This window comes from Halanaerobium sp. ST460_2HS_T2 (genome assembly GCF_003337665.1).
GTDB classification, from domain to species: domain Bacteria; phylum Bacillota; class Halanaerobiia; order Halanaerobiales; family Halanaerobiaceae; genus Halanaerobium; species Halanaerobium kushneri.
This window is the reverse complement of record NZ_QPJF01000005.1, coordinates 1-115,343: the sequence shown is the minus strand read 5'-3', so window position 1 is coordinate 115,343 and position 115,343 is coordinate 1. Positions and strand designations below refer to the sequence as shown.

The following is a 115,343-nucleotide window of genomic DNA, read 5'->3' as shown; positions in this document are numbered from 1 at the left end:
CAGATTGCTGAGTGGGAAGAGATGCGGGATGAGCTGGTTAAAAATGAGGAATTAGAACATGAGCGGACACACGAATATGCCTCTTATATCATGGAAGCTATGGAAACTGGCAGGCCATATAAGATTGGGGGCAATGTTTTAAATATGGGGCTGATTGATAATTTACCCCAAAAAGCAGTGGTTGAAGTACCCTGTCTGGTTGACCGCAGTGGAATTTCTCCCTGTCATGTGGGAGAACTGCCAGAGCAGCTGGCTGCACTCAACCGGACAAATATTAATGTCCATTTAATGACTATCAAAGCCGCCTTAGAGAAAAAGAAAAAATATATTTACCAGGCGGCAATGCTTGATCCCCATACTGCTTCTGAATTAACTATTGACGAAATAGTTAATTTATGTGATGATTTAATTGAGGCCCATGGAGACTGGCTGCCTGAATATAAATAAAAATAAGGTGGGATTTACATAATGCCAAAAAATAAAAAGAGGATAATTATACTTGCATTTACTATCATGTTTATGAACGGAGTTGTGAATAATATAAGGGGGCAGGTCGGTCCATATATTATGGATGATTTTGGCCTCAACTACAGCCGACTTGGTTTTCTGCTTTCCTTTATTTCAATTGGCTCAATGCTTATCTTTTTCAGCAGCGGAAAATTAATCGAAAAATTCGGCCTGATAAAACTTCTCTTTTATGGAGTTGTCTATAATACCCTGGCTCTGGCGGGAGTTTATGCTTCCTTTAATTATTATACACTGCTGACTGCCTTCTTTTTTCTGGGTACAGGTATAACTCTCTTAAATATTGTAGCTGTAAATCTCACTTCAATCTCTTACAGTGAAAAACGGGGTAAGATGATTAACCTGCTTCATCTTTTTTATGGGGCCGGAGGGATTATTGCCCCTTATTTTGTGACTTCAATTTTAAAACTTGGTTTCAGCTGGAATTATTCATTTTTGTTTTCAATTATTTTACTGGTGATTATCTTTTTTGAATTCAACTCAGCTTCACTGCCTGAGATTGAATCAAGTGGAAAAAAGGTAATGAAAAGCACCTCAGAACTGCTCAAGGATAAAAAAGTAATTTTGTTTTCACTAATTATATTTTTTCAGGTCGGGGTGGAGTTTTCAATTGTGACCTGGCTGGCACCTTTTTTGAGAGATGCTCAGTCCAGATCTGATCTGACAGTTAGCTTTTATTTATCTCTCTTTTTTATCTGCTTTACAGCGGGAAGATTCCTGGCCAGTATTATAGTTGAAAAGATTGGCTATTATAATTTTTTAATTATTACAGGTGGGGCGGCAGCCTCCCTGATTTCGCTTGCTTTAATTGGCGGCTATAACTTTACAATCTTGATTCCGATTTCTGGTCTCTTTTTAGCAGGGCAGGTTCCGACCCTCCAGGCTGCAATTTTAGATAGTTTTGACAGCAGTGGAATTAAAGTGGTTGGTTTTGCTCAGACTGCCGGTATGATCGGCTTAACAGTTCTTTCTAACTGGGTGGTTGGATTTATTAATGACTTTATAGCAATTGAGGCAGGTTTTGTCTTTTTAGTTATTATTCTGGCTGCAGCTTTAATTTTAAGCTATTATTTAAAAAAGTTAAATCAAAAAAAGATACTTTAAACTTCATTATACTAAGGAATAAGGATGGTTTTAATGACAGAGAAATGGTGGCATGATTCAGTAATTTATCAGATTTATCCTAAAAGTTTCAATGACAGCAACAACGATGGTATTGGGGACCTGGCTGGTATAATAGAAAAACTTGATTACTTAAATCAGCTGGGAATAGATCTAATCTGGCTCAGTCCAGTTTTTTCTTCTCCGATGAAAGATAACGGCTATGATATAGACGATTATTATGCAATTGCCGAGCAGTTTGGCTCAATGGAAGAGATGGAAGAGCTGATTGCTGAAGCTGACAGAAGAGGAATTGGAATTATGATGGATTTAGTAATCAATCACAGTTCCGACCAGCATCAGTGGTTTAAGGAATCTCGCAAATCTAAAGCTAATCCAAAAAGAGATTATTATATCTGGAGGGATCCGAAGGCAGATGGGAGCCCACCGACAAACTGGCGCTCAATTTTCGGCGGCTCGGCCTGGACCTATGATGAGCAGACTGAGCAGTATTACTTACATACCTTTGCTGAAGAACAGCCTGATTTAAACTGGGAAAATAAAAAACTGCGGCAAAAATTGTATCAGCTGGTAAACTGGTGGCTGGATAAAGGACTGGCCGGTTTTAGAGTAGATGCAATCAGCTATATTAAAAAGAATGAGTTTAAGGACCAAAAGGTAAATGGACCTGACGGCCTGAGTAGTATTTTTGATGCTTCTGCCAATCAGCCTGGAATTTTGGACTTATTAAATGAATTAAAGGCTGAGACTTTTTCCAACTATCAGATTGTGACTGTAGCAGAATTATATGCAGAAGATAATAAAAGGATGCAGGAATTTGCTGGAGATGATGGCCCCTTTGACCTGGTCTTTGATTTCCGCCATGTTGATTTAGATTTAAGTGAGGGAAGTGAGTGGTTTAAGCAAAGAGACTGGGATTTAGTTGAGTTAAAAGAGAGATTAAACGAAATTCAAAAAACCTATTCAGCTAATAGAAGACCGGCAATTTTCTGGGAAAATCATGATCAGCCCCGTTCTTTAAATAAATATCTTGCTGAATCTGAAATTAATAATTATTCAATTAAGATGCTGGCAGCTGTTTTTATGCTGCAGCGGGGAATCCCCTTTATTTATCAGGGTCAGGAAATCGGAATGACAAATGTTAAATTTGAGAATATAGATGATTACCAGGATCTGGCAACTCACGGCTTATATCAGGAAGCTTTAAAGGCCGGTTATGGGAAAGAAGAAGTGATGGAGGTTGTCTGGAGAAGGAGTAGAGATAACAGTCGGACTCCAATGCAGTGGTCTGATGAAAAAAATGCCGGCTTTTCTAAAGCAGAGCCCTGGTTAAAAGTTAATCCCAATTATCAGAAAATCAATGTGGAAGAAAATCTAAAAGATGATAATTCTATTTTTTATTTTTACAAAAAACTGATCAAGCTCAGAAAAAATAGCCCTTATCAGGAGATAATTGTTGATGGGAAATACAGGCCTATTCTGGAATCAGATCCAAATCTAATAGCCTACCTCAGAGAAAAAGCAGGAGAGAAACTGGTTTTAATTGCTAATTTTAAAAACAAAAAAGTCGATCTCAATTTAGATTATCTGGTTGAAGAAGTTATTTTAAGTAATTATCCGGACCATGATTACAGGGATTTAAAAAACAAGAAATTAGATTATCAGTTAAGACCCTTTGAAACAATTTTATTGAAAGTTGCATAGACAATAAAAAGACTGCTAAAATTTTATTTTTTAGCAGTCTTTAAAATTCATATTGATTTTAGCTTAAGCAGCAAAACCCTGATTAGCTGATATTTTGCGAGTAGAATTATGATAAGAATTTTCTCTTTTATTGATTAAATATTTATTTTTAAATTTATTTTTCTTATTTTTATTGATTTCACTGGAATTACTAGTTTTTTTATCTTTGCTATTGGTTTCTTTTTTGTTTAATTCTGCCTGTGCTTCCATTTTCATTTGAGTAGCTCTGGCTGCAATTTGCAGATCTGCTCCAGAAGGCTGGGCAGGAGCTGTAGCTGCTCTTTTAATCTGATCAGCTTTTTTTACTGTTTCCTCAGGAGTTTTTGCAGGGGAAGTTTCAATATCAACTGAACCACCAACAGCATAGCGTTTATTATCAGGTCCTGTAGTATACGAATAAGAGGCTGAGCCTGCATACTGTCCACCAGCAGATTGATGAGCCATCTCATGAGCCCGAACTTCTCGATCTCTGCGTTTTAACTTTTCAATTTCCCGCTCTTCAGCATCGCTAAATTCATTTTCAGGACTATTTTCATTTTTGTTTTCATAATTTTGATTCTGTCCTTCGGCAGAGCTGGAAGAATTATCTACAGCATTCTCAAGACTATTATTCTGAATACCTTCATCTTCAGAAGTATTAATACCTAAATCAATACTCTTTGACTGAGAGTTGCTGTTATTAATATTTGATTTAATAGCCCATCCAGGAACCGGCTGACTGCTTAATGATGACATTGCTAACATTTGACTCACCTCATTTATCTCTTTTCCTTATTATACTATAGTAATAATTTTCAAGCAAATAAATCAGCCAATTTAACTAAAATAATAAAATCACCTCAAAAATTACTTTACAGACTTAAAAAATAATGCTATAATCAACTTAGTTAATTTAATAAATTAACAAAGAAACGGATGTGAGAATAAATGGAAAAAGGCAGTTTTAAAAATATGAAAAAACAGAATCAGAAAAATATACTTACTTTAATCAAAAATGAAGACGGTATTTCTAGAGCTCAAATAGCAGAAAAACTTGATGTTTCAAGGGCCACTGTAACTAATATAGTCAGAGAACTGGTTAAACTTGATCTGGTAGAAGAATCAAAAATGGGAAAATCAAGAGGTGGCAGAAGACCGATGCTGCTTAAATTAAATCCAGAAGGGGCTTATGTAATTGGAATTGAATGGGGAATTGAAGCAGTCAAAGCTGTTTTAATTAATATTGAAGCAGAAATAATTGCTGAAGATCAGATTTTACCACCGAAATATACTTTAGAAGAATATAAAAAACAGACTTTTTCTCTAATCAAAAAATATCAAAAAAAATTCCAGCATAACAGCAAAATTATTGGGATTGGACTCGGGATCCATGGACTGGTTGATCCTGAAGCTGGTAGATCAATTTTCACTCCGCATTTTGAGTGGGGAGAGGTTGATATTAAAAGTATTTTAGCTAAAAAATATGATTATCCGATATTTATTGATAATGATGTCAGGATGATGGCGGCAGGCGAAATTTGGCAGGGGAGAGATGACTTCATCTTTATTAATACTGGTTCTGGTATTGGGGCAGCGCTTGTATTTAAAGGTGAGCTGTATTATGGAAATAATTATGCAGCCGGAGAATTTGGTCATATGAAACTGACTGATAAGGGACCTGTTTGTCACTGTGGTAAAAGTGGCTGTCTGGAGGCGCTTTCCTCAAAAGAAAGTATTATTTCCCGCTATCAAAAACTAAAAGAACTGAGCAAAAAAGTTAATTTTAATACAGTAATGCAAAATTATCAAAGAGAAGAGAGTGAGGCCCTACTGGTTGTAAATGATGCCTTAAAATATTTTGGCAGGGCAATCTCAGATCTGGTTAACATTTTAAATCCGGAGGCAGTTATAATTGGAGGTCTTTTTGCTGAGTACAAAGACTTATTAATTGAGCCTCTCTATCATATTGTGGCAGAAGAGTCTTTAAATCAGGCTGTTAAAGATTTAAAGATTACTACAGCCCATTATCAGAATTTTGCCGGTGCTGCGGGCGCAGCAGAAAAGGTTTTAAATAATTTTTTTGAATTAAACATCTAAGTTTATACTCAAATTTAAGGAGGACAAAAAATGAACATTTTAGTAACTGGTGGAGCAGGTTATATTGGCAGTCATGTATTAAAAGCACTTTTAAAAGAAGGTCATCAGGTAGTTACTTTTGATAATTTACAGAAAGGCCATCGGGAGGCAGTAATAGGAGGAAAATTTGTAGAAGGTGATCTCTCAGATCAAAAACACATAGAAAATGTGATGGCGGAGAATAAAATAGAAGGAGTCATTCACCTGGCAGCAGACAGCCTGGTTGGAGAGTCAATGGAAAACCCGGCAAAATATTATCGAAATAATTTTGCTAACGGTATTAATTTATTAGAAGCGATGGTCAAAAATGATGTAAAAAACATTGTATTTTCTTCGACAGCTGCTGTTTATGGTGAACCTGATCAGATTCCAATTAAAGAAGAAAATCAGACAGTGCCAACCAATACCTATGGAGAAAGTAAATTATTTTTTGAAAAGGCATTGAAACGCTATGATGATATTCATGGCATTAATTTTGTTTCTCTCCGCTATTTTAATGCAGCAGGGGCAGATCCAGAGGGAGAAATTGGTGAGGCTCATGATCCTGAAACACATTTAATTCCAATTGTGTTGCAGACTGCCCTAGGAATTAGAGATAAGATATATATTTTTGGTGATGATTATCCAACTCGGGATGGCAGCTGTATTAGAGATTATATTCATGTAAATGATCTAGCAGCAGCTCATGTGCTTGCTGTAGAAGCGCTGGGTGCAGGAAAGGAAAGTTCAATCTATAACCTGGGTAATGGAGAAGGTTATTCAGTTAAGGAAGTTATTGATACAGTTAAGGAAGTGACCGACCGTGATTTTGAAGTCGAAGTTGCCAAAAGGAGAGCTGGAGATCCGGCAGTTCTAATTGCAAGTTCTGATAAAATTCAGCAGGAATTAAACTGGCAGCCAGAATATCCAGAGTTAGAAAAGATAATTTCGACAGCCTGGCAGTGGCATAAATCAGGTGGTTTTTAAGAATAATTAGTAAGCTAAAAAGACCAGCGGATTCCTAATCTGTAGGTCAAGAGTAAATAGTTGAGATATATTTTAACTTTAATTAAAATTTAAAAGAGGTGGAAAAATGAATAAACAAGAGTTGTGGGATAAGTTTGGAAAGACTTTTAGAGATTTTGATTTAGAAAGTGGCGCCTATAAAGCACCGGGACGGGTTAATTTGATTGGAGAGCATACAGATTATAATGATGGCTTTGTAATGCCTATGGCAATCGAAAAAGAAATTACTATGCTGGCCCAGTTGCGTCCTGATAAAAAAGTTAAATTTTATTCTCTGGACTACGATCAGCTTGTCGAGTATGATCTGGATAATTTAGAATACGATCAGAAAAATGTCTGGGCCAACTATCTGTTGGGAGTTATAGATGAGATTCAGAAATTGGGAGAGACACTGCAGGGGTTTAATTTAATGTTTACTGGGAATGTTCCTCAGGGTTCAGGCTTAAGTTCTTCTGCAGCGCTTGAGGTAGTTACAGCACTGGCCGTAACTGATCTGCACAAAATTAAGATTGATGGAGTTGAGATGGCTTTACTTGCCCAGCGGGCAGAAAATAATTTTGTTGGTGTTCAGTGTGGCATCATGGATCAGTATATTTCTCGGCTGGGCAAAAAAGATCATGCGCTTTTAATTGACTGCCGCAGCAATGATTATAAACTGGTACCCTTTAAAAATGAAAATTATCAGATAGTAATCTGTAATTCTAAAGTGGAAAGAGGACTTGTTGATTCTGAATACAACCAGCGACGCAATGAATGTAACCAGGCGGTAGAATTTTTGTCAGAGAAAGAGGATAAAACTATAAAAGCTTTGAGAGATGTTGATTTAGAGACTGTAATCAAATATAAAGATCAGCTGGCTGAAAATGTTTATAAGAGAGCTCATCATGTGGTAAGCGAAAATGCTCGAGTGCTGGCCAGTAAAAAAGCTCTAGAAGCTGATGATATGCAGAAATTTGGTGATTTAATGTATGCCTCTCATGAGAGCTTAAGTAAAGACTATGAAGTAAGCTGTAAGGAATTAGATATTCTAGTAAAGCTGGCAGCCGAAGAGGAAGTAGAGGGAGCCAGAATGACAGGTGCTGGTTTTGGAGGCTGTACAGTTAATCTGGTCAAAAAATCAAAAGTAGTTGACTTTGTAGAAAATATTAAAGAAAAATATAAATTAGAAACAGGGATTGATGCTGAAGTTTATGTTAGTAATCCCGGTGATGGGGCTCGTAAATTATAAATGTTATATTAAAAATGAGATTGAGAAATTTAGACTACCTTTTCTCAATCTCATTAAAAGTTTAAGGAAAAACAAATATCAGAAAAATTTAACTTAAAATAAAATTAAAAACACTTGATTAATTAAATAAATTATGTTACTATTTTTATAAATCAAACTTAAATCGATTTAAAAGAGGTAATCATATGATTAGATTAAAAGATGTTGCAAAAAAAGCAAATGTTTCTCCTGCTACCGCTTCTTTAGCTTTAAATGATAATGAGCTGGTAAATGACAAGACAAAAGCTAGAGTAAAAAAAGTGGCAAAAGAAATGAACTATATTCCTGATGCAAGAGCAAAGGCTTTAAAGACTAAAGAAACGAAAATTATTGGACTTGTTATTCCAGAAATAGATAACCCTTTTTTCTCAGAAATTGCAAAAGAAATAAAAACTGTCGCTAAAAAGAATGGTTATAATATTATCTACTGTGGAGTGGAAAGTAAAGAAGATGAACTGGATTATATTACCCTTTTTCGAGGTATGCAGGTAGATGGTGCTATTTTTGCCTCTTCTGTCAGTACTTCCGATTTAAATATAGATTTGATCAAAGAATTGGCTGATAATTTTATTCCAGTTGTTTTTATTGACCGACTTTTAGATGCTGGAGATAGAATTGATTCTGTTAATTCTGATCTGGAAAGAGCAGCTTTTATTGCAGCAGAACATCTTTATAATCTGGGGCATAGAAAAATTGCTTTTGCTGGTAAGGAGAATGAATTTAGAATGACCGGTTATTTAAAAGTTTTAAAGAAATATAACTTAAATTATGATAATCAATATTTATTTAAAAATATACTTTCATTTGAAGATGGTTATAAATTAGGCAAAAAAATTGCCGACCAGTTAGAAACGAAGAGGCCAACAGCAATTTTATCTCATAATGACGAAGTTGCTATTGGTTTAGTCCAGTCTCTTGTTAGTTCCGGAATTAGTGTGCCGGATAAAATATCCATTTGTGGAATTGATAATATTCGTCTCTCACACTTTTATAATCCTGCTTTAACAACTGTTGATATACCTAATAAAAAGATGGCGAGAAAAGCGATAAAATTATTGCTGAATAAAATTAAAAATAAAAATAAGTCTGCAGCCAGGCATATTAAATTTGATGTTTCTTTAATTGAAAGAGAAACTACTCAAAAAGTTGGGCTTAATATTTAATATAGAACTTGATTTTAGGGAATTTTAAATAAAATTTCTTTAAACAGAATTTAAATCGATTTAAATAAAGTTAATATTCTTACTTTAAATCGATTTAAAGATAAAATAGTTTAGTTTAAGTAAATACATACTTAAGGGGGGATGATTTAGCAAAAGTTTAAATCGATTTAAAACACTTGCTGGTTAGGTCTGTAACTTAACTAAAATTTTTAGGAGGATGAAAATGAAGAAAAAATTAACTGTATTATTTTTAATGTTGATGATGCTGGCTGGGTTTTCAACTTTGAGCTTTGCTCAGGAAAATGCTACAATTACAGTCTGGTGCTGGGATCCTAATTTTAATATTTATGCTATGGAAAAAGCAGCAGATATTTATAAAGATATTAATCCAAATGTGACAGTAGATGTACAGGAAGTTGCCTGGGAAGATATCCAGACAAGATTGAGTACCTCTCTGAGTGCAAATCAAACAAAAGATCTACCTGATATTGTTTTAATGCAGGACAATGCCCTAATTAAAAATGTTAGTAGTTTTCCGGATGCCTTTTATGACCTATCAGATAGTGGTATAAATTTTGATAAATTTGCAGACTTCAAAGTAGAACTGACTACTGTAGATGGTAGAAATTATGGTGTTCCTTTTGATAACGGAGCAGCAATTAATGCAATGAGAGTTGATGTTTTAGAAGAAGCAGGTTATACAATTGATGATTTTACAGATATTACCTGGAAAGAGTTTATTGAAAAAGGTTCAAAAGTTAGAGAAAAAACTGGGAAACCATTACTTTCTGCTATTGCTGGGGAATCTGATCTGTTAATGGTTATGCTGCAGAGTACAGGTAACTGGTTATTTGATAGCAATGGAGAACCATATATAACTGAAAATGAAGCACTAAAAGAAGTGATTAGAGTTTATCAGGAATTATTAAAAAAGAAGATTTTAGTTGAAGTAAATGACTGGGATCAGTATATTAGTTCATTTCAGAGTGGAACTGTAGCTGGGACCATGAATGGGGCCTGGATTATCGGATCAATTGTGCCGGTAGAGGAGCAGGCTGGAGATTGGAGAATAACTAATATTCCTCGATTTGGCAGTATTGAGGGAGCAACAAATTACAGCAGTCAGGGTGGATCAAGTTGGATGGTAATGGCAAGTTCTAAAAATCCAGAGTTGGCAGCTGATTTCTTAAATCAAACATTTGCCGGTAGTAAAGAATTATACGAAACAATACTCCCTTCATCAGGAGCACTGGCAACTTACTTACCAGCAGGTGATAGTGAAGTTTATAATGAACCTCATCCTTATTTTGGTGGTCAGAAAATTTATTCAGATATAACTGATTTTGCTTCTAGAGTTCCAAGAGTAAAATACGGTATCTATAATTATGAAGCAAGGGATGCTGTTAGTACAGCAATTACACAGATAATGCAGGGTCAGAATATAATGGATGCTTTAAATGAGGCACAATCAACTGTAGAATTCCAGATGTGGTAAAATAAAAGTCAGTTGGGGGGGACTATCCCCCTCAACTTTTTTAAAGGAGGTTAGAATGATACATACAACTATCGAAAAAATTAAAAGTTATAAAAACGGTTTTTCAATTAATACAAAACACAAACTGATTGGCTGGTTTTTTGTTATTCCTGGAGCTCTTCTGATTTTTTCATTTTATTTTTATCCTATAATTAGAGCTTTTATTCTTTCACTTCAGGGAGGAGTCGGCAATAATCTGAGATTTGCCGGACTGTTTAATTATAAGCGGCTGCTCCAGGATGGTCTTTTTAAACAATCAATGTTTAATGTTTTTATTTATTTAATTTTACAGGTTCCAATTATGCTTAGTCTGGCACTGATTTTAGCTGGAATACTAAATGATAGGACTTTAAAATTTAGAAGTTTTTTTAGAACAGCTATCTTTGTACCCTGTGCAACTTCTCTTGTTTCTTATGCAATTATTTTTCGCTCAATGTTTGCTCTAGATGGTTTTATAAATACAATTTTAATGAATTTAAATATCCTTGCTGAACCAATTAACTGGCTTGGTGGTCCCTGGACAGCAAGACTGCTAATTGTAATTGGACTGACCTGGCGCTGGACAGGATATAATATGATTTTTTATCTGGCAGGGTTGCAGAATATTGATCCGGCAATTTATGAGGCAGCAAAAATTGATGGTGCAAGTGCTTTTGATCGTCTGACTAAAATAACTATTCCAATTTTAAAACCAATTATTCTGCTGACAACCATTATGTCTACAAATGGAACTCTGCAGATTTTCGATGAAACTCAGAACCTTACCAGTGGGGGACCGGCTAATGCTACTCTATCTGTGTCACAGTATATTTATCGATTATCTTTTGAATATGTACCACGGTTTGGTTATGCAGCAGCAATTGCTTTTGTTGTTTTTATAATAGTAGCTGTTTTATCATTTATGCAGCTTAAGGTTGGTGATGAAAGATGAGAAAAGAAAAAATATTTAGAGCATCCAAGTATTTATTTTTAATTTCAATTTCATTTTTGTCTTTATTTCCTCTATTGTGGATGTTTATTGCTGCAACCAATAAAAGTGTTGATGTACTTGCAGGAACATTATTTCCAGGGACTAATTTAGTTGAAAATTTTAAAACACTAACAGCTAATACTAATCTTTACAGAGCGATGTGGAATTCTTTTAAATATGCAGCTGTAACTACTCTAGCAAGTTTATTAGTTTCTTCACTTGCTGGTTATGGTTTTGAAATTTATCATGATCGAGGTAAAGATTTTTTAATGAATATCTTATTACTTTCAATGATGGTTCCTTTTGCAGTAATTATGGTACCATTATATATGCTATTTGGTAATTTAGGTTTATTAAATACAACTGCCGGATTTGCTCTGCCAACAGTTTCAACGGCTTTTTTGATCTTTTTATTCAGACAGAGCAGTCGTAATTTTCCTCATGAAGTAATTGAAGCTTCGAGATTGGATGGTTTAACTGAAGTTGGAATTTTCTTTAGAATGTTTATTCCCATAATGCGTTCTACATATGCAGCGGCAGCAGTTATTACTTTTATGAATGCCTGGAATAATTATCTCTGGCCTTTAATTATTATGCAAAAAGAAAGCGCCAGAACTATGCCGCTCTTAATTTCAAATTTAACAGCAGGTTATACAATAGATTATGGGGTTTTAATGCTTGCTGTAGGAATTAGTATTCTGCCAACTTTAATTATTTTTCTAGCCTTACAAAAGAATTTCGCCGAGGGAGTTACCGGATCAGCTAAATAATTAGTTATTTAAAATAATAATTTTGGAATAAATATAGAAAAAGAAAGGGAGTTAAATATGCAAAAATATGATTTATTTAACGGACAAATAGATTCAATGCTTCATGGTGCAGATTATAATCCTGATCAGTGGTTACATCGACCTGATATTTTAAAAAAAGATATTGAATTAATGAAAAAAGCAAACTGTAATGTGATGAGTCTGGGGATTTTTGCCTGGGCTACTCTGGAGCCAGAGGAGGGAAAATACCAATTTGAATGGCTGGATCAGGTAATTGATAATTTATATGAAAATGATATTAATGTAATTCTCGCAACACCCAGTGGAGCAAGACCCGACTGGCTGGCAGCAAAATATCCTGAGGTTTTAAGAGTGAATTCTGATCGCAGTAAAAATTTATTTGGAGAAAGACATAATCACTGCTATACGGCTCCTGTTTACAGAGAAAAAATAGCTAAATTAAATAGAAAACTGGCTCAAAGATACGGAGATCATCCGGCAGTTATAATGTGGCATGTCTCTAATGAATATGGGGGAGAATGTCACTGTGATCTCTGTCAGGCAGAGTTTCAAAGCTGGCTTAAAGATAAATATGGTGATTTAGAAACTTTAAATCGGGCCTGGTGGTCCACATTCTGGAGTCATAATTATACAGACTGGGAAAATATAGAATCACCAGCCCCTCAGGGTATGCAGTCTAGTCACGGACTTGTTTTAGATTGGAAAAGATTTGTAACTCAGCAGACCCTGGATTTTTACAAAAATGAAATTAAACCTTTAAGGGAGCTGAGTCCAGATATTCCGGTAACAACAAACTTTATGTATAGATATAATGGACTTGATTATTCAAAATTTGCAGATGAGGTTGATGTTATTTCCTGGGATAGTTACCCAAGCTGGCACAGTGATCATGAAAGCGATAGTTATAGAGCTGCAGATGTAGCTTTTATGCACGATTATTTTAGATCACTAAAAGATGGAAAACCATTTTTACTTATGGAAAGTACCCCCAGTAAAACTAACTGGCAGCCGGTTGCAAAACTTAAAAGGCCCGGCATGCATAAGCTTTCTTCCCTCCAGGCAGTGGCTCATGGTTCAGATTCAGTACAGTATTTCCAGTGGCGTAAGGGCAGAGGAGGTTTTGAAAAATTTCATGGAGCAGTAGTTGATCACGTTGGGCATGAAAATACCAGGGTTTTTAAAGATGTTAAAAATTTAGGGGCAGATCTGAAAAAACTGAATAAAATTGTAGGTACCACAGTTGAGCCAGAAGTTGCAGTTATTTTTGATACTGAAAATCGCTGGGCAATTAATGAAGCTTCAGGACCAAGACAGAAAAAAAGAAATTATGTAGAAAGCTGTGTCAAACATTATCAGGCTTTCTGGAAAAAAGGGATTTCCGTAGATGTAATAGATCAGACAAAAGATTTTTCAAAGTATAAAATAGTTGTGGCTCCTATGTTATATATGCTTAAAAATGGAACTGCAGCTCGTTTAAAAGAGTTTGTTAAAAATGGAGGAACTGTTGTCAGTACTTACTGGTCAGGGATTGTTAATGAAACTGATCTGTGCTTTGAAGGCGGATTTCCTGGAAAATTGAAAGATTTATTTGGAATTTGGTCCGAAGAGCTGGATGTACTCTATGATAATGATAGTAATACAATTATTTTTAATCAGGAAAATGAATTAAATCTGACTGGAGAATATACAGCAAAAATTTTCTGTGATCTCATTCATCTTAAAGAAGCAAAATCTCTGGCTGAATATAAAAATGATTTTTATGCCGGTCGGCCTGCTTTAACAGTAAATGAATATGGAAACGGAAAGGCATATTACATTGCTTCCAGAAATGAAGAAAAGTTTGTAGATGATTTTTATCAAAGCCTAATTGAAAAACTGGATTTAAATCAGCCTTTAAATGTAAAATTACCAGAAGGTGTAACCGCACAAACAAGAAGTGATGGAGAAAATGAATATGTTTTTATTATGAACTTCAGCAATCAGAAAAAGGAGATATTTTTAAATAAAAAACAATTTAGTTTATTAAAAGAAAGTAATTTAAACAAAAAAATAGAATTAGGCAGTTATGAGATTGAGATTATAAAAAAAGTGTAAAATTAAAAAAACAATCTTTATCTGATGATATAGAATCCCCTTATGGTAGACGGATTGAATAATATCCGCTCTATCCAGAAGGGGTTTTTCTTTTTAAACCACTTTTAGTCCGGCAGATTCAAATTCATCGATGATTTTAATATCAGCATTACTGTCAGTTATTAAAGTATCAATGTCTTCAAAATTAACAAATTTAGCAAGCCCGGTCTGGTTTAATTTACAGTGATCAGCCAGAATGATAATTTCATTAGTCTGTTTAATCATATTTTCTTTAACCTCAATTTCCAGTTCATTTGAATCTGTAGCACCATGCTGAACAGTTATTCCCTTACAGGAGGCAAAAATCTTATCAGCAAAATATTTTTTAACTGTTTCATTAGCCAGTGGCCCTACAAAAGAAAAAGAATTGGAGCGTAGAGTTCCTCCGGTCGAAATTACAGTAATATTATCATAATCAATTAATTCCATCATTATCTTAATTGAATTTGTAATAACAGTTAAATTATTAAGATTTGCCAGTTCTCTTGCTAAATACATGGCAGTTGTACTTGCATCCAGAAAAATTGTTTCACCTTCTTCAATCAAGTTAACTGCTTTTTTTGCTATTTCAGTTTTAGAATTTTTCATTTTATTTTCCCGAACATTAAAACTGAGTTCAGCTTTACTATTTGTTTCTATCGCAACTGCCCCTCCATGGATGCGAGATAATAATTCTCTTTCATCCAAAACATCAAGATCTCTTCTAATTGTTTCTTCAGTTACATCCAATTCTTCACTTAAATCTGATACATGGACTGTTCCATCAATATTTATTTTTTCTAAAATTCTCTGTCGTCTTTCTTCAGCTAGCATAAAATCACTTCCTTATTATATATATTATAAACTCATTACAATCTGTTGGTCAACATTTGCTATTAAACTACTGCCTATATATTTTCCCTGTTTTATAATAATTTCTTTAGCAGCAGCTGAAGCTAACTTTAAAACATCAATTTTACCGGCTAAAATTAATGTTAATCTCCCTGAACCCATTTTTTTACAGTCAATAATTTCTAGAGGGAAATCATCTGTCAATTGATCAGCAGCTGTGATTAGAGCAATTAAACCTCTGGAATCTAGAAAAAGAAGAGAGTCATAATTTTGTTCTTTTAATTTATTTGTTTTAAACTTACCTATTCTAGTATCTTTACTAAAGAAAAAATCAATAATATTTTTATCAGGGCTATTTATTACCTTAGTTGAAATTAGTCTGGAAACTCCAGCTTTGATTATATTTTGAGAAGGTATTTGCTGGCAGATATTTTTAACAGTTTCTACAGCAATTTCTCTGCCATTAAGACAAGAACTGTGTTTTCCATTAAATACTGCAGTATTATATGCTGAACCATATCTTTTATATGTAATAAAATTGAGGTTAGTACTTTTTAAGACTTCATCAACAGCAGCAATAAGTGGGCTAAAACTTCTGCATTCGATTAACAAATAATTATTTTCCATTTATATCCCCTCTTTACTAAGCTGTTTAATTGTTAAAGCTGGATTGCTCAGAATAGAAGAGGCTGGTGATTTATAATACTTAGCAGCAGTTCTACGGGCAACTTTTTCTGCAGCAGCTAGAGCGTCATTGCTACCTTGAAATTTAAGACAGACAATTAAACCCGGAGTTCCAGCCCCACCTTTTGACTTTTCCATTGCCAGTAATTCTACATCGGTAGTTTTTAAGACCTGATCTGCAGTTTTTAAAGCTGCTGAAAAAGTAAATACTTCAATTAAGGCTATTGCATTTTTTATTTCAGCATAATTGGTTTTATTACTTTTATTATTTGAACTATCTTTTTTTAAAATATATTTTTCGAGCTCATTACTTAGATTGTTTATAGATACTGCTCCTAAAACATCATTAATTTTTGCTGCTTCTCTTTTTCCGATTTCTAAAGCATTATTTATTTCTGCTGTATTACCACTTATGATAACAGAAGAAAGGCCTGCACCTAGACTGTTTTTTGCACCTATAAAATCAACATTTGAGAATTTAAGCATTTTATTAAGAGCAAAATAGGTAGCGGAGCGTCCCTTACATTCTAAAACTCCATAATTTCTTCCCATAATTTTCACCTCAAATTAAGCTAACATTATTATATATTAATAATTTTGATTTAATTTTAACACAATTTTCTTATATAATCAATTTTTTAAGTAAATAAAAACACAAAAAACAAAAATAAATAAATAAAAAACCAAAAAAAGATTGAAATAAAATAAAATATACTGTATAATATATTTGTAATTAAGCAAATAAAACAAAAAAAGAGGTGATAAAATGAAGAACGAATTTCAATTAAAAAAAGATATATGCGAAATTGGCAGAAGAATCTATCAGAATGGTTTTGTAGCTGCTAATGACGGAAATATATCGATCAGAATTGGAGAAAACGAACTGCTTGCAACGCCAACTGGTGTAAGTAAGGGATTTATGACACCCGATATGATTGTGAAAACGGATATGGAAGGTAATGTAATTTCAGGTAAGTTAAAACCATCTTCTGAACTCAAAATGCACATTGATGTTTATAAACAGCGTGATGATGTTAAATCTGTGGTTCATGCTCATCCGCCAACAGCAACTGGCTTTGCAGTAGCAGGCATTCCACTTAATGACATGATAATGCCGGAGGTTATTATAAGTCTGGGTACTGTGCCAATTGCAGAATATGGTACACCTTCAACAATGGAGATACCAGAAAACGTACGTAAATATCTTGACTGTTATGATGGAGTACTTCTGGAAAATCACGGTGCTTTAACAGTAGGTACAGATTTGACAAATGCTTATTTTAAAATGGAAACTATTGAACTGGCAGCAAAAATTAATCTAACAGCCAGACAGTTAGGTGGAATTAAAGAAATTTCTAATGATAATGTAGATAGATTATATCAAATTAGAGAAAAGTTAGGTGTTCAGGGTAAACATCCTGCTACCTGTAAAGTTAATCCTAATCAAAAAAATAGTAATTTAAATTCCAGTACTAATGATATATCTGAAGATAATCTGGAAACTCTGGTAAGCGAAATTACCAAGAAAGTTATTTCTGAACTAGAATAATAAAAAAAGGGGGTCTCAAAATGGCCAATCAGTCAGTTGGATTGATCGAGGTTAGAGGTTTAGTTTCAGCTGTTCATGTTGTTGATGCAATGGTCAAGGCCGCCGGTGTCAAGCATCTTTCTACCAAAAAAGATCTTGGCGGTGGTCTGGTTACTATTGTTGTAGAAGGTGATGTTGGTTCTGTAAAGGCAGCTGTAGATGCAGGTAAGAACTCTGTCAGTGGTAGGGCAGAAGTTTTTTGTGCTGAAATTATTCCAAGACCACATCCTGGTTTAACAAAATATTTAAAATAAGAGGTGAAAAAAATGGCAAGAGAAGCAGTTGGATTTATAGAAGTTTATGGTTTTAGTCCAGCAATTTTAGCAGCAGATATTGCGTTAAAAACTGCAGATGTTGATTTAGCAGCGATTGAATCAACAAAAGGCAAACCTGGTTCACCCGGTTTAGTTGTTTTCATTAAGTTAAGAGGTAGCGTAGATGCGGTTAAGGCAGCAGTAGAGGCGGGTGTAGAAAAGGCTGCAAATTATACTGAAGTAATTGCCTCAAATGTAATTGCCAGACCGGATTCTTCTTTAAATAGTGTGGTGGATTACAGCAATGTCTGAAAATAATAGTAAAGAAAAAGTAAAGAATGATAAAGTTAATGAAGATGCTGTCAAAAAAGAAGATAGATATTTAGTAAAAGCTAAAAAAACTGAAAATAATGAAAGTGTTAAAAAATCTGATAAAAAAGAAGTTGAAATCAATTCTGATCTAAAAGTTAGTGAAGAAAAAAGTTCGGAACCAAAACAGGAGGTAAAAAAAATGAGTAAACAGGCACTTGGATTAGTAGAATGTAGAGGTTTAACTGCGGCTACAGAGGCAGCAGATGCAATGATCAAAGCGGCAAATATAGAATTAGTTGCAACAGAAAAAATAGGATCCGGTCTGGTATGTGTAATGGTTAGAGGAGATGTAGGAGCAGTAAAAGCAGCTACTGATGTTGGTGGCGAAGCTGTTTCTAGATTAGGTGAATTAGTAGCTGTTCATGTAATCCCAAGACCACATGATGAATTAGAAAAAATTCTACCAAAAGCAAAATAAGTATAAATAACTTTGGGAAAGGAGCTAGATAAATATGGGTAATTCTCTGGGACTTATTGAAACAATTGGTCTTTCAGGAGCTGTAGCAGCAGTTGATCAGATGTTAAAATCTGCTAATGTAGAATTAGTTGGAGAATATATATATTCAGGTTCTGGTTTAATAACCGTTATGGTACAGGGTGAAATTGGAGCAGTTCGAGCTGCAATAGAAGCAGGAGAACAGGCTGCAGGGAAACTGACAACAATAAAATCTGTCCATGTTATTCCAAGACCACACAGCGATACAGAAAGAGTTTTTCTGGCAAAAAAAGAAGAAAGTAATTAAAGGAGGTACATAAATGGCCGGTTTATCACTTGGTATGATTGAAACAAAAGGATTTGTTGGAGCAGTTGAAGCAGGAGATACAATGGTTAAAGCTGCTAATGTAGAGTTAGTTGGATATGAACAGATTGGCTCTGGTTATGTTTCAGTAATTATTCGTGGAGACATTGGAGCAGTAAAAGCTGCTGTTGATGCTGCAGTAGAAGCGGTAGGAAGAGTCGGTGAAATGGTTGATTATGATGTAATTGCCAGACCGGATAAAGGAATTAATGATATATTACCAAAGTAAAGAAATATTCTTAAATAAATATTTATATTTTATTGAGAAGGAGGTATGCAGTTGGATAAAAGTGATTTAATTCAAATGGTTACAGATCAAGTTTTAGAATCACTTAATGAGAAGAGTCTAAAATCTGATCAGTCAAAATATAAGATTCCAATTGGAATTTCTGTAAGACATATTCATATTACTCAGAGTGATTTAGAAAAATTATATGGTTCGGGATATAAACTTAGCAAAAAAAGTGACCTGGCTCAGCCGGGAGAATTTGCCTCAAATGAGGTTGTAACTCTTGTTGGACCAAGACTTAAAAGTATAGAAAATGTTAGAATCTTAGGTCCAGTTCGTGACCACACTCAGGTGGAAGTTTCCCAGACAGACGCTTTTACCTTAGGTATTAAACCACCAGTAAGACGTTCGGGAAATATTTCTGGCTCTGAATCATTAACTCTGGTTGGCCCAGAGGGATCAATAACTCTAAAAGAAGGGGTTATCAGAGCTAACAGGCATATACATATGCCACCTGAAGCAGCAGCCGAAATGAATGTTAAAGATGATGAGATCGTCAGTGTTGAAATCCCAGGTAAAAAAGGGGTTATTTTAAGAAATGTTCAGGTTAGAGTCAAAAAAGGCTGGGTTTTACAGATGCATTTAGATACAGATGATGCAAATGCTGCTGATGTTCAGTGTGGTTTAAAAGCCAGGATCATTAAGGAGTGAAACTAAATGCAAATAATGGAGGTAGTTGGTAATTTAATTGCTACCAGAAAAGATGAAAAACTGGTAGGATCCAAATTTTTAGTGTTAAAAGATTATCAGGCTAAAGATGATTCTCAACTAACTGTAGCTGTTGATCTTCTGGGAGCTGGAGTGGGAGAAAAAGTCTTGATAGTTGAGGGCAGTAGCGCTCGCAAAGCACTAAATAGAGATGATGTAGCAGTTGATGCTGTTGTAGTTGGAATTGTTGATAATATAGATATTAGGGAGTGATAGTTAATGGCAGTAGATGAAAATAAAATCGCTTCGATTGTTAAAACTGTATTAGAGAATATAGAAAAGGAAGGTGCTGCTCAGACTCAGGTTGCTGAAGGCAAAAGAGGAATTTTTTCAGATCTTGATTCAGCAGTAGGAGCAGCTGTAAAAGCTCAAAAAGAATATAAGGAAATGAAGAAAGAACAGAGAGCAGATTTAATTGAAGCTGTAAGAAATATTAGTGTTGAAAATGCAGAACGACTTGGTAAAATGGCTGTTGATATAACCGGCTTAGGTCGCTGGCAGGATAAAAAACAAAAAATTATTAACTCAGCTACTTTAACACCGGGTTTAGAAGATATAAAAACTGAAGTTTTAGATGGTGATGAAGGACTATCTTTGATTGAAAAAGTTCCGGTTGGTTTTGTAGTTTTAATTGCGCCAACTACCCATCCTATAGCTCAGATTGTTAATCATGCTATCTGTATGCTGGCTGCAGGTAATTCAACTTTTATCTGTCCTCATCCAAGAGCACAGGAAGTGACCAGAGAAATCATTAGATTAATTAATGATGCAATTGAAAAAGCTGGGGGCCCCAAAAATCTTGTTGTTGCCTTAGATAAAGTTAGTTTAGAAATTGTACAGACAGTTGTTAAACATCCAGAAACAGATATGATAATGGCTGCAGGGGGACCTTCTGTAGTTGAAATGGCACTGACAAGTGGTAAAAAAGCTATAGCAGCTGGCCCTGGTAATCCACCAGTACTGGTAGATGAAAGTGCTGATATTGCTCAGGCAGCAAAAGATATTATCAATGGAGCTGTTTTCGATAATAATATTTTATGTATAGCTGAAAAAGAAATTTTTGCTGTTAATTCAATCGCAGATCAGCTGTTAAAAGAATTAGCAAATAATGATTTTTATATATTAAGAGGCGAAGAAATAAATAAAGTTACAGATCTTGTTGTAAAAGATCCTGAACATGTAAATCCAGATTATGTAGGTAAAGATGCTGCAGTAATCTTAAATGATGCTGGAATAAATGTACCTGACAATATTAGAGGAGCAGTAATGGACGTAGATTTTGATCATCCTCTGGTAATGATTGAACAGATGCTGCCGGTTTTACCTCTGGTAAGAGTTAATGATTTTGCTGAAGGTTTAGAAAAATCATTAACAGCAGAACAGCATTTTGGCCATACAGCAATGCTGCATTCCAATCAGCTGGACAGAATTGCGGAATTCTCAAGAAAAATGGAAGTTACAATTTCAGTTATTAATGGACCTTCTTATGCAGGACTCGATGTTGAGGGTGACAGCAACTATACTCATTCAATTGCTGAACCTACCTTTGAAGGGATCTGTACTCCTAAAAATTATACGAGAGAAATAAGAACTTCAATCTGTGGAGGAATTCAGTTCTCATATTAAATATAGTCCAGTTAAATTATTATATTAAAAAGTTTCATTGGAGGTGAGCAAATGGCAGCAAATAAGATTATTGATTTGATAAGGAATGCAGGAGTTGTTGGAGCTGGCGGTGCTGGTTTTCCAACTCATGTAAAACTGGATGCAGAAGTAGATACTTTAATAGCCAATGGGGCTGAGTGTGAGCCATTATTAGAAGTCGATCAGCAGTTAATGAAATATAAAGCCCGGGAATTTGTCAGTGCTTTAGAAGATGCAAGAGAATTGCTGGGGGCAAAAAAGGCTGTTATAGCTTTAAAGTCGAAATATAAAGAAGAAATAGCCAGTATAAATAAAGTTCTAAAAGATTATCAGCAGATTGAAATTTTTGAGATGGAAAACTTTTATCCTGCTGGAGATGAACAGCAGATTGTTTACGAAGTAACAGGGCGTATTATTCCTGAAGGTGGAATTCCTTTAATGGTCAGTACTGTTGTCATTAATATTGAAACACTGGTTAATGTTAACAAAGCTTTAAAAGGAAAGAGTTTAACCGAAAAATATTTAACTATTACTGGTGAAGTTGAGAATCCGCAAACTTTAAAAGTACCGCTTGGAACTTCACTTAAAAAAATAATTGATCTGGCAGGTGGTGCCACAGTTAAAGATTATAAATTGATTGATGGTGGACCGATGATGGGTAAACTGGTAAATATAGAGGATGTTGTAACTAAAACCACCAAAGGTATTCTGGTTTTACCTGCAGATCATAAAATTATAATCGACCGCAGTGTGCCGATTGAAAATGATATTAGACGCTCGGTATCTGTCTGCTGTCAGTGCAGAGCCTGTACTGACGTCTGCCCACGTAATTTGCTGGGACATTCTCTTGAACCCCATATGATTATGCGTGGAGTTGCTTATGGGATAGATACAGATAAGGATTTATTTACTCAGGCAGATCTCTGCTGTGAGTGTGGAGCCTGTGATACCTGGGGCTGTCCAATGGGGCTTCATCCCCGAAGTATTATTGTAGAGGTAAAAAAACAGCTGGCAGAAAATGGTTACAGACGAGAGGATAATCCAGAAGTTGATTCAGTTCATCCAATGCGGGAATATCGTCAGATTCCAGTATCCAGACTTGTTTCCAGACTGGGAATAAAAGAATATGATAATCATCTTCCTTTCTCTGATAAAAATGTAGAGATTAAGCGAGTTGAACTTCCTTTAACTCAGCATATTGGAGCACCAGCAAGTCCTGTAGTTAAAGTTGGAGACACTGTAAAAAAAGGAGATTTAATTGCTGAAATACCAGCTGACTCTTTAGGGGCAAATATACATGCAGCAATTGATGGAAAAATTAAATCACTTGGAAAAAGTATAGTTATTGAGAGGTGAAAATATGAATAGAGCTGTAGGACTACTTGAATTTAATAGTATTGCTGCCGGAATTGAAATAGCAGATTTAATAGTCAAATCTGCTCATATAGAGCTGCTGCAGGCTCAACCTGTTTGTCCGGGTAAGTATGTGGCTATGTTCCATGGAGAAGTTGGTTCTGTAAAAAGTGCTGTGGAAACTGGCCAAAAAGAAAGTAAGGAATTTTTTGTGGATAGTTTTATTCTGGCAAATGTTCATCAGGATGTAATTCCTGCCTTAACAGGTGCTGTTCAGATAGGAGAGGTTAAAGCTCTGGGAGTAATTGAAACTTTTTCTGTTGCCTCAGCAATTGTTGCAGCTGATCTGGCGGCTAAAACAGCTCAGATTAGACTGCTTGAAGTCAGAACAGCAATGGGAATGGGAGGAAAGGCAGTATTAACATTTACTGGAGATATTGGTTCTGTAGAAATAGCTCTGGGAACAGCGGCCAAAAATGTTGCTGATAAGGGATTGCTTGTCAAAAAATCATTTATTCCCTCAGTACATAAAGATCTAATGGATAAGTTATTATAGGAGTGGTTTTAGTATGAAAATTTTTGTTTTAAATAGTGGAGGTTCATCAGTTAAATTCAAAATTTTAAAAATGCCAGCTGAAGAAGAAATTGCTTCTGGTAAGGTAGAAAAGCTGGGCAGTAAAGATGCAATTTTTCATTTAAAATATGATAATGATAGTCTTAAAGAGAGTTTAGAGATTAAAAATCACGGTGAAGCAATCAATCATATTTTAGAAACACTGATTAAACCAGAAATTAAAGTTTTAAATAAGTACCAGGAAATTGATGTAGTAGGACATCGAGTGGTTCATGCGGGCGAAAATTTTACTGGTTCTGTAATGATTGATCAAAAAGTTATGGATACTATAAGAGATAGTTTTGATCTGGCACCACTGCACAATCCGCCTAATTTAAAAGGGATAGAAATTTTTAAAGAAATTTTACCTGAGACACCGATGGTTGCAGTTTTTGATAATGCTTTTCATGCAGAAATACCGGATTATGTCCGCACTTATGCTATACCTTATAAATATTACAAAAAATACTCTGTTCGCCGTTATGGTTTCCACGGTATAACATTTGATTATATGACTGATAGAGCAGCAGAAATTTTGCAAAAAGATAAAAATGATTTAAAACTATTTTCTTTAATGCTTGGAAGCGGCTGTACTGCTAATGCTTTTAAAGATGGAAAATCTTATGAAGTAAGCACAGGTTTTACTCCCTTAGAAGGACTTGTTCAGTCAACTCGTTCTGGTGATGTTGATCCGGCAGCTATTCTTTATTTAATGCGAAAGGAAGATCTTTCTGTTGATGAAATGGACAGAATTTTGAATAAAGAAAGCGGCTGGAAGGGAATTTCCGAGATAAGCAGTGATTTTAGAAAAATAGTTGAAGCATATAGAGATGGTAATAAAATGGCAGAACTGGCTATTAAGACCGCAGTTCACCGGGCTCAAAAATATCTTGGTGCTTATACAGCTGTGATGGGAGGCCTGGATGCAGTAGTTTTTGCCGGTGGAGTTGGCGAAAATTCAGTGCTTTTAAGAGAAAAAATCTGCAGTAACTTGGAACATCTAAATATAAAAATAGATAAAGAGGCTAATCAGAATCTTGAGGGAGAAGGAATAATTTCAGCTGAAGATTCTGAGGTAAAGATTGTAGTTGTAAATACAGACGAAGAAGTAGTAATTGCCAGAGAAAGCTACAACAAGGTGGTGTAAATAAATGACTCAAAGTAAAAAAGTATTAGCCTGTGACCTGGGAGCATCAAGTGGCAGGGCAATACTAGGTAGTTTTGATGGTCAAAAAATAGATTTAGAAGTTTTACATAAATTTTCTAATGGTGGTACCTATTTAAATAATGATTTTCACTGGGATACCCTAAAACAGTATAACGAAATAAAAGCAGGTATCAAAAAGGCTATTAAAAAAACCTCTAATCAACTTGACTCGGTTGGGATTGATACCTGGGGGGTTGATTATGGTCTTTTAGATGAAAACGGGACCTTAATGTCAGTTCCTTATCATTATCGAGATCAGCGAACAGAGGGATTAATGGAGGAAGTATTTAAAAAAATTTCTAAAGCAGAAATTTACCGGGAAACTGGAATTCAATTTATGGAGTTAAATACAATTTTTCAACTTTTTGCAGATTTAAAAAATCGTCCCTGGATTATAGATAATGCAGAGGACTTATTATTTACTCCTGATCTCTTAAATTATTTTTTAACCGGCAAAAAATTTAATGAATACACAATAGCTTCAACGTCTCAGCTTTATAATCCTTTAAAAGATAAGTGGTCAGAAAAAATTTATAATAAGCTTAATCTACCTGAGAGTATGATGCAGCAGATAATTAGACCGGGTGAAAAAGTTGGTGATATACTGCAAAAAGTAAAAGCCGAATGTGGAATTAGGGGAGAACTTCCTGTGATAGCAGTTGGCAGCCATGATACAGCTTCTGCTGTAGCAGCTGCCCCACTTAAAGATGAAAATAGTGCCTATCTCTCCAGTGGCACCTGGTCCTTATTGGGAATGGAATTAGATCAGCCAATAATTACTGAAGAAAGTCTGGCTGCTAATTTTACCAATGAACTGGGAGTAGGAAATAAAGTGAGATTTTTAAAGAATATTACTGGCCTCTGGTTAATTCAGGAATGCAAAAGAATCTGGGATAGAAGGGGTATGAACTTATCATATTCTGATATTACCGAAGCTGCTGAAGCAGCAGAACCATTTAAATATTCACTTGATCCGGATCACCATGATTTTGTAAATCCTGATAATATGCCGGAAGCAATTAAAAATTACTGTAGAGAGACCGGACAGCCAGTACCTGAGGAGCCGGGGGAGATGGCCCGGGGAATTTACGAAAGTTTAGCTCAAAATTATAAAGAGGTAATAGAAAAACTGGAAAAGCTAACAGATAAAAAAATTGAAACTCTAAATATGGTTGGTGGTGGTATTCAGGCTGAAATTCTATGTCAGTATACTGCCAACATTAGTAAAAGAAGAGTTGTGACCGGACCGATAGAGGCAACAGCAATTGGCAATATTTTAACCCAGCTGATGGCACTTGGAGAGATTGCTAGTCTTGAGGAAGGAAGAGAAATAGTTCGTAATTCTGTAGAATTAAAAGAATATTTACCAGAATAAACTTATAGATTTAGCAATAAATGAAAATAAAATGAAAAGTTAATTTAAATTTATTTTCTAAAATTTATTATTTAGATTTTTATTAAAAAATTATTATCAAAACTAATTTGAGGTGATGTTTAATGTTTAATGAGAAATATATTGAGGATTCATATAAACTGGCAAAAGATATTTATGCTGAGTGGGGAGTAGATGTAGAAAATGCCATGGATAGACTGGCTAAAATTTCCATTTCTATGCACTGCTGGCAGGGAGATGATGTAAAAGGATTTGAAAATCCAGAGGGAGAACTGACCGGTGGAATTCAGACAACAGGTAATTATCCAGGTCGGGCCAGAACAGCAGAAGAATTAAGAAATGATCTGGATCAGGCATTCTCCTTAATTCCAGGTAAGCATAAATTAAATTTACATGCAATTTATTTAGAAAACGAAGGGGAATTTGTTGATCGTGACGAAATAGAACCCAAACATTTTAAAAATTGGGTAGAATGGGCAAAAGAAAAAGGTATTGGGCTTGATTTTAATCCTACTCTATTTTCTCACGAAAAAGCAGATGATGGTTTTACTCTAACTCATCCTGATAAAGAAATTAGAGATTTCTGGATAGAACACTGCAAAAGATCTAGAAAAATCGGAGAATATTTTGGTAAGGAATTAGGTCAGACAGCTGTTACAAATATCTGGATTCCAGATGGATTTAAAGACAATCCAGTAGATAGATTTGGACCACGTAAGCGTTTAAAAGAAGCTTTAGATGAAATAACAGCCGAAAAAATTGATCCTAAATATAATCTTGATGCAGTAGAGAGCAAATTATTTGGAATTGGTTCAGAAAGTTATGTTGCCGGTTCCCACGAGTTTTATCTTGGTTATGCAATGCAGAATGATCCAATTTTATGTATGGATGCAGGTCACTATCATCCAACAGAAGTGGTTTCTAATAAAATTTCGGCGGTAATGCCATTTTTAGATGAAATATTATTACATGTCAGCCGTCCGGTAAGGTGGGATAGTGACCATGTAATCATTTTAGATGATGAGCTGCAGGCTATTGCGGAAGAGATTGTCAGACCAGGTTTTGAAGACAGAGTTCATATTGGTCTTGATTTCTTTGATGCCAGTATTAACAGAGTTGCTGCCTGGGTAATTGGAACCAGAAATATGCTCAAAGCTCTGCTAAAAGCAATGCTGGAGCCAACTGAAAAACTTAAAGAAATGGAACTCGAAGGTGATTATACCAGCAGACTTGCTTTAACAGAAGAATTTAAAACATATCCCTGGCAGGCAGTCTGGAATTATTACTGCTATCAAAATGATATTCCAGTAAGTAATGATTATCTTGATCAGATCTGGAAATATGAAGAAAAAATTTTAAATAATAGAGTTTAATCCCAATGCTATAGGAGCAGATATAGTTTTTAATTAAACTTGCTCTGCTCCTCCTTCAAAACTTAGATAATCCCATCTGCAGAAGTTAATTATTATAAACTAATTTAAATTTTTGGAATAATATCAATTTTAAAATGAGGTGCTAAAATGAAGAGGTTTGGTTTTAAATTATTTTTAAAAGATAAAAATACAATTGCTGAATATAAAAAACGGCACGATGAAATTTGGCCTGAAATGTTAGAAGTTCTTGATAAAGCAGGGATTAAAAATTATTCTATCTGGAATTCAGGAAAAGTTTTATTTGGCTATTATGAATGTGAAGATAAAAATTATGCAGATAAAGTTCAGGCTGAAAGTGAAGTTGTGGCTAAGTGGAACCATCATATGGAAGATTTACTCGAAAGTGAAGAAAATGAAGAAGGAAAACTTGTACCGGTTATTGAGCCAATGGATTTAATGTTTTATAAAAAGTAGTTGCTTTTAAATGATTTATTGGACAAATATTTTTAAAAGGAGAGGTAATAATGTCCAAATATATTCTTGAGTTAAAAAATATAACTAAAACTTTTCCGGGAGTTAAAGCTTTAGATAATGTTAATTTTCAGTTAAAAGCTGGAGAAATACATGCTCTGATGGGAGAAAATGGTGCAGGGAAATCCACTTTTATTAAAGTAATTACCGGAGTTCATCAGCCAAACGGGGGAGAAATTTATTTAAATGGAGAAAAAATAAATATTAAAAACCCAAATGATTCTAAAGATTTGGGGATAGCAGCTATTTATCAGCATGCGACCAGTTATCCTCATTTAAGTGTTACTGAAAACATTTTTATGGGGCATGAAAAGATTGATTCCAGTACTAAAAGAATTTTATGGGAAGATATGCATAAAGCAGCTGAGAAACATCTGCAGGAATTGGGAGCAGAGTTTGATCCCAGACGAAGAATGAGTACTTTAAGTGTTGCTCAGCAGCAGATTGTAGAGATTGCCAAAGCTATTTCAACTAATGCAGAAATAATTATTATGGATGAGCCTACTGCTTCTTTGACCAAGACAGAGAGTGAAGATTTATATAGAATTACCGAAAAACTTCAGAAAATAGGTACTTCAATAATTTTTATTTCTCACCGCTTTGAAGATATGTATCGTCTGGCTGATCGGGTTACAGTACTCAGAGATTCACAGTATATAGGGACCTGGGGAGTAAATGAAGTCTCAAATAAAGATTTAATTAAAGCTATGGTGGGCAGAGAAATTAATCAGTTATTTCCTAAAACAGAAAAAGAAATAGGTCAGGAAATTATGAGGGTTGAAAATCTCAACCGCAAAGGGTTTTTTAAAGATATATCATTTTCACTAAAAGAAGGAGAGATTCTGGCTATTACGGGTCTTGTAGGAGCAGGTAGAACAGAGTTATGCGAATCACTCTTTGGTCTGGCTGAATATGATAGTGGCAAAATATATTTTGAAAATCAAGAAGTTAAAATTAATGAAGTCCGGGACGCAATGAAATTAGGTATTGGTTATCTGCCGGAAGACCGTCAGGAACAGGGACTGATACTGGACTGGGAACTGGATAAAAATATCACTTTAACTGCTTTAGATAAAATTTCTAAGAACGGCTGGATTAATAGAAAAAAAGAAAAGAGTATTGCCAAGAAGTTGGCAGAAAAAGTCAATGTTAAAGCAAGATCAATTTTTGATCTGGCAAAACAGCTATCTGGTGGAAATCAGCAGAAGGTAGTTGTAGCTAAACTTCTAACTTCTGATTTGAAGGTAATTATTTTAGATGAACCTACCAAGGGAGTAGATGTTGGAGCTAAGTCACAAATCTTTGAGATAATGAGTGATCTGGCAGCTCAGGGATATGCTATAATTATGGTTTCGTCAGAAATGCCTGAAGTTTTGGGGATGGGAGATAGAATTTTGGTGATGAGAAATGGCGAAATAACTGCAAAAATGAATGTGGAAGAAGCAGATCAGGAGAAAATACTGGAAGCAGCTATGAAAGAAAAGAAATAAGAAATTTAATATTAGAGGTGAATACATATGTCTGAAAAAAGTTCTGAAAATAAAATGAGTCTGGAACGAATTCAACAGATTAGAGAATTCAGCCTGATTGGTTTTATAGTTATACTTTCGATATTTGTTCAATTTCGCAACAGCAATTTTTTGACAATGTCAAATATAGATGATCTATTAACAAATACTGCTATTCTATCAATTTTAGCTGTGGGAATGATGATGGTTATAATAACCAGAGGAATTGACCTTTCTATTGGAGCTAACCTGGCTTTATCGGGGATGTTGACTTCAATGTTGGTGGCAAGATATCCTGGTCTCCATCCTATAGCAGCATTATTGCTTGGTACCTTAATTGGTTTAATCAGTGGTTCAATTATTGGACTATTAGTAGCCAAATTTAAAATTTTACCAATTATTGCTACCCTGGGTATGATGAATGTTTTTAGAGGGGTAACATTTTTAATAAGTGGGGGAAAATGGGTCAGTGCCTATCAGATGTCTGATAGTTTTAAAGCAATTTCAACCGGCAGTATATTTGGTATAAATAACTTGATTTTAATAGCAGTTATTATTTATATTGTTTTTTACTATTTTATTAATTATACCCGTACCGGACGTAAAATATATGCTGTAGGAAGCAGTCCAGATTCTGCAAAGGTAAGTGGTATAGATGTTACTAAGATTACCTGGATGGTTTATTCAATTATGGGTTCACTTGCCGGGCTTTCAGGAGTTCTCTGGGTTTCAAAATTTGCTTCTGCTCAGAGTAATACAGCTGCAGGTTATGAATTAAATGTTATTGCAGCCTGTGTAATTGGGGGGATAAGTATTGCCGGTGGAGAAGGAAAAGTTACCGGTCTGATTTCCGGGGTATTACTCTACGGTATTTTAGAAAACGCTCTGCCAATGATTAATGTTTCACCATTCTGGCAGAATGCAATTCAGGGTGCAGTAATCTTAATTGCAGTAATTGTTAGTGCTTTAATTAAAAGAAGAATAGGAAGTTCCAATAAAATAAGGAGGGAAGATTAGACAATGGGAAATAATTTTGATAATGAAGTTGCTTTAAATAGAGAAATTAGAGCGGAAAAAGAGTTTAATTTAAAAGATTTCTTTTTCCAGTGGGAATGGCTGTTGCTTTTAATTTTTATTGCTATCCACATTATGAATGCTCAATTATCTCCTTATTATTTAAATACCTATACACTGCTTGATGCAACAATGACTTTTTTGGATAAGGCATTTATTGCTCTATCTATGACATTTGTCATTATCTTTGGTGATATTGATATTTCTGTTGGCTCAACTGTAGCTTTATCTTCGGTAATTATGGCGGTTTTATATAATGCGGGCTTATCAATGCCGCTGGCAATAGGTGTCTGTCTTTTAGTTGGAATTACCGCCGGTTTTATTAATGGAATTTTGATTGTTAAATTTAAAGAACTTTCTGCAGTAATAATAACTCTATCAACTATGATTTTATATCGAGGAATTGCCTATATTATTCTAGAAGACCAGGCTTCAGGTGGTTTTCCAATGTGGTTTAATTTTTTAGGCTGGGGATATATTAAGACTCTGATCCCCTTTATCTTAATTGTTTTTGTTGTAGCAGCAGTAATATTTTATCTTTTACTACATAAAACAACATTTGGCAGGAAAGTTTATGCAATTGGCAATAATGATGTAGCCAGTTTATTTTCTGGAGTTAAAGTAGATAAAATGAAAATTATTGTTTTCACCTTGAATGGTTTTATGGCAGCTCTGGCAGCACTGTTTTTAACTTCAAAAATGGGAAGCACCAGACCTAATATTGCCTCAGGCTATGAGCTAGATGTAATTGCGATGGTTGTTTTAGGAGGTGTAAGTACTTCGGGTGGAAAAGGTAAGATGATAGGGGTTTTATTGTCTATCTTTATTATTGGATTTTTACGCTATGGACTTGGACTTGTAAATGTACCATCTCAGGTCATTCTGATTATCATTGGTGCTTTACTAATCTTCTCAGTTATGGTATCCAATTTACTCTATGGAAATAAATCTGATTAAATAATAGACTTTATTAAGTAATTAATTTTATACCGGGAAAACCACTTACTACCCGGTATATTTTAATCAACATAAAATTAAAAGGAGGAGTTTGTGTATGAAGAAAGTTATTATTGGAATGTTGGCCTTGTTAATGGTTTTTTCTCTGGTGGGTGCTGCTGCAGCTCAAAGCGGTAAATATGCTTTAGTTGTAAAGAGTGCAGGTAATCCATTTATGGAAAAAGTTAGAGATGGTTTTTCTGATGCCATTAATGAAGTGGGTGGAGAAGTTATTTACAAAGCACCTGCTGAACCAACAGTAGAAGCACAAATTATCATGATTGAACAGCTAATTACACAGAGAGTAGATGCAATTGCGATTTCTGCGAATGATCCTGATGCTCTACAGCCAGCTCTACAGAAAGCTATGAATAGAGGTATTAAAGTGCTGTCATTAGATTCAGCTGTTAATCCTCAGAGCAGAATGGTTCATGTAAATCAGGCTGATCCAGAACAGATTGGTCGAGTTCAAATTCAGGGTATTGCAGAAATGATTGGTTATGAAGGTCAGATAGCTGTTTTAAGTGCAACCTCTCAAGCTACCAATCAAAATCTCTGGATTGACTGGATGAAAAAAGAATTAGAAAAACCTGAGTACGATAATATGGAGCTTGTTAAAGTTGCTTATGGTGATGACTTAAGAGATAAGAGTGTATCTGAAACAGAAGCACTTTTAAAATCATATCCTAATCTAAAGGGTATCATTGCTCCAACTACTGTTGGTATAGCAGCAGCAGGTAAAGTTTTAACTGATAGAGATCTTGCTGGTGAAGTTTACTTAACTGGTTTAGGTCTTCCAAGTGAGATGGCAGAATATATTAAAAATGGTGTCTGCCCCTGGATGTATCTCTGGAATCCAATTGACTTAGGTTATCTTGCCGGCCAGACAGCTGAAGCATTAGTTAAAGAAGATATTACTGGAGCAGTTGGAGAATCATTTACAGCTGGTGACTTAGGTCAAAAAGAAGTTATTAAAGCTGGAGACGGAACAGAAATTATGTTAGGTGCACCATTTAAATTTGATGCTGACAATATTGATGAATGGAAAGATGTATATTAAAAACTAATATTTAATCAGTATTAACTGAGAAAATTATATGCTATCAGTTCTAATTGTAGGGCTGATAGCATATTTAATAAATCAAATTTTATTTTTTTAAACTATAATAATCCAAAATTGGACATAAGGAGAATTTAGTATGCAAAATCAAAGTGAATTAAATCAGATTAAAGAAATGGTTTATGATCAGGTAATGGAAGAAGCTGGTTTGGGATATTTTTATAAGTTTATAATGCCAGAAGAAGTTTTAGTTGGTCCGGGTTGTGTCAGAAAGATTGGTAAAGAAACAGTAGAATTAGGTAATAAGGCTCTTTTAGTTACTGACAAAGGTATAACCAACCTTAATTTACACAGTTCTACAGTTAGATCCTTAGAAAAAAATGGTGTTCAAATTCATATTTATGATCAGGTTCAGTCTGATCCTGATGATAAAGTAATTATGGAGGGGGTAAGGACAGCCCGTGATAAAAATGTAGATTTTATTGTTGCAATTGGCGGAGGAAGTTCTTTGGATGCAGCAAAGGCAATTTCTTTTATGCTTAATAATCCAGAGCCAATCTCTCAATATGAGGGGGCAGATAAAATTGAAAATCCGGGTTTGCCTTTGATTGCAATTGCAACTACTGCAGGAACTGGAAGTGAAGTCTCAGTTTCTACAGTTGTTACTGACAGCAAGAGAAACAAAAAAATGGTTATCAGCAGTAAATATCTGGTTCCAAAAATTGCGGTAGTTGATGCTGAATTAACTTCCGGTCTGCCAGCTTCAATTACTGCTGCAACTGGAATTGATGTTCTGGTTCATGCAGTAGAGGCTTATTTATCGAAAAATTCAATCACTATTTCTAGAGCTCTGGCAGATCACTCTGTTAAATATGTTGTAGAAAATTTACCGCTGGCGGTTGGTAATGGTGAAAATATTGAAGCCAGACACAGGATGTGCATTGCATCATTAATGGCCGGAATGGCATTTTCCAATGTTGGTCTGGGAGTCTGTCATGCAACAGCTCATCAGCTGGGAACAACCTATAACATTCCCCATGGAGTAGCAAATGCTATAATGCTGCCTGCTGTATTAAAATTTAATAAACTTGTTAGTAAAAAACAGCTGTCAGAACTGGCCCACTCTCTGGGAGCAAAAATAGAGGGGTTGACAGAAAGAGAAGCAGCAGAAGCGGCAATTAAAGAGATTAAATATCTAATTTCTGATTTAGGCTTACCGTCATCTATCAGTGAAATTGGTGGCAGTAAAGATGATTTTAAATCTATGGCCAGAGATGCATTAGATGACCCTACATTAGCCACCAATCCTCGTAAAGCAGATTTAAGTGATATTTTAAAAATTTATGAGAATGCATTTTAATAATAAGGGTGAAAATAATGAAAATCAAAGATCTAAAAGTATATTATTTAAAAGTTCCTTTAAAAAAAGAATTTAAAACATCACTCCGAACAGTAAAAATTGCAGAAGAAATTATAGTTGAAATTGAAACTGACACAGGTAATATTGGATATGGAGAGGCTGCACCAACAGCTGTAATTACAGGAGATATAAATTCCAGTATTAGCGGAATAATACAAAAATATATTAGACCTAAATTGATTGGAGAAAGTATAGGGAATATTGAAAAAATACATTTTTTAATTGAAGAGTCTGCAGTAAATAATAACAGTGCAAAAGCGGCTGTGGAAATGGCAGTTTATGATCTTTTTGCTCAAAAATTCGATGTTCCACTATATAAAATACTGGGTGGCTATAGAAATTCATTGAATTCTGATTTATCCATTAGTGTTAACTCTCCAGCTCAAATGAAAGCTGAGGCACTCCAGGCAGTTAGTGATGGATATCAGGTATTAAAATTAAAAGTGGGTAAAGACTATCAAAAAGATTTAGACCGATTTAGAGCAGTTAGAAATGCAGTTGGTAAAAATATTAAAATTAGACTTGATGCGAATCAGGGCTGGCAGCCAAAAGAAGCAGTTTCAATAATTAGAGCAATGGAAGCAGAAAACTTAAAGCCTGAGTTAATAGAACAGCCTGTTAAGGCAGATGATTATCAGGGTTTAAAATTTGTCAGAGACAGCGTTCTTACTCCAATTATGGCAGACGAAAGTCTCTTTAGTGCCAGAGACTGTCTGCATTTATTAAAAATGCAGGCCTGTGATTTAATAAACATTAAATTAATGAAAGCGGGAGGGATTTATAATGCATTAAAAATTAATGCAATAGCAGAAGCTTATGGGATTGAAGTAATGCTGGGAAGCATGTTGGAGGCAAAAGTTTCAGTTACTGCAGCAGCTCATCTGGCAGCAGCTAAGAAGAATATAACCAGACTTGATTTAGATGCACCATTATATTTGGCAGAAGATCCAGTTGAAGGTGGTATAATTTTAAATGGCAGGCAGATTAGTTTTCCAGACGAGAAAGGGCTGGGAATTAGAAAGTTAAATAATTTAATTGAAATCAAATAAAGCTTAAAAAAACAAATTAATAGTTGCAAAATTTAAAATCTTATGCTACACTAATATACAGAATACAGTACACTGTATTTTATTTTATATCATTGTACAGAAAATTGTATATTAATAAGGAGGTATATTATGGTTTCTGAAATAAAAAGTAAGATGATGTCAAAAATTGGCTTTATAACTTCAATGCTGGCCAGAGATTTCTTTTTAAAAAACGTAGGTGAAAGAATTGATACAATTAGTGGGTATGCTGAACGTTATGGCACCGGTCGCGGCACAGTACAGTCAGCTATTTCATTTTTAACTGAACATCAGGCAGTAGAACTGGAGTCAAAAGGGCACCTTGGAAGCTATATTCTTAGTTTAGATTATCAGTTACTCTGGGAAATTGCAGATTTAGGGATGATTATGGGATTATTACCACTTCCTTATTCACTTCGCTATGAAGGTCTGGCAACTGGCCTGAATAAACAGTTTCAAGCGGCTAATTTTAATTACAGTATTGCCTATACCAGGGGTGCTGAAAAAAGATTAAATGTCTTAAAAGACGACAAATATGATTTCATTGTCTTATCTAAATTTGCAGCTAAAAATTATAATGATAATGATCAATTTGAGATTTTATATGAGTTTGGTTCGGGAACCTACCTTTCCAAACATGTAATAGTATTCTCGGGTCCAGAAAACAAAAAAATTGAAAGTGGAATGAAAATTGGTCTTGACTCGACTTCAATTGACCATAAGGTTTTGACAGAACTTGAATGTCAAAATAAAGAAGTTGAATTTGTAGAATTAACTTACATGAAAATTATGGAGCATATTAAAAATAAAACAATAGATGCAGCAATCTGGAATTATGATGAAATTAAAAATCTGGATAATATAAACTTTACTGATCTGCAGCATCAAAGCTCTATTAAGAAAAATAAAGAAATTAGTAATGCAGTTATTTTGGTCAATAAAAACAGCAGAATGATTAAAAGAATTTTAAGCAAAACTATTAATCCTGAGTCAGTTATTGAAGTTCAAAAAGAAGTTTATGATCACAAATTAATTCCGGAGTATTAGGAGGAAAAAAATGGAGCAGAAATTAAATGAGCGTCTGGAAATTCTGGTACAGGGTAAACAGCTGGAGCCGGAATTGAAAGTGAAAATTGTTAATTTATTAAAAAAATTTGAATCTGATTTTGCAGTTGAGATGACAAGTGAAAATGCTGCTATGCTGGTAACTCACCTGCCAATGGCCTTGATGAGAATAAAAAGAGGAGAAGAGGTTGAAGATTTAGATGAAGCGATCTTAGCAGAATTAAAAAAAGAGGTTTACTATTCTAAATGTATTGAATTTATCCAAAAAATAGAATCTGAAACCGAAATTGAAATTCCCTCTGGAGAAAAAAACTATCTGGCATTACATTTTTGTAATTTAATCAAACAGGAAAGGAGGGAATAAAAAATGAAAATTGTTGTTGGAGGTCAGGTTGACCGTCAGGAAATAGCAAATAAGATAAAAGAAATAGCTGGTGAAAAAGTCGAAGTTGAGATTATGGATGATATTCAGGCAGCTACAGCCATTAAAACTGGAAATGCTGACTATTATTTTGGTGCCTGTCATACAGGAGGTGGAGGAGCGCTGGGAATGGCAATGGCTATTTTAACTAATGCAAAATGTGCCACTGTCTCTATGCCCGGGCGTGGTCCTAAAGCTGAAAAAATAAAGGAAGAAGTAAAAAATGGTAAGGTAGCCTTTGGATTTACTGCTGATCATATCGATAAAACTGTAACACTTTTATTGAAAAATATTTTGAATTAAATAAACATATCAATTTAAACGAGGAGTGTATAAGATGCAGACAATTTTGATGGCATTAATGGGAGGACTGGCAGCAATACTCACCAATAAGGGAATTGCAGTATTCAATGATGGGCTTCGCCCAATTATTCCTGAACACGTTGAAGGAAGAATGAGTAAACGAGATCTGGCGGCGACTTCGTTTGCGATGAGTTTTGGTCTGGTAATTGGATTTGGAATTCCTTTTAGTTTATCAGCTAATATACTTTTAATACATAGTATTTTACTCGGTACAGATGTTATTGGAACCTGGGCACCGGACGGCAAAAAGGGAATGGTCACTGCTGGTATTGTTGGTGCTCTTTACGGGCTGGGATTAATGTATGGTCTGGAATTTGTAGTTAATATTTTCGAAAAAATGCCTGTTAACTTTTTGAGTGATTTAGGGAAAGTTGGGGATCCGATAGTTGTAGCTTTTGCTGCTTTTCCTGCTTTAGCTACTGCCTATCAGTTTGGGATAAAAAAAGGTGCCTTTAATCTACTGGCAGCCGGGCTTGTTAGACAGCTGGCTGTGACTTTTAGTCCGCTGATGCTGGCTGGAATGGAGGTAAGTATTAATCCAGAAGGTATGGCTCTGATTACTGGAATGCTTATCTTACTCATTTTTGCTACCAGAGAAAAAAGCAGTAATACCAATGTTGGCGATCTGGTTTCAGTCTTTAGTGAAAGAGTTGCTAGAATCAAGAAAAATTTACCTATGCTGGCTGTAATGGGAGCTTTAGTGGCGGCAGCAACTGCCTATCAGATCTTGGCTGGAGATCCAATTTCACTTAATCTCATGAAAGAAGGGGCTTTAAACGAAGCTGCCCTGGCAGCACTGGCTCGTGGAGTTGGATTTATACCTTTAATTGCAACTACAGCTATTGCAACAGGTGTTTACAGTCCGGTTGGAATGACATTTATCTTTGCTGCAGCTTTATTTATTAAAAATCCACTACTGGCAGCAATTGCTGGTGCAGTAATTATTTCTTTAGAAATACTGTTCTTAGATAAACTGGCAGGTCTGCTGGATAGGTTTCCTGGAATCAAAAAAGCTGGTGATAACATTAGAACAGCAATGTCTAAATTGCTGGAAGTAGCTCTTTTAGTTGGTGGTATGAACGCAGCTAATGCAATTATACCTGGCTTTGGTTTTCTTTTTGTAGCTGGTTTATATATTTTAAATGAAATCGGGGATCAGCCAATTGTAAGAATGGCAGTGGGTCCAACAGCAGCTATTTTAGTTGGAATTATAGCTAATATCTTTGTTCTACTTTCGATTAGCTTTTAATTTATTTTGTTTAAGTAATTAGAAATTAATATTCAGGGGGCTCAATGCCCCCTGCTTTAAAAATAAGGAGTAAAAATGAAAAAAATGTCTGATTTAGAGAAAAAATATATTAATGCCCTGCACAGCAGTTCTAAAGCTGTGGTTTATCATAATCATAAAATTAAGGATAAATTTAAAAAGTTGAGTAAATCAAAAAATGACAATTATCTGTTGGGAGTAAAAAACACCTCACAAATATCAAAAGAATTAGTGGATAAATTAACTGAGGATCAGACTTTCCTATTACATACAATTGATAAGATGGCTCGTGGTGGAAGGGCTGTTGATCCTGAGCTAATAAATCCCCTGACAATGCGGATAATGACTGGTTCCAGCAGTGGAGGCTGTCTTAATATTCTTGAAGGAATTAATGATCTGGCTCTGGGTACAGATGGTGGGGGATCAGTTCTGGCTCCAGCGGCAGCTACCTCTCTTTATTCCTTAATGGCTAAAGGAATGGGAATTCAGGGCAATTGCAGCCGAATTTCTACTGATAATTTAGAGTTTAGACCGGGAATTGGTTTTATATCCCATGATTTTAAAATCTGTACTCTGGCATTAAAAAAATTACTTTCAGAAAAAGAACTTGCTTTAGCAGAAAAATCAAATTTAGATGAGCTGACTGTTGCTTTACCGGAAACGGAAACTGTTATATTACCGCATGGAGAAGATATGGCAGCTTTAACTGCTGAGATAGAAGTTGAGTTAAGTGATTATCAAGTGAATCGGATTAAGCTTGCAGGTAGTGAAAAGCGTAAAAAGGCAATAGAAATTATAAAAAAGACTTTTAATGAGGGAAATGAGATTATCATAACTGCAGAAGGTCCAATTGATTATTATGGCTATGGTGATTCGGTTGCCGGTAGTTTTAAAATTGCTGACTTCAGCCAGAAAAAAAGCGGTAAATATTTAATGAGAGCTGCTAATCTGGTTAATGCTACAGCGATCAGCATTCCTACTGATAGATTGGGAGTTGCTTTAATTTTGCTTGCCAGGCCTGGTATTAAAAGTGGTTTTAAAGTCATTAAACTGGCAGAGAAGCTGGCTAAAAATTATAAAAGACCGGAGCTTTTTACCCGATATTTTCTTGAAAACTATAGGAAATCAGAAAATAATTTTTTAGGAGCTGATAATTTTGATCAATATTTTAAATAAAGAGATAACTCCAGCCGAAATGGGCATTACCATGTACCATGAACACTTAACTATAGATCTTTCGGATCAAAAAAAGGACTTGGATGCCAGGCTTGGTGGAGAAGAACTGGTTGAAGATTTAAAAATAGTTAAAAAGGCTGGTGTCAAAACAATTGTCGAATTAACAAATATCGGAATGGGCAGGGATATAGACAGACTGGAGTTTTTAGCGTCAGTTTTTGATTTTAACATTATTGCCAGTACCGGTTTTTATAAAGAACCATATCTGCCTGGCTTTTTCTATCAAAAAAATAGAGAGCAGTTAGCCGAACTAATGATCAGCGAAATTAAGGATGGAATTAATGGTACTAATATTAAGGCTGGAGTAATAGGTGAGGTGGGTACCAGTCAGAAGGTGACTGATGCTGAAAAAAAATTACTGCAGGCAGCTGCACTTGCTCAAATAGAAACTGGAGTTCCAATTATTACTCATCTAACCCTGGGATGCTGTGGTTTTGAACAGCTTAAAATATTAAAAGAGGCAGGGGCGGAATTATCTAAGCTTGCACTCAGTCATTTAGATTTAGCAGCTGATATTAATTATGTTTTGCAGCTGGCAGAAAAAGGTGTATTTATCGGAATTGATACTATTGGTAAGCTTCAATATCAGAGTGATGAGTTTAGAATTAAGTTGATTAAAGAACTGATTAAAGCTGGCTATGAGGAACAGATTTTACTTTCAACTGATATTACTCGTCTTTCTCATTTAAGTGTAAATGGAGGTCACAGTTATCAGTATCTTTTCGAAGAATTTATTCCAAAACTTAAGCAAGCAAATGTAAGCAGAGATTTGATAGATAGAATTATTAGGGATAATCCAGCAAAATTATTTTCTTAAAGGGAGGTTTTAATATGCAGATATATCCTCTTAAATCACTAAGTATCGCTGAAGCAATCAAATTACAATATAAACTGGTAGATTCAATTCAGCGTGAATTTAAGGGCAGAGAACTTTTAAATGGGGGAGATTATGGGCTTGATCCAGAATTTAAAAAACCACGTTTTACAGCTAAGGTTGAAAATGTACTGGCAGATTTTTTTGCTGCCGAAAGAGCACTCTTAGTTAGAGGGGCTGGAACTGGTGCGATTCGTTCTTTTTTTAATGCCAATCTGGAGGTTGGGGCTGAAGTTTTAATTCATCAGGCTCCGATTTATCCAACAACAGAAGTTACATTTAAAAGTATGGATTTAAAGATAACCAAATTTGATTTTAACAGTTTAAATAAAATAGCTGATCAAAAACTGCTGCCGGACAAAGATTTTACCGCTGTATTAGTTCAGCATAGTAGGCAGAAAATAGATGACAGTTATGATTTTGCTAAAGTTATAGAAATTATAAAGACTAAATACCCGGATACTCCTGTTATTACAGATGATAATTATGCTGCAATGAAGGTCGATCAGATCGGAGTAGAAGCTGGTGCTGATTTAAGCACATTTTCATTATTTAAACTGCAGGGCCCTCCAGGGATTGGACTGCTTGTCGGTAGCAAAAAATATCTTGATAAAGTTGAATCCATTAATTATTCAGGTGGCAGTCAGGTCCAGGGAACTGAAGCTTTAGCAGCACTGCGTTCACTGGTCAATACACCTGTTAGTCTTGCTGTACAGGCTCAGACTGTAGAAGAACTTAATCAGCGACTGCAGCAGGGAGAAGTGGCTGCTGTTAAAAACGCTTTTATTGCAAATGCTCAGTCAAAAGTTGTAATTCTAGAATTTGACAAACCAATAGCCAAAAAATTTCTAGAAGCAGTTAATGAGCAGGGTGGAGTTCCCTATCCAGTTGGTTCAGAATCTCGCTATGAGATTGGAGCTATGTTTTATAGAATTTCAGGAACTTTTCGAAAACAGAATCCAGAAGCCGAAAAATTTATGGTACGGATTAATCCGATGCGAGCAGGTGCTGATACCATAATTAGAATTATTAATCAAACCATATCCTCTTTAAAAAGGTAGGTATAATTATGTTTTTAGAAAAAATGCAGAAAAGAAATCCAGAATTAATAGAAAAAGCATTGTATTTACATCAAAATAATATTTTAGAACCAGATACATATATATTAGATTTAGATCAGATCCAGGCTAATTCAGCCTTAATGGCAGAGACAGCAGCAGAGAATAATTTGAAGCTTTATTTTATGAGTAAGCAGCTGGGAAGAAACCCTCTGGCAGCTCAGGCAGTAGTAGAAGCAGGTATCAAAAAAGCAGTAGCAGTTGATCCCTGGGAGGCCAGAACTCTAGCGCAAGCAGGAATTCAGCTTGGCAATGTAGGACATTTAGTTCAGGTTCCAACTTCTATGCTGGAAGAAATGATAGCTTATGAGCCAGAGATTATGACTGTTTACAGTCTGCAGAAAGCAGAACAGATTTCCAAAATTGCCCTGAGGCAGAATAGAGTACAACCAATAATGATCAGAATTTATAGTGAGAATTCTTTTAACTATAAAGGTCAAGTGGGGGGGTTTGATCTTAAAAATTTAGAGAAGTATATTCCTCGTTTAATAGAATTGGAAGGTGTTGAAATTAAAGGAGTGACAGCCTTTCCCTGTCTTTTATTTAATTATAAGAAGCAAAAAATTGAAACGACTCCTAACTTAGAGTTGGTAATTAAGACAGCAAAAATTTTAAATGATAAATATGGGCTGACAATTGAGCAGTTAAATACGCCAAGTGTCAGCTGTCAGAGGACAATTCCAATACTGGCTGATGCTGGAGCAACTCATGGAGAACCAGGTCATGCGTTGACTGGAACTACTCCCTATCATGCCTATCATGATGATGGCGAAAAACCAGCAATGATATATATATCAGAAGTATCTCATATTAAAAAAAGTCAGGCTTATACTTTTGGTGGTGGTTTTTACAGTCGTTCTCATCTCAAAAATGCTCTGGTTGCTTCCACTAGTGATCAAAACAGCCGGCGGATTTATCCCGCTTCTCAACCGGAAGCAGATATGATTGACTATTATGCCTCATTGGAAAATATAGACCAAAAATTAAAAGTGGGAGATACTGTTCTTTATGCTTTTAGAACTCAGATTTTTGTAACCAGATCCCGGGTTGCTGTTATTAGTGGAATCCAGCATGGTAAGTTAAAACTGCAGGGAATATATAGCAGTCAGGGCCGGTTAATAGACAAAAAAGGAGGTCTCAGATTTTGAAGCGAGTAATATTATTAATTCTAGATGGACTTGGGATTGGAGCAATGGATGATCTAGAAGCTCAGCAGCGTTTGCAGGATCAGACTGCTGATACCCTGGGAACTGTATTAAAAAATAATCAGGATTTAAACTTAAATAATCTTAACCAGTTTGGACTGCAGGCTGCCCATAATTTGAGTCATTTAACTTCAAAAAGTTCAAAAATACAGAAAAACAATTTAGAAAGTACTTATAATAGAGGTAATACAGAATTTGAAATCGAAAATCTTAAGGCGGCTTATACTTATGCTGCTTTAAGTTATGATGGTGCCGATACTTTTATGGGACATCAAGAAATAATGGGTTCCAGTCCAACTCATCCTAAAATACAACCATTTAGAGAAGTACATAAAAAAGTAAAGTATGCACTCGAAAAAAAGGGGTACCAGGTTAAAATACCTGAGCCAGACCATCCTTACCTGCTGGTTAATCAGAAAGTAGTTGTTGCCGATAATATTGAAGCAGATTACGGGCAAATCTATAATGTTAGTGCTTCTCTAGAAGAAATTGATTTTAAGGAGATACTTAAAATAGGGAAAATAGTTAGAGAAACTGTTAAGGTCAGTCGAGTAATTGCTCTAGGAGGAAAGAATACTGATCTAAGGCAGATATTAGAAAGTATTGAAAATGCTAATTCTGAAATTACAGGTGTAAATTCTACGGCCTCGGGAGTTTATGGTGAGGGTTATCGAGTTCTTCATCTGGGATATGGGATTGATTATAATAAACAAATAACTACAATTCTGGCAGAAGAAGGTATAGATGTACGGCTGATTGGTAAGGTTCAGGATGTAATTTATTGTCCGAAAGCAAAGAAAATGTTGCCAGCAGTAGCAACTGAAAAAGTACTGGAACTAATGCAAGAGGAAATGGATGAGTCTGATTCTGGCCTGATAGCCGTTAATGTCCAGGAAACTGACCTTGCAGGTCATCAGCAGTCAGATAAGAAATTTGCTAAAGTTCTGGAAATGGTTGATCAAAAACTGCCTCAGATAATAGCAAGTTTAAGAGAAGATGATCTTTTTATTATTACAGCTGATCATGGTAATGATCCTAATGTTGGTCACAGTCATCATACCAGGGAAAATGTCCCCTTACTGGTGTATCAAAAAAATATATCAGTTGAAGAGTTGAAACCTAGAAAAAGTTTGGCTGATATTGCTGCTACTATTGCAGATTATCTGGGGGTAAAGGCACCAGAAAGTGGTAAAAGCTTTATCTGAAATATTCAGTTTTATTCTACAAATAAATTATTAGTAACTGACTAACAAGCCTTTTAATTTATCAATAATAAATAATCGTCTAAAACCTTCTATTTTTAATTAATAGGGGGTTTTAGCATTTAATAAGAGCTTAAAATAAATATTTTTGAAATATATTTTCATAAAATATAAAATTACTTGAAATATATTTTCAAAAGTGTTAAACTCTTATTAAGAAAAGAAAGAAAATTTTGAATGGAGGTTTAAAGATGAATAATAATTTAGGAGAACTGGTTACAGAATCAGTTAATGAGAACTCCCAAAATATTGATCGAGTCAGTACAGAAAAGATGATAGAAATCATCAATAATGAAGACAAAAAAGTGGCAGCAGCAGTAGAAAAAGAAAAAAATAATATAGCTGCTGCAGTTGATTTGATTGCCCGGGCATTAAAAAATGGTGGTAGACTAATTTATATGGGTGCAGGTACAAGTGGAAGATTGGGGATTTTGGATGCATCAGAATGTCCTCCAACCTATGGAGTAAGCAGTAAATTAGTTCAGGGTTTAATTGCTGGAGGAGAGAAAGCAATTAGAAATTCAATCGAAAATGCTGAAGACAGCAAGGAAGAAGCTGTAGATCATCTTCAGGAGATTGACTTTGGTAAAAAAGATTTTTTAGTAGGAATTGCTGCAAGTGGCAGTACTCCTTATGTAATTGGTGGTCTGGAATATGCTCGTTCTCTGGGAGCTAAAACTGCTGCTTTAAGCTGTAATCCTGGTTCAAAAATAGCAGAAATTGCAGAAATTTCTATAGCACCAGTTGTAGGAGCTGAAGTTGTAACTGGTTCGACTCGTATGAAAGCAGGTACTGCTCAGAAGATGGTTTTAAATATGTTAAGCACAGCTACAATGATAAAATTAGGTAAAGTTTATAAAAATTATATGGTTGATCTTCAGGTGAAAAATAATAAACTGGCTGAAAGAGCTAAAAATATGATTATGGCAGTAAGTGAGGTGAGTTATAAAAAAGCAGAAAATTATTTGGAAAAAACAGATTATAATGTCAAGTTGGCGATTATGATGCTTAATACAGGACTTGAAAAAGAAGAGGCAAAAAAAGAATTAGAAAAGTATGAGGGACATTTAGCTGATGCAATTCAACATAATAAACATTGAGTTAAACTATAAGAATTAGTGTTTTTAATATTATTACACAAGGAGGAGTACAATGAATAATCAAGAGTTGGTTAAAAAAATTGTACAAAAATTGGGTGGAAAAGAGAACATAGCTGCAGCTACAAACTGTATGACAAGATTGCGAGTTGATCTCAAAGATGACTCTGTCGTTGATGTTAAGGAATTAAAATCTGTGGAAGGGGTTATGGGTGTTGTTGAAGATGAAACTCTGCAAATAGTTGTGGGGCCTGGAAAAGCCAAAAAATGTCTGGATATTTTAAAGAGAGATTATAAAATTTCATCTAATTTAGAGGTTGGAGAAGATTGGGAAAAAAATAAAGCTGCTATAAAAGGAGGGCAAAAACAGAGTAAGTTTAAAAGAGCTTTAAAAACTATAGGTAAAATTTTCATCCCTCTGATTCCTGCTATTATAGCAGCCGGTATTTTTAATGGATTTGCTGGTTTGATTACAAATTTACAGAATACAGGAAGTTTAGCTACTACTGATTTTTGGAACTTTATTCAGCTGCTTTTATCTTTACTTGGTGGATCGTTCCTCGGTTATTTAGCGATTTTTACGGGTATTAATGCTGCCAAACAGTTTGGAGCAACTGAGGGTCTTGGCGGTATGGTAGGAGCTCTAACAGTAATGGGGCAGATTACTAATATTTCTCAAATTTTTGGAATGTATGACACAGAAGTACCGCTTAATTCAATTTTAACAACCGGAAAAGGGGGAATAATTGGAGTTATCATTGGAGTATATATTCTTTCATTAATAGAAAAAAAGGTCAGAAAAATGATTCCGGATGTTTTAGACTTAATTGTAACTCCAGTTGTATCGATGCTCATTATGGCTCTGGCAATGATTTTTATTATTATGCCTTTATCGGGAGTTATTTCTGACTGGTTGGTGGGAGGATTAACTCTTCTTGTAGCTTCTCAAAATCCATTTGTCAGTGTGATTTCTGGTTATGTACTTGCTGCAGTATTTTTACCAATGGTTTTACTTGGTCTTCATCACGGATTAATACCTCTGTATGCTATTCAGCTTGAAAATATGGGTGGTGTTTCATTATTTCCAGTACTGGCAATGGCTGGTGCCGGTCAGGTTGGAGCAGCGATTGCTATTTATCTTAAAGCAAAAAAGACAGATAATAAAAAACTAAAGCAGATTATTTCTGGTGCTTTACCGGCAGGGATACTGGGGATTGGTGAGCCATTAATTTATGGTGTAACTTTACCTCTTGGTAAGCCGTTTATTACAGCTGGTCTGGGAGCTGGTTTTGGTGGAGCGTTTGTTATGTTACAGAATGTAATGGCAGGTGCCTGGGGGCCTTCAGGTATTACAGCAATCCCTCTAATGAAACCTGGTTCAATGTTCAGTTATTTCATGGGGCTTGTAATTGCCTATATTGGTGGCTTTGTAGTTACTCATTTCTTTATTAATGACGAAGAGGTTGCTCAGTTAAAGTAATAATTTAGCTTATGGCTCCCCTTATTAGCGGGGAGCTTTTCATTATTTTATTTTTTATCTTTAATAAAAGGAGCATAAAAATATGTTAGGTATTTCAGTTTATGCAGGTTTAGATTTAAGTTTAGAGGAAAATATTAATTATCTAGAAGAGGCTAAAAAATTAGGAATTAAAAATATTTTTCTTTCTTTACACATTCCCGAGGTAAATAATAATTTTTTAAAGGAAGCTAAAGAATTAATTTCAGCTATCAATCGCCTTGACTTTAATTTAACTGCAGATATTTCAAAAAAATATTATAATAATCTGGATTTAAGTGAATTTAAATTTGATGCATTGAGATTAGATTTTGGTTTTAACAATCAGGAAATTGCTGAACTAAGTCAAAATAGTGATTACCGAATTAATCTTAATGCCAGTACTCTGACAGACTCTGATTTAAAAACAATAATATCTCAGGGAGGTAATCCTGAAAACTTTGAGGCCTGTCATAATTTTTATCCCAGGAAAGAAACGGGTTTATCTGAAGAATTAATATTAAAAAAGAATAATCTTTTAAAAAAATATGACATTAAAGTTGGAGCTTTTGTAGCTTCTAATCATAAAAAGAGGCCTCCGATAAAAGCCGGACTTCCTACTCTGGAAAAGCATCGTTTTTTAACTCCACTTATAGCAGGACAGGATTTATTAAAGTTGGGAATTGACAAAATATATATAGGTGATAGCAGAGCGTCTAAAGAAGAATTAAAGAATTTTAGTTTGATTAACAGCGAAGTGACAATTATCCCTCTCGATATCATTGGCAGTCTCAGTAAAGAGGAAATGAGGTTGCTAAATTTAGAACATAAAAACCGACAGGATCCTGGAGAATATATTATTAGATCTGAAACAGCCAGAAAAAATAAAAAGGAGAAAATTAAAGCTCATAATAATATTAAAAGATTTAAATATGCAGTTACAATTGATAACTATTTATATCAAAGGTATGAAGGTGATTTACAGATTCTAAAAAAAGAATATCCTGCTGATAAAAAAATTAATGTTGTTGCAGATGCAGGAAAAGCCGCCCTGATTATTGAAAAAATAAAAGAAGGAGATAAATTTAAATTTAAACTTAAAGGTGAGGAATAATGAAGGTAATATTAAAGATTAAAGAGATGTTTAATGATTTTACCACTACTGAGGAAAAAATTGCAAATTATATCTTAAAAAACAAAGAAAAAGTAACCCAATTATCAGTTAATCAACTTGCCCAGGCGGCAGATAGCAGTCCGGCTTCAGTAGTTAGGTTCTGTAAAAAAATTAATTACAAGGGCTATCAAGACTTTAAAATAGCATTAATTAAAGATTTACAGGAGACTGAAAATAATGATAAAGTAAAAGTTTATGATGATATAGCTGTAGATGACCAGGTTGAAGAAATAATGGAAAAAATAGCTCATGATAATTATAAAGTAATTAAAAATACCATTAACTTACTTTCAGTAAAGGAAATTGAAAAAGCAGTAAAAGCAATAGAAAATGCAAATAATATTTATATTTTTGGAATTGGTGCTTCCGGTCTGGTCGCAAAAGATTTACAGTATAAATTAATGCGGGTCAAAAAAACAGTTATTTATTATGCAGATACTCATGCTCAATTGTCTTCGGCTGCTAATATTGAAAGTAGCGATTTAGCTATAGCTATCTCATATAGTGGTCAATCTATCGAAGTATATGAGGCATTAAAAACTGCCAAGAAGCGGGGAGCAAAAACTATATCTATTAGTAAATATGGAGAAAATCCATTAAATGAAATAGCAGACATCAAACTTCAGGTTGCGGGAAGTGAAAAAAATCTTAGGTTGGGAGCAATCACCTCGAGAATAGCTCAGTTGACCGCTGTAGACATCCTATTTGTTGCTTTTGCCAAAAATGATTTTAGTAAAATAAGCGATTACTTAAGAAATACCAGGGAAAGTGTTGAGCAGTTTAAAATAAAGTAAGGGAAGAAAGGAACTACAAATGAGAAATAAAATTATTTTATCAACAATTTTATTATTTATAATATTATTTTCATCTCTTACTACTTCAGCAGTAAGTCAGGAACAGGAATTCGATATTTTTAATTTCTTAAAATTAGGAGGAGATTTTTTAATGAATTCTAAAATTGCAGAGATGTCTCTGGAAGAAAAGGTGGGACAGCTTTTTCAGATAGGATTTTCAGGACCGCAGGTTGATTCAGAAATAAAAGATATGATTGAAAATTATCATATTGGTGGAGTGATTTATTTCAGCAGAAATATAGAGAACCCAGCTCAGACTGCAGAACTTTCAAATCAGCTGCAGGAACTGGCAGTAAACTCCGGGGCAAAGCTGCCGCTTTTTATTTCGGCAGATCAGGAAGGTGGTACAGTTACTAGATTAAAAGGAGCCACGCATTTCCCCGGGAATATGGCTCTTGGTGCTGCTAATAATAAAGAATTTGCTTATTTAGCTGGCGAAGCTGTAGGTGATGAGCTAAAAAATTTAGGGATTAATGTTAACCTGGCTCCTGATCTTGATGTGAACAATAATCCTGATAATCCAGTGATCGGAGTTCGTTCGTTTGGAGAAGATCCTAAATTAGTTGCTGAACTGGGAACTTCCTATATTAAAGGGCTGCAGTCAAAAGGAGTTATTGCAACAGCTAAACATTTTCCAGGCCATGGAGATACAGCAGTTGATTCTCATCTGGATTTACCTGTAATCAGACATTCCCGCAGTCGTCTGGAAGGGGTAGAGCTTTATCCTTTTAAAAAGGCAATTGAGGCCGGGGTAGACAGTATAATGACAGCCCATATATATTTTCCGACAATCGAAAAGGAGAAAGGAATACCGGCAACTCTTTCTAAGGCTGTTTTAACTGATTTATTGAGGGAAGAACTTAATTTTAAAGGTTTAATTATTACTGATTGTATGGAAATGAATGCAATAGTCAATACTTTTGGTACTGTAGAAGGAGCTGTCAAAACAATAGAAGCTGGGAGTGATACTGTTTTAGTATCTCACAGTTACCAAAAACAAAAAAAGGCAATTAATGCTGTGATTAAAGCAGTAAAAAACGGAAGAATTAGCGAAGAGAGAATAAATCAGTCTTTAAAGAGAATTTTAAGCCTAAAGGGTAAGAGAATCAGTCTGGCAGAGCTTAAAGAAGCAGATGAAAATAAAATTAATTTTGCAGCTCATCAAAAAATTGCCAGAGAAATTGCAGAAAATGCAGTAACAGTGGTTAAAAATGAAGGAGTTCTGCCTCTAAAAAATATTGAATCAAAAAAGATCAGTGTAATTGACTTTGAAATGGGGCGAGTTTCTTTAGCTGAAGATGACGATAAAAAAAGAAATTTGTTTTTTAAATATTTACAGGAAGAATTAAATAAGGTAGAAAATATAACTTTACAAGAGGGACAAACGATTACTGTTAATAATAATAAAATAATTGACAGTGATTTAGTTATTGTCTGCACCTATAATGCTGCAGTAAACAGAGACCAGGCCAGAATTGCAGAAAAATTAGCTGTAAAATATGATGTTTTAGTTCTTGCTCTTCGTAACCCCTATGATTATAAATATCTGAATCAAACTCAGGCATTTATTACAACCTATGATTACAGTCCGGCCAGCCAGAAAGCTGCTGTTGATTTGATAAAAGGAGAAATCAGTGCCCGCGGGAAATTACCGATTAGTATTAAATAAAACAAAAGAAAGAATATTTCTTGACAGAATTACTTATCTATGTTAAAGTTATAAAAAACAATAAAACTTATCGCGAGAGGTGGAGGGACTGGCCCTTTGAAACCCGGCAACCAGCAGTTAGCTACTGCCCGGTGCTAATTCCAGCAGGAAGATTCCTGAGAGATAAGGAGTAAGTAAATTACCCACTCCTACTTTTAGGTAGTGGGATTTTTATTTTTTACAGACTTATTTACAGGCTGCAAGTAGAGTGATCACTCAAATTTATTGTTAATTAGAGAAGAGAAAATTAGAGGAGGAAATTAAATGAAATTCAAATTTGATACTTTAGCATTACATGCAGGTTATGAGGCAGATCAGAACAAAAAGTCAGCAGCAGTTCCAATTTATCAGACAACATCCTATACTTTTGATGACACAGACCATGCAGCAGATTTATTTGCTTTAAAAGAGGCCGGTGATATTTACACTCGAATTCAAAATCCGACTAATTCTGTACTGGAAAAAAGAATTGCTGCTCTAGAAGGTGGAGTAGGAGCTCTGGCAGTTTCCTCAGGACAGGCAGCAGAGGTTATTGCCCTTTTAACTATTTGTAATAATGGAGATCATATTGTCAGCGGCAGTTCGATTTATGGCGGAACCCATAATCTCTTTAAACATACCTTTAAGAATATGGGCATAGATGTTTCTTTTGTTGATTCTGAGGACCCCGAAACTTTCAAAAAGGAGATTAATGAACAGACAAAGGCTCTTTATGTTGAAACAATTGGTAACCCATCTCTAACAGTACCTGATTTTGAGAGACTTGCTGAAATTGCCCACGAAGCAGGAGTACCGTTGATAGTTGATAATACTTTTGCTTCCCCCTATCTCTGCCGTCCCTTTGAATATGGAGCAGATATAGTGATCCATTCGACCACTAAATACATAGCCGGTCATGGGAATTCTATTGGTGGTGTTATTGTTGATAGTGGTAATTTTGACTGGGATACAGGGAGATTTCCTGGGTTGGTGGAACCGGATCCAAGTTATCATGGAGTTAAGTTTCAGGAGGAATTTGGAGAAGCGGCTTTTATCATTAAAGCCAGAGTACAGCTTTTAAGAGATTTAGGCAGTGCTCCCAGTCCTTTCAATTCTTTTTTGACAATTACTGGTCTGGAAACATTAGGCTTAAGAATGGAGCGTCATTCCCAAAATGCACAGGCAGTGGCAGAATTTTTAGCAGCTGACAATAGAGTTGACTGGGTTAGTTATCCCGGGCTTGAAAGTCATGACACACATCATAATGCTAAAAAATACTTAGAAAATGGTAGTGGTGGTATGGTAGCATTTGGCATCAAAGGTGGCAAAGAAGCAGCAGAGAAGTTTATCAATCAGCTTGAACTATTTTTACATCTTGCCAATGTTGGAGATGCAAAATCTCTGGCAATTCATCCAGCTAGTACTACACATCAGCAGTTAAGTGATGAAGATTTAAAGAAAACAGGAATTTCGCCGGAATTAATCAGATTATCAATTGGAATTGAAGATATTGCAGATATTAAAAATGATCTCGATCAGGCTCTAGCAGCATCGGAAAAGTAATGTTAAGTATAAATTAAATATTTGTCTTTAAGTGCCGGGAGAAAGTTTCTCAGTGATTGAATAGGGGAACTTTTTTCCGAACTTGTAAATTAAAAATTTCTAAAAAGATTTTGAGAAGCTAGGAGTGAGAAGAAATGCCAATTAAAATACAGGATGAATTACCAGCAGTAGAGACACTTGAGAATGAAAATATATTTGTGATGAAAGAATCCCGGGCAACTCATCAGGATATTAGATCACTAAAAATATTAATTTTAAATTTAATGCCGACTAAAATAAAAACAGAAACTCAAATTTTGCGGCTGATAGGTAATTCACCTCTGCAGATTGATATTGATCTGATGCATCCGGCCAGTCACAATTCTAAAAATACATCTGAAGAACATCTAATTAAATTTTATAACACCTTTGAAGAAATAAAAAACAATAAATATGATGGAATGATTATTACCGGGGCTCCAGTAGAAACTCTGGAATTTGAAGAGGTAGATTACTGGGATGAGCTTCAAAAAATAATGGATTGGAGTCTGCATCATGTTTTTTCTACTTTTCATATTTGTTGGGGAAGTCAGGCTGGACTTTATTATCACTATGGAGTACCCAAATATCCTTTAGAGGAAAAAATGTTTGGAGTTTTTCCACATTATAAGACTAAAAAACATGTTAAACTGATGCGTGGTTTTGATGATTTGTTTTATGTTCCTCATTCCCGGCATACAGAAATTAAAAAGAAGGATATTGAAAAAATATCTGAGCTTGAAATTCTGGCGGAATCAGAGGAATCAGGTATTTATCTTGTTGCCAGTAAAAATGGCAGGCAGGTATTTGCTACAGGACATTCGGAATATGATCGCGAAAGCTTGCAGGATGAATATCTAAGAGATATTAATAAAGGAATGAAAATTGCACCACCCAAAAATTATTACAGAGATAATGATCCGGAAAAGGAAATAGTGATGCGCTGGCGCAGTCATGCCAATCTTTTATTTGTTAACTGGTTAAATTATTATGTCTATCAGGAAACTCCATTTGATTTGAGTAAACTGGCATAAATCCTGGAAAAAGAAAAGCAACTGCAGAATATAAAGTGAGTTAAATTTTGTAGGAACAAATAATTTTTTAGTTTATTGTAAGAGGAGGAAAAATTAATTAATTTTTCCTCCTGCTGGATTTATTACTTATGGATTAGCAATAAATATCTTTTATTTTAAAGAATCATTTAAGTATTTATCTATGCCAACTGCAGCATCATGACCGGTTTTGATAGCATTGATTACATCTGGCCCCCGGGCAATATCACCACCAGCAAAAAGCCAGTTAACTGAAGTCTGGCTGTAGTCATTAATTTTAATTCTGGGGCCCGCATATTCAATTTCAAACTGGTCATCAATGTAAGAGTTATCACCACCCTGACCGATAGCCTCGATTACCATATCACATTCATAATTTTCAATATCACTGTCATCATAAGTGGGGTTGAAATTCATATCTTCATCAAAAACAGAAACACAGCAGTTTGTACATAAGTGGGCCAGTGAACCATCTTCATTAATTTCAATTTCTTTTGGTCCCCGACCGGGTTTAAAGACTATTCCTTCTTCCCGAGCTTCATCGATTTCTTCCTGGTCAGCAGGCATAATATCCTCAGTTTCCAGAGAAGTAACAGTAATATCTACTTCTCCGTACTTATCTTTTTGGATTCTGGCCATTGAGCGGGCAATATCCATTGCAACATTACCGCCACCTATAACTACCAGTCTTTTAGTTACAGGAACTTCTTTACCGCGGGCAATATCTGCCAGCAGGTTTACCGCCTGATAGACATTATTGTTTTCAGTACCGGGAACTCTGGTACTGCGGCCGTTATGGAGACCGGTAGCTGCAAATACTGCATCATAGTTTTCGTGTAATTCTTTAAGTTCAATATCTTCACCGACTCTGGTATTAAAGACAAAGTTTACTCCCAGACTTTCAATATAGTCAATATCCTTATCCAGGGCATCATAAGGGAGACGATATTCTGGAATACCGTAGCGCATCATACCTCCGGCTTTTTCCTTGCTTTCATAAACAGTGATCTGATAACCCATTACACTTAAGTAGTGAGCAGCAGAAAGGCCGGCCGGTCCGGCACCAACAACCGCAACTTTTTTATTATTCTGTTCAATTTTTTCTGTTCCTAAAACCTGCTTGTACTCTGCAGAATCAACATTGTCAACTGCATAGCGTTTCAGCCAGCGGATAGAGATTGCCTCACCACGATGGCTGAGAGCACAGACTCCCTCACATTTATGAGTGCAGACCCGACCACATACTTCAGGCAGCGGATTATCCTCATAAATCTGCTGCAGGGATTCTTCCAGATCATCATCAAAAATACCCCTGATATACTGCGGAATGTTCATATTAGCCGGACAGGTTTCTGTACAGATTTCACATTCCACACAGCGGGAAGCTTCTTTTTCTGCCTGCTCTTTCGAAAAACCTTCAACTATTTCTATAAAGGAATCAATTCTTTCTTCAGGCTCCAGCATTTCCATTTCAATTCTTTTTAAATCAAGTAGATCTGAACTTTGATCTCTTAAATAACCCAGAGGATGCTCAACCTGGTTAATATCGTTTTCAGCTGGTGTTACTATAAATGTATCAGGATCAAGATCAATATAGCTGTAATCACGGCTCATTTCTAAAGAACCTGTTGTACAGACATCAACACAGAGTCCACACCAGCAGCAGCGGCCGTAATCAATCTGCGGCCTCTCATTGCGCTGGCCTTCCTCAGCTGGTACATCAAGCATTTCTACCATTGAGATAGCATCATTGACACATACTTCCTGGCAGGTAGAACAGCCTATACATTCTTCTAAATCGTTAATATGAAAACCCCTGTATCTTTTAGCTGCATCATTAGATTCTGCCGGATAGCGAACAGTTTCCGGTTTTTTAACTAAGTTTTTAAAAGCTGTTACAGGAGAGAAGATGCTTTTTTTATCATTAGCCAATTTTTTCACCTCATTAGTCTTCGATTATATTAATTAAAGTTAATTTTCATAAAATAAATTTCAATTTGAGCTGATACAGATTCACTAAAAAGTAATTATAATTTTTAAGTTCAGCTTTAACGATCAAATTCTGGCGGACAGATTCCGAGACTTTTGGCCCAGACTGGAACATCAGCTATTCTAGTACCCGGTAAAAATTCTCTAACTCCATATAAGCCGAGTGGAGTAGAAGCTCCTCTAACGTGAACTCGATATGGTTTTAAGCTGCCGTCAGAGACCATATAATATCCGTATTCACCGCGCTTGGATTCGATTTTAACATAGGCATCACCTTTAGGAATCTTATACTTTAAGCCATTTCCAAGATCAGCCTGTACAGGTCCATCAGGGATCTTATTGATTAACTGTCTGATAATTTTTATACTCTGAAGCATGTCATCTCTGGCAATTTTTATTCTATCCCAGGCATCACCATTTTCACCTGTTGGAACTTCAAATTCAACATCATCATAGGCTGCATAGGGCATCATTTTGCGGAGGTCGTGGGGAACACCATTGGCCCTTAAGACAGGTCCGGTTGCTCCCATTTCAATTGCTTCGTCTTTAGTAATTACAGCCTTGCCCTGCCACCTTTTTTGAGCATTAGGATTTTCAAAAAGTGCCTTCTGCAGGTCAGGAAAGCGTTCATTTTCAAGTTCATCCATTAAATCGAGAATTTTATCTAAGGTTTCATCTTCAATATCCTGTCTAACACCACCCGGTCGAATATAGATGTGGTAGACTCTGGCTCCAGTAATTTCTTCAAAAATGTCTAGAAGGTAATCCCGGGTAAGGGTTCCCCAGTGCATGACTGTGTACTGACCGATTCCAGCTGCATTACCTCCAATAGAGAAGATGTGACCCTGAATTCTTGCCAGTTCCAGAATAATTGAACGGATATAGTCAGCCCGGCGGGGAACTTCAATTTCTCCAATTGCTTCAAAGCCCATGGCATAAACCATTTCGTTGATATCCGGTTCTTCAACACAAATCCGGGGAACTAAGGCTGTATTTTTAATCCATATTCTTTCTTCCATCAGTTTTTCAAAACCGCGGTGCAGGTGACCTGCATTGGCCCGAGCAGAAGTTACTGTATCTCCTTCAAATTCATAGTTGATTCCGTAATTTCCAGGTACTCCGGGGTGATTGGGTCCAAAAAATATTTCAGTCTGTGTGTTTTTGTCCATTGTAATCCCTCCATTCATATTTATCATTAACAAATTTTCTGGTATCAAAGTCCTTGCGCATGGGAGGGATCTCCTGCCAGTTCTCTAAAATTAATTCTTCTAAATTATCATTACCCTTAAATTTGACACCAAAAAAATCGTGGATATCTCTTTCGTAAAATTCAGCCACCGGCCAGATTTCCTTTGCGGTCTGAAAAATGCCGGGATCACGCTTAATTCTGGTTTTTAGGCTGATATTGATCAGGTCATCATAGGAAAAGAGATGATAGACTAATTCGAATTCTCCCTCTTCAGGCCAGTCAACACAGCTGATTGTAGATAGATGTCTGTAGGAATGAGATTTTAAAAAGGAAAGGGCCTGAATAAGTTCCTCTTTTTTAAATTCTACAGAGACATTTTGCTTGCGTTTGATTTCCAGTTTTAGTGGTTCAAAATGAGCATTCATTAACTGTAAGAGATCTTTTTCATTTCTCACTGTGTTCTCTGCACCTCCCCTAAAACGGATTCCTGATTCTGATGGTAGTATTCTAAATTATCCTGATAGCGCTGGTAGCCATCTGCCTCACCGTCTGCTATCATTTTCTTCAATTTAAGCAGACCATCTAAAATAGCCTCCGGTCTCGGCATACAGCCTGCAATATACATTTCAACAGGCAGATATTTATCCAGTTGTTTGATTGTATTATATGAATCCCAGTACATACCACCATTGATGGTGCAGGAGCCAAAGCCGACCACAAATTTTGGCGCCTGCATCTGCTCATAGGTATAGATTAAGCGTCTTAGAGTTTTGGTGCTTAAGTAGCCAGTTACTAATAGTAAGTCTGCCTGGCGCGGAGTAGCTGCTGGACCGATACCAAAACGACTCATATCATAGCGAGAAGTCATGGTAGGCGGCAGTTCAATAGCACCACAGCCGGTACAGTAATGAAGCATATTTATCGATTTATTCTGGGCCCAGTCAAGAATTTCCTGCCAGCTCCCTTTAACAAAGTTGTTATTCATTTTAAAACCTCCTGCTTAAGTAATTATATATATTGCCTGTAAAATTGCTATTCCTAAAGGCCACTTCCAGAAAAACTTAATTCCATCTTCAATTCTAAATCTGGGGAAAAGGCTGCCGAACATTGTTGCTAAAATCCAGACTATAAGCATTTTAAAAGTGAAGATTAGAATGTTTTCCGCCCCTCCTAAAAAGAGGTTGACATAAAGGGCCAGTTCAATAATAATTGTGATTGACTTCTGTAAGAGCAGCATACCGAGATACTTACCACCGGATTCTACAACCGGGCCAGACCCAATCTCCGATGGAGCAATCATAGAATCAAAGGGTTTTTTGCCCATCATTCCAATTAGCACCACAAAGGCAACTGCAGCCATCAGCGGATAGGCAAAGAGATTCCAGTTTAAAAAACTTCCAGCCTGGGCCTGCATCAGCCCCCAGACAGAAGATGTCTGGTATCTATAGATCAGCGCAAATAAAATGACCAGATAGGGCAGTTCATAACCTAACATCTGCATTAAGGCTCTGGAAATTCCAACTGAAGCCTGAGGATTACCAGAACCAACAGTTCCCATTGCCATTCCGAGAGAAGCAATTGCTAAAAGATAGATTACCAGGATTACAGTTCCCTCCATTGAATAGAGCTGCCAGCTGCCAAGGGGAATAAAGAATAAGGTTGCAATCACTCCCCCAAGAGCCATAATCGCACCGAAGTCAAAGATAAATCCGTGAGTTATAGCATCTTTTCCAAATAACTTTAAAACATCAAGATAGGGCTGATAAACAGGAGGACCATATCTTTTTTGAATCCTGGCCACAATTTTACGGGCAATGCCCATAAAGAGCAGTCCAAGAGCCATTGAAAAAACTGTGATTAGAACAAAATGTCCGATTCTATAAATTATATCTATCATATTATCCACCCCACTGCAGCTAGAATAACAAATAATAAGACTGAATAAAGAGCATAGTTCTGCAGCTTACCGGCTGCAAGAACTCTTCTTAAGCCCTCACCACTTCTAACCAGGTTTTTAGTTAAAGTTTCATAAAAGTCAGTTAAACTTTTAGCTGCTAGATTATCAAATAATCTATCAAAGGGTCTATAATATTGATAGGCATAATGATAACTTTCAGCATCTGTAATATATTCACCAGAACTGTAGGTGTCCAGCAGACCAACCAGTTTAGATTTTTTAGCAAAACTAAAGAGCAAGAGTGCTATGATAAATCCAGCTGAGAAGATATTAAAGATTAAAAGAGAATTCCAGGCTCCATTTGCTCCCTGAATACTGTAGAGAGTATAGTTAACAGTTTCTATACCTAAATAGCCAGAAATTTGATTGATAATATTCATCTGAATTCCTGGAAAAACTCCAAATAAAACGATTACTAAAATCAGGATCAGCATAGGTATTTTCATCAACAGAGGAACCTCTTTAATATTCTGATGCTGAGGTTTTAACTGACCTAAAAATACAGTGCTTAAGGGCTTAAAGACATACATAAAGGAGGCTATACTGCCGAAAAAGGCAGCAATTGCCAGAAATAGATATCCCTTTTCAATTAAAGCCTGATAGATAACCCACTTGGAGATAAAGCCGTTTGTAGGTGGAATACCTGCAAGAGCAATAATTGCTGTCAAATAAGCAGCAAAGGTCAGCGGCATTCTAAAGATCAGGCCACCCATCTCATACATTTTAGTTGTTCCAGTTCTGTAAATTACCGCAGCCAGAGCCAGAAAGATAGTTGATTTAAAGATTAAGTGATTCATTAGATGCAGCATTGAGCCGCTAAATCCTAAAGGAGTTGCGATTGCAATTCCAATTATTATATAGCCCATTTGAGAAATAGAGGAATAAGCTACTAATTTTTTCATATCTTCCTGTCTGATGGCGAGTATTGTTCCTGTAATTATTGTAACTGCTCCCAAAAGAGCAAATAAATAACTTAAAAGCGGCAGTCCACGGTAAGCGATAGTATTTTCTATTATTTTAAAGAAGGAAAGCTGATAGAAAACAACGATCATTCCATAGATTCCTATTTTAAGCATCATTCCAGAAAGAAAAGGAGAAAACTCTTTGGGCGCATTACCATGAGCATCCTTAACCCAGATGTGAAGAGGGAAGATACCGGCTTTGACTATAAAGGGTAAGCTGATAACTAAAAGCAGCATAGTTGACTGAGCTGGAGAATTAGCCACTAAAAATTCAGCTGCAGAGTCAAAGGCAAAGCTTCCTGTCTGCTGAAAGATAAAAATAGAGGCCATTAAAAATGCATAAGCTGCTCCGGCACTTAAAATAATGTACCTATAGGCTGCTTTTCCTGCCATTTTCTTTTTCCCGGCTGAGATCAGATAAAAGGAAGTCCAGGTCATTAACTCCCAGAAAATAAAAAGAGTTAAGAAATCACGGGCAAAAACAATTCCAATCATACTACCGATGATGATTAGAAAGTTTAAGTTGAAAACAGAAGAGAACTTAAAATTCTCCTGTGAGTTAATAGAAAATAAGGCAATTAAAATCGAAATTGCTGCTGTCATGACTGCAAAGAGCCAGGAAAGCGGATTAACTGCCAGTAAAAAGTCAATTTTATATCCCATTAAACTAAGATTAAAGCTTTGAGTTATATCCCATCTGCCATATAATGCAGTCAGACTTAAAAGTAAATAAGCTGAAACTAAAGCTGTAATAACTGCTCCAGCTTTTCGATTCCTCTTATTTAAAATATAGGCTATAAAAGCTGCTGCAATCGGGATGAATATATAATTTGTCAGCACTTACATCCCTCCTAAAACTGTCATAATATAACTACCATTGTTGATAAGTTCTGCTGCCGCTTTTTCCAGGGGGTCAGCAATTAGCTGGGGATAAATTCCCAGGCCGAAAATCATTAGAGTCAGTAAAACAACCGGTATAGTAATTACAGCTGTTTTTTTAACTTCAATTTTTAAATCTTCAAAATATAATTTCTGTACTACTTTTAAATAATAGGCAATTTCTATCACGGCAGCCAGCAGTATTAATACTGTCAGCAGAAATTGATCTGCATTTAAACTGCTGCTGATAATCATAAACTTACTGATAAAGCCATTCAAAAATGGCACACCAAGTATCCCCATGGCAGCAATGGTAAAGCCAAAGGCTGCAGTTTTCTTTTTGCTGCCCAGACCGGCTAAGTCGTCTATGTTTTTACTGCCTGCTGCTGAGATTAGAACTCCAGCACTGATAAAGAGTAGAATTTTTAAAATTGAATGATTGACCAGCTGAAAAAGTCCAGCTCTAACGGCTCCCTCAGTTCCCAGACTGATTACTGCTACAATCAATCCCATCTGGGCTAAACTTGAGTAGGCCAGCATTCTTTTAATATTTTTTTGCTGATAGGCTATCAGTTCACCTAAGATTAAGGTGATGGCCCCTAAATAGAGCAGATAATTTAAAAATGATTGAGCAGGAAAAAGGGTGAAAAATATTCTAGCCAAAGCATAGATTCCTGCTGCTGAGACTGCTCCACTCATAATTCCGCTAACTGCTGTTGGAGCTTCAGTATAAAGATCAGGCACCCAGAAGTTAAGCGGGAATAATTCTGCCTCAATTCCGACTCCGATTAAAAATAAGAGTGCTGTAATCTGCAGTAAAAGCGGGTTGATCAGGCCTGCTGAAGCTGCTATTTCAGCCAGGTTAAGACTGCCGACTGCTGAATAGGTAAATCCTATTCCAAGCAGCATAAAAACTGAGCCGATTCCCCCGATGACTAAATATTTAAAGCTGGCTTCGTAGCTGTCTCTGCCGGCAAAAGCAGTTAAGCTGTAGGCAGCAATACTTGTAATTTCAATAAAAACAAAAAGGTTGAATAAATCACCGGTCATCACCATTCCACTGGCACCGGCAGTTATCATTAAAAATAAAAGGTAGAATTTATCATCAAATTTATAATCCTGAGTTAAATTATATATTGATAGTATAAAGGCACTACCGTTGATTAAAAACGCTGCCAATAAGGCCAGAGGTCCTACATAGAGATTAATTGCCAGAGGAGCCTGCCAGCCGCCAAGTTCTATTATTATGGCTGAATCCATAATTTGAGAAAAATTTGCTGTCAGAACTAAAAGATTAAAGGCTGTTGTTAAAAGAGCTATAACCTTTGGCAGTTTTTGATTAAGCATTTTAAAAATTGGCATTGTAAAAGACATAAGTAGTGGTATTGCTATAATTAAAGTAAGGTTCACCATTTTAACCCCCTTATTTTTGAGATATCAAGGGTAGAAAATTTATCATATATTTTAATTACAAGTGCAAGTCCAAGACCGAGCACAGCTGTTCCAATTACAATTGAAGTTAAGACCAGAGCCTGTGGAATTGGATCAACAAAAGCAGCTGTATTTGTCTGAACAACAGAATTTAAGATCGGTGCATTTGCTGCTTTAACATAACCGAGAGCCACCAGCATCAGGTTAACTCCGGTATCCATTAAAGCAAGTGAAATCAGAATTTTTATCATGTTCTTTCTGGTTATTACTCCATATAGTCCTATTAAAATGAGAAGTATTGATCCTCCAAAAAAAGACCACTCCTCCAGGAAGTTGAGCAAAGTAATCACATCCTTTATAAAATTTAAACTTTATTTTTTAAAATTTGGCCGCAGTTAATTAAGCTTCAATTAGACTTTTAACTATATTAGTTAATTCTGCTCCTACTTTAAAGGCAATGGCTGTATAAATAACTGCAATTGTTCCTCCGCTGAAGAGCTCTCCAACAGTGCCAGTTGCCAGAAAGTTTTCTAAAAAAGAGCCTCTTGTTATCAATCCATACAGTCCGAGGCCTACAAATACTATCCCGGCTGCACTTTCAACAAGAGTGATGCTTTTTTCTTTAATTTCAAATTTATAATCGGCAAGCATTTTAAGTAAAAAAGCAGTTGCTATTACTGCTCCTCCCTGAAATCCTCCACCAGGGCTTAAGTGGCCGTGAATAAAAATATAGGCGCCTGCTAATAAGAGCAGAGGAAAGATAATTTTAATTCCAGTATTTAAAATCAAAGAAGCTTCTTTGGCTGCAAATCTACTTTTCTCACTCTTTTCTAAGTTAAGCACAATTGCAATTCCTGCTGCTGCCAGAAATAAAACTGTGATCTCACCTAAGGTATCAAATGATCTGTAGTTTGCTACTACTGAGGTAACAATATTAGCTGAGCCACTTTCTAAATTAGAACTTTCCTTATAAATAACTTTCTTGCTGTCAGAATTAACATTCTTATTTATATAACGGCTGGCTGTTCTATTACTTAGATCTGCCTGTCCAAATTTATTTATCGTAATTTCTCCAGCTGCCGGAACAATGGTAAAAGCCTGAAAGATAATGAAAGCAAAGACGGCTACAATTATTAAGGCCAAAAAGTTTCTAAACTTCACTCACTTTTCCCCCTTTCAGTTTTATATAAGGCGAGTACAAAAATTGCTGTTGTTAACCCGGCCCCAATTGCTGCCTCTGTCATTGCGACATCAGGTGCTTTTAAAAAATAAAATAGAACTGAAGCGATTAAGCTGACCAGACCGGCAGCTATAATAGAATTTAATAAGTTATCAAAAAATAAGGCTGCTAATGCAGCAATAAGCATAATTAAAATTAAAAAGCTAGAAATTAGAGGCATTCTGATCACTGCCTTTCTTATTTAAATAATTTTCTTGATATTTATCCTGAGCTGTTATTTTATCAACTGCAATTCTGCTCAGTCTGGCAGCACGAGCTATAGCATGACTGCCAATTGGATTTGTCATTAAGATAAAAATAGCAATAATTAATGTTTTTAAAAACCAGTCAGTCTCAACCATACCTACTCCTATAATAGTAGATAAAGCTCCTAGAGTTGTTGCTTTTGTTCCTGCCTGAAGTCGGTTGTAAACATCCGGCATTCTCAATAAGCCTAAAGCCCCTAAAAAGAGAAACAAAGTTCCTAAGAAAATTAAAATATAGCCTAAAGTATTGATAATAATCAAAATTAACCTCTCCCTTCAAGATAGCGGGCGATAACAATTACTCCTGTAAAAGAAAGTGCCGCAAAAACAAAGGAAATATCCAGATAAATATGATTTTTAAAAAATAGTGCCAGAACTACCAGCAGAGAGCTTATTATAGTTGTTACTGTATCTAAAGAAACTATTCTATCAGCTGGAGTTGGGCCTTTGAGCAATCTAATAACTGCAATCAAAACTGCAGCAGAAATAATTATGAAGATATAATTTAACATTAAAAGACCCCCTCCAATAAATTCTCGAATTTTTCAGAAATTAGTTTTTTCTGTTCTGCTGGATCAGTAGTACTGAGATCAATCCAGTGAATATAAAGACTGTCATCGATTATATCTACTGTCAGAGTTCCAGGAGTTAAAGTAATAGAGTTTGCCAAAAATAATTTGGCCCTGTCTGATTTGAGATTAGTTTTAATCTCTACAATTCCTGGATTAATTGGTAGAGAAGGATCAATAACTCTTTTTGCTACATCAAGATTTGCTTTCAGCATTTCCCATAAAAAAACAGGTATATACTTTATAAAAGCAAATATCCTGCTGATAATATTATTCTGAGTTTTTTCTCTGCTAAAACTCTGATATGTAAAAAGTGATAGCAGCAGAGAAACAACTAATCCAGTTAATAACTCTGACTGCTCAAGTGATGAAGTATAGGCAAGCCAGAAGAGGAAAAAGAATGTTGTGCTGAATAAATATCTTTTTAAATTCTGCAAAAGAAAACCTCCTTTAATAAAGTTGATGAAAATACTATGAGATTTTTTTCATAAATTTAGTGAAAAAAATAATATTTTATAATATACCTCCCCCTTTGCAAATGTTTTGACAACTTATATCTATATATTATGATATTACGATATAAAAGTCAACATAAAATTATTATTTTTCTGAAAATACTCAAATACTGCTGTCAGAAAATTAAAGTTTCTAACAGCAGTATTATAAAAAGCCTAAATTTATTTAATTTTTTTAACGGATTCTCTCTCTATTAATTCTGTAGGAATAACTGATTTAGTTGATTTTTTTTCTGGATTTTGAATCCGGTCAAATAATTTTCGAGCAGCTTCCTGGCCCATTCCTTCTTTGTCCACCGAAATAGTGGATATTTTTGGGGTTGTAAAAGCAGTAAGTTCAATATTATCAAAGCCAATTATAGAAATATCTCCTGGTACTTCCAAACCATATTTATTAAAAGCCTGAATAAGACCAATAGCAGTTGCATCATTGGCAGCAAAAATAGCTGTTGGCAGTTCTTTTTCTCTTAAAAAAGATTTGGCAAGTTCTTTACCCATATTTTGACCAAAATCTTCTTTTATTTTAATAAAATTATTATTAATATCTAAATTATTTTCAATCATTTCTAATTTGTAGGCTTTATATCTTTCATTAAAACTGGGATGAGAATTGGGTCCACCAGCATAACCAATTTCTTGATGGCCCATTTTAATTAAATATTTAACAGCCTGCATAGCTCCATTATAATTATCTGAAACTATTGAGTCCATAATAGGGGAACTCAAATAGTTATCAACTAATACAGTTGGAAATTTCAATTCTTCTATTGCTTTAATCATGTCAGTATTAATATCGGCACCGGCCAGGATAAGTCCATCAACTTTGTTCTGACTGATTATTGCAGGAATTTCTTTGCTTTTTAGATCTTCAAGCTTAATTGTTGAAAAGAGAAGATTATAATCATAATTTTCTATTTCAACTTCCACTCCTGCTATAACTCTTGTGTAAAAAGGGTTATTAAAGATAGGGATATGACGGCGGCTCATTATAAAAGCAATATTATGCGTTTTTAAGTTCACCTGAGAATGGAAAGAAAAATACCCCATTTCTTTGGCAATGTTTAAAATCTTCTGTCTGGTAACAGGAGAGACCCCTCCTTTATCATTTAGTGATTTAGAAACAGTTGAAATAGAAACTTCAGCTTTTTCCGCAATATCTTTAATTGTAATACTCATACTGATACTTCCTTTCAAAAAAATTTACAGGTTTAATGTTTTAGCAGTAATAATCTTTCAAAACAAGCGAAAAACTTTTCTTATAGTATAACATATGTTCAAAAATAAATAAAATTGAATCTTTTTTTAAAATTATTTGAAAAAACGAAAAAACAATGCTATAATATAAGAAAGTTATTTCGTAAATAACGAAAAATATTGTTTTTTAATCAAATAATTTTTTTGTACATTGAAAATTAAATAAAAAAAATAAAAATTAGCTTGAATTGTCTGCAAATTTACGCTATAATTAAATCAAGAAATCGTTTTAGTAAGTTTTAGCGTAAATTTCTCCTTTTCTTCAAATATTAAATTTTAAAATTTGTTAATTTAATGAAGATTGGTGAAATTGCTAAAATTTTGTTCACTCTTACTTTTATAAGTTAATAATCCCTTAAGACAAAAGAGAGTGACATTTTGCATTACAAAATAATTTAAAGGGGTGTTTATTAATGATGAATGTTGGTAAGAAGGTTTTAATTCTAACTCTGGCTTTTCTATTTCTAGTTGGAGGTATGTCTCTGGCTCAGGATCTTCCTAGAGAAGAGACCTTAGTTGTTTCTGGAGCAATGTGGGGACCTCCATCAACCTGGAATGTTCTAATTCCTAACCCTACTCCAGGTACAGGTGGCTTAGTTTATGAGACAATGTTTTCTTATAACCCACTTGAAAACGAATATCAGCCCTGGTTGGCTGAAAGTGGAGAATGGGTTTCCGACAATGAATATGTTCTTAATTTAAGAGAAGGTATTAATTGGACAGATGGTGAAGAATTTAATGCAGAAGATGTTGTCTTTACTTATGAACTTGCAAAAGATAACTCTATAATGTATTCACCTGTCTGGGACTGGATGGAATCTGTAGAGGCAGAAGATAATTATACAGTTAGATTTACCTTCAGTGAACCACATTATGCAGAATGGGATTCTGAATTATATCAGCGTTACATTATTCCAGAACATATCTGGAGTGAAATTCCATCTGACGAATTAATTACCAGAACAATGAAAGATCCTGTTGGTACTGGTCCATATATGGCCAGAGAAGCAGGTCAGGACAGAATGGTCTGGGAAAGAAATGATGACTGGTGGGGTAATGATGTATTCGGTCAGCCTAAACCTAAATATCTTGTTGATTTAGTTAATCAGAGCAACAATGTTGTTATGGGAATGTTAATGAAAGGCGAACTTGACTTAAGTAATAACTTTATCCCTGGTGTTCAGAAAGTTAAAGATCAGTTTGGTTTAAAAACCTGGTATGATGGAGAGCCATATATGCTTTCCTGGAACACAGCTAATATGTATATGAACACAACCAGAAAACCAATGGATGATGTTCAGTTTAGAAGAGCAATGGCCTATATGGTAGATCAGCAGGCAATTGTTGACCGTGTATATGGTGGCCTGGTAAAGCCTGCCAATCCAACAGGTTTATTTGGAGAAGGTTGGTTAAAATATCTGGATGAAAATGTAGTAGATGAATATGGTTTTGAGTATAATACTACCAAAGCCAAAGCCTTATTAAATGATGCAGGTTATGTTGATGCAGATGGTGATGGCTGGAGAGATATGCCTAATGGTGACCCACTCGAATTAAGCATTATAGTTCCCAGTGGCTGGACAGACTGGATGTCAGCTGTCAGAGTTATTTCTCAGAATGCTGAAGAAATTGGGGTAAATATTACACCTAACTTCCCTGATTCCTCACTATTTGATAACAAGCGCTTTAATAAAGATTTCGACATGTTAATTGCTAACTTCAATACAACTCTTTCTTCAAATCCATTTGATTACTGGGATGGTGTAGCAAACGAGAGTATTCATGGCGAAACAATCAGTAATGGTAACTGGGGTGCTTATGATAACCCTAAACTCTTTGATTTAATTGATAAATTTAACATGACAAAGAATGAAACTGAAAAACAGGAAATTGCTTCTGAGATTCAGAGAATTCTTTTAGAAGAAATGCCAACAGTACCTCTCTGGCATAATGGTCTCTGGGCTCAACAGACAACAAACAACTGGACAAACTGGCCAAATGAGGATGATCCTTATGGTGTTCCAGTAAGTTGGGGTAATGCTTATCAGTTAGGTATGATTCATACCTTAATTGGGCTGGAACCAGCAGAGTAAAAGTCAAAACAATTGAATTGAGTTATTAATACAGGTCCGATAATTTTTTATCGGGCCTGTTATTTAGAAAGGAGCAGCAAAAGATGGGTAAATATTTGCGGAAAAAATTAATTATCTATATTATTACATTTATTCTGGCAGTAACAATTAATTTTATAATTCCCAGAATGATGCCTGGGGATCCAATCCAATCACTTTTGTCACGTTTTTCCGGTATGGAGGGCGGACGTGAAATTTTGCAGGATCAACTTACCCTGCTTTTTAATTTAGATCAGCCTCTCTGGGAACAATATCTTAATTTTTGGAAATCAGTTTTTACGCTTGATTTCGGAATTTCAATTATTCAGTTTCCAACACCAGTAATAGATATTATAAAAAGAGCTATTGTCTATGATCTGGCAGTTCTGTTTCCTGCAATTATATTAAGCTGGATTGTTGGTAATAAACTGGGTGCTTATTCCGGGACAGATAAAAAAGTCGATAATGCTTCAATGCCATTCTTTTATTTTTTAGCTTCCTCACCATATTTTTGGATGGCCGGGATTGTAGTATTTTTCTTTGGGGTGGTTATTGGCTGGTTCCCAATTAGTGGAGCCTACAGTTCGACGGCCTCACCTGCTTTTACCTGGAATTTTATAGCTGATTTTTTACATCACTGGTTTTTGCCGTTTTTTACTATGTTTTTGGTTCAGCTCGGTGGCTGGGCAATTGGAATGCGCAATATGATCATGTACGAAAAAAGTTCAAATTATTCTAAGTATATGGAGACTCTGGGTGCCTCTAAAAAATTGATCAGGCGTTATGGCTTTCGTAATGGTGTTTTACCACAGGTTACAGGTCTGGCTTTAAGAATTGGTCGAATTGTTGGTGGCGCAATAACAGTTCAGGTGGTATTTAATTATCCCGGTCTCGGTAGAATGATGCTTGATGCAGTACAAAACCAGGATTATTTTTTAATGCAGGGAGTATTTTTAACAATTGTAACCATGGTTTTAGCAGCGAATTTTATAGTAGATATAGTATATATGTTCATTGATCCAAGAGTTAGACTTTCATTTACTGAGGAGGTTTAGGTTATGGCAAAAGATTTCTGGGCAAAACATGAAAATTTATATTATGCTTTAACAAATAAAAAAGTTATTTTTGGTTTAACTATTGTAGCCTTTGTTTTTTTGCTGGCAGCATTTGGCCCAATGATTGCTCAATATGAATATGATGAATATGCCGGACAGGGTTATTTACCCCCTTCCTCAGAGCATTTCTTTGGTACGACTATTGATGGTAAGGATGTATTTACTCGGACGGTTAATGGTCTGCGCTCAACTCTTTTAGTGGGGGCTATAGCTGGTAGTATTGCAACTTTAATCGGCTGTATAATTGGTTTTGTTGCTGGTTATTATGGTGGAACAATTTTTGATGAGCTTTTAATGATGTTAACCAATATTTTTGTAGTGATGCCACAGCTTGCACTTTTAATTGTAATTGCAGCATTTCTGGAAGTACGGGGGACATTTGTTATGGCAGTGATTGTTGCTTCAACAGCCTGGCCCTGGACAGCAAGAGCCGTTAGATCTCAGACCCTTTCTTTAAAAAATCAAGAATATGTGTCTCTATCCAGGATTTCTTCAATTAGTGTTGGCAGGATTTTAAGAGAAGATATTGCTTCCAATATGTTTTCCTATGTATTCATGGTATTTATTCAGCAGTTTAATGGTACCATGTTGGCAACAGTTCAGCTGGAGTTTCTGGGATTAGGACCAACAAAGGGTATTTCTTTAGGTCTTGTGATGCAGAATGCGGTTAACTGGAATGGTATACAACTTGGTATGTGGTGGTGGGCAATAATTCCTGGTTTGATTTTAACAATTCTAATTACAGCTTTATACTTTATCAATACAGGATTAGATGCAGCCTTTAACCCACGTTTGAGGGAGATGTAAGTTATGAGCGAGAATATATTAGAAGTCAAAAATCTTAAGGCATATTATGATATTTTAAAAGGTCAGGTTAAAGCAGTAGATGATGTAACCTTTAATCTTAAAAAAGGAGAAATTTTAGGCCTGGCTGGCGAATCTGGCTGTGGAAAAAGTACGCTGGCAAGCACTTTTATTTCCAGAAAAAAACCCCTAAAATATATCTCAGGAGAGGTTGATCTGGTTGGAAATAAAATTATGGAGATGAGCGAAGAAGAATTCAAAAAGCTCCGCTTAAGCACAATTTCTTTAATACCCCAGTATGCACTTGACGCCTTTTCTCCTACTAAAAAGATAAAAACATATATAGCTGATTTAGCCAGACAGCACGGCATTAAAACAGATAAAAAGTTTTTCGATAAAGTAAAAGAAAGACTTGATCTGGTAAACCTGGATGAATCAGTGTTAAACAGATATTCAATTGAATTATCTGGTGGAATGAAGCAGAGAGTTATCATGGTTATTTCTACCATTTTAGATCCAGAATTTTTAATAGCTGATGAAATTACTTCAGCCCTGGATGTTAGCTCCCAGCGATTTGTGGCAACAATGCTTGCTAATCTAAGGGATTTAGGAATTATTAAATCTTCAATTTTTATTACTCATGATTTATCAATTTTATACCAAATAGCCGACAGAATAATGATTATGTATGCCGGTAATTTTGCTGAAATTGGACCGACTGATGAAATTGTAGATAATCCCCGTCATCCCTATACCAGAGCTTTAATTGATTCTTTACCTAAAGTAGGGATTCAGTATAAAGATAAACGTTTATCAGGAATTGAGGGAACTCCTCCCCACTTATTAAATATTGAAGAAGGGTGCCGTTTCAGACATCGCTGTCCTTATGCAATTGACAAATGTGAAGAAACTCCTCAGAGAGAAAAGGTAGCAGAAGACCATTTCGTTTCCTGCTGGAGATGGAAAGAGTTAGGAAGTGATCTTAATGGCTAAAAATAAAGATGTTGTAATGTCAGTAGAAGGTTTAACCAAGGTTTTTAAAAGTGGAATTTTAAATCCCGAATATACTGTTGCTGCCAAAGATGTTTCCTTTGATATCGAAAAAGGAAAAATAATTTCTTTAATTGGAGAAAGTGGTAGTGGAAAAACAACTGTTGGAAAATTAATTTTAAAATTAATCAATCCAAGCGAAGGTAAAATAATATATAAAGGAAAAGATATTTCAGAAATTAATGATAAAGCTGAGACTCAGCAGTATTACCGCCGGGTTCAGGGGATCTTTCAGGATCCATTTGCAACATTTAACCCTTTATACAGAGTGGATAGAGTTTTTGATCTAATTTTCGATTCCTTTGATTTAGATTATGAAGATAAAGATGAGGCAATTAGAGATGCTCTCTATGATGTAAACTTAAATCCGGATCGAACCTTAGGTAAATTCCCCCATCAGTTAAGTGGTGGCCAGCTGCAGAGATTATTGATTGCCCGAGCTCTGCTGATGGATGTAGATGTTTTAATAGCAGATGAGTTAATCAGTATGCTTGATGCCTCAACCAGAATTGGAGTTTTAAATCTGCTGGTGGAATCCTGCAAAAAACACGGAATGTCAGTTATTTTTATCACCCATGATCTTAATCTCGGCTACTACATCAGTGATAAATCGCTGATTATGTACAAAGGTCGACTGGTGGAAAGAGGCGATACTAAAAAGATATACGAGAATGCAACTCATCCTTATACTCAAATGTTATTTGAAGCTGTACCTGAGATTGGTGAGCGCTGGGATCCAGATGAAGAATTCCTGCCGGAACAGGTAGTAAGTGATGTTAAAAAATTCTACAAAGAAAATGAAGGTAAGGGTTTTGTAGAGATCGAAGAAGATCACAGTGTATTATTTAGTGACACAAAGTAATTAGTTTTAGATAATAAGAGAGTATGCTTTATTAGAGGGGGCATTTGAATGAAAGATAGTGCCAGATTGTTAAAAGATGTAATTGAAAATAACGGACTGAAAAAATAAATAAAGTTTGAATTGTTAAGGTGATGAATATTATATTTAATTAATTTTCAATTAAAGCTTAAAGCTGCTTAAGAAAAATAAGCTGGTTCCCCTATACCAGTTAGATAAACTTTCTGGCTGCTTTAAGCTTTATTGATTTAAAAATTGAAGGCAGGGGGAGAAAAGTATGTCTGCTCAAAAGCAAAATAAAAATTTATCTTTTTTTAACTCACTAAAATGGAAAATTTCCGCTATTATTGTTTTAATTCTATTACTGGTGCTGGGAACAATCAGTTATTTAACTTTTAATTCAGCTTCAGAAATCGTTAGAAACCAGATTGACGAAAATATTAATTTAGTCGCCTCTTCTTATCAAACAAATGTTGAATCAATGTTAAAAACTCTTGACAGGCAGATTGACAGTATAAGTTCTGACAGCAGTTTTAATGGCTACTTCGAATTAATGGAAGGACTTTATCCCGGCAGTGAAGCAGAGCCGGCAGCAGGTGAAGAATTTGTTGTAAATATAGATACCTTTATGGGTATGCAGTATTCTACAGCCGGAGCCTTAAGATCTGTCAGAAAGAATATAGAAAATATCGAATATGCTTACCTGGTAATGGCAGATGGAACAGTGATTTCAGATTCCAGAGCCTATTCAGCTCAGGCTTTAGAAGATCATGATCATTACTTAAAAGAAAAGTTGGATCCAGATTTATATAAGAATATAAGTTTTGGCAGCATACATAACGACAATAATCAGAATTATCTACTTTATAATTCACCTATTTATGCAGATGATGGTGAAACTATCAGCGCTTATATAGTACTGGCCTTAAATCCAGAGATAGTTTATTCCGAACTGCAGAGTTTAAATGTTGAAAATGCTGAAAATTATAAATTGATTAATTCTGATGGGCAGATCATTAGAGCACAAAACAGAGAGCTTTTCGCGTCTAAAATAGATAATAACTGGTTTGTAGAGGAGAGAACAGATCAAAACAGCACCACTTCAGAAGAAGTTGGAGGTTATTATCTGCTTAAAAATCAGATTAGAGAAAATCTGGCTCTGGCAGTTGAAATACCTACCGAACAGATGCTGGCTCCAGTCAGCAGACTCGGTCGAACTATCTGGACAGTTTCGGGAATCTCTTTAGTTCTGGCTCTATTAGTAACTTTCTTTTTTATCAGCTGGCAGCTTAAACCACTTTCCTCTTTTATGGACTCATTTAGAAAGATGAAAAATGGTGATCTGAGAGAACAGGTTAAAATGGGCAGAAAAGATCTCAAACGAAAAGATGAGATTGGAATTATGGCCGGTATTTTTAATGAAATGCTGGAGGAATTAAACAAGCTGGTGGTTGATATTAATCAGCAGGCAGAAAACCTGAATTCCTCTGCCGAAAAAATGGACCAAAACAGCAGAGAAGTTAATAAAGGGGCAGAAGAGGTGGGACTGGCTGTAGAAAATCTTTCTGCAGGCTCGGAAGAACAGCTGGCTCAGATTGAAGAAAGCAATAACAATGTTCAGCGTTTAAATCAGGAAATAAAAGAAGTTGATAAAAATGCCGAAGAAATTGCTTCTGGAGCAGATGAAGTTCTAACAAGTATTGAAAAAGGAAACCAGACTGTTTCCAGCTCAATCAATAATATCAATGATTTAAGCAAAGAAACAAAAGAGGTCGCAGAATTAATTCAAAACTTAGGCAGGATGTCCGAAGAAATTGGTGATATTGTAGTTTTAATTAACGATATTTCAAATCAGACTAACCTGCTGGCTCTAAATGCTGCCATTGAAGCAGCAAGAGCAGGAGAGGCTGGTCGAGGTTTTTCTGTTGTTGCTGATGAAATCAGGTCTCTGGCAGAAGAATCTGCTGGGGCGACAGAGAAAATATCTAAGTTAATAGAAAAAATACAGCTGGGAGTTAATGAAGCTGTTAATTCTATGGATCAGAATGAAGAACTGGTTGGAGCCAGTGTGGAAAGCATAGAAGAGACAAATAGTATTTTTAAAGAAATTAGAAATGTTTCCAACAGTCTCGGCCGCTCTATCAATAATGTTGTTGATCGGATTAGTTCAATGAGAGAAGAGAGTGAAAATGTAGAAAATGCAATTAATGACATAGCCAAGGTGACCAGGGACTTTGCTTCCAGTTCAGAACAAATTTCGGCTTCAACTCAGGAACAGGCAGCCTCTACAGATGAAATATTAAGTACTGCTGGAGAATTGAAGTCAATGTCTGAGGATTTATTAAACAATATTAATGGTTTTGATGTTGAATAATTAGGATCTTTCAAACTACAATGGGGTGAGATTATGAAAAAATTATCATTAAACGGAAGCTGGGATTTAAAGCAGAGTGATCAGCAGCAAAAAATTGAGGCAGAAGTCCCTGGCTGTGTGCATACTGATTTAATTAATGCGGGGCAGATCGAAGATCCATTTTACCGAAATAATGAAGAAAATTTGATGTGGATTGGAGAAAGTGACTGGGATTACAGCAGAAAATTTAATTTAAGCGAAGAATTTCTTGCGGCGAAGAAAATTCTGCTTAATGCAGAGGGACTGGATACTCTGGCTGAAATTTATATTAATCAGCACAAAATTGCAGAAACTAATAATATGTATAGAAACTGGGAATTTGAAATTAAAGAGTACTTAGAGGTGGGAGAAAATGAGATTCGAGTTCATTTTAATTCTCCGCTGCCCTATTTAAGAAAAAAAGATGAAGAATTTCATATTCCAGCCTGGAGTGTAGGTGACCACCGCCTGCATGGAGGTGGCTGGCTGCGCAAACAACCCAGCAACTTTGGCTGGGACTGGGGACCGATGCTGGTTACAATGGGGATCTGGAAAGATATTGGGCTGATTGCTCTTGATAAAGCAAGAATTGAAGAAATAAAGGTCGAGCAGCAGCATCTGGAAAGTGGTAGTATAGAATTGGCAGTTGATCTGCAGACAGAAAAGGTGGCAGCTGAAGATTTAAATGTAGAAGTTAAGTTTATGCTGGCAGATAAGAATGTTTATAAAAATCATTTCGAAATTGAAGGAGAAAAAGCAAAGATAGAATTTGAAGTAGAAGAGCCTGAACTCTGGTGGCCCAACGGAATGGGAGAACAGCCTCTCTATGACCTCGAAATTTCAATTTATGACAGTGGTGGTCAGAGACTGGATTCTGTTCAGAAAAAGATTGGTTTAAGGGAGCTTGAGCTAATTACTGAGGATGACGAGTGGGGTCAGTCCTTTAAATTTAGAGCTAACGGCAGAGACTTTTTTGCCAAAGGTGCTAACTGGATACCTGCAGATGCTTTTGTATCCAGAGTTAAAAGAAAAGATTATCGAAAACTATTAGAATCTGCAGCAGAAGCAAATATGAATATGCTCCGTGTCTGGGGTGGAGGACTTTATGAGAGTGATGACTTTTATGAGATCTGTGATGAACTTGGTTTAACAGTCTGGCAGGATTTCATTTTTGCCTGTGGAACCTACCCCAGTTTTGACGATGATTTTATGGCCAATGTTAAAGTTGAAGCAGAAGAGAATGTAAAAAGAATCCGCCACCATGCTTCACTTGCTCTCTGGTGTGGAAACAACGAAATTGAGCAGGGAATAGCAGCTGATAAGTGGGACAGCGAAAAAATAACTATGCCCTGGGATGACTACCAAAAGTTATTTGACGAACTGCTGCCGGAAGTTGTAGCTGACCTTGATCCACAAACCGATTACTGGCCTGGAAGTCCCCACAGCCCTGAGGGTGACCGCAATGACTTCAATAACCCGGACTGGGGAGATGCTCACCTCTGGGATGTCTGGCACGGTAAAAAGCCATTTGAATGGTACAGAACCTGTGAGCACCGCTTTAACAGCGAGTTTGGTTTTCAGTCATTTCCGGAGCCCAAAACAGTCTACGGCTATACAGAAGCAGAGGACCGCAATATAACTTCTTATGTTATGGAACATCACCAGCGCAGTGGTATTGGTAACTCGACAATAATGCACTATATGCTGGACTGGTTCCGCCTGCCTGTTGGATTTGATAATGTTCTCTGGACAAGTCAGATTCTGCAGGGACTGGGAATCAAATATGCAGTGGAAAACTGGCGCCGCAATATGCCGCGGGGGATGGGAACTCTCTACTGGCAGTTAAATGACAACTGGCCGGTAGCCAGCTGGTCTTCACTTGACTATCACGGCCGCTGGAAGGCCCTGCACTATATGGCCAAAAAGTTTTATGCGCCACTTTTAATATCAGGAATAGAAAACACTGAAGATTCAACAGTTGAGATTCATGTTACAAGTGATAAATATCAGGATTTAAAAGGAAAGGTTAACTGGCAGTTAAGAGATGTCAGCGGCCAGCTGATATTAGAAAACTCTTTTGCAGCAGAAATTAAGGCTGCAGGCAATCAGCATTTTAGAACTTTAGAACTCCAGGACTATGTTGATCAGCATGGTGCCAGAAATTTAATGCTCTGGCTGGAGTTAGAGGTTGAAGGAGAGATAGTTGCTGAGAACTTTGTTTCTTTTGCCAGACCAAAGCATATGCAGCTGCAGGAGCCAGATATTAAAACGGAAATTAAGCGTCTGGAAGCCGGCAGATACTGGATCAATTTAAGCGCAGAGAAAACTGCTCTCTGGACCTGGCTGGAGTTGAAAGGTAGTGACTTAGATTTAACTGATAACTTCTTTCATCTCTATCCCGGCAGAGAAGTAGAAGTAATAGCAGAAATAGATCAGGACCTGAGAGTAGATGAATTTGAATCTAAGCTGACTGTTAGCTCATTAATCGATACTTATTAAAAAAATAACTTAATAAATTAAGTATAAAGGGGTTGAATTACTGAGATTTGTTTAGCTTAGTAATTCAACCTTTTAAATTTAAAAAATGGAGGAATAATCATGCAGTATACAGAATTTGGTAATACAGGGATCAAAGTTTCAAAGTTAGGTTTTGGCGCAATGCGGCTGCCGATGATTGAAAAAAATGGAGAAAAAGATGTAGATTATGATCGGGCTGTAAAAATGATCAGAGAAGCAATTGATCTGGGAGTGAATTATATTGATACTGCTCCCTATTATTGTGAGAAAAAAAGTGAGATCGCAGTTGGAAAGGCTCTTAAAGATGGTTATCGTGAAAAAGTATATTTATCTACCAAAAATCCTATTGAAAATGAGTCCGGAGCTGACTGGAGAAAGAGACTGGAAAAATCTCTAGAAAAATTGGATACAGATTATATAGATTTTTATCATATGTGGGGAATTAGCTGGGAGGATTATCAAGATAAAATTGATGTTGAAGATGGCCCAGTAAAAGCTGCCTATCAGGCAAAAGAAGATGGGTTAATCAAGCACATTTCATTTTCTTTTCACGATGATGCAGAAAATCTCTTTAAATTAATTGATACCGGTCATTTTGAGACAATGCTGGTCCAGTATAATTTGTTAGATCGCAGTAATGAACAAGCGATCAAGTATGCTCAGGATAAGGGAATGGGAGTGGTTGTGATGGGTCCTGTTGGTGGCGGTAGACTTGGAGCACCTTCAACAAAGTTAGATAAATTAATGGATTCCTCAACAAGTACAGTAGAAACAGCTTTAAGATTTGTTTTTTCTAATCAAAATGTAAATATAGCTCTTTCTGGTATGGAAAACATCGATATGGTAAGACAAAATGTCGAGATTGCTTCTAATCCTGATCCCTTAAGTAGAGAGGAACTGGCTGATGTTAAAGCAATGCTGGAGCAAAACCAAAAACTGGCTGATCTTTACTGTACTGGCTGCGAATACTGTTTACCCTGTCCTCAGGGAGTTAAAATCCCAAAAGTTTTTGAACTAATGAATTATCATCGTGTTTATGATTTAACTACTTATGCAAGAGATGAATATAAAAAATTAATTGAAAGTGATAAAGAAGATGAAATGGCTGCAGATGCCTGTGTTGAATGTGGAATCTGTGAGGAAAAATGCCCACAAAATATAGAGATCATTAAGCAGCTTCAGGAAAGTCATAAAGCACTGGCTTAATATGCTTTGGGATAAAGTAATTAAATCAGGAGATGATAAAAATGAAGAAAAATTTATTAGAAGAATTTGCTGATTCGGTCATCAAAGAAAAAGATAAGTTGCTGGAATTCTGGTTGGAAAATTCGATAGATGCTAAAAATGGCGGCTTTTATGGTGAAGCAGATGGTGGCCAGGTAAATTTAGAAGCGGATAAAGCTCTAATCTTAAACAGCCGTATTCTCTGGAGTTTTGCCAGTGCCTATCGGGAAGATAAAGATCCTGAATATTTAGAAATGGCCGAAAGAGCCTATGAGTATCTTCTGAAAAACTTTGAGGATCATCAGTATGGTGGCTTTTACTGGCTTCTAAATTATAAAGGCGAAGTAGTAGAAGCTAAAAAACAAATTTATGGTCAGGCTTTCTGCATCTATGCCCTGAGTGAATATTACCAGGCTGCTGAGAAAGAAGAGGCTTTAAAAAAGGCAGTCGATCTTTTTGCTCTGGTTGAAAATAAGAGTTATGATCCGGAATATGAAGGCTATTTTGAAGCTTTAAGCAGAGACTGGTCACCAGCAGCTGATATGAGTTTAAGTGAAAAAGATATGAATGTAGCTAAATCAATGAATACTCACCTGCATATTCTTGAGGCCTATACAAATCTCTATCGGGTCTGGCCTGATCCTGAGCTGAAGCAAAAGCTGGAAGAATTAATCAAGGTAACTATTAATAAGATTGTTGATCAAAATGAATATCACTTTAAACTCTTTTTTGATCAGGACTGGAGCTCAAAGTCAGATATAATTTCTTATGGTCATGATATTGAAGGAAGCTGGCTGATCTATGAAGCTGCAGAGGTGCTGGGAGAACAGGTGCTACTGGAGATTACTGAGGATTATGCTTTGAAAATGGCAGCAGCAGTTCTGGAAAACGGTACGGCTGCAGATGGAAGTATTTATTACGAAAAAGAAGGGGATCATCTTGATCGAGATCGCCACTGGTGGCCGCAGGCAGAGGCAGTTGTTGGTTTTATTAATGCCTATCAGCTGAGTGGAGAAGAAAAATTTATTCAGGCTGCAGTTAAAAGCTGGCAGTATATAATCGAAAATTTAATAGATCATCAAAATGGTGGCTGGTACTGGCTGGTTGATGATCAGGGGGTTCCCTCGCAAAAAGCAAAAATTAATTCCTGGAAGTCACCATATCATAATAGTAGAGCCTGTTATGAAATTATAAATAGAATGAGAAATATTCTTTCCTAAAAATTAATGAGGTGATAAAAAATGGATTTAATGAAAAAACTGACAAAAGATGAGTTTCAGACAAGATTGCGCTTACTGGAAAGAAAAAGAAGAAATTTAGTAGAAAGAGAAAATGAAAGAGTTGAACCCGGAAATGGAATATTTTTTCGCTATAAAAATCCTGTTTTAACTGCTGATCATACTCCTATCTTCTGGCGTTATGATCTTGATTATGAAAGCAATCCCTATTTAATGGAGAGACAGGGGATCAATGCGACATTTAATCCAGGAGCAATTAAATTAGATGATAAATATTATCTGATGGTTAGAACAGAGGGTAATGACCGCAAATCCTTCTTTTCAATTGCAGAAAGTGATACCGGAGTTGACAGGTTTGAATTCTGGGATTATCCGGTTGAGATTCCAGAAACCAAAAGACCTGATATTAATGTCTATGATATGCGTCTGGTTAAACATGAAGACGGCTGGATTTATGGTATTTTCTGTACAGAAAGAAAAGATCCAGAAGCTGAGCCGGGTAATACAACTGCTGCAGAAGCTCAGGCTGGTATAGTCAGAACAAAAGATTTAAAGGAATGGGAAAGACTGCCGGACTTAAAAACTCCCTCAGCTCAGCAGAGAAATGTTGTTTTACATCCAGAATTTGTAGATGGTAAATATGCATTTTATACTCGTCCTCAGGACGGGTTTATCAGTACTGGCTCTGGAGGAGGAATTGGCTGGGGACTGGTAGAGGATATTGAAAACCCAAAGATTATAAAGGAAGAACTAATTGATAAAAAGTTTTATCATACAATTAAAGAAGCAAAAAATGGCCAGGGTGATGCTCCAATCAAAACTGATGAGGGCTGGCTGCACATTGCGCATGGAGTTCGCAATACAGCTGCTGGACTGCGCTATGTTGTCTATGCTTTTATGACTGATTTAGAGGAGCCAACAAAGGTAATCTACAATCCAGGTGGTTATTTAATTGCTCCCCATGGGGAAGAAAGGGTTGGAGATGTATCAAATGTAGTTTTTGTTAATGGAGTAATCAGAGAAGATAATGGTAGAGTTTTAATTTACTATGCTTCCTCTGATACCCGAATCCATGTGGCAGAGACTTCTGTAAATCGTCTGCTTGATTATGTAAAAAACACCCCGGAAGACAAACTTCGCTCTGCAGCTTCTGTCCAGACAAGAAAAGAATTAATTGAAAAAAATCTAAGAATAATGAATAGCTAAGAAGTTTAAGCTGACAGGTCTTTTTGGCCTGTTAGCTTTTTGAGATATAACTGAGTAAATTACAAAAAAATCTGAATTATATTCATGTTCAAATTGATAGTTTTATAATATTATTAATTTACAGAATTAAAACAAATTGAAGGAGTGTTAATTTATGAGTGAAGAAATCAAAATTTATGGAGAAAGCCTTCCAAATATTCCCTGGGAGGAAAAACCTGCGAATTGTGACAATGTAGTTTGGCGTTCAAAGAAAAATCCAATAATTCCACGTGATGCGACTCCAAATTCTAATAGTATTTTTAATAGTGCTGTTGTTCCTTATAAAAAAGGTTTTGCTGGTGTCTTTAGAGTTGATGACAAGGCAAGAAATATGAACATTCATGCTGGCAAAAGTAAAGATGGAATTAATTGGGATATTGAACCAGAACCGATAGAATTTGACTATGATAAAGAGGAAATTGGAAAGTCAGAGTATAAATATGATCCAAGAGTGGTAGCAATGGATGGAAAATATTATGTAATGTGGTGTAATGGTTATCATGGTCCAACAATTGGACTCGGATATACTGAAGATTTTCAGAACTTTACTCAGATGGAGAATTCTTTTTTACCTTTCAATAGAAATGGTGTTTTGTTTCCAAGAAAAATAAATGATAAATATGTTATGCTAAGCCGTCCTAGTGATAATGGCCATACACCTTTTGGTGATATCTTTTTAAGCCAAAGTAATGATTTGATACACTGGGGAGAACACAGATATGTAATGGGAACAAAAGGTGGCTGGCAGAGTACAAAAATTGGGCCAGGGCCGGCTCCAATCGAAACATCAGAAGGATGGCTATTAATTTATCACGGTGTTTTAAATTCTTGTAATGGTTTTGTCTATAGTATGGGTGCTGCCTTATTAGATTTAGAAAAACCATGGCAGGTAAAATATAGAACTGAACCTTATTTACTTTCTCCACAAAAAGATTATGAATGTGTTGGAGATGTACCTAATGTTGCTTTCCCCTGTGCAGCTTTACATGATCCTGATACTGGTAGAATGGCCATTTATTATGGTGGAGCAGACACAGTAGTTGCTCTTGCGTATACTAAAATTGATGAGTTGGTAGAATTTATTAAGAATAACTCACTTTAAATACAGAAAAAAGATAATATAAGAATACTAAATGGCAGAGTGTAATAGCTCTGCTTTTTTTAGAAAAAATCTGAGTTTATTACAAAATCATTTGAGATTATTACATTTTTATTTGAAATTTTCTGATATATAATTATATTAAGTTAAATAACAGGCAAGATTATAAGTTTATAAGTAATCATAAATAGCTTACCGGTAGCTAAACTAAACTCAGGAGGAAAAAAAGTGAAGAAAAAAATTGTTTTATTATTAGTTTCACTATTATTAGTGTCTTTTATGTCAACTGCTGTGATGGCTCAGGACGAGAATTATGAAAAAGAGTATACTTATGTAATTAATACAATGAATGTAGATTCTCTACTTGAAGACCCTCGTTTGGATTTAATTAAAGAAAAGTTTAATGTTGATTTTGAATTTAGACCAGTAAACTGGGGAAATTGGGATGAAAGGGTTAGAATTTGGACTGCTTCTGGTGATATGCCAGATGTTATGTGGACTGATTTACAGAATAAATTTACTGAGTATGTCAATTGGGCAAGTCAGGGAGCATATAAACCTATTCCAAAATTTGGTGATAAATATCCTAATTTACAGGCAATCAGAGATAAATTAAAATCAGACGATTATTGGGAGATAAATGGAGAATTATATGCAATGCCAGTACCAATGGGAACGGTAGATTGGAGAGATCCTTTGGTAGATACTTTTAACTTTATCTATCGAGTTGATTGGGCTAAAGAGGTTGGTCTTTTTAACAAAGATCACGAGTATAGCTGGGATGAAATGGTAGAGATGGCTGAAGCTTTTATAGAAAAAAACCCTGGTGAAAACAGAAAAACTATTGGTATAGGTGGTATTGGTTGGGCTTGGCCCTGGTTTGCAGGTTTAAGACAAACTCATCAAATGAATACTTATACTGTTAAAGATGGAGAGTATGTATGGGCGCCTGCTCAACCAGAATTTCTTGCTGGAATAAAAGAAACAAAAAAGTTATATGATCAAGGAATAATTTGGGAAGATCAGCCGATTGCTAACAATGATGCTGCTAAGAATAAATTCATTGCTGGAGAATTAGGAATATATTTTGATAACATTAGTGTTGGAGTTTATTCTGAAATAATGAATTCTATTACTGCAGCCGATAAAAATGTAGAACTTGCCGACGTTTCCCCTATGTTTGTTACGAGTCCAAAAGGCAATTATTTTGCAGAGGAAATTTTAGATCACTGGAGTGCAACAATATATAATCCTGAGATGTCTGATGCTAAACTTGCTAGATGGTTAGAAATTGAAAATTATATGGCTGGAAAAAAAGGACAGCGACTTTCTACTTTAGGTATTGAAGGTAAAGATTATCAAATAGACGAAAACGATGAAGTTGAAATACTCTGGGAAAAAGATGAAGACGGAAATTTAATTAATCCCTATGATACAGGAGTAAGATTTTTTCAATTAACCACAATGCATGATGAATTTGACTTAAATAATCCTAATTTAGCTGATAAAATTAAAAATGATGTAAAAAGTATATTAAGAAGAAAATTAGAAGATGATGTTTATGTGAAGCCTCAACCATATGAAGTAACCTGGTTTGCTGGAGATGATTATACCAGATATAATTCTAGATTAGGAGACACGATGGCTGAAGTTAGTGATGTAATTGTATCAACAAATAGCATGGAAGAATTAGAAAATAAATGGCAAGAATATATTGATTCTAAAAGAGACACTGTTGATATAATTTTAGAAGAATTAAATCAAGAATTATTAAAAGAATAAGATTCTTTAGTCCAGGAGTTATAACTCCTGGACTACAAATCATTAACTAATATTGAGGGTGAAATTTTTATGAAAGCTAAAATTAATAATTTACTTAGTAGTATTTTTGAACATAAATATATTTATCTAATGTTAGTTCCAGGTTTAGCTTTTTTATTAGTATTCAAATATTTTCCGATGTATGGAATACAACTTGCATTTAAAAGGTATATGTTAAATGAGGGGATAACAGGCAGTCCCTGGATTGGTTTAGAAAATTTTCTGTATATTTGGAGTGAGCCAGCATTTTGGCGAGCTTTTAAAAATACCATTGTCATTTCTTTAATGAAATTAGGTTTAGGATTTCCTATAGGTATAATTTTGGCTTTATTAATTAATGAACTGAAGATGAAAAAATATAGAAGATTCTTGCAGACTATTTATACTTTTCCCCATTTTCTATCCTGGGTAATTGTATCTGGTATAATATTTAACTTTCTGGGTAATACTGGTGCTTTAAATAGTCTTTTAGAAAATTTAGGTTTAGGACAGATTAATTTTTTAATGAATAAAGGAATTTTTAGATATTTACTGGTTTATTCAGAGGTATGGAAGGAAGCTGGCTGGAGTACAATTTTATATTTAGCTGCGATTGCAGGTATTGATCCTACTTTATATGAAGCAGCGACTGTTGATGGAGCAAATCGCTGGCATAAAATTAAATATATTACCTGGCCGGGAATCCAGAATATAGTTGTGATAATGTTCATCATGACAGTCGGTAGTATTATGGTGGCGGGTTTTAATCAGGTATTTAATCTTTATAATGAAGTAGTCTATGATGTAGGAGATATTATTTCTACATATGTTTATCGGATATCTTTTCAGCAGGCACCAGACTATGGTGTAAGTACAGCAGTCGGATTATTTAATGGTGTAGTAAACTTTATGCTTTTAATGATTGCTAATACTGTAGCTAAAAAGTTTGGTAAATCAGGTATTATATAGGAGTTGATATGATGACTAAGAGAAAATTTACAGTGGTAGATATAATAATATTGATATTATTGACGATTTTTGGGCTTGCTGTTTTATATCCATTTTATAATGCTATTTTAGTTTCTTTAGTTCCTCAACATGTATATGCTGAAAGTCCTTTTATGCTCTGGCCAGATGAAATTACATTGGATGCATATAAACAGGTTTTTAATGATCAGACGCTTATTAATGGTATGAAAACAACAGTAATAGTAACATTTCTTGGAACGGTATATAATATGTTAATAACAATTTTAACTTCATATGCTTTAACAAAAGATATACCTGGACGTAAGTTTATTAATTATCTAATTTTGTTTACAATGTTTTTTTCAGGAGGTTTAATACCATATTATTTATTAATTAAAAATTTGGGTCTAATAAATAATATTTTAGTAATGGTATTACCAATGGGTTTTAATATTATGTATATGATTGTATTACGGAGTTTCTTTAATGATATACCAGATGCTTTAGAAGAATCAGCAAAAATTGATGGAGCAAATGATTTTATAATTTTGTTTAAAATAATTTTACCTCTTTCTTTACCAATTCTTGCAACATTATCTTTATATTATGGAGTAAATCGCTGGAATGAATGGTATCATGGTATGTTATTTATTAATAGTCCAGATATAATGCCTTTACAGCTTGTTTTAAGGAATATTGTTCAAGATGCGAGTAAATTTCTTCAGGGAAATACAGCTGCAATGGCAAATGTTGAAACTTTCTCAGAAGGAATACAAATGGCCAGTGTTGTAACTACAATGTTTCCGATAATGATGCTTTATCCATTTCTGCAGCGTTATTTTTTATCAGGTTTAACTTTAGGGGCTGTAAAAAGCTAGTTATATCATATATAATTTTAATGATGGATGCAGATATTTATTATTTGTATCCATTTTTCCTGCTTATTTAATCGAAAAAGGGGGTAAAAATGTATCAGGTTGTAGTTGTTGATGACGAATGGTGGATATTACAGGGAATATTAAAAACTTTTAATTTCAAGCAAATGGGGTTTAATGTATCTATGTCAAGTACTGATCCCAAAGAAGTGTTAAGATATTTAAAAAACAATAAAGTTGATGCAGTTTTTACTGATATTAAAATGCCAGAGTATTCTGGCATTGATTTAATAAAAGAAAGCAGAAAAATAGACTGCCGTTGTGAATTTGTAATAATTAGTGGCTATGCAGAATTTTCTTATGCCCAGGAAGCAATTAGAGAAGGTGCATTTGATTACTGTCTCAAACCAATTAAACAAGAAAAAGCTGATTCTATATTAAATTCACTTAATAATAAATTAAATAAAAGAAATAATAAAACATCCAAAAAAGAAAATATTGAATTTAAAAAAATTGATAATCCAGAATTTAAAAAAATGTTGAGATATATTAATAAAAATTTCAAAGAAACACTTTATTTGAAAAACTTATCACAAAAATTTGGTTTTAACTCAAATTATGTTTGTCATTTGTTTAATAAATACTTAGACAAAAGTTTTTCAGAATATTTAACAGATTTACGAATGGAAAAAGCGGAAGAATTATTAAAAAAAGAAAAATTGAGTATAAAAGAAATAGCTGCTCGAAGTGGATATAATGATTATTATTATTTTAATAAGGTTTTTAAAAAATGTCATGATTTAACAGCTTCTGAGTTTAGAAAAAAATTAAAATAACAAAATAAGGAGAGAATAAAATGCCAATTAAATTTGATCAACAGAATAAAATTTTTCATTTATATAACGATAAATTCTCATATATTATTCAGGTAGCAAAAACCGGACATCTGCTGCACTTATACTGGGGTAAAAAAGTTAATCCTGATCTTGATTATACGCATTTATTAAGAAAAGAAACAAGAGATGAAAACTTAAAAGGGGAAGCAGAGAATGAATTTTTACTCGATAATATACCCCAGGAATATCCTGCCTATGGACATTCCGACTTTAGACAGCCTGCCTATCAGGTTGAGCTGGCAGATGGAAGTAGAGTTAGTAATTTAAAATATAATGGACATCAAATAAAAACTGGTAAAGATCAATTAAAGGGATTACCGGCAACATATGTAGAAGCTGATAAAGAAGCAGATAGTTTAATTATTAATCTTTTTGATGAGGTGGCAGAATTAAAGGTTGAGTTAGTCTATAGTATTTATAATGAATATAATGCTATAACACGTTCGGCTAAATTTATTAACCAGTCAGATAAGAAGATTGAACTAAAAAGAGCATTTAGTATGTCTGTAGATTTTGCAGACTCTAATTTTGATTTAATTACAACTTCCGGAAGTTGGAGTAGAGAAAATCATATTAAGAGAAGATCTTTAATATCTGGAATGCAGTCGGTAGAAAGTACAAGAGGTGCCAGTAGTGCACAGCATAACCCATTTATGATGCTGGCCCGAAAAAATACTGATGAAAATCAGGGAGAGGTTTATGGATTTTCTTTTGTTTACAGTGGTAACTTTTTTGCTGGAGTTCAGGTTAATACTTTTGATAAAGCCAGGGCCTTAATGGGAATAAATCATTTTGATTTCAACTGGCTTTTAAAAAGTGAAGAAAGTTTCCAAACTCCAGAAGTAGTAATGAGTTATAGTGATTCTGGTTTAAATGATTTATCACAGATTTATCATAAGTTATATCGAGAAAGATTGGTTAGAGGGAAGTTTCGAGATAAAGAAAGACCAGTTTTAATAAATAATTGGGAAGCTACTTACTTTGATTTTAATGAAGATAAAATTCTTGAAATTGCTAAAACTGCTGCTGATTTAGATCTTGAATTATTTGTACTGGATGATGGTTGGTTTGGAAATAGAAATGATGATACAACTTCACTTGGTGACTGGTTTGTTGATCAGGCAAAGTTACCTAATGGACTTGCACCCTTAGCTGAAAAAATTAATAATTTAGGTTTAAAATTTGGCCTCTGGTTTGAACCAGAAATGATATCTCCTGCAAGTAAACTTTATCAAGAATATCCTGATTGGTGTATTCATGTAGAAAGTAGAACTAGAACTTTAGCCAGAACTCAGCTTGTTTTAGATTTGAGTCGAAAAGAAGTGAGAGAAAAAATTTTAGAAATGTTAACAAATATCTTAAGTAGTGCCAATATTGCTTATGTAAAATGGGATATGAATAGAAATATGACTGAAATTGGATCAGCTAAATTAGACTCAGAACGCCAGCAAGAACTGGCTCATCGTTATATTTTAGGACTATATGAAATTCTAGAAGAACTTAGAAATAGATTTCCAGAAATTTTATTTGAAAGCTGTGCCAGTGGTGGAGGCCGTTTTGACCCAGGAATGCTTTATTATATGCCTCAGACCTGGACAAGTGATAATACAGATGCTGTAGAAAGATTAAAAATTCAATATGGCACCAGTTTCATTTACCCATTGTCGTCAATTGGAGCTCATGTATCTGCAGTACCAAATCATCAACTTGCTAGAGTTACACCTTTGAAAACAAGGGCTGAAACTGCTTTTTTTGGTAATTTTGGTTATGAACTTGATCTCAGTGATTTATCTAAAAAAGAAAAGAAACAGGTCAAAGAACAGGTTAAATTTTATAAAAATAAGAGAGACTTAATTCAGCAGGGTGAATTTTATCGTTTGCTGAGTCCATTTTCAAATAGTGGAGATACAGCCTGGATGGTTATTTCTGAAAATAAAGATCAGGCTTTAGTTGGTTATTACAAAGTACTGGCAGAACCAAATGCCCCCTTTAGACGTTTAAAACTTAAGGGTTTAGATTCTAATGCGATCTATCAGATAAATAACAATGGTAAATTGTATGGTGGAGATGAATTAATGTATATCGGTATAGATCTACCAAAACAGTTTAATGGTGCTCAACCTGATGGGACAGTTTTTAAAGGAGATTTTCAGTCAAAAATATGGGAGTTAAAAAAAATTAAATAGTAAAATTGATTGAGAAAGGAGGTGAAAAATATTATAAAACAAATGACTTTAAAGAGAAAAATATTTAGCTTGATTGCTGTAGCTGTTTTCTTCATCATATCTTTTCAAACAGTAAGTTATTTGAGTATCCAAAATGTGATAGAAAATAGAGCCAAAGATTATTCTCAATCCACAATCTTTCAAACTAAAACAGCTGTCGAACAGACTTTAGATAAAGTGGAAAATAGAACACAAAAATTTGCTTATAATACTTATCTAATTGATTTTTTAAAAGCAGACACTATTGAAGAAAAAATTAAGGTTCATCCATATGTAGAAAATGTTATAAATAATCTTTTGGAAAACAATACCGAATTTAGAGCTGCTGCTTTAGTAAAAGAAAATAACTGGAGAAATTTTTATGGAGATTTAGATTATTTTATTTACCAAAAAGTTGTCAATGATTTAGGGGAGAAATTTAATAATTTGACAAGAGGCCAGTTTGAGATTATAGAACATAAAGGGGAAATTATTCATTTTTATTTATACCCAATTTTTGATTTACATAGCAGTTCAAATGAAAATAATAAACTGGGAACTGCTGTTATTAGAATTGACTCTAATAATATTAATAAAAGCATTAGAGATATTTCTGCTAATCAATATACGACTTTTTTTATTGCAGATGAAAATGATAGATTTATTACTTCCAGTTTAAAAAGTAATTTAATTGATAATAGTAAAGCTTTTGAAAACTATAATCGGAATTCAGAATATATTGTTCAAAATGAAAGAATAAAATTTGCTAACTGGAGAATCTATGGCTTTACTTCTCGTAATAAAGTTGCGGAAGATTTAAAGCAATTTCCATTGATGATTATTTTTAGTAGTCTAACCTTTGTTATTTTACTTCTAGGGATTGGTTTTATCCTTAACCAAAATATAACTAAACCCGTTATTAAAATTGCTAAAAGTATGGATCTAATTGGAGAAAATAAAGCTAATCAAAGAATAAATTTAGATATCAATGGAGAATTAGGAATTATTGTAGAAGATGCTAATAATATGCTAAAAAAAATTGAAAACTTAAAAAAACATGAAATTGAAATGCAAACACAAATTTATGAAACAAAAATTTCTAGGCATAAAGCTGAATTATCTGCTCTGCAAAGTCAGATTAACCCCCATTTTTTATATAACACTTTAGAATGCATGCGTAGTATAGGTGCGGTTTATGAAAGTCAAGAAATAATGAATATTTCAACTGCTATGGCTGATATTTTTAGATACAGTATTAAATCAAATAGATTTGTCAAAGTAAAAGAAGAAATTGAAATTATAGAAAGTTATTTAAGAATAATGAAGCTCAGATTTCCTGAAAGAATTGACTACGAAATAGATATCAAAAAACAGATAAAAAATAAGAAAATAATAAAAATGTTATTACAACCAATTGTCGAAAATGCTTTTTATCACGGGCTTGAATCTAAAACTGATGGTGGTAAAATTGTGATTAAAGCAGAAATTAAAGATAAAAATATTATATTCTTAATTTCAGACAATGGTAAAGGTATTAAGGAAGAAAAATTAAATTTATTAAATGATAGTTTAAATAGAGTTTTAAAAATTGAAATTGAAGACTTTAAAAAACATGGGATTGGAATTTTAAATATTAATAAAAGAATAAAACTTAATTATGGAGAAGAATATGGTTTAAAATTAGATAGTAAAATTGATCAAGGAACAGAAGTAGAAATTATTATTCCTGTAGAGAAATAAAGATCTAAAAAAAGCATTAAAGAGATAAAATGAATTTATAGAGGTGAGAGAAAATGGGCATATTTAATATTAATGGTCCAATTTATAAAATATCAAAAATTATCTATAATTTATTAGTTTTAAATATTTTTTGGTTTGTTTTTTCAATTGCAATAATAACAATAGGGCCTGCAACTATAGCCTTGTTTTTTGTAAGCGGAAAAATAATAAGGGGAGAGAGCTATAAATTAGTCAGTGATTTTTGGAAAAGTTTTAAAATGAATTTTAAGCAGGGAATTATTATTTTCTCTGTATTTGCGTTAGCTTTTTATTTGATTTTAGTAAATATTAGAAGTGTAAATATGCTTTCATTAAATAGATTTTTACTTCCAGTGCAATATTTTATTTTATTTGAACTTATGGCTGGAAGTATTATTATTTACCCGCTTTTAGCGAGATATCATCTAAGTATTCTAAGAAGCTTTAAAATGGCTTTTTTTATTGCAAATAGGCATTTAGTTACAACAATTTTATGTCTTGGTGTTTTACCGGCTTTATATTATTTAATATACTGGAAGCCAATTTTCTTGTTTTTTATAATGGGAATTTATGTGTTTTGGATTAACTTTCTTTTAAAAGATATATTTAATCGATATCATAATAGATAAATTCTAGTAAATAACAGGTCAATCTTGGACCTGTTATTTATTGTTTTTAAAAAAATTAAATTAATTTTAAAATAGACTTGCAACTTTAATTTTAAAGTGATAACTTAAGAGATAAGAATTAATTTAATAATTAAATAAAGTAAATAAAAATTTTGAAGAAATATTTAGTAGTTATTAAATCATTTTAACAATTGTTAAAAAGGAGAGATGCAGATGCTTTTCGAAATGTCATTAAAAGAAATGAAGGAATATAAAGGTTCCAGTCCAAAAGCTGATGATTTTGATCAGTACTGGGACAGGGCTCTGGCGGAAATGAAGTCAGTTGATCCAGAAATTGAAATTAATGCTTCAGCTTTTCAGACTGAATTTGCTGAGTGTTATGATCTATACTTTACCGGGGTTGATGATGCCCGGATCCATGTTAAATACATAAAACCAAAAAATATTAAAACAAAACAGCCAGCAGTAATCGAATTTCACGGTTATGGCTGTAAAATTGAAGACTGGTCAGATAAGCTGCAGTTTGCTGCTCGCGGTTATTCTTACTTTGGGATGGACTGCCGAGGTCAGAATGCAGGTTATTCTGAAGACCGTGGGGGAGTTAAAGGAAATACCCGTAATGGTCATATTATTAGAGGGCTGGCAGATGATGCTGAAAAACTTTATTATCGTAATGTCTTTTTAGATACTGCTCAGCTGGCTGGAATTGTGATGGAAATGGATAATATTGCTGAAGATCGAGTTGGAGTCTTTGGTTATTCTCAGGGAGGTGCTCTAACAGTTGCCTGTGCGGCATTGGAACCACGAATCAAAAAGGCAGCTCCAGTTTATCCATTTTTAAGTGATTACAGGCGGGTAAGTCAGCTTGATATTGATGCCAGTGCCTATGCTGAAATCAAAGATTTCTTTAGAAAATATGATCCCTTACACAATAAAGAAAAAGAAATTTACAGAAAACTATCTTATATAGACATCCAAAATCTGGCTGCTAGGATAAAAGCTGAAGTTTTAATGACTACTGCAGTTGCAGATCCGGTTTGTCCACCTTCAACTCAATTTGCTGTTTATAATAAAATAACATCAAAAAAAGAGATGTTAATTTATCCTGATTATGGACATGAAGATCTGCCGGGCTTAAGAGACAGACACTACAGATTTTTTAATGACTTATAAATAAAAACAAGCTTTAATCTGTTAGGAGAGATAAAGAATGGCTGAATTAAAAAAACTCTGGAATTATGTGCGCAATTATAAATTGTACCTTATTGTCGGTTTAATATTTATAATTTTTAATGTGCTGCTTTCAATGATTCCAGGTTATCTAAACAGAAGAATAATCGATGATGTAATTACCGCTGGAAAAATGGAACTTCTTTTTGGCTTTTTAGTTGCTTATATCATCGCCAATTTACTGAGAGCGACAGTGATTATGGTCCACCGCTATTACACGGAAAGTCTTTCTCAAAATATACTGAGAGATTTAAAACAGGATCTTTATGATCACCTGCAGAAACTTTCATTTAATTTTTTCAATCATAATCGAACTGGAGAATTAATGTCCCGGATGACCGGTGATATGGAAGCAGTTAGAATGCTATTTGCAGAGGGAATGTTTCATTTTGTCAGATCTATTTTTTATATAGTTTTTGTAATGGCTGTTTTGATTCCCGAAAGTCTAAAACTATCTCTTGTTTCACTGGCTTTAAGTCCTTTGATTGGATTTTTTGCTTACCGTCTGGGAGTAAGGATCAAGCCGGTTTTCAGACAGGTTAGGCGCCAGTACTCTGATCTGAACTCAACTGTACAGGAAAATATATCGGGGATTAGAATTGTTAAAGCCTTTCATCAGCAGTGTTATGAGATGGAAAAATTTGATGAAGAAAATAATGATTATTTTACTAAAAATTATAATGCCGCCAAAATCTGGTCAAAATATTTTCCGATAATGGAATTTTTGGGCGGAATGAGTACAGTTCTGCTTTTATTTTATGGTGGACGGCTGGTAATTCAGGGAGAAATCACTCTCGGGGTCTGGATGCAGTTTAACTCCTACCTCTGGATGTTAATTATGCCGATGCGGATGATCGGACATATTGTTAATATGTTTTCCCGGACCAGTGCATCTGCTGAGAGAATTTTTAATGTTTTAGAAACTGAGCCGGAAATCAAGAATAAAGAGAATGCAATTACTGTTGACCGACTGCAGGGAGAGGTTGAATTTAAGAATGTATCCTTAAGCTATGATGAAGAAGATATCTTAAAAAATATTTCTTTTCACGCTTCCCCTGGCGAAACTGTTGCAATTATGGGAGCAACCGGAAGTGGAAAATCATCTCTGATTAACTTAATTCCCCGCTATTATGAAGCAACAGAGGGAGAAGTTTTAATTGATGGAGTTGATAACAGGGATTATGATCTGCAGAATTTGAGATCACAGGTTTCTATTGTAATGCAGGATGTATTTTTATTTTCAGAGTCGATTGCCAATAACATCTCCTATGGACAGCCAGGGCTTGACCTGGAAAAAATTAAAAGGGCTGCCTCAATCAGCAGTGCCAGAGAATTTATTGAAGAGATGGAAGGCGGATTTGAAGAAGTCATCGGAGAAAGAGGAATGGGTCTTTCAGGTGGTCAGAAACAGAGAGTTTCACTGGCCAGAGCAATTGTGGAAGAAAGCCCGATTCTGATTTTAGATGATGCTACTTCCGCAGTCGACATGGAGACTGAACATCAGATTCAGCAGGCGCTGGAGGGGATGGAGCAGCGGAGCACCTTATTTTTAATTGCTCACCGAATCTCTTCAGTTAGAAATGCGGATCAGATATTAATCTTAGATCATGGAGAAATTATTGAACAAGGAACTCACGAAGAATTAATTAATAATAAGGGTCACTATTATACGATGTTTAAGGAGCAGTACAAAGAAGTAATTGACGAAGAAGAAATCGAGGAAAGGTGGGTGAATTAAATGGCCTACAATCGTTATTTCGAAGATGAGGAAATGGAAAATCTTGATCCCAATAATATAAAAAGGGTTCTTGCTTATTTAAAACCATATAAATTTAAGGTTGCATTTTCACTATTTTTAATGGCCATGGCCGCCTTTGCAGATCTTTTAGGGCCTTATTTAACTAAAGTTGCAATTGATAATTACATTACTGCCGGTGATTTCCGGGGGTTGACAATGATTAGTCTGCTTTTTATGGGGCTGCTGGCAGTAAATGGCTTTGCTGTTAGGTTCCGGGTTTTAATTATGAGTAAGGTTGGACATAAGGTTGTGCGCAATATCAGGCAGGATCTTTTCCAGCATATTCAAAAACTGTCTTTTAGTTATTTTGATTCTATTCCTGCCGGTAAAATTATTGTGCGGGTGATGAATAATGTCAATTCACTGCAGAATCTACTGGAAAACGGTTTAATTAATATCATTACTGATACATTTCGCTTTCTGGCAATTTTAGTTATCATGCTTAATCTGGATCTGCGTTTAACTCTGATTTCAATTACTGTAATGCCACTCTTGATTTTTATAATCTTTTTACTGAAAAAGAAGATTAGAGTTGGCTGGCGCAGGGTACAGAAAAAACGCTCCAACATGAATGCTTATATCCATGAGAGCCTGACTGGAATGCAGATTACCCAGGCCTTTGTTAGAGAAGAAAAGAACAGTAATATTTTTAAAGACCTTCAGGATGATTATGTAAGCAACTGGATGAAGACAGTTATGATGTCTCACGGAATTTTCCCGGTCGTACTTTTAATTAATACCACCAGTGTTATTATCATGTATTTAGTTGGTATTAGAGATTTAAATGCCGGTCTGGTTACCATTGGTACTCTGATAGCGCTGCTCCAGTATATCTGGCGTTTATGGCAGCCGATTATTAATATCAGCAACTTTTACAATCAGGTTTTAGTTGCTAACTCAGCAGCTGAAAGAATTTTTGATGTGCTGGACACTGAGCCGGAGATAGTCGATCTATCGGGAGCAGAAGAAATGCCGGAAATTGAAGGTAAGGTTGAGTTTAAAGATGTCAGCTTTAGTTATGAAGAAGATGGAGAAACTGTTTTAAAAGATATGAACTTTGAGGTTCAGCCTGGAGAAACCATCGCCTTTGTGGGAGCAACTGGAGCCGGTAAAAGTACAATCATTAATTTAATGACCCGCTTTTATGATATTGATCAGGGAAGTATTTTAATAGATGATATTGATATTCAAGGAGTAAAAGTAGCTTCTTTAAGAAAACAGATTGGAGTCATGATGCAGGACACCTTTATTTTCTCCGGCTCAATTGCGGATAATATTCGTTATGGAAATCTTGAAGCAACCCGAGAAGATATAGAAGAGGCTGCCAGGATGGTATATGCTGATGGTTTTATTAGAGAAATGGAAAATGGCTATGATACTGAAGTCAATGAGCGCGGATCCCGACTTTCTGTTGGTCAGCGGCAGCTGATCTCATTTGCCAGAACAATTCTCTCAGATCCAAAGATTCTGATTCTGGATGAGGCTACTTCAAGTATCGATACTCAGACGGAAATCTTAATTCAAAAGGCAACTCAGGCAGTATTAAAAGGAAGAACATCATTTGTAATTGCTCACCGCCTCTCAACAATCCGCAATGCTGATCGAATAATGGTCCTTGAGGATGGAGAAATTATTGAGACAGGCAGTCACGAAGAATTAATGGCCCGAAAAGGACACTACCATGATCTCTACATGGCTCAATATAACCGGGTAATTTAATTATTCCTGTAAAACAAAATACAATTTAAGAGAAATCAGTAATTATTCTTGACAGTCAAAAATATATCTGTATAATAACATTATAAGAATTATAAGAAAATCACTAATAATTAATAACAAGCTAATAAGAAAGGGTGATTGATAATGTTTAAAAGAGTAATCAGATTTTTTGACGAGGTAAGTTCTGAGGGGCAGAGAATAGAAAATAACCTCAGAGAGGTCAAAGAACAATACCGCAATGAAAACACCAGCAGCTATATGCAGTTTTAGGAAATAAGTTTATAATGAATACAGCAGTTAAATATAGTAATTTTAATCAGACTTAAGGAACACTTCCTTTTAGATAAAGGGGTGTTCTTTTTTTGTTTTTCAGTACATTTAATTCTTTAAATATAGGGGAATAAATGGTATAATAAATTCAGATAATTTAGAAGTTAAAATAACTTTTTTCAATTAGATTAAATTTCAAGGAGGTAGTATTAATGAAGTATAGAAAATTAGGAAAAACAGGTTATGAAGTTTCAGAAGTTTCTTTTGGTGGCTGGGCAATCGGTGGTACCTGGGGAGATGTAGAAGATGAGCAGTCACTGGCCGCCCTAAGAGAGGCTGTGGATCAGGGGATAAACTTTTTTGACACAGCAGATGTTTACGGAGATGGCCGCAGTGAGCGTCTAATGGCTAAATTAAGAGAAGAAACTGATGAGGAGATACATATAGCTACCAAGGCAGGTAGAAGATTAGATCCGCACACCGCTGAAGGCTATAATAAGGAAAACTTAAATAAATTTGTGGACCGCAGCCTTAAAAATCTGGATGTAGAGACTATAGATCTGCTGCAGCTTCACTGTCCACCAACTGAAGTTTATGATCAGGAAGAGGTATTTGAGGCCTTAGAAGAGATGGTTGAGGCCGGTAAAATTAAAAATTATGGTGTCAGCGTAGAAAAGGTAGAAGAGGCGATGAAAGCTTTAGAATACGAAAATGTTGCCACAGTACAGATTATCTTTAATATGTTCAGACACAAACCTGCGGATGAATTTTTTGCTAAGGCAAAGGAAAAAGGGGTAGGAATTATCTGTAGAGTACCGCTTGCAAGTGGTCTTTTAACCGGTAGATTCTCTAAGGATTCAACTTTTGCTGAAAATGATCACCGCAACTTTAACCGTGATGGAGAGGCCTTTGACAAGGGAGAAACCTTCTCCGGGGTAGATTTTGAGCTCGGCTTAAAGGCTGTTGATGAACTGGAAAAAATTAAACCAGAAGGTTTAACTATGGCCCAGTTTGCTCTCAAGTGGATTTTAATGCATGATGCAGTTAGCTGTGTAATTCCTGGTGGTAAAAAGCCATGGCAGGTAAAAGATAATGCAGCAGCTTCTGAAGCTGACGATCTCTCCGATGAAGTAATGGAAAGAGTAGATGAAATTTATGACGAGTATATCAGAGATAGTGTTCACCACCTCTGGTAAAAAAATTGATAAAATAAATGAAGAGTAATTAATAGAGTCTCAATAGCAGCTGATAGTTTTCAGTGCTGTTGAGGCTCTTTTTTTGTTTATTTAAAATTAAAATACGACATTTTTATATATTTTTTGACAACTTTAGTGATTTTTTTAATAAATAGTGGTATAATAAGTTATAATTTTTATTTTTCTAAATATTTTAGTAGGGGGTATAGAGATAATGATGAAAAGAAAAATTTGGGGACTGGTATTCGTAGTGCTGGCAGTAATGATTATATTAAGTGGCTGTGAGAGTGGCAGTAGTGGAGATAGTGCCGATGTTGTATATAATTTTGCCGGTAGTGTAGGTAAGGGAGATTTTATTAATGTGGAAGTTAATATGTCAGATAAATATTTAAATTATGCAGTTAAACCTTTATATGATCCAGAAGATGTTTCAGAAGGGACTTATTATTTTGAAGATAATGGTGGAAATTTTTATTCAATGAATGAAGATAAAGACCATTTTTTTATGATTAATAATGAAATTTTAATTGCAACTGATAGTAGTGGACAGGGAGGAGAACAAATAATTACTGCATTGTCTGAAACAAAATCAGATTATGGATCAGAAATTCAAAAAACTTATAATATTATTACCTCATTAGAAGGAAACTGGGGTACAGTCGATATACAGTCAGATAAAGTTTTTGTAGAACTTTATGATGGAAGTGAAAAAGGTGATACGGGCTCTGAAAATCTTGAAATGAATTACAGTTTTGATGATTCTGTAGGAGCGCTTAAGCTAGTAGAGGATACAGATCAGTTTATGCATTATGGCGTTTTTTTGGATGATAAAATTGCTGTTTTTGATTCTTACTGGATAGATATTGATGCAGGAGCATCTGAATGGTCTGGTGATGGAATGTCTATCTTGGTAGAACAAAATAATACTCAAAATCTATTTGAGCTTTCCGGCGACTATAAATTTATTGATGTTGATGGTGAAATTGGAAATATTATAATATCTGCTGATTCTGAAACATCTATGAGCTTAACCATAAAAGTAACAGAAGGCGAATTCAATGATAATAACATAACTGAAATAGAGAATGAGTCTGGTTTGTATACTTTTAGATCAGATATTGGTGGAGGAGATCATGAGGATTGGTCAATGATGTTAGTACCTGATAAAGATAAAAAAATATTAATTTTAGGAACTAAAGATCCCAATGTTTTAGGGGCAGGGAATCCTGGTGATGAGGATGGTGGAATATTCATCGGTATCGAGCAATAATTTACGTAAAAGTCTGTAAATTTAGACTTTAATAAAACCCTTGACAGGAGATTTAAAAGCTGTATAATGTAATTAAGATAAGAAAAATATAAGTAAATCACTTATAATTAATTAACAACAATAAGACTATAAGAAAGGGTGATTTGATAATGTTGAATTCTTTATTCACATTCATTAAAGCAAGTAATAGTGAGGGTAGAAGAATCGAGAGCAATATTCGCACAGTTAAAGAAAAGCAGCTCAGACATGATTCTTGTGCTCAATTGAATCAGTATTAAAATTGTTTCATTAATAGCAAATAATTTTTTTAATAAAAGTTAAGTCAATCAGATTATAACTAATATAACTTTATAAGAAAGGATGATTGCATATGTTTAATAACATGTTCAAATTTATGAAAGAGGCTCAACTTGAGTCGAATGAGAATCAAGCAAAGCTGAATGCATTTAAAAACTTAGGTAACTATTAAAAATTTATAAGAGCCGATTAGGCTAAAACATTAACTTAAAGTAAAAACAATAACTAAAACTAAAACTAATAAGCAAATAATTATATAACCCTTAAATATATAATGATAATTAAAACCACCCTTCCCCGGGGTGGTTTTTCGAATTTTAGTGTAGTTTTTGTCATTTTAAGCTAAATATATTATAATAATAGGTAGAATTGAAAATATATAGGAGGTAATATTTATGAGTGTACACATTGGAGCAAAAAAAGGAGAAATTGCAGAGACTATTCTGCTTCCAGGAGATCCGTTAAGGGCTAAATTTATTGCAGAAAATTATTTAGAAGATGTAAAACAATATAATAATGTTAGAGGAATGTATGGATTTACCGGAACATATAAAGGTAAAAAAGTTTCTACCCAGGGAACCGGGATGGGAATGCCCTCACTTTCAATTTATGTTAATGAATTAATTCGGGATTACGGAGTAAAAAATTTAATTAGAGTTGGCTCCTGTGGTTCATTTAATGAAGAAGCTAAAGTAAGAGATGTAATATTAACCAAAGCAGCTTGTAGTAATTCTAACCTAAATAAGATGCGCTTTGATGGTAAGGATTTTGCAGCGGCAGCAAGCTTCAAACTTTTATCCCGAGCTTATCAAGTAGCAGAAGAAAAGGGTACAGAAGTTAAAGTGGGTACCATTTTAAGTTCAGATGCTTTTTATAATGATGATAGTGAAGCCTGGAAAAAGTGGAAAGAATATGGAGTTTTAGGTGTAGAAATGGAATCAGCTGAACTATTTACACTGGCAGCTAAGTATGGTGTAGATGCATTAAGTATTTTAACTGTAAGTGATTCTTTGGTAACTGGCGAAGAAACTACTTCCGAAGAAAGAGAAAAGACTTTTACAGATATGATGGAGATAGCACTTGAATTAGCTGAATAAATTAATAAAAATATCAATTATAAATCTGTAATCTAAATTTTAAGTCCAGATATTTATCTGGACTTTTAGTTTTTTTTTAAAACAATTAATGTTATAATAAAATCAGAAAAGATGGAGATTGTAATCAACTTAGCTGAAAATATATTCTTGAGTGTTACAATCAACTTAAAGTAGATAGAATGGAGGTTTTATAATGAGAAGAGACGAACAGGTTTCTTTTTATTCTCATTTTGTTGGTTTTATTTTAGCATTAGTTGGACTGGTATTTTTAATTTTTAGGGCATTAGAAAGTCCTGATAAAATAATAGTTGCGGCGGTTTATGGTGCATCGGTCGCTTTTTTATTTCTGGCAAGCTCTTTATATCACGCCTTTAAAAAGAAGGATGATGAACAGTCAATCTGGCGTAAATTAGATCATTTTGCTATTTTTGTAATGATTGCTGGATCTTATACTCCGGTTGCTTATCTTTACTTAGAAGGCTGGCTTAAATGGACAATTATCGCCGTTCAGTGGGGATTGGTTTTAGGTGGATTTTTCCTAAAGTTTATGTATTTTAAAACTCCCAGAATTCTTTATACAATAGTTTATCTCTTAATGGGCTGGGTTGGTATTTTTGCTTTTCATCAGTTATTTATGACAATGCCTACTGCAAATCTTGTTCTGATGTTTGCGGGGGGTTTATCTTTTACAGCTGGAGCTGTATTTTATATATTAAAAAAACCAGAGCTTAGTCCTAATTTTGGTTTCCATGAAATTTTTCATTTTTTTATCTTAGCAGGTGGTATACTTCACTATCTGATGGTTTTTATAGCTCTGGGTTAATAGTTGATCAAGGAGGATATTGATGGAACTGGAAGAAAGTTTAATTGAGATTATTTCTTTAAGTGGAGAAGTTAAAAAAGAATTTTTAAAGGCAGTTAAGTATGCAAAAAATAACGAGTTTGCAAAGGCAGATGATATTTATAATCAGGCTGATGATAAACTTATTAAAGCTCATCTTAAGCAAACAGAGTTAATAAAAAAAGAAGCAGGTGGGGAAAAGATAGAAAGTAGTCTTTTACTTACTCATGCTCAGGATCATTTGATGACTGCTATTATGCTTAAAGATATGACAAGAGAATTTATGGATTTATATCAAAAAATTGAAGAATAATAATTTTTAGTTCTCCACTATCTATTAATAAATTTTCAGATAGTCTGGAGAACTTTTTTATTAATTTTTAAATAAAATCAGGTCCTATTTGACCAATAGTCGAAAAAAATGTAAAATAGAATAAATAAAAAGGTTAGGTGATAATATGACAATTAAATTTACAGAAACTGTTTTAAGAGACGGACAGCAGTCTTTAATTGCAACACGTTTAAAAATAGAAGATATTTTACCAATTTTAGAAGATCTGGACCGGGCAGGTTATTATGCTTTAGAGGTTTGGGGAGGAGCAACTTTTGACAGCTGTATGCGTTTTCTGGAAGAAGATCCCTGGGAAAGACTGAGAAAGATTAAAAGTGTTGTTAAAAATACAAAGCTTCAGATGCTGTTAAGAGGTCAGAATATACTGGGATATAAACATTATCCAGATGATGTATTAGAGCGCTTTATTAAAAAATCAGTAGAAAATGGGATTGATATTATTAGAATTTTTGATGCTCTCAATGATATTCGTAATATGGAAAAAGCAATCGAATTTACCAAAAAATATGGAGCTGAAGCACAGGGATCAATTGTCTATACAACAGGTCCAATTCATAATCTTAATACTTTTGTCAAAAAAGCCCAAACACTGGCCAAAACCGGAATTGATTCTTTATGTATCAAGGATATGGCAGGACTTTTAACTCCAGAGAAGGCTTATGATTTAGTAAAAATGCTCAAATCAAAACTGGATATTCCTATTGAACTACACAGCCATAACACTGCTGGTTTTGCTTTTATGACTTATTTAAAGGCTGTTGAAGCTGGAATTGATATTATTGATACTGCAATTTCTCCTTTTAGTTCAGGAACTTCACAGCCAACAACCGAAACAATGGCAGCAGCTATATCTGATTCTGAGTATAGTCATCAGTTAGATTTTTCAATTTTAGAAAACATAGGAGATTATTTTAGAGAAATAAGAAATAATTATCAGGAATATCTTGGCTCTTTTGAGGTTGATCCCAGAGTTATAGTAAATCAGATACCAGGTGGAATGCTTTCAAATTTAAGAAACCAGTTGAGAGAACAAAATCAGCTTGATAAATATAATGAAATTTTGGCAGAAATTCCATCTGTTAGAGAAGACCTTGGATTTCCTCCTCTTGTAACCCCGACTAGTCAGATTGTTGGTACTCAGGCAGTCTTTAATGTTGTTACAGGTAAAAGATATAATTTTGTTTCAAATGAGTTCAAAAATTATTTGCGTGGAATGTATGGCAATCCTCCAGGAGAAATAAACCCTGACTTAATTGAAAACATAATAGATAAAAATGAAGTTATAACAAATCGTCCTGCTGATAATCTGGAGCCAGTATATAATGAAGCTGCAGCAGAAATAAAAAATATTAGCACCAGGGAAGAAGATATCCTTTCATATATTCTTTTTCCAGAAGTAGCGGAAAGATTTTTAAAAGAAAAGAGATAAAAATATATGTTTATTAGCTTATTAGTTATATATTTTAGTTTGAATTTTATTGAAAACAGGAAGGTAAATAAATCGTTTTCGCGAATGTATTAAATAGAGGTAATTTAAGACCTTAATTATTAAAATTTGTGGAAGGAGAATTTACTGTGAATCAGAAAATAAAGGATTTACTCAGTCAAATGACTGTTGAAGAAAAAGCAGAAATTTGTTCTGGAGCCAGCTGGTGGAAAACTGCAGCTATTGATCGTTTAGAGATTCCGGAAATAATGATGTCAGATGGTCCTCATGGTTTAAGAACACAACCGGATGATGCAGATCACCTTGGTATTAACGAAAGTATTAAGGCAATTTGTTTTCCTACTGCTTCGGCAACTGCCTGTTCCTGGGATAGAAATCTTTTAAATAAAATGGGAGAAGCGCTAGGAGAGGAAGCACAAACTGAGGGAGTACATATACTCCTGGGACCGGGAGTGAATATTAAAAGATCACCACTCTGCGGCCGTAATTTCGAATATTTTTCCGAAGATCCCCTACTTGCTTCAGAGCTGGCAACAGAATTTGTTAAAGGTGTACAGAGTCTGGGAGTTGGAACCTCTCTCAAACATTTTGCTGCTAACAATCAGGAACACAGACGACTTACCGTTGATGCACAAATTGATGAGCGGACATTAAGAGAAATTTATCTTTCAGCTTTTGAGAAAGTGGTCAAAGAAGCTCAGCCCTGGACAGTTATGTGCGCCTACAACAAGGTAAATGGTACACATGCTTCTGAACATAAAAGATTACTAACAGACATTCTTAAAGAAGAATGGGGACATCAGGGGTTTGTTGTTTCTGACTGGGGAGCAGTTAACTATCGTGATAAAGGTATTGCTGCTGGTCTGGAATTGGAAATGCCCTCCAGTCATGGTGATGGAAAAAAAGCTATAATTGATGCAGTTGAAGCAGGAAACTTAAGTGAAGATAGTCTCAACCGAGCTGCTGAGAGAGTTTTAAAGATTGTTTTTAAGGCAATAGAGAATGAAACTGATTATTTAAATTATAACAAGGATCAGCACCACAAATTAGCTAGAGAAATTGCAGCGGATTCCATGGTTCTATTAAAGAACAAAAATCAAATTTTACCGTTATCAGAAAAGGAAAGTCTTGGTGTTGTTGGCGCTTTTGCTAAAAAACCTCGCTTTCAGGGTGGTGGTAGTTCACATATTAACCCTTACCAGATCGATAAAGCTTATGAAGAAATTAATAAATTCATCGAGGGAGAACTTCCTTATGCAGAGGGTTATTCGCTTGAGAGTGATCAAGATGATGCTAAGTTAATTGCTAGCGCCAAAGAGCTGGCAGAAAAGGTTGAGAAAGTAATAATTTTTGCTGGTCTTCCGGACCGCTATGAATCAGAGGGTTATGATAGGGATACACTGGCTATTCCTCCCAATCAGAATCGCTTAATTGAGGAAATATTAGAAGTTAACAAAAATGTGGTTGTAGTATTAAGTAATGGTTCTCCTATAACAATGCCCTGGCTCGATAAGGTAAAAGGAGTACTGGAAGGATACTTAGCTGGTCAGGCTGGTGGAGGAGCGGTGGCTGATATTTTATTTGGTCATGTCAATCCTTCTGGTAAACTGGCTGAGACCTTCCCACAAAAATTGAGTGACAACCCTTCTTATTTATTTTTCCCGGGAGAAAAGGATACGGTAGAATACAGAGAGGGAATTTTTGTCGGTTATCGCTATTATGATAGTAAAAAAGTTGAACCGCTTTTCCCATTTGGATATGGTTTAAGTTATACTGATTTTGAATACAGTGATTTAAAGCTTATGAAACAAGAAATTACAGATAAAGAAACTTTGAATTTACGCCTAAAGGTTAAAAATACAGGTGAGATATACGGGAAAGAAGTTATACAGCTTTACGTATCAGATCCTGAGAGTACAGTAATTAAGCCGGCAAAAGAGTTAAAAGAATTTGCTAAAATTGAATTAGAACCAGGACAGGAAAAGATCGTTGAGTTTGAACTGGACAAAAGGGCTTTTGCCTATTACAATACCGAAATTGATGACTGGTATGTAGAAAGTGGAGACTATGAAATTCTTATTGGAGCTTCTTCCAGGGATATTAGATTAGTGGAAACAGTTAAAGTAAAATCAACTGTTGAGCTTCCTAATCAATACACAATCAATACCAACATTGGTGATATTACAGCTAATCCAGAAGGGCAAAAATATTTTAATCAGCTGCTTAGTGAATATCTTAAAGGTTCAGAATTAATGGAGAGACTGGAAAACAGAGATGATGAGATGCTGGAGGCGATGCTTAAATACATGCCTCTGCGCAGTCTAGCAATGTTTTCCGAAGGTGTTGTAAGTCGTGAGGAAATTGAAGAGATGGTTGATAAATTAAATAAAAATCTTTAGGAGTGAAATATATGAGTTATTTATGGACAACAATTAAAGTTAAAGATTTTGAAGAATCAATAGAATTCTATCAGGAGATAGTAGGATTAGAATTACAGAGAAAATTTGAGGCTGGTCCGGAACGCGAGATTGCCTTTCTGGCAGCAGCTGCTGGAGAAACAGAAGTTGAATTGATTACAGATCAGGGAAAAGAAAATGTTGATATTGGTTCGGATATTTCTCTGGGATTTGAAATTGATTCAGTAGCAAAAAAAATAGAATTTTTAAAAGAAAAGGGTATTAAAATAGAAAGTGGCCCTGTTGCTCCCAACCCTGAAATTGAATTCTTTTATGTTCTTGATCCAAATGGAGTTAAAATTCAGTTTGTAGAAAATAAATAGATTTTTTAAGTCTGCTGATTAATTTCGGTAGACTTTTCTCTTTTTAAAAGGATTGTTCTTTTTTATCGCGAAATAATAATATAAAGGAAAATAAAGTATTAAAAGTTAATGATTTTACGACAAAAATTGACAAAATATTTTGAAAAAAGAGGTGGCTTTATGGCTGATAAAAACAGGTTATTTAGGATTATAAAAACAATTATGCTTTTAAATGAACCTTATAAACATTGGGAGGCTAAAGATTTTGCGGAGTATTTTGAGGTTTCCGAAAGGACTTTCCACCGGGATAAAAAAGTGATGGAAGAACTGGGGGTTCCAATTTATTATGATAATCATCTTAAAGAGTATAAAATTCTGGATAACTTTCGTTTTAAAGCTCCAAACTTAGATCAACAAGAAACAGAAGCAGTTCTCTTGGCAGCAAAGGAATATCAAAATCGTAGTTTTCCGATGAAAAAAGAACTTGAATCAGGGCTTGCAAAAGTCTATAATTCTCTGCCGGAATTTCTAAAAAGTAGTATGGGCAGTTACATAAAAAATTATGAAATTATATCAGATCCATTTGTTGAGTTGAAAGAACATCAGCAAAAATTTGATAAATTAAAGGAAGCTATTAACGAAGAAAAGAAAATTGAAGTAAATTATTATTCAATGAGTAGCAATCAGACAACCAAAAGGAAACTTGACCCTTATAATTTATTTTTTAATAATGGTGCTCCCTATCTTTATGCCTTCTGTCATTTGCGGGATGAGAAAAGAATATTCAGGATAGATAGAATTAAAGAAATTAAACTGACAACAGAAACTTATGAGCTGCCAGATAATTTTTCACTTGCAGAAGAGCTTGAGAATGCCTGGGGAGTTGAACAGGGTAAGGAGGAGATGGAAGTAGAAATAAAATTCAGCGGTAGAGCAGCCCGCTTTGTTCCCGAATATCACTGGAGTGACAGCCAGGAAATTAAAAATATTAGTGAAAATGAAATAATTTTTAAAGTTAAAACCGGCAGTTGGGAAGAAATAAAGAAGTGGATTTTAGGTTATGGGTCTGAGGCTGAAGTATTAAAGCCAGAGAAACTGAGAGCAGAAATAAAGCAGGTAATAGAAGAAATGATAGAAAATTATTAAAAAAACAGCTGTTTGTGACATAGGAGTGTCAGTGGGAGATGGTAAGATAAAACTATGAAATTATTCAATCCTTATTTTAGTGGATTAATTTCACTAATTAAAAACATATTTCAAACTTTATTTTATTAGCAACATAATTATATCAAAAATTAAAAGAAAAATAAATTATTTGAATATTTTGATTTGAGGTGATATACTTAAATTAAGTTAATTAATACTTATTAATAACATTAAAATATAAATTAAACGGAGGTGTTAATGTGATTCATGCTTTAAAAGCTATGGGTGATTATGTTCAAGCAAAAACTGAGTCAAGTTTTTTAAGTCAGGTGGTAGAAAATCCTAACTCTAATGGAAAATATAATACTGTTTTAGTAGTTTTATTTAACAACGACGATGATGAATTAAAATATCAGGAAATACAGATGGAAGAATTCACAAAGAATAAATTGGATAAATATGCATATGTTTATGGAAATCCACGTGGAGGAGATTTAACTCCAACTTCTAAGATCACTAAATTAGATTCGACTTATTCCAGAATTCAGAGACCTTTAAAAAAATTAGTCAAGAAAATAGAAAAACAGGATGATTTAAATAAGGAAGAACAAATAATAGTTGATATTTATAATCTGTTTCAGGATGAAGATTTAAGTGATGAAATTTATCAAGAACTAGAAAAGATTTCTTATGATGATAATGCTGTTTTAACTATTGGTGTGAAAACAAATGAACGGATTAAATATGTAGGAGATTTTAATAAATTTACTGATTCACTTTTGGATAAATACGAAAAAGGATTTTACTTCAAAAAATCTTATAATAAGGCAGAAAAAAATTCAGTTGGTAAAAATAATAAGTGCTATATTTGTTCTAAAGAAAAAGAAGAAACTTATGGTTATGTAGGAACATTTGCGTTTTATACTTTAGATAAACCAGGTTTTACCACGGGTGGATTCAACCGTGGAGAAGCCTGGAAAAACTATCCTGTTTGTTCAGATTGTGCCAGGACTTTAGACTCAGGCAAAAAATATCTTGAGGAAAATTTAAGTTCAAGGTTCAGTGGGATAAATTATTTTATTATTCCTAAAACAATTTTTGAATCAGAAACAGAAACTGAAGAAATGTTTGAAATACTTAAAGATTTAGAAGATAAGAAAAAACTGTCATTAAAAAAGGATAATAAAAAGTCCTTGTCTGGTTCTCAAGATGATCTCTTTCAGATGATGAGTGAATTTAAGAATTATGTTAATTTTAATTTAATGTTTTATGAAGAAATTAATAGTGCTTTTAGAATTTTGTTATATGTTGAAGATGTTTTACCCTCTTATATTCAGAAAATATTTGCTGCCAAAGATGAAATAGATAGAAATAATTTATTTACTAATTTACAGGGGAAAGATGGACCTTTTAAACTTTCTTTTACTTTTAATACAATTAGTAATTTCTTTTATGTTAATCAAAGAGGAAAACAGGATTTTACAAAAAGTTTTTTAGAGATCACAAATAGTATTTTTTCAGAGAAAAGTATTTCCTATGATTTATTAATTAATAGGTTTATAGATCATATTAGAGAAAAGTTTGTTAATAATCAGTCATACTGGCTTGATACTTTAAAGGCTCTGCAGATTTTAAAGTTTTTAAATAAATTAGATTTATTAAATCAGAAAGGAGAGGGGGAAAAATTTATGCCAACCGTTGATAGTGAATATAAGAAAAATATTGTTAATTTTCTGGATACTCATCATGATGTGCTGAATACTAACAGTAAAAAACTAGTTTTTCTAGAAGGGGTTTTAGCTCAGAAGCTCTTAAATATTCAGGGTGTTGAAAGGAATGGTTCACAACCATTTAGGGCTAGATTAAATGGTCTTAAACTCAATGAAAAAATAATCAAAAGACTTTATACAGAAATTATTAATAAATTAGAAGAATATAATAAAAATTATTATAAACATTTAGAAGAGCTGATTGCAGATTATATTTTAGAAAGTAATTTATCTGAAATTAGTAATAATGAAATTTCATTTTATTTTGTAACGGGTATGAATCAGGCTAATAAATTTAATTTTCAAAAATCTGAGGAGGCATAAAAATGGCTGTTATTAATCAAAGAAGTGAATTAGTTTTTTTATATGATATTAAGGATGCTAATCCTAATGGAGACCCGCTGGATGCTAATAAACCAAGGATTGATGAGGAAACTGGAATTAATCTGGTTACTGATGTAAGGCTAAAGCGTACTATTAGAGACTATTTATTTGATTACAAAGGTTTTAATGGTGAAGATGGAAGAGATATTTTTGTTAGAGAAATAAAAAATGACGATAAAAGTATTCAGGATGGCAAAGAAAGAGCTAAAGATTTTAAAGAGGATCCAAAAAAAGTTTTAGATCAATGCATTGATGTAAGACTGTTTGGAGGAGTAATTCCTCTAACTGGTGACTCTATAACCTATACCGGCCCTGTACAGTTTCAGATGGGTAGATCTCTACATAAAGTAGAGTTGAATTATATAAAAGGTACAGGAGCGTTTGCCTCTGGATCTGGAAAAAGCAAAAAAACTTTTAGAGAAGAATATGTAGTCCCTTACTCTTTAGTTGGATTTTATGGAATTATTAATGAAAATGCGGCTCAAAGCACTGAATTAACCCAGAATGATGTTGAATTATTAATGGAAGGTATCTGGAAAGGGACTAAAAATTTAATTACCCGTTCAAAAGTTGGTCAGACTCCAAGAATGTTATTAAAAGTAAATTACAGTGAAGAAAATTATTTTATCGGTGAATTAAAAAATTATATAAAGTTAGCTACTGATTTAAGAGAAGAGGAAATTAGAGATACTTCTGATTATAAATTAGATGTCAGTGACTTATTATCAGTAATTGAAGCTAATTCAGAAAAAATCGAAAGTGTTGAATTTAAAGTTAATCCCAGGGTTGCATTTATAAGAGATTCTAATAAAATTAATCTGAATGATCTTGATTTATTTAAAGAGCTAGATTTTTAAACTAAATACCAATCTTTGGGTGAGCCTCATTGGTTCACCTGAAGATTTATAGAAAGGAGAAGGATAATGAATAGAGCATTAGTTTTTGATATCTGGGCAGATTATGCACATTTTAAAAAATATTATACTACAACTTCACCTTTGACTTTTTCTATCCCACCAAAAACTACTTTATATGGAATAGTTTCTGCAATTTTGGGGTTTTCAAAAGATGAATATTTAAATTATTTTCAGGAAGGTCAGTGTAAAATAGCTGTACAGATTAAAAATCCCGTAAAAAAAACCAGGATAAATTTAAATTTAATTGATACGAAAAAAGCTGCTTTAATGTCGCAAATAAAAACCAGAACTCAAATTAAAACTGAATTCTTAAAAGATGCTAAATATAGAATATATTTTATGCATAAGAACAAAGGTTTATATAATAATCTTAAAGAAAAATTAAAAAATCATAAAAGTGTATATTCAATTTCTTTAGGATTAAGTGAAAATCTTGCTAACTTTAAGTACATTGAAGAAATAGAGCTAAAAAAAATAACAGAAAATAGCTGGCAGGAAATTAACACTGTTATACGAATTGATAAGGAGAATATCAGCAAAGGCGATATAGACTTTAGTCAGAATAATCGTGAGTATTTTAGTGATAAAATTGCTGTAGAGATGAAAAGTGATAGAACTGTAACTGATTATGCGCAGGTTTTATTTGAAAGAAGTGGTAGAAGCATTAAAGCAAATGTTAACCAGTATTATAAGGATTCCAATAACAATAGTCTTTTATTTCTATAATATAAGAAAGGAAAATTATATGATTTATTCCCATCCAGATAAATTATTAATTGATCATCTAAATAATGTATATAAGTTAGGTAAAGAAATTTTTTTGAGAAAAAAATTAAATTTTGATAACCAAGAGGAAATTGAAAAGGCATTAGCAATTATTTTATTAGCTCATGATTTTGGAAAAGCGACAGATTATTTTCAACAAAAATTAAAAGAGAGCTCTCAAAATAATGCAGAATCAAGTAAGCAAATTGAATTTAATTTGGAATTAAGTAAGCACAGTCATATTTCGGCTTTATTAGCCTATCAGTTTGCAGAACAGATTTTGGAAGATAAAACTTTAGTTTGGATTGTTTTTATAAATATTTATCGACATCACAGTAATTTTAAAGACTTAGATATTATGCTTAAGTTTGATGATAGTGACTGGCTAAAATTGGAAAAACAATTTAGATCTTTAGATTTAAATGAACTGGATAAAATAACTGCTGAGATTAGTGATTTTGATTTTAAACCATCATCAATTGATTTTGATGAATTAAAAAATAATTTTACAAACTGGAGATTCAGAAAAAAATTAAGAACTTTTAAAAATAATTCCAGTAAAGATTTTAATTATTATTTAATTTCTAATTTACTGTTTTCCATTTTGATTTTTGCTGACAAAGCAGAAGCTATATTTTATAGTAAAGGGTATAGTTTTGAAGACCTAAAAAAAGTAACATTAAACAGGAAAAATTTACCGGGTGATCTAGTAGATAATTATAGGAAGATAAAAGGCTGGGATCAAGCAGATAGTAAAATTAATCAGAGAAGAAATGAGATTTATGATGAAGTTATTGATCAAGTTGAAAATCTTAATTTTAAAGATGAACGTATTTTATCTGTAAACGTTCCAACAGGAGCTGGAAAAACTATTTCTGTTCTTTCTGCTGCTTTAAAGTTGAGGAACAGAACTTTTCAAGATTTTAGAATAATATATGCACTACCATTCACCTCAATAATTGATCAGAATTATGATGTGTTTTTAGATGTCTTAAATCATTCAACTATTAAAGCAGATAGTACATCGATTATCAAACATCATTATCTAAATGCAAAAGAATATTATTTTAATGAAGAAGAGAAGGAAAGTCAGAAATTAGATTACGATATTGCAAGGCATTTAATAGAGAGCTGGCAGTCGGAAATAGTTGTGACAACATTTGTTCAGCTACTGCATTCAATCTTTTCTAACCGAAACCGCAGTTTGATAAAGTTTAATAATATTAGTAACTCAATTATTATTTTAGACGAAGTACAAAATATCCCCCATAAATATTGGAAGCTCATTAAAGAATTTTTATCAGATATGGCTGAAAAATTAAATTGTTATTTTATCTTTCTAACTGCTACAATGCCCTTAATTTATAATGAGAACAAGAAAGAAATTAAAGAATTAGCAATAAGTAAAAAAGAACATTTTAATTTCTTCGATCGAATAAATTTGGACACCAGTATGTTCGACCAGTCGCTGACTGTAGATCAATTTAAAGATTATATAGAGGAAGAACTTATAGAATTTAATAATCAAGGATTTTTAATTATTCTCAATACAATTAAGAGTTCAATTGAGTTATATAATCATATTGAAAAATTAATTAGTGAGGAAGTTATAGAAGGAGACTTAATCTATTTATCAACCAATATTATCCCTAAGGAGAGACAGAAAAGAATAAATGAAATTGGTAAGCAAAGAAGACAGATTATAGTTTCTACTCAGATGGTGGAAGCAGGGGTGGATATTGATTTAGATAGAGTTTACAGGGATTTTGCGCCCCTGGATTCTATTAATCAGTCCTGTGGTAGATGTAATAGAAACTTTGATCCAGATAGTAAGGGCATAGTTAAATTAATTAGATTAATAAATGAAAATCATAATAATAAAGAATATGCTTCTTATATTTATGATGGTTTTTTATTAAAGATTACTTCTGATATTATTACTGAACTACCTGATATAGTTGGAGAAAAGTATTTTTTTGAGATGAATCAAAAATACTTCAATAAAATAGATCAACTAAAAAGTGATGATAATTCAGAAGCATTAATTAGTAAAATTAAGAACTTGAAATATGAAAAATCTTTTTTTAAAGATGAAAAAGGAGAAATATTTAGGTTAATTGCTGATGATTATAATACAGTAAATTTATTTATGGCTGCAGATGAAGAGTCTCAAGAACTTTGGGAAGACTATAAAGAAATCAGTGCTTTAGAAAGTAATAATATTGAAGATTTTATGAATAAAAAATCTAAATTCGAAAATATAAAAAAAGAATTTCTATCATATGTAATTACTATTCCTAAATTTACTGCTGAAAAACACATTGAAGATGAACAATTAAAAAATAACTTTAATTATATAAGCCCTTTTCAAATTGAAGATGTATATAATTTAAGTACAGGATTTAAGAGAGGTAAAATTGAAAGAGAAACCTTTTTCTAATTAATTATTAGGATGTGAAAACCATGCAGCTAATTATTAATACCTACGGCAGTTATCTTCATGTTAAACAGAGTTCCTTTGAAATAAAAGCCGATGGTAAAAAGAATAGAGTTTCTGCCAAAAAAGTAGATTCAATCTTAATCACTACAGGTGCTGCTATTAGTAGTGATGCAGTAAAATTGGCTCTTGAAAATAATATTGAAGTTCAATTTCTTGATCATTTTGGCAGATCAATGGGGAAAATCTGGCACTCTAAATTAGGCAGTACTACTTATATTAGGCGCCGTCAGCTTGAACTTGCTGATAATGAAGAAGGTAGTGACTTGATTAAAGAAATAATGGTAGAAAAAGCTGAAAACATGATTAAACACCTTTATGATTTGGGAATTAAAAGGGGTGAAGATAAGCAAAATTATTTATTTGAAACAATAGAAGAAATGGAAAAAATAAAAGTTAAAATACCGAAACTAACAGGCCCAGTAGAAATGATGAGAAATTCTATTATGGGTTATGAAGGGAATATTTCGAAAAAATATTTTGATGCTCTAAATTATCTTCTATCAGATCGTTATAAGTTTAAAAAGAGGACTTTTAGACCTGCTGAAGATGAATTTAACTGTTTATTAAATTATGGTTATGGTGTTTTATACGGAAAGGTAGAAAAGGCTTTAATAATTGCTGGATTGGATCCTTACGTTGGTATTTTACATACTGATGGGTATAATAAAAAGTCTTTTGTTTTTGACTTTATAGAAATTTACAGACATCACATTGATCGGATAGTTATGAAGTTATTTAGCCGTAAAAAGGTGAGAAAATCTCATTTTGATGAGATTAAAGGTGGTGTTACTTTAAATAAAGAAGGTAAAGAAGTTTTTCTAACCGCTTTAAATAAATATTTTGATCAAAGTATCTACTACAAAGGCAGACAGATTAAAGTAAATAATATTATTCAATTCGACTGTCATAATCTGGCGAATAGAATTATTGAGGATGGTGATTAAATGCTTGTCTGGTGTATTTATGATATTGTTGAAGATAAAGTTCGCAAAAAGATTTCTGATAAAGCAATTGAGCAGGGATTATATAGGGTACAAAAATCAGTTTTTGCTGGGAATATAGATAGTAACTTACTTGATGAATTAATTGTTTATTCAAAGGATTTAATAAATCCGGATGATGATTCAGTTTATATTTTTCCAATGTGCCAGGAGGACTTTAAAAAAATCGAATTGTTAGGGCAGGCATTTAATAAAGCTAAAGTTAATGATGAGCTGCAGAGTTTATTTAGTTAGGAGTTTTAAAAATGAGTAAAAATATTAGTTTGACTCCAAGTATAGTTATGGAATATTTATACTGCCCTCGTTTTATTTATTATATGCTTTATCTGAAAATATCTCAGCATGAAGGAAGAAGATATAAAGTGCAGCGGGGTAAAAGTTCTCATCAGAGAAAATTGAAGGTTAACAAATCTTATTTAAGAAAAAAGATTGGTGTTAAAGAAAAAATTCTTGATGAAAAATTATATTCAACAAAATATAATATTCATGGTATTGTTGATGAAATTTTGTTTTTAGAAGATGGAACTGCTGCTTCATTAGATTACAAATTTGCTAAATATAAAGAGCGGATGTTTTTAACCCATAAATATCAGGCGGCAATGTATTCTTTGATGATTAAAGATAACTACAATACAGAAGTAAAAAAGGCTTTTATTGTTTATATAAGAAGCAAGAGTAAATTAGTAGAGATTGATATAAAAGATAAAATATATAATGATTTGCAGATTATTTTAAATGAAATCATCAATATAATTCAAAAAGGATATTTTCCCAAAAGAACAAAATATAAAAGTAGATGTCGAGACTGCACTTATAGAAATATTTGTATAAAATAGTCAGGGGGAATTAGGGTGGAAATTAAGCTTACAAAATTAAGTTATGAATTAGAGGACGATCTTCCTGTTAGATATGGACACAAATTGCGAGGTTATTTTGCGAACAAATTTAAAGATGTTTTATTTCATCAGCACAAAAAAGATGGTAGTTTAAGGTATAAATATCCTTTGATTCAATATAAAATCATTGATAATAAGCCTTTAATAATCGGTTTGGGTGAAGGAGCAGAAAAAATAATTAATAATTTTTTAGATATTGATGAACTGAGATTTGAAAATGAAGTATATATTAATCCTGCGGGAAGATTAAATGTAGATCAGGAAGAATTATTTATTAATAATAATTATGACATGCCTGTCTACAAGTATAATTTTATCACTCCCTGGCTAGGATTAAGTCAAAAAAATTATAAAAAATATAGAAACAATTATCTTGATACTACCACGAAAGAAAAAATGAAATTCTTAAAAAGATTAATCATTGGTAATATACTGAGTTTTGCTAAGGGAATAGACTGGTGGATTGAAGAAGAGATAGTAGTGGAAGCAAAATTAGAGGAGGTGTCAGTTAAATTCAAAAATAAAGAGATGATTGGCTTTAAAGGTTATTTCTTCAGCAATATTTATTTGCCGGAATTTATAGGGTTAGGAAAATCTACTAGCAGAGGTTTTGGAACTATCAGTAGAGAAAAAATTCTTGATTAGGCTTGTTTTGAGACTAGAAATTTTATAAAATATAATTAAGAAAGAGTAAAAATTATAAATTCTGAGGCAAAATTATTTTTCTTAAAAGAACTGAACCTTGATAATCCAATAAATAGCAATTTGGTCAAAATGGTCAAAGTTGCGGGATTTGGTGTAATTATAGTTATTTTTATGGGATTATTTGAGAAAAAAAATATATAAAAATTCTAGATGAAATGCTATAGTGACTGTCATAAAGGTTAGTTTGAGTTATATCGGGTTCCAGTGACTAATCCATTAGAATAAGGATTGAAACTTCCAGATAACAAGACTGTTGGAATCTATGCTCATGTTCCAGTGACTAATCCATTAGAATAAGGATTGAAACGGAAGTCCTACTGGGCCAAAAGATAACCATTGACCGCGTTCCAGTGACTAATCCATTAGAATAAGGATTGAAACATAGTAACATCATAAATATTATATTGTAGTGGAAAGGGTTCCAGTGACTAATCCATTAGAATAAGGATTGAAACATGATGTAGCAGAAAGTATTAATTTGTTGAATTATATGTTCCAGTGACTAATCCATTAGAATAAGGATTGAAACGGTAGTAAAACTTCGCCTGCGTTTGCGCCATCTCTTGTTCCAGTGACTAATCCATTAGAATAAGGATTGAAACATAAGCTGGGCAACTTGTAAAACTGCCCCAAAATAGGTTCCAGTGACTAATCCATTAGAATAAGGATTGAAACTCAACCTCCTGTATTTGTAATCCTGTCCATTTATCTGGTTCCAGTGACTAATCCATTAGAATAAGGATTGAAACTATGATAGTGGCAGACGTTAACCAACCACTATTACTGTTCCAGTGACTAATCCATTAGAATAAGGATTGAAACGTATTGGTTAAAGGTGAATTAAGACAGGATAGATGGGTTCCAGTGACTAATCCATTAGAATAAGGATTGAAACCAGTTTGGAATATGTGGTTTGGAAAGTGTTTCAATATGTTCCAGTGACTAATCCATTAGAATAAGGATTGAAACTCATTGTCAATTATATCCTGTTAATGAGTTTCCCCATTTTTTAAAATAGCAAAAACTATCCTTACCGTCATAATGGTAAAGAGAGTCTTAATATCTTTTGTGATCGTCGTTTTTTGT

The 115,343-nt window shown here is 34.3% G+C and carries 106 protein-coding genes, 1 CRISPR repeat array and 1 riboswitch (1 of these 108 running past the window's edge); of the genes, 88 read left to right on the top strand and 18 right to left on the bottom strand.

The window, feature by feature from the left end; all coding sequences use genetic code 11:
• The 3 genes in view from DFR80_RS03860 to DFR80_RS03850 are tightly spaced (at most 33 nt apart) and all read left to right on the top strand, a layout consistent with a single transcriptional unit that may run on beyond the window.
• A protein-coding gene (locus DFR80_RS03860; protein ID WP_114489251.1) for an alpha-glucosidase/alpha-galactosidase crosses the window boundary here: on the top strand, window positions 1-447 show its end. The gene continues 849 nt to the left of window position 1, outside the view; 447 of the gene's 1,296 nt are visible here — the last part of the coding sequence; its start codon lies beyond the left edge, outside the window; its stop codon occupies window positions 445-447.
• 21 nt (window positions 448-468) lie between these two features.
• Window positions 469-1,629 (top strand): sugar MFS transporter, encoded by a 1,161-nt coding sequence (locus DFR80_RS03855; protein ID WP_114489250.1) that lies wholly within the window; start codon window positions 469-471, stop codon window positions 1,627-1,629.
• A 33-nt stretch (window positions 1,630-1,662) separates the two neighbouring features.
• Window positions 1,663-3,351 (top strand): alpha-glucosidase, encoded by a 1,689-nt coding sequence (locus DFR80_RS03850; protein ID WP_114489249.1) that lies wholly within the window; start codon window positions 1,663-1,665, stop codon window positions 3,349-3,351.
• 63 nt (window positions 3,352-3,414) lie between these two features.
• Here the strand turns inward: DFR80_RS03850 and DFR80_RS03845 are convergent, their stop codons facing one another.
• Window positions 3,415-4,134, bottom strand: a complete 720-nt coding sequence (locus DFR80_RS03845; RefSeq protein WP_084566055.1) for a putative metalloprotease CJM1_0395 family protein — start codon at window positions 4,132-4,134, stop codon at window positions 3,415-3,417.
• 183 nt (window positions 4,135-4,317) lie between these two features.
• On the opposite strand from DFR80_RS03845, the gene DFR80_RS03840 reads away from it, so the two are divergent.
• From DFR80_RS03840 to DFR80_RS03805, 8 genes are all read left to right on the top strand, one after another.
• Window positions 4,318-5,466, top strand: a complete 1,149-nt coding sequence (locus tag DFR80_RS03840) for an ROK family transcriptional regulator (RefSeq protein ID WP_076543754.1) — start codon at window positions 4,318-4,320, stop codon at window positions 5,464-5,466.
• 30 nt (window positions 5,467-5,496) lie between these two features.
• On the top strand, window positions 5,497-6,471 hold the full coding sequence (galE, locus tag DFR80_RS03835; protein WP_114489248.1) for a UDP-glucose 4-epimerase GalE: 975 nt from the start codon (window positions 5,497-5,499) through the stop codon (window positions 6,469-6,471).
• Window positions 6,472-6,577: 106 nt separating this feature from the next.
• Window positions 6,578-7,738: a galactokinase gene (locus DFR80_RS03830; protein WP_076543752.1), complete on the top strand. Its 1,161-nt coding sequence runs from the start codon at window positions 6,578-6,580 to the stop codon at window positions 7,736-7,738.
• A gap of 185 nt (window positions 7,739-7,923) precedes the next feature.
• Complete coding sequence (locus DFR80_RS03825) at window positions 7,924-8,940, top strand: LacI family DNA-binding transcriptional regulator (RefSeq protein ID WP_114489247.1); 1,017 nt, start codon at window positions 7,924-7,926, stop codon at window positions 8,938-8,940.
• A 223-nt stretch (window positions 8,941-9,163) separates the two neighbouring features.
• Window positions 9,164-10,435 carry an ABC transporter substrate-binding protein gene (locus DFR80_RS03820; protein ID WP_076543750.1) on the top strand — a complete coding sequence of 424 codons (1,272 nt, stop codon included), beginning with the start codon at window positions 9,164-9,166 and terminating at the stop codon, window positions 10,433-10,435.
• A gap of 55 nt (window positions 10,436-10,490) precedes the next feature.
• Window positions 10,491-11,405: a carbohydrate ABC transporter permease gene (locus DFR80_RS03815; protein WP_076543749.1), complete on the top strand. Its 915-nt coding sequence runs from the start codon at window positions 10,491-10,493 to the stop codon at window positions 11,403-11,405.
• The gene (locus DFR80_RS03810; protein ID WP_076543748.1) at window positions 11,402-12,214 is read left to right on the top strand and encodes a carbohydrate ABC transporter permease; all 813 of its coding nucleotides are present in this window, start codon (window positions 11,402-11,404) and stop codon (window positions 12,212-12,214) included. The genes DFR80_RS03815 and DFR80_RS03810 overlap by 4 nt, the downstream gene beginning before the upstream one ends.
• 57 nt (window positions 12,215-12,271) lie before the next feature.
• Window positions 12,272-14,329: a beta-galactosidase gene (locus DFR80_RS03805; RefSeq protein ID WP_076543747.1), complete on the top strand. Its 2,058-nt coding sequence runs from the start codon at window positions 12,272-12,274 to the stop codon at window positions 14,327-14,329.
• A 93-nt stretch (window positions 14,330-14,422) separates the two neighbouring features.
• On the opposite strand, the gene DFR80_RS03800 is transcribed toward DFR80_RS03805, so the two are convergent.
• Genes DFR80_RS03800 through DFR80_RS03790 form a run of 3 tightly spaced genes read right to left on the bottom strand, consistent with a single transcriptional unit; the run spans window position 14,423 to window position 16,435 of the window.
• A complete protein-coding gene (locus tag DFR80_RS03800) occupies window positions 14,423-15,181 on the bottom strand; it encodes a DeoR/GlpR family DNA-binding transcription regulator (RefSeq protein ID WP_076543746.1) in 759 nt (252 codons plus the stop codon).
• A 24-nt stretch (window positions 15,182-15,205) separates the two neighbouring features.
• Window positions 15,206-15,826 carry a BMC domain-containing protein gene (locus DFR80_RS03795; protein WP_076543745.1) on the bottom strand — a complete coding sequence of 207 codons (621 nt, stop codon included), beginning with the start codon at window positions 15,824-15,826 and terminating at the stop codon, window positions 15,206-15,208.
• The gene (locus tag DFR80_RS03790) at window positions 15,827-16,435 is read right to left on the bottom strand and encodes a BMC domain-containing protein (RefSeq protein ID WP_076543744.1); all 609 of its coding nucleotides are present in this window, start codon (window positions 16,433-16,435) and stop codon (window positions 15,827-15,829) included.
• A 214-nt stretch (window positions 16,436-16,649) separates the two neighbouring features.
• Here DFR80_RS03790 and DFR80_RS03785 point away from each other — a divergent pair, with 214 nt between their 5' ends.
• The 37 genes from DFR80_RS03785 to metA all read left to right on the top strand — a co-directional run bounded on the left by DFR80_RS03785 (window position 16,650) and on the right by metA (window position 52,866).
• Window positions 16,650-17,432 carry a class II aldolase/adducin family protein gene (locus tag DFR80_RS03785; RefSeq protein ID WP_076543743.1) on the top strand — a complete coding sequence of 261 codons (783 nt, stop codon included), beginning with the start codon at window positions 16,650-16,652 and terminating at the stop codon, window positions 17,430-17,432.
• Between the two features lie 20 nt (window positions 17,433-17,452).
• Window positions 17,453-17,725 (top strand): BMC domain-containing protein, encoded by a 273-nt coding sequence (locus tag DFR80_RS03780; RefSeq protein ID WP_076543742.1) that lies wholly within the window; start codon window positions 17,453-17,455, stop codon window positions 17,723-17,725.
• A gap of 12 nt (window positions 17,726-17,737) precedes the next feature.
• Window positions 17,738-18,037, top strand: a complete 300-nt coding sequence (locus DFR80_RS03775; protein ID WP_076543741.1) for a BMC domain-containing protein — start codon at window positions 17,738-17,740, stop codon at window positions 18,035-18,037.
• A complete protein-coding gene (locus tag DFR80_RS15550) occupies window positions 18,030-18,515 on the top strand; it encodes a BMC domain-containing protein (RefSeq protein ID WP_076543740.1) in 486 nt (161 codons plus the stop codon). The genes DFR80_RS03775 and DFR80_RS15550 overlap by 8 nt, the downstream gene beginning before the upstream one ends.
• A gap of 34 nt (window positions 18,516-18,549) precedes the next feature.
• Complete coding sequence (locus DFR80_RS03765; protein WP_076543739.1) at window positions 18,550-18,840, top strand: BMC domain-containing protein; 291 nt, start codon at window positions 18,550-18,552, stop codon at window positions 18,838-18,840.
• A 13-nt stretch (window positions 18,841-18,853) separates the two neighbouring features.
• The gene (locus DFR80_RS03760) at window positions 18,854-19,126 is read left to right on the top strand and encodes a BMC domain-containing protein (protein ID WP_076543738.1); all 273 of its coding nucleotides are present in this window, start codon (window positions 18,854-18,856) and stop codon (window positions 19,124-19,126) included.
• A 51-nt stretch (window positions 19,127-19,177) separates the two neighbouring features.
• The gene (gene pduL, locus DFR80_RS03755; RefSeq protein WP_114489246.1) at window positions 19,178-19,837 is read left to right on the top strand and encodes a phosphate propanoyltransferase; all 660 of its coding nucleotides are present in this window, start codon (window positions 19,178-19,180) and stop codon (window positions 19,835-19,837) included.
• A gap of 6 nt (window positions 19,838-19,843) precedes the next feature.
• A complete protein-coding gene (locus tag DFR80_RS03750) occupies window positions 19,844-20,107 on the top strand; it encodes a EutN/CcmL family microcompartment protein (RefSeq protein WP_076543736.1) in 264 nt (87 codons plus the stop codon).
• A gap of 6 nt (window positions 20,108-20,113) precedes the next feature.
• Window positions 20,114-21,520, top strand: a complete 1,407-nt coding sequence (locus tag DFR80_RS03745; protein ID WP_114489245.1) for an aldehyde dehydrogenase — start codon at window positions 20,114-20,116, stop codon at window positions 21,518-21,520.
• Window positions 21,521-21,571: 51 nt separating this feature from the next.
• The gene (locus tag DFR80_RS03740) at window positions 21,572-22,894 is read left to right on the top strand and encodes a 4Fe-4S dicluster domain-containing protein (RefSeq protein ID WP_114489244.1); all 1,323 of its coding nucleotides are present in this window, start codon (window positions 21,572-21,574) and stop codon (window positions 22,892-22,894) included.
• Window positions 22,895-22,898: 4 nt separating this feature from the next.
• Complete coding sequence (locus DFR80_RS03735; protein ID WP_114489243.1) at window positions 22,899-23,447, top strand: BMC domain-containing protein; 549 nt, start codon at window positions 22,899-22,901, stop codon at window positions 23,445-23,447.
• Window positions 23,448-23,460: 13 nt separating this feature from the next.
• The gene (locus tag DFR80_RS03730) at window positions 23,461-24,651 is read left to right on the top strand and encodes an acetate/propionate family kinase (RefSeq protein WP_114489242.1); all 1,191 of its coding nucleotides are present in this window, start codon (window positions 23,461-23,463) and stop codon (window positions 24,649-24,651) included.
• Window positions 24,652-24,655: 4 nt separating this feature from the next.
• Window positions 24,656-26,086, top strand: a complete 1,431-nt coding sequence (locus DFR80_RS03725; RefSeq protein ID WP_114489241.1) for a rhamnulokinase family protein — start codon at window positions 24,656-24,658, stop codon at window positions 26,084-26,086.
• Between the two features lie 122 nt (window positions 26,087-26,208).
• Complete coding sequence (gene rhaA, locus DFR80_RS03720) at window positions 26,209-27,477, top strand: L-rhamnose isomerase (RefSeq protein WP_114489240.1); 1,269 nt, start codon at window positions 26,209-26,211, stop codon at window positions 27,475-27,477.
• Between the two features lie 147 nt (window positions 27,478-27,624).
• Complete coding sequence (locus DFR80_RS03715; RefSeq protein WP_076543729.1) at window positions 27,625-27,951, top strand: L-rhamnose mutarotase; 327 nt, start codon at window positions 27,625-27,627, stop codon at window positions 27,949-27,951.
• Window positions 27,952-28,001: 50 nt separating this feature from the next.
• Window positions 28,002-29,498 (top strand): sugar ABC transporter ATP-binding protein, encoded by a 1,497-nt coding sequence (locus tag DFR80_RS03710; RefSeq protein WP_076543728.1) that lies wholly within the window; start codon window positions 28,002-28,004, stop codon window positions 29,496-29,498.
• Between the two features lie 27 nt (window positions 29,499-29,525).
• Complete coding sequence (locus tag DFR80_RS03705; protein ID WP_076543727.1) at window positions 29,526-30,533, top strand: ABC transporter permease; 1,008 nt, start codon at window positions 29,526-29,528, stop codon at window positions 30,531-30,533.
• A gap of 3 nt (window positions 30,534-30,536) precedes the next feature.
• Window positions 30,537-31,547: an ABC transporter permease gene (locus DFR80_RS03700; RefSeq protein WP_076543726.1), complete on the top strand. Its 1,011-nt coding sequence runs from the start codon at window positions 30,537-30,539 to the stop codon at window positions 31,545-31,547.
• A 97-nt stretch (window positions 31,548-31,644) separates the two neighbouring features.
• The gene (rhaS, locus tag DFR80_RS03695) at window positions 31,645-32,646 is read left to right on the top strand and encodes a rhamnose ABC transporter substrate-binding protein (RefSeq protein ID WP_076543725.1); all 1,002 of its coding nucleotides are present in this window, start codon (window positions 31,645-31,647) and stop codon (window positions 32,644-32,646) included.
• 139 nt (window positions 32,647-32,785) lie between these two features.
• On the top strand, window positions 32,786-34,006 hold the full coding sequence (locus tag DFR80_RS03690) for an iron-containing alcohol dehydrogenase family protein (protein ID WP_114489239.1): 1,221 nt from the start codon (window positions 32,786-32,788) through the stop codon (window positions 34,004-34,006).
• 17 nt (window positions 34,007-34,023) lie between these two features.
• Complete coding sequence (locus DFR80_RS03685) at window positions 34,024-35,115, top strand: mandelate racemase/muconate lactonizing enzyme family protein (RefSeq protein ID WP_114489238.1); 1,092 nt, start codon at window positions 34,024-34,026, stop codon at window positions 35,113-35,115.
• A gap of 129 nt (window positions 35,116-35,244) precedes the next feature.
• Window positions 35,245-36,180, top strand: coding sequence for a GntR family transcriptional regulator YhfZ (gene yhfZ, locus DFR80_RS03680; RefSeq protein WP_114489237.1), 936 nt, complete (start codon window positions 35,245-35,247; stop codon window positions 36,178-36,180).
• A 10-nt stretch (window positions 36,181-36,190) separates the two neighbouring features.
• Entirely contained in the window at window positions 36,191-36,562 is a 372-nt protein-coding gene (locus DFR80_RS03675; RefSeq protein WP_076543723.1) for a PRD domain-containing protein, read from the top strand.
• Between the two features lie 3 nt (window positions 36,563-36,565).
• Entirely contained in the window at window positions 36,566-36,922 is a 357-nt protein-coding gene (locus DFR80_RS03670; protein ID WP_076543722.1) for a DUF2620 domain-containing protein, read from the top strand.
• A gap of 34 nt (window positions 36,923-36,956) precedes the next feature.
• Window positions 36,957-38,231 (top strand): YhfT family protein, encoded by a 1,275-nt coding sequence (locus tag DFR80_RS03665; protein WP_114489236.1) that lies wholly within the window; start codon window positions 36,957-36,959, stop codon window positions 38,229-38,231.
• 75 nt (window positions 38,232-38,306) lie between these two features.
• Window positions 38,307-39,425, top strand: coding sequence for an amidase family protein (locus DFR80_RS03660; protein WP_076543720.1), 1,119 nt, complete (start codon window positions 38,307-38,309; stop codon window positions 39,423-39,425).
• On the top strand, window positions 39,406-40,302 hold the full coding sequence (locus DFR80_RS03655; RefSeq protein ID WP_199505772.1) for a phosphotriesterase: 897 nt from the start codon (window positions 39,406-39,408) through the stop codon (window positions 40,300-40,302). The genes DFR80_RS03660 and DFR80_RS03655 overlap by 20 nt, the downstream gene beginning before the upstream one ends.
• A 14-nt stretch (window positions 40,303-40,316) precedes the next feature.
• Window positions 40,317-41,420 carry an aminotransferase class V-fold PLP-dependent enzyme gene (locus DFR80_RS03650; protein ID WP_114489235.1) on the top strand — a complete coding sequence of 368 codons (1,104 nt, stop codon included), beginning with the start codon at window positions 40,317-40,319 and terminating at the stop codon, window positions 41,418-41,420.
• A gap of 8 nt (window positions 41,421-41,428) precedes the next feature.
• Window positions 41,429-42,625 (top strand): YhfX family PLP-dependent enzyme, encoded by a 1,197-nt coding sequence (locus DFR80_RS03645; RefSeq protein WP_114489234.1) that lies wholly within the window; start codon window positions 41,429-41,431, stop codon window positions 42,623-42,625.
• On the top strand, window positions 42,622-43,887 hold the full coding sequence (locus DFR80_RS03640) for a phosphopentomutase (protein ID WP_076543717.1): 1,266 nt from the start codon (window positions 42,622-42,624) through the stop codon (window positions 43,885-43,887). Before DFR80_RS03645 ends, DFR80_RS03640 begins: the two co-directional genes overlap by 4 nt.
• A gap of 248 nt (window positions 43,888-44,135) precedes the next feature.
• Window positions 44,136-45,044, top strand: a complete 909-nt coding sequence (gene murQ / locus DFR80_RS03635; protein ID WP_076543716.1) for an N-acetylmuramic acid 6-phosphate etherase — start codon at window positions 44,136-44,138, stop codon at window positions 45,042-45,044.
• A gap of 52 nt (window positions 45,045-45,096) precedes the next feature.
• A complete protein-coding gene (locus DFR80_RS03630) occupies window positions 45,097-46,521 on the top strand; it encodes a PTS transporter subunit EIIC (protein WP_114489233.1) in 1,425 nt (474 codons plus the stop codon).
• Between the two features lie 82 nt (window positions 46,522-46,603).
• On the top strand, window positions 46,604-47,650 hold the full coding sequence (locus DFR80_RS03625; RefSeq protein ID WP_114489232.1) for a MupG family TIM beta-alpha barrel fold protein: 1,047 nt from the start codon (window positions 46,604-46,606) through the stop codon (window positions 47,648-47,650).
• Window positions 47,650-48,504: a MurR/RpiR family transcriptional regulator gene (locus DFR80_RS03620; RefSeq protein WP_076543713.1), complete on the top strand. Its 855-nt coding sequence runs from the start codon at window positions 47,650-47,652 to the stop codon at window positions 48,502-48,504. Before DFR80_RS03625 ends, DFR80_RS03620 begins: the two co-directional genes overlap by 1 nt.
• 19 nt (window positions 48,505-48,523) lie before the next feature.
• The gene (nagZ, locus tag DFR80_RS03615) at window positions 48,524-50,233 is read left to right on the top strand and encodes a beta-N-acetylhexosaminidase (RefSeq protein ID WP_199505771.1); all 1,710 of its coding nucleotides are present in this window, start codon (window positions 48,524-48,526) and stop codon (window positions 50,231-50,233) included.
• 64 nt (window positions 50,234-50,297) lie between these two features.
• A riboswitch (SAM riboswitch) is annotated at window positions 50,298-50,402 on the top strand.
• 134 nt (window positions 50,403-50,536) lie between these two features.
• The gene (locus DFR80_RS03610) at window positions 50,537-51,814 is read left to right on the top strand and encodes an O-acetylhomoserine aminocarboxypropyltransferase/cysteine synthase family protein (protein ID WP_114489231.1); all 1,278 of its coding nucleotides are present in this window, start codon (window positions 50,537-50,539) and stop codon (window positions 51,812-51,814) included.
• 134 nt (window positions 51,815-51,948) lie between these two features.
• Entirely contained in the window at window positions 51,949-52,866 is a 918-nt protein-coding gene (gene metA, locus DFR80_RS03605) for a homoserine O-succinyltransferase (RefSeq protein ID WP_076543711.1), read from the top strand.
• A 150-nt stretch (window positions 52,867-53,016) separates the two neighbouring features.
• Here the strand turns inward: metA and DFR80_RS03600 are convergent, their stop codons facing one another.
• The 14 genes from DFR80_RS03600 to DFR80_RS03535 form a co-directional block, all read right to left on the bottom strand.
• Complete coding sequence (locus DFR80_RS03600; RefSeq protein ID WP_114489230.1) at window positions 53,017-54,825, bottom strand: FAD-dependent oxidoreductase; 1,809 nt, start codon at window positions 54,823-54,825, stop codon at window positions 53,017-53,019.
• A 107-nt stretch (window positions 54,826-54,932) separates the two neighbouring features.
• Window positions 54,933-56,042, bottom strand: coding sequence for an NADH-quinone oxidoreductase subunit D (locus DFR80_RS03595; RefSeq protein WP_114489229.1), 1,110 nt, complete (start codon window positions 56,040-56,042; stop codon window positions 54,933-54,935).
• Window positions 56,020-56,517, bottom strand: a complete 498-nt coding sequence (locus tag DFR80_RS03590; RefSeq protein ID WP_084566052.1) for an NADH-quinone oxidoreductase subunit C — start codon at window positions 56,515-56,517, stop codon at window positions 56,020-56,022. Before DFR80_RS03590 ends, DFR80_RS03595 begins: the two co-directional genes overlap by 23 nt.
• Window positions 56,514-57,047 carry an NADH-quinone oxidoreductase subunit B family protein gene (locus DFR80_RS03585; protein WP_114489228.1) on the bottom strand — a complete coding sequence of 178 codons (534 nt, stop codon included), beginning with the start codon at window positions 57,045-57,047 and terminating at the stop codon, window positions 56,514-56,516. The genes DFR80_RS03590 and DFR80_RS03585 overlap by 4 nt, the downstream gene beginning before the upstream one ends.
• A 15-nt stretch (window positions 57,048-57,062) precedes the next feature.
• A complete protein-coding gene (locus DFR80_RS03580) occupies window positions 57,063-57,959 on the bottom strand; it encodes a respiratory chain complex I subunit 1 family protein (protein ID WP_114489227.1) in 897 nt (298 codons plus the stop codon).
• Window positions 57,956-59,821, bottom strand: coding sequence for a proton-conducting transporter membrane subunit (locus tag DFR80_RS03575; protein WP_114489226.1), 1,866 nt, complete (start codon window positions 59,819-59,821; stop codon window positions 57,956-57,958). The genes DFR80_RS03580 and DFR80_RS03575 overlap by 4 nt, the downstream gene beginning before the upstream one ends.
• Entirely contained in the window at window positions 59,822-61,270 is a 1,449-nt protein-coding gene (locus tag DFR80_RS03570) for a proton-conducting transporter membrane subunit (RefSeq protein ID WP_158537675.1), read from the bottom strand.
• The gene (locus DFR80_RS03565; RefSeq protein ID WP_233493702.1) at window positions 61,267-61,542 is read right to left on the bottom strand and encodes an NADH-quinone oxidoreductase subunit K; all 276 of its coding nucleotides are present in this window, start codon (window positions 61,540-61,542) and stop codon (window positions 61,267-61,269) included. Before DFR80_RS03565 ends, DFR80_RS03570 begins: the two co-directional genes overlap by 4 nt.
• Before the next feature lie 148 nt (window positions 61,543-61,690).
• Window positions 61,691-62,452: a Na(+)/H(+) antiporter subunit B gene (locus tag DFR80_RS03560; RefSeq protein ID WP_084566051.1), complete on the bottom strand. Its 762-nt coding sequence runs from the start codon at window positions 62,450-62,452 to the stop codon at window positions 61,691-61,693.
• Entirely contained in the window at window positions 62,449-62,691 is a 243-nt protein-coding gene (locus tag DFR80_RS03555) for a hydrogenase subunit MbhD domain-containing protein (protein ID WP_076543704.1), read from the bottom strand. Before DFR80_RS03555 ends, DFR80_RS03560 begins: the two co-directional genes overlap by 4 nt.
• Window positions 62,675-63,037: a monovalent cation/H(+) antiporter subunit G gene (gene mnhG / locus DFR80_RS03550; RefSeq protein ID WP_076543703.1), complete on the bottom strand. Its 363-nt coding sequence runs from the start codon at window positions 63,035-63,037 to the stop codon at window positions 62,675-62,677. Before mnhG ends, DFR80_RS03555 begins: the two co-directional genes overlap by 17 nt.
• Window positions 63,038-63,039: 2 nt before the next feature.
• Window positions 63,040-63,288 (bottom strand): monovalent cation/H+ antiporter complex subunit F, encoded by a 249-nt coding sequence (locus tag DFR80_RS03545; RefSeq protein ID WP_114489225.1) that lies wholly within the window; start codon window positions 63,286-63,288, stop codon window positions 63,040-63,042.
• A complete protein-coding gene (locus DFR80_RS03540; RefSeq protein WP_076543701.1) occupies window positions 63,288-63,782 on the bottom strand; it encodes a Na+/H+ antiporter subunit E in 495 nt (164 codons plus the stop codon). The genes DFR80_RS03545 and DFR80_RS03540 overlap by 1 nt, the downstream gene beginning before the upstream one ends.
• 240 nt (window positions 63,783-64,022) lie before the next feature.
• Window positions 64,023-65,036 carry a LacI family DNA-binding transcriptional regulator gene (locus tag DFR80_RS03535; protein WP_076543700.1) on the bottom strand — a complete coding sequence of 338 codons (1,014 nt, stop codon included), beginning with the start codon at window positions 65,034-65,036 and terminating at the stop codon, window positions 64,023-64,025.
• A 491-nt stretch (window positions 65,037-65,527) separates the two neighbouring features.
• Here DFR80_RS03535 and DFR80_RS03530 point away from each other — a divergent pair, with 491 nt between their 5' ends.
• The 40 genes from DFR80_RS03530 to DFR80_RS03345 all read left to right on the top strand — a co-directional run bounded on the left by DFR80_RS03530 (window position 65,528) and on the right by DFR80_RS03345 (window position 114,197).
• On the top strand, window positions 65,528-67,207 hold the full coding sequence (locus DFR80_RS03530) for an ABC transporter substrate-binding protein (RefSeq protein ID WP_084566050.1): 1,680 nt from the start codon (window positions 65,528-65,530) through the stop codon (window positions 67,205-67,207).
• Between the two features lie 83 nt (window positions 67,208-67,290).
• Entirely contained in the window at window positions 67,291-68,280 is a 990-nt protein-coding gene (locus tag DFR80_RS03525; RefSeq protein ID WP_076543699.1) for an ABC transporter permease, read from the top strand.
• A 3-nt stretch (window positions 68,281-68,283) separates the two neighbouring features.
• A complete protein-coding gene (locus DFR80_RS03520) occupies window positions 68,284-69,147 on the top strand; it encodes an ABC transporter permease (protein ID WP_076543698.1) in 864 nt (287 codons plus the stop codon).
• 3 nt (window positions 69,148-69,150) lie between these two features.
• On the top strand, window positions 69,151-70,137 hold the full coding sequence (locus DFR80_RS03515) for an ABC transporter ATP-binding protein (protein WP_199505769.1): 987 nt from the start codon (window positions 69,151-69,153) through the stop codon (window positions 70,135-70,137).
• Window positions 70,130-71,056, top strand: coding sequence for an ABC transporter ATP-binding protein (locus tag DFR80_RS03510; protein ID WP_114489224.1), 927 nt, complete (start codon window positions 70,130-70,132; stop codon window positions 71,054-71,056). Before DFR80_RS03515 ends, DFR80_RS03510 begins: the two co-directional genes overlap by 8 nt.
• 274 nt (window positions 71,057-71,330) lie before the next feature.
• Entirely contained in the window at window positions 71,331-73,427 is a 2,097-nt protein-coding gene (locus DFR80_RS03505) for a methyl-accepting chemotaxis protein (RefSeq protein WP_114489223.1), read from the top strand.
• Window positions 73,428-73,460: 33 nt separating this feature from the next.
• Window positions 73,461-75,944, top strand: a complete 2,484-nt coding sequence (locus DFR80_RS03500; RefSeq protein ID WP_114489222.1) for a glycoside hydrolase family 2 protein — start codon at window positions 73,461-73,463, stop codon at window positions 75,942-75,944.
• Window positions 75,945-76,043: 99 nt separating this feature from the next.
• On the top strand, window positions 76,044-77,168 hold the full coding sequence (locus DFR80_RS03495) for an aldo/keto reductase (protein ID WP_114489221.1): 1,125 nt from the start codon (window positions 76,044-76,046) through the stop codon (window positions 77,166-77,168).
• Window positions 77,169-77,209: 41 nt separating this feature from the next.
• The gene (locus tag DFR80_RS03490; RefSeq protein ID WP_114489220.1) at window positions 77,210-78,406 is read left to right on the top strand and encodes an AGE family epimerase/isomerase; all 1,197 of its coding nucleotides are present in this window, start codon (window positions 77,210-77,212) and stop codon (window positions 78,404-78,406) included.
• Between the two features lie 21 nt (window positions 78,407-78,427).
• Window positions 78,428-79,630: a glycosidase gene (locus DFR80_RS03485; protein ID WP_114489219.1), complete on the top strand. Its 1,203-nt coding sequence runs from the start codon at window positions 78,428-78,430 to the stop codon at window positions 79,628-79,630.
• Between the two features lie 154 nt (window positions 79,631-79,784).
• Window positions 79,785-80,771 (top strand): glycoside hydrolase family 130 protein, encoded by a 987-nt coding sequence (locus tag DFR80_RS03480; RefSeq protein ID WP_114489218.1) that lies wholly within the window; start codon window positions 79,785-79,787, stop codon window positions 80,769-80,771.
• A gap of 225 nt (window positions 80,772-80,996) precedes the next feature.
• A complete protein-coding gene (locus DFR80_RS03475; RefSeq protein WP_114489217.1) occupies window positions 80,997-82,550 on the top strand; it encodes a hypothetical protein in 1,554 nt (517 codons plus the stop codon).
• Window positions 82,551-82,619: 69 nt separating this feature from the next.
• Window positions 82,620-83,537 carry a sugar ABC transporter permease gene (locus tag DFR80_RS03470; protein ID WP_108138777.1) on the top strand — a complete coding sequence of 306 codons (918 nt, stop codon included), beginning with the start codon at window positions 82,620-82,622 and terminating at the stop codon, window positions 83,535-83,537.
• An 11-nt stretch (window positions 83,538-83,548) separates the two neighbouring features.
• Window positions 83,549-84,415: a carbohydrate ABC transporter permease gene (locus DFR80_RS03465; protein WP_199505768.1), complete on the top strand. Its 867-nt coding sequence runs from the start codon at window positions 83,549-83,551 to the stop codon at window positions 84,413-84,415.
• Window positions 84,416-84,504: 89 nt separating this feature from the next.
• A complete protein-coding gene (locus DFR80_RS03460) occupies window positions 84,505-85,248 on the top strand; it encodes a response regulator (RefSeq protein WP_108138772.1) in 744 nt (247 codons plus the stop codon).
• 20 nt (window positions 85,249-85,268) lie between these two features.
• Window positions 85,269-87,494 carry an alpha-galactosidase gene (locus DFR80_RS03455; RefSeq protein ID WP_108138770.1) on the top strand — a complete coding sequence of 742 codons (2,226 nt, stop codon included), beginning with the start codon at window positions 85,269-85,271 and terminating at the stop codon, window positions 87,492-87,494.
• Between the two features lie 42 nt (window positions 87,495-87,536).
• Complete coding sequence (locus tag DFR80_RS03450; protein ID WP_114489216.1) at window positions 87,537-89,252, top strand: sensor histidine kinase; 1,716 nt, start codon at window positions 87,537-87,539, stop codon at window positions 89,250-89,252.
• Window positions 89,253-89,305: 53 nt separating this feature from the next.
• Complete coding sequence (locus DFR80_RS03445) at window positions 89,306-89,899, top strand: YesL family protein (protein WP_108138766.1); 594 nt, start codon at window positions 89,306-89,308, stop codon at window positions 89,897-89,899.
• A 207-nt stretch (window positions 89,900-90,106) separates the two neighbouring features.
• Complete coding sequence (locus DFR80_RS03440) at window positions 90,107-91,072, top strand: acetylxylan esterase (RefSeq protein ID WP_114489215.1); 966 nt, start codon at window positions 90,107-90,109, stop codon at window positions 91,070-91,072.
• A gap of 37 nt (window positions 91,073-91,109) precedes the next feature.
• A complete protein-coding gene (locus DFR80_RS03435; RefSeq protein WP_114489214.1) occupies window positions 91,110-92,867 on the top strand; it encodes an ABC transporter ATP-binding protein in 1,758 nt (585 codons plus the stop codon).
• Complete coding sequence (locus DFR80_RS03430) at window positions 92,868-94,646, top strand: ABC transporter ATP-binding protein (protein WP_114489213.1); 1,779 nt, start codon at window positions 92,868-92,870, stop codon at window positions 94,644-94,646. It begins immediately after the preceding gene.
• A gap of 144 nt (window positions 94,647-94,790) precedes the next feature.
• Window positions 94,791-94,916, top strand: a complete 126-nt coding sequence (locus tag DFR80_RS15435) for a hypothetical protein (RefSeq protein ID WP_255417006.1) — start codon at window positions 94,791-94,793, stop codon at window positions 94,914-94,916.
• Between the two features lie 212 nt (window positions 94,917-95,128).
• Complete coding sequence (locus DFR80_RS03425) at window positions 95,129-96,112, top strand: aldo/keto reductase (protein ID WP_114489212.1); 984 nt, start codon at window positions 95,129-95,131, stop codon at window positions 96,110-96,112.
• 214 nt (window positions 96,113-96,326) lie between these two features.
• Window positions 96,327-97,382: a hypothetical protein gene (locus tag DFR80_RS03420; protein ID WP_114489211.1), complete on the top strand. Its 1,056-nt coding sequence runs from the start codon at window positions 96,327-96,329 to the stop codon at window positions 97,380-97,382.
• Window positions 97,383-97,531: 149 nt separating this feature from the next.
• On the top strand, window positions 97,532-97,660 hold the full coding sequence (locus DFR80_RS15430; protein WP_255417005.1) for a hypothetical protein: 129 nt from the start codon (window positions 97,532-97,534) through the stop codon (window positions 97,658-97,660).
• A gap of 414 nt (window positions 97,661-98,074) precedes the next feature.
• Window positions 98,075-98,776, top strand: coding sequence for a purine-nucleoside phosphorylase (deoD, locus tag DFR80_RS03415; protein WP_114489210.1), 702 nt, complete (start codon window positions 98,075-98,077; stop codon window positions 98,774-98,776).
• Window positions 98,777-98,969: 193 nt separating this feature from the next.
• Window positions 98,970-99,599 carry a hemolysin III family protein gene (locus tag DFR80_RS03410; RefSeq protein ID WP_076545913.1) on the top strand — a complete coding sequence of 210 codons (630 nt, stop codon included), beginning with the start codon at window positions 98,970-98,972 and terminating at the stop codon, window positions 99,597-99,599.
• A 22-nt stretch (window positions 99,600-99,621) separates the two neighbouring features.
• Window positions 99,622-99,930: a PTS lactose/cellobiose transporter subunit IIA gene (locus DFR80_RS03405; RefSeq protein ID WP_076545912.1), complete on the top strand. Its 309-nt coding sequence runs from the start codon at window positions 99,622-99,624 to the stop codon at window positions 99,928-99,930.
• Between the two features lie 145 nt (window positions 99,931-100,075).
• Window positions 100,076-101,398 (top strand): pyruvate carboxylase subunit B, encoded by a 1,323-nt coding sequence (locus DFR80_RS03400; RefSeq protein ID WP_114489209.1) that lies wholly within the window; start codon window positions 100,076-100,078, stop codon window positions 101,396-101,398.
• 179 nt (window positions 101,399-101,577) lie between these two features.
• Window positions 101,578-103,815, top strand: coding sequence for a beta-glucosidase (locus tag DFR80_RS03395; RefSeq protein WP_369862586.1), 2,238 nt, complete (start codon window positions 101,578-101,580; stop codon window positions 103,813-103,815).
• Window positions 103,816-103,826: 11 nt separating this feature from the next.
• Window positions 103,827-104,195 carry a VOC family protein gene (locus DFR80_RS03390; protein WP_076545909.1) on the top strand — a complete coding sequence of 123 codons (369 nt, stop codon included), beginning with the start codon at window positions 103,827-103,829 and terminating at the stop codon, window positions 104,193-104,195.
• A 159-nt stretch (window positions 104,196-104,354) separates the two neighbouring features.
• Window positions 104,355-105,320 (top strand): YafY family protein, encoded by a 966-nt coding sequence (locus DFR80_RS03385; protein ID WP_076545908.1) that lies wholly within the window; start codon window positions 104,355-104,357, stop codon window positions 105,318-105,320.
• Window positions 105,321-105,580: 260 nt separating this feature from the next.
• Entirely contained in the window at window positions 105,581-107,413 is a 1,833-nt protein-coding gene (locus DFR80_RS03380) for a TIGR02556 family CRISPR-associated protein (protein ID WP_114489207.1), read from the top strand.
• A 2-nt stretch (window positions 107,414-107,415) separates the two neighbouring features.
• Window positions 107,416-108,330, top strand: a complete 915-nt coding sequence (cas7b, locus tag DFR80_RS03375; RefSeq protein WP_114489206.1) for a type I-B CRISPR-associated protein Cas7/Csh2 — start codon at window positions 107,416-107,418, stop codon at window positions 108,328-108,330.
• Between the two features lie 66 nt (window positions 108,331-108,396).
• Window positions 108,397-109,116 carry a type I-B CRISPR-associated protein Cas5b gene (gene cas5b / locus DFR80_RS03370; RefSeq protein ID WP_076545905.1) on the top strand — a complete coding sequence of 240 codons (720 nt, stop codon included), beginning with the start codon at window positions 108,397-108,399 and terminating at the stop codon, window positions 109,114-109,116.
• Complete coding sequence (gene cas3, locus DFR80_RS03365; protein WP_233493703.1) at window positions 109,043-111,595, top strand: CRISPR-associated helicase Cas3'; 2,553 nt, start codon at window positions 109,043-109,045, stop codon at window positions 111,593-111,595. Before cas5b ends, cas3 begins: the two co-directional genes overlap by 74 nt.
• A gap of 23 nt (window positions 111,596-111,618) precedes the next feature.
• Complete coding sequence (cas1, locus tag DFR80_RS03360; RefSeq protein WP_076545904.1) at window positions 111,619-112,599, top strand: CRISPR-associated endonuclease Cas1; 981 nt, start codon at window positions 111,619-111,621, stop codon at window positions 112,597-112,599.
• A complete protein-coding gene (gene cas2, locus DFR80_RS03355) occupies window positions 112,600-112,890 on the top strand; it encodes a CRISPR-associated endonuclease Cas2 (RefSeq protein WP_114489205.1) in 291 nt (96 codons plus the stop codon).
• Between the two features lie 11 nt (window positions 112,891-112,901).
• Window positions 112,902-113,492, top strand: coding sequence for a CRISPR-associated protein Cas4 (cas4, locus tag DFR80_RS03350; RefSeq protein WP_114489204.1), 591 nt, complete (start codon window positions 112,902-112,904; stop codon window positions 113,490-113,492).
• 15 nt (window positions 113,493-113,507) lie between these two features.
• The gene (locus tag DFR80_RS03345) at window positions 113,508-114,197 is read left to right on the top strand and encodes a CRISPR-associated endonuclease Cas6 (protein WP_114489203.1); all 690 of its coding nucleotides are present in this window, start codon (window positions 113,508-113,510) and stop codon (window positions 114,195-114,197) included.
• 258 nt (window positions 114,198-114,455) lie between these two features.
• Window positions 114,456-115,226: a CRISPR direct-repeat array (repeat unit 37 nt; unit sequence GTTCCAGTGACTAATCCATTAGAATAAGGATTGAAAC).
• Between the last annotated feature and the right edge of the window lie 117 nt (window positions 115,227-115,343).

Coding starts and splice junctions, on each gene's coding strand:
- DFR80_RS03855 (WP_114489250.1), top strand. CDS start 469: ATGCCAAAAAATAAAAAGAGGATAATTATACTTGCATTTACTATCATG.
- DFR80_RS03850 (WP_114489249.1), top strand. CDS start 1,663: ATGACAGAGAAATGGTGGCATGATTCAGTAATTTATCAGATTTATCCT.
- DFR80_RS03845 (WP_084566055.1), bottom strand. CDS start 4,134: ATGTTAGCAATGTCATCATTAAGCAGTCAGCCGGTTCCTGGATGGGCT.
- DFR80_RS03840 (WP_076543754.1), top strand. CDS start 4,318: ATGGAAAAAGGCAGTTTTAAAAATATGAAAAAACAGAATCAGAAAAAT.
- galE (WP_114489248.1), top strand. CDS start 5,497: ATGAACATTTTAGTAACTGGTGGAGCAGGTTATATTGGCAGTCATGTA.
- DFR80_RS03830 (WP_076543752.1), top strand. CDS start 6,578: ATGAATAAACAAGAGTTGTGGGATAAGTTTGGAAAGACTTTTAGAGAT.
- DFR80_RS03825 (WP_114489247.1), top strand. CDS start 7,924: ATGATTAGATTAAAAGATGTTGCAAAAAAAGCAAATGTTTCTCCTGCT.
- DFR80_RS03820 (WP_076543750.1), top strand. CDS start 9,164: ATGAAGAAAAAATTAACTGTATTATTTTTAATGTTGATGATGCTGGCT.
- DFR80_RS03815 (WP_076543749.1), top strand. CDS start 10,491: ATGATACATACAACTATCGAAAAAATTAAAAGTTATAAAAACGGTTTT.
- DFR80_RS03810 (WP_076543748.1), top strand. CDS start 11,402: ATGAGAAAAGAAAAAATATTTAGAGCATCCAAGTATTTATTTTTAATT.
- DFR80_RS03805 (WP_076543747.1), top strand. CDS start 12,272: ATGCAAAAATATGATTTATTTAACGGACAAATAGATTCAATGCTTCAT.
- DFR80_RS03800 (WP_076543746.1), bottom strand. CDS start 15,181: ATGCTAGCTGAAGAAAGACGACAGAGAATTTTAGAAAAAATAAATATT.
- DFR80_RS03795 (WP_076543745.1), bottom strand. CDS start 15,826: ATGGAAAATAATTATTTGTTAATCGAATGCAGAAGTTTTAGCCCACTT.
- DFR80_RS03790 (WP_076543744.1), bottom strand. CDS start 16,435: ATGGGAAGAAATTATGGAGTTTTAGAATGTAAGGGACGCTCCGCTACC.
- DFR80_RS03785 (WP_076543743.1), top strand. CDS start 16,650: ATGAAGAACGAATTTCAATTAAAAAAAGATATATGCGAAATTGGCAGA.
- DFR80_RS03780 (WP_076543742.1), top strand. CDS start 17,453: ATGGCCAATCAGTCAGTTGGATTGATCGAGGTTAGAGGTTTAGTTTCA.
- DFR80_RS03775 (WP_076543741.1), top strand. CDS start 17,738: ATGGCAAGAGAAGCAGTTGGATTTATAGAAGTTTATGGTTTTAGTCCA.
- DFR80_RS15550 (WP_076543740.1), top strand. CDS start 18,030: ATGTCTGAAAATAATAGTAAAGAAAAAGTAAAGAATGATAAAGTTAAT.
- DFR80_RS03765 (WP_076543739.1), top strand. CDS start 18,550: ATGGGTAATTCTCTGGGACTTATTGAAACAATTGGTCTTTCAGGAGCT.
- DFR80_RS03760 (WP_076543738.1), top strand. CDS start 18,854: ATGGCCGGTTTATCACTTGGTATGATTGAAACAAAAGGATTTGTTGGA.
- DFR80_RS03750 (WP_076543736.1), top strand. CDS start 19,844: ATGCAAATAATGGAGGTAGTTGGTAATTTAATTGCTACCAGAAAAGAT.
- DFR80_RS03745 (WP_114489245.1), top strand. CDS start 20,114: ATGGCAGTAGATGAAAATAAAATCGCTTCGATTGTTAAAACTGTATTA.
- DFR80_RS03740 (WP_114489244.1), top strand. CDS start 21,572: ATGGCAGCAAATAAGATTATTGATTTGATAAGGAATGCAGGAGTTGTT.
- DFR80_RS03735 (WP_114489243.1), top strand. CDS start 22,899: ATGAATAGAGCTGTAGGACTACTTGAATTTAATAGTATTGCTGCCGGA.
- DFR80_RS03730 (WP_114489242.1), top strand. CDS start 23,461: ATGAAAATTTTTGTTTTAAATAGTGGAGGTTCATCAGTTAAATTCAAA.
- DFR80_RS03725 (WP_114489241.1), top strand. CDS start 24,656: ATGACTCAAAGTAAAAAAGTATTAGCCTGTGACCTGGGAGCATCAAGT.
- rhaA (WP_114489240.1), top strand. CDS start 26,209: ATGTTTAATGAGAAATATATTGAGGATTCATATAAACTGGCAAAAGAT.
- DFR80_RS03715 (WP_076543729.1), top strand. CDS start 27,625: ATGAAGAGGTTTGGTTTTAAATTATTTTTAAAAGATAAAAATACAATT.
- DFR80_RS03710 (WP_076543728.1), top strand. CDS start 28,002: ATGTCCAAATATATTCTTGAGTTAAAAAATATAACTAAAACTTTTCCG.
- DFR80_RS03705 (WP_076543727.1), top strand. CDS start 29,526: ATGTCTGAAAAAAGTTCTGAAAATAAAATGAGTCTGGAACGAATTCAA.
- DFR80_RS03700 (WP_076543726.1), top strand. CDS start 30,537: ATGGGAAATAATTTTGATAATGAAGTTGCTTTAAATAGAGAAATTAGA.
- rhaS (WP_076543725.1), top strand. CDS start 31,645: ATGAAGAAAGTTATTATTGGAATGTTGGCCTTGTTAATGGTTTTTTCT.
- DFR80_RS03690 (WP_114489239.1), top strand. CDS start 32,786: ATGCAAAATCAAAGTGAATTAAATCAGATTAAAGAAATGGTTTATGAT.
- DFR80_RS03685 (WP_114489238.1), top strand. CDS start 34,024: ATGAAAATCAAAGATCTAAAAGTATATTATTTAAAAGTTCCTTTAAAA.
- yhfZ (WP_114489237.1), top strand. CDS start 35,245: ATGGTTTCTGAAATAAAAAGTAAGATGATGTCAAAAATTGGCTTTATA.
- DFR80_RS03675 (WP_076543723.1), top strand. CDS start 36,191: ATGGAGCAGAAATTAAATGAGCGTCTGGAAATTCTGGTACAGGGTAAA.
- DFR80_RS03670 (WP_076543722.1), top strand. CDS start 36,566: ATGAAAATTGTTGTTGGAGGTCAGGTTGACCGTCAGGAAATAGCAAAT.
- DFR80_RS03665 (WP_114489236.1), top strand. CDS start 36,957: ATGCAGACAATTTTGATGGCATTAATGGGAGGACTGGCAGCAATACTC.
- DFR80_RS03660 (WP_076543720.1), top strand. CDS start 38,307: ATGAAAAAAATGTCTGATTTAGAGAAAAAATATATTAATGCCCTGCAC.
- DFR80_RS03650 (WP_114489235.1), top strand. CDS start 40,317: ATGCAGATATATCCTCTTAAATCACTAAGTATCGCTGAAGCAATCAAA.
- DFR80_RS03645 (WP_114489234.1), top strand. CDS start 41,429: ATGTTTTTAGAAAAAATGCAGAAAAGAAATCCAGAATTAATAGAAAAA.
- murQ (WP_076543716.1), top strand. CDS start 44,136: ATGAATAATAATTTAGGAGAACTGGTTACAGAATCAGTTAATGAGAAC.
- DFR80_RS03630 (WP_114489233.1), top strand. CDS start 45,097: ATGAATAATCAAGAGTTGGTTAAAAAAATTGTACAAAAATTGGGTGGA.
- DFR80_RS03625 (WP_114489232.1), top strand. CDS start 46,604: ATGTTAGGTATTTCAGTTTATGCAGGTTTAGATTTAAGTTTAGAGGAA.
- DFR80_RS03620 (WP_076543713.1), top strand. CDS start 47,650: ATGAAGGTAATATTAAAGATTAAAGAGATGTTTAATGATTTTACCACT.
- nagZ (WP_199505771.1), top strand. CDS start 48,524: ATGAGAAATAAAATTATTTTATCAACAATTTTATTATTTATAATATTA.
- DFR80_RS03610 (WP_114489231.1), top strand. CDS start 50,537: ATGAAATTCAAATTTGATACTTTAGCATTACATGCAGGTTATGAGGCA.
- metA (WP_076543711.1), top strand. CDS start 51,949: ATGCCAATTAAAATACAGGATGAATTACCAGCAGTAGAGACACTTGAG.
- DFR80_RS03595 (WP_114489229.1), bottom strand. CDS start 56,042: ATGGACAAAAACACACAGACTGAAATATTTTTTGGACCCAATCACCCC.
- DFR80_RS03585 (WP_114489228.1), bottom strand. CDS start 57,047: ATGAATAACAACTTTGTTAAAGGGAGCTGGCAGGAAATTCTTGACTGG.
- DFR80_RS03580 (WP_114489227.1), bottom strand. CDS start 57,959: ATGATAGATATAATTTATAGAATCGGACATTTTGTTCTAATCACAGTT.
- DFR80_RS03565 (WP_233493702.1), bottom strand. CDS start 61,542: ATGATAAAAATTCTGATTTCACTTGCTTTAATGGATACCGGAGTTAAC.
- DFR80_RS03555 (WP_076543704.1), bottom strand. CDS start 62,691: ATGCCTCTAATTTCTAGCTTTTTAATTTTAATTATGCTTATTGCTGCA.
- DFR80_RS03545 (WP_114489225.1), bottom strand. CDS start 63,288: ATGTTAAATTATATCTTCATAATTATTTCTGCTGCAGTTTTGATTGCA.
- DFR80_RS03535 (WP_076543700.1), bottom strand. CDS start 65,036: ATGAGTATTACAATTAAAGATATTGCGGAAAAAGCTGAAGTTTCTATT.
- DFR80_RS03530 (WP_084566050.1), top strand. CDS start 65,528: ATGATGAATGTTGGTAAGAAGGTTTTAATTCTAACTCTGGCTTTTCTA.
- DFR80_RS03525 (WP_076543699.1), top strand. CDS start 67,291: ATGGGTAAATATTTGCGGAAAAAATTAATTATCTATATTATTACATTT.
- DFR80_RS03520 (WP_076543698.1), top strand. CDS start 68,284: ATGGCAAAAGATTTCTGGGCAAAACATGAAAATTTATATTATGCTTTA.
- DFR80_RS03515 (WP_199505769.1), top strand. CDS start 69,151: ATGAGCGAGAATATATTAGAAGTCAAAAATCTTAAGGCATATTATGAT.
- DFR80_RS03510 (WP_114489224.1), top strand. CDS start 70,130: ATGGCTAAAAATAAAGATGTTGTAATGTCAGTAGAAGGTTTAACCAAG.
- DFR80_RS03505 (WP_114489223.1), top strand. CDS start 71,331: ATGTCTGCTCAAAAGCAAAATAAAAATTTATCTTTTTTTAACTCACTA.
- DFR80_RS03500 (WP_114489222.1), top strand. CDS start 73,461: ATGAAAAAATTATCATTAAACGGAAGCTGGGATTTAAAGCAGAGTGAT.
- DFR80_RS03495 (WP_114489221.1), top strand. CDS start 76,044: ATGCAGTATACAGAATTTGGTAATACAGGGATCAAAGTTTCAAAGTTA.
- DFR80_RS03490 (WP_114489220.1), top strand. CDS start 77,210: ATGAAGAAAAATTTATTAGAAGAATTTGCTGATTCGGTCATCAAAGAA.
- DFR80_RS03485 (WP_114489219.1), top strand. CDS start 78,428: ATGGATTTAATGAAAAAACTGACAAAAGATGAGTTTCAGACAAGATTG.
- DFR80_RS03480 (WP_114489218.1), top strand. CDS start 79,785: ATGAGTGAAGAAATCAAAATTTATGGAGAAAGCCTTCCAAATATTCCC.
- DFR80_RS03470 (WP_108138777.1), top strand. CDS start 82,620: ATGAAAGCTAAAATTAATAATTTACTTAGTAGTATTTTTGAACATAAA.
- DFR80_RS03465 (WP_199505768.1), top strand. CDS start 83,549: ATGACTAAGAGAAAATTTACAGTGGTAGATATAATAATATTGATATTA.
- DFR80_RS03460 (WP_108138772.1), top strand. CDS start 84,505: ATGTATCAGGTTGTAGTTGTTGATGACGAATGGTGGATATTACAGGGA.
- DFR80_RS03455 (WP_108138770.1), top strand. CDS start 85,269: ATGCCAATTAAATTTGATCAACAGAATAAAATTTTTCATTTATATAAC.
- DFR80_RS03450 (WP_114489216.1), top strand. CDS start 87,537: ATGACTTTAAAGAGAAAAATATTTAGCTTGATTGCTGTAGCTGTTTTC.
- DFR80_RS03445 (WP_108138766.1), top strand. CDS start 89,306: ATGGGCATATTTAATATTAATGGTCCAATTTATAAAATATCAAAAATT.
- DFR80_RS03440 (WP_114489215.1), top strand. CDS start 90,107: ATGCAGATGCTTTTCGAAATGTCATTAAAAGAAATGAAGGAATATAAA.
- DFR80_RS03435 (WP_114489214.1), top strand. CDS start 91,110: ATGGCTGAATTAAAAAAACTCTGGAATTATGTGCGCAATTATAAATTG.
- DFR80_RS03430 (WP_114489213.1), top strand. CDS start 92,868: ATGGCCTACAATCGTTATTTCGAAGATGAGGAAATGGAAAATCTTGAT.
- DFR80_RS15435 (WP_255417006.1), top strand. CDS start 94,791: ATGTTTAAAAGAGTAATCAGATTTTTTGACGAGGTAAGTTCTGAGGGG.
- DFR80_RS03425 (WP_114489212.1), top strand. CDS start 95,129: ATGAAGTATAGAAAATTAGGAAAAACAGGTTATGAAGTTTCAGAAGTT.
- DFR80_RS03420 (WP_114489211.1), top strand. CDS start 96,327: ATGATGAAAAGAAAAATTTGGGGACTGGTATTCGTAGTGCTGGCAGTA.
- DFR80_RS15430 (WP_255417005.1), top strand. CDS start 97,532: ATGTTGAATTCTTTATTCACATTCATTAAAGCAAGTAATAGTGAGGGT.
- deoD (WP_114489210.1), top strand. CDS start 98,075: ATGAGTGTACACATTGGAGCAAAAAAAGGAGAAATTGCAGAGACTATT.
- DFR80_RS03410 (WP_076545913.1), top strand. CDS start 98,970: ATGAGAAGAGACGAACAGGTTTCTTTTTATTCTCATTTTGTTGGTTTT.
- DFR80_RS03405 (WP_076545912.1), top strand. CDS start 99,622: ATGGAACTGGAAGAAAGTTTAATTGAGATTATTTCTTTAAGTGGAGAA.
- DFR80_RS03400 (WP_114489209.1), top strand. CDS start 100,076: ATGACAATTAAATTTACAGAAACTGTTTTAAGAGACGGACAGCAGTCT.
- DFR80_RS03395 (WP_369862586.1), top strand. CDS start 101,578: ATGACTGTTGAAGAAAAAGCAGAAATTTGTTCTGGAGCCAGCTGGTGG.
- DFR80_RS03390 (WP_076545909.1), top strand. CDS start 103,827: ATGAGTTATTTATGGACAACAATTAAAGTTAAAGATTTTGAAGAATCA.
- DFR80_RS03385 (WP_076545908.1), top strand. CDS start 104,355: ATGGCTGATAAAAACAGGTTATTTAGGATTATAAAAACAATTATGCTT.
- cas7b (WP_114489206.1), top strand. CDS start 107,416: ATGGCTGTTATTAATCAAAGAAGTGAATTAGTTTTTTTATATGATATT.
- cas5b (WP_076545905.1), top strand. CDS start 108,397: ATGAATAGAGCATTAGTTTTTGATATCTGGGCAGATTATGCACATTTT.
- cas1 (WP_076545904.1), top strand. CDS start 111,619: ATGCAGCTAATTATTAATACCTACGGCAGTTATCTTCATGTTAAACAG.
- cas2 (WP_114489205.1), top strand. CDS start 112,600: ATGCTTGTCTGGTGTATTTATGATATTGTTGAAGATAAAGTTCGCAAA.
- cas4 (WP_114489204.1), top strand. CDS start 112,902: ATGAGTAAAAATATTAGTTTGACTCCAAGTATAGTTATGGAATATTTA.